General features: G+C 68.5%; 106 protein-coding genes and 1 riboswitch (1 of these 107 cut by a window edge). Of the genes, 50 read left to right on the forward strand and 56 right to left on the reverse strand.

All coding sequences use genetic code 11. From position 1 onward, the window contains the following. Nucleotides 1-207: 207 nt before the first annotated feature. Together WS46_RS21205 and phaR are read left to right on the forward strand one after the other, a co-directional pair. Nucleotides 208-948 (forward strand): 3-ketoacyl-ACP reductase, encoded by a 741-nt coding sequence (locus WS46_RS21205; RefSeq protein ID WP_059537451.1) that lies wholly within the window; start codon nt 208-210, stop codon nt 946-948. A 118-nt stretch (nt 949-1066) separates the two neighbouring features. Further along, nucleotides 1067-1633 (forward strand): polyhydroxyalkanoate synthesis repressor PhaR, encoded by a 567-nt coding sequence (gene phaR / locus WS46_RS21210; protein WP_011549704.1) that lies wholly within the window; start codon nt 1067-1069, stop codon nt 1631-1633. A gap of 368 nt (nt 1634-2001) precedes the next feature. Here the strand turns inward: phaR and WS46_RS21215 are convergent, their stop codons facing one another. Next, a complete protein-coding gene (locus tag WS46_RS21215) occupies nt 2002-2256 on the reverse strand; it encodes a hypothetical protein (RefSeq protein ID WP_059537455.1) in 255 nt (84 codons plus the stop codon). A gap of 272 nt (nt 2257-2528) precedes the next feature. On the opposite strand from WS46_RS21215, the gene rimO reads away from it, so the two are divergent. The 4 genes from rimO (at nt 2529) to WS46_RS21235 (ending at nt 6881) form a co-directional block, all read left to right on the forward strand. Further along, a complete protein-coding gene (rimO, locus tag WS46_RS21220; RefSeq protein ID WP_059691648.1) occupies nt 2529-3890 on the forward strand; it encodes a 30S ribosomal protein S12 methylthiotransferase RimO in 1362 nt (453 codons plus the stop codon). A gap of 3 nt (nt 3891-3893) precedes the next feature. Further along, nucleotides 3894-4820: a sugar kinase gene (locus WS46_RS21225; protein ID WP_059691649.1), complete on the forward strand. Its 927-nt coding sequence runs from the start codon at nt 3894-3896 to the stop codon at nt 4818-4820. A 220-nt stretch (nt 4821-5040) separates the two neighbouring features. Next, the gene (locus WS46_RS21230; RefSeq protein ID WP_059524210.1) at nt 5041-5583 is read left to right on the forward strand and encodes a hypothetical protein; all 543 of its coding nucleotides are present in this window, start codon (nt 5041-5043) and stop codon (nt 5581-5583) included. 113 nt (nt 5584-5696) lie between these two features. Next, the gene (locus tag WS46_RS21235) at nt 5697-6881 is read left to right on the forward strand and encodes a cystathionine beta-lyase (RefSeq protein ID WP_059691650.1); all 1185 of its coding nucleotides are present in this window, start codon (nt 5697-5699) and stop codon (nt 6879-6881) included. A gap of 85 nt (nt 6882-6966) precedes the next feature. On the opposite strand, the gene serB is transcribed toward WS46_RS21235, so the two are convergent. Both serB and WS46_RS21245 read right to left on the reverse strand, forming a co-directional pair. Beyond that, on the reverse strand, nt 6967-7812 hold the full coding sequence (serB, locus tag WS46_RS21240; protein ID WP_059524213.1) for a phosphoserine phosphatase SerB: 846 nt from the start codon (nt 7810-7812) through the stop codon (nt 6967-6969). 189 nt (nt 7813-8001) lie between these two features. Beyond that, nucleotides 8002-8943, reverse strand: a complete 942-nt coding sequence (locus WS46_RS21245; protein WP_059691651.1) for a LysR family transcriptional regulator — start codon at nt 8941-8943, stop codon at nt 8002-8004. A gap of 123 nt (nt 8944-9066) precedes the next feature. Between WS46_RS21245 and WS46_RS21250 the strand changes: the two genes are divergently transcribed. The 3 genes from WS46_RS21250 to WS46_RS21260 all read left to right on the forward strand — a co-directional run bounded on the left by WS46_RS21250 (nt 9067) and on the right by WS46_RS21260 (nt 11570). Then, the gene (locus WS46_RS21250) at nt 9067-10083 is read left to right on the forward strand and encodes a zinc-binding alcohol dehydrogenase family protein (protein ID WP_059691652.1); all 1017 of its coding nucleotides are present in this window, start codon (nt 9067-9069) and stop codon (nt 10081-10083) included. Nucleotides 10084-10292: 209 nt separating this feature from the next. Further along, nucleotides 10293-10844 (forward strand): DUF6013 family protein, encoded by a 552-nt coding sequence (locus WS46_RS21255; RefSeq protein WP_059691830.1) that lies wholly within the window; start codon nt 10293-10295, stop codon nt 10842-10844. A 252-nt stretch (nt 10845-11096) separates the two neighbouring features. Next, a complete protein-coding gene (locus tag WS46_RS21260; protein WP_059691653.1) occupies nt 11097-11570 on the forward strand; it encodes a PliI family lysozyme inhibitor of I-type lysozyme in 474 nt (157 codons plus the stop codon). A gap of 42 nt (nt 11571-11612) precedes the next feature. Here WS46_RS21260 and fetB read toward each other — a convergent pair whose 3' ends face one another. Next, nucleotides 11613-12416, reverse strand: coding sequence for an iron export ABC transporter permease subunit FetB (fetB, locus tag WS46_RS21265; protein ID WP_059691654.1), 804 nt, complete (start codon nt 12414-12416; stop codon nt 11613-11615). Beyond that, nucleotides 12413-13114 (reverse strand): ATP-binding cassette domain-containing protein, encoded by a 702-nt coding sequence (locus WS46_RS21270; RefSeq protein WP_059691655.1) that lies wholly within the window; start codon nt 13112-13114, stop codon nt 12413-12415. The genes fetB and WS46_RS21270 overlap by 4 nt, the downstream gene beginning before the upstream one ends. Nucleotides 13115-13266: 152 nt before the next feature. On the opposite strand from WS46_RS21270, the gene WS46_RS21275 reads away from it, so the two are divergent. Together WS46_RS21275 and WS46_RS21280 are read left to right on the forward strand one after the other, a co-directional pair. After that, nucleotides 13267-15573 carry an AsmA family protein gene (locus WS46_RS21275; protein WP_059691656.1) on the forward strand — a complete coding sequence of 769 codons (2307 nt, stop codon included), beginning with the start codon at nt 13267-13269 and terminating at the stop codon, nt 15571-15573. 132 nt (nt 15574-15705) lie between these two features. Further along, nucleotides 15706-17298, forward strand: coding sequence for an ABC-F family ATPase (locus WS46_RS21280; RefSeq protein WP_059524228.1), 1593 nt, complete (start codon nt 15706-15708; stop codon nt 17296-17298). Nucleotides 17299-17526: 228 nt separating this feature from the next. On the opposite strand, the gene WS46_RS21285 is transcribed toward WS46_RS21280, so the two are convergent. Then, nucleotides 17527-17892, reverse strand: a complete 366-nt coding sequence (locus WS46_RS21285) for a hypothetical protein (RefSeq protein ID WP_059467440.1) — start codon at nt 17890-17892, stop codon at nt 17527-17529. Between the two features lie 268 nt (nt 17893-18160). Here WS46_RS21285 and WS46_RS21290 point away from each other — a divergent pair, with 268 nt between their 5' ends. The 3 genes from WS46_RS21290 (at nt 18161) to WS46_RS21300 (ending at nt 21625) form a co-directional block, all read left to right on the forward strand. Beyond that, nucleotides 18161-19597 (forward strand): aldehyde dehydrogenase family protein, encoded by a 1437-nt coding sequence (locus WS46_RS21290; RefSeq protein WP_059524229.1) that lies wholly within the window; start codon nt 18161-18163, stop codon nt 19595-19597. A gap of 129 nt (nt 19598-19726) precedes the next feature. Further along, nucleotides 19727-20917, forward strand: coding sequence for a nitronate monooxygenase family protein (locus tag WS46_RS21295; protein WP_059691657.1), 1191 nt, complete (start codon nt 19727-19729; stop codon nt 20915-20917). Between the two features lie 66 nt (nt 20918-20983). After that, nucleotides 20984-21625 (forward strand): OmpW family protein, encoded by a 642-nt coding sequence (locus WS46_RS21300; RefSeq protein WP_059691658.1) that lies wholly within the window; start codon nt 20984-20986, stop codon nt 21623-21625. A 76-nt stretch (nt 21626-21701) separates the two neighbouring features. Here the strand turns inward: WS46_RS21300 and WS46_RS21305 are convergent, their stop codons facing one another. Next, nucleotides 21702-21905, reverse strand: coding sequence for a DUF1289 domain-containing protein (locus tag WS46_RS21305; protein WP_027784516.1), 204 nt, complete (start codon nt 21903-21905; stop codon nt 21702-21704). Nucleotides 21906-22265: 360 nt separating this feature from the next. Between WS46_RS21305 and WS46_RS21310 the strand changes: the two genes are divergently transcribed. From WS46_RS21310 to WS46_RS21325, 4 genes are all read left to right on the forward strand, one after another. Beyond that, complete coding sequence (locus tag WS46_RS21310) at nt 22266-23360, forward strand: polyamine ABC transporter substrate-binding protein (protein ID WP_059524232.1); 1095 nt, start codon at nt 22266-22268, stop codon at nt 23358-23360. An 86-nt stretch (nt 23361-23446) separates the two neighbouring features. Next, nucleotides 23447-24607, forward strand: coding sequence for an ABC transporter ATP-binding protein (locus WS46_RS21315; protein WP_059524233.1), 1161 nt, complete (start codon nt 23447-23449; stop codon nt 24605-24607). Then, the gene (locus WS46_RS21320) at nt 24604-25533 is read left to right on the forward strand and encodes an ABC transporter permease subunit (protein ID WP_059691659.1); all 930 of its coding nucleotides are present in this window, start codon (nt 24604-24606) and stop codon (nt 25531-25533) included. The genes WS46_RS21315 and WS46_RS21320 overlap by 4 nt, the downstream gene beginning before the upstream one ends. Then, nucleotides 25530-26351 carry an ABC transporter permease subunit gene (locus tag WS46_RS21325; RefSeq protein WP_059691660.1) on the forward strand — a complete coding sequence of 274 codons (822 nt, stop codon included), beginning with the start codon at nt 25530-25532 and terminating at the stop codon, nt 26349-26351. The genes WS46_RS21320 and WS46_RS21325 overlap by 4 nt, the downstream gene beginning before the upstream one ends. A gap of 86 nt (nt 26352-26437) precedes the next feature. Here the strand turns inward: WS46_RS21325 and WS46_RS21330 are convergent, their stop codons facing one another. The 4 genes from WS46_RS21330 to WS46_RS21345 form a co-directional block, all read right to left on the reverse strand. Next, a complete protein-coding gene (locus tag WS46_RS21330; protein ID WP_082721983.1) occupies nt 26438-28048 on the reverse strand; it encodes a ricin-type beta-trefoil lectin domain protein in 1611 nt (536 codons plus the stop codon). Between the two features lie 137 nt (nt 28049-28185). Next, entirely contained in the window at nt 28186-28992 is an 807-nt protein-coding gene (locus WS46_RS21335) for a sulfite exporter TauE/SafE family protein (RefSeq protein WP_059691662.1), read from the reverse strand. An 18-nt stretch (nt 28993-29010) separates the two neighbouring features. Beyond that, entirely contained in the window at nt 29011-30702 is a 1692-nt protein-coding gene (locus tag WS46_RS21340) for a bifunctional protein tyrosine phosphatase family protein/NAD(P)/FAD-dependent oxidoreductase (RefSeq protein WP_059691663.1), read from the reverse strand. 29 nt (nt 30703-30731) lie between these two features. Continuing rightward, entirely contained in the window at nt 30732-31601 is an 870-nt protein-coding gene (locus WS46_RS21345; RefSeq protein WP_373558368.1) for an MBL fold metallo-hydrolase, read from the reverse strand. A gap of 264 nt (nt 31602-31865) precedes the next feature. On the opposite strand from WS46_RS21345, the gene WS46_RS21350 reads away from it, so the two are divergent. Next, on the forward strand, nt 31866-33248 hold the full coding sequence (locus tag WS46_RS21350; RefSeq protein ID WP_059691665.1) for a sigma-54-dependent Fis family transcriptional regulator: 1383 nt from the start codon (nt 31866-31868) through the stop codon (nt 33246-33248). Nucleotides 33249-33316: 68 nt separating this feature from the next. Here WS46_RS21350 and WS46_RS21355 read toward each other — a convergent pair whose 3' ends face one another. From WS46_RS21355 to WS46_RS21370, 4 genes are all read right to left on the reverse strand, one after another. Then, the gene (locus WS46_RS21355; RefSeq protein WP_059691666.1) at nt 33317-34345 is read right to left on the reverse strand and encodes a MerR family transcriptional regulator; all 1029 of its coding nucleotides are present in this window, start codon (nt 34343-34345) and stop codon (nt 33317-33319) included. 123 nt (nt 34346-34468) lie between these two features. Continuing rightward, on the reverse strand, nt 34469-36040 hold the full coding sequence (locus tag WS46_RS21360; RefSeq protein WP_059691667.1) for an efflux transporter outer membrane subunit: 1572 nt from the start codon (nt 36038-36040) through the stop codon (nt 34469-34471). Between the two features lie 2 nt (nt 36041-36042). Beyond that, nucleotides 36043-39189, reverse strand: a complete 3147-nt coding sequence (locus tag WS46_RS21365; protein WP_059691668.1) for an efflux RND transporter permease subunit — start codon at nt 39187-39189, stop codon at nt 36043-36045. Beyond that, entirely contained in the window at nt 39186-40295 is a 1110-nt protein-coding gene (locus WS46_RS21370) for an efflux RND transporter periplasmic adaptor subunit (protein ID WP_059691669.1), read from the reverse strand. The genes WS46_RS21365 and WS46_RS21370 overlap by 4 nt, the downstream gene beginning before the upstream one ends. A gap of 191 nt (nt 40296-40486) precedes the next feature. On the opposite strand from WS46_RS21370, the gene WS46_RS21375 reads away from it, so the two are divergent. Further along, nucleotides 40487-41107: a TetR/AcrR family transcriptional regulator gene (locus WS46_RS21375; protein ID WP_059524255.1), complete on the forward strand. Its 621-nt coding sequence runs from the start codon at nt 40487-40489 to the stop codon at nt 41105-41107. Between the two features lie 16 nt (nt 41108-41123). Here the strand turns inward: WS46_RS21375 and WS46_RS21380 are convergent, their stop codons facing one another. Together WS46_RS21380 and WS46_RS21385 are read right to left on the reverse strand one after the other, a co-directional pair. Then, complete coding sequence (locus tag WS46_RS21380; RefSeq protein WP_218921275.1) at nt 41124-42857, reverse strand: ClcB-like voltage-gated chloride channel protein; 1734 nt, start codon at nt 42855-42857, stop codon at nt 41124-41126. A 114-nt stretch (nt 42858-42971) separates the two neighbouring features. Beyond that, on the reverse strand, nt 42972-44048 hold the full coding sequence (locus WS46_RS21385) for a YeiH family protein (protein WP_059691670.1): 1077 nt from the start codon (nt 44046-44048) through the stop codon (nt 42972-42974). Between the two features lie 111 nt (nt 44049-44159). Between WS46_RS21385 and WS46_RS21390 the strand changes: the two genes are divergently transcribed. The 8 genes from WS46_RS21390 to WS46_RS21425 all read left to right on the forward strand — a co-directional run bounded on the left by WS46_RS21390 (nt 44160) and on the right by WS46_RS21425 (nt 51993). Beyond that, nucleotides 44160-45053: a LysR family transcriptional regulator gene (locus WS46_RS21390; RefSeq protein ID WP_059691671.1), complete on the forward strand. Its 894-nt coding sequence runs from the start codon at nt 44160-44162 to the stop codon at nt 45051-45053. 154 nt (nt 45054-45207) lie between these two features. After that, nucleotides 45208-45972, forward strand: a complete 765-nt coding sequence (locus WS46_RS21395) for a TIM barrel protein (protein WP_059691672.1) — start codon at nt 45208-45210, stop codon at nt 45970-45972. Nucleotides 45973-46000: 28 nt separating this feature from the next. After that, entirely contained in the window at nt 46001-46993 is a 993-nt protein-coding gene (locus WS46_RS21400; RefSeq protein ID WP_059691673.1) for a sugar kinase, read from the forward strand. A 163-nt stretch (nt 46994-47156) separates the two neighbouring features. After that, entirely contained in the window at nt 47157-48437 is a 1281-nt protein-coding gene (locus tag WS46_RS21405; protein ID WP_059524268.1) for an MFS transporter, read from the forward strand. Between the two features lie 5 nt (nt 48438-48442). Then, nucleotides 48443-49408, forward strand: a complete 966-nt coding sequence (locus tag WS46_RS21410; protein ID WP_059691831.1) for an NAD(P)-dependent oxidoreductase — start codon at nt 48443-48445, stop codon at nt 49406-49408. A 322-nt stretch (nt 49409-49730) separates the two neighbouring features. Continuing rightward, a complete protein-coding gene (locus WS46_RS21415) occupies nt 49731-50774 on the forward strand; it encodes a LacI family DNA-binding transcriptional regulator (protein ID WP_059691674.1) in 1044 nt (347 codons plus the stop codon). Nucleotides 50775-50828: 54 nt separating this feature from the next. After that, nucleotides 50829-51617 carry a YhfC family intramembrane metalloprotease gene (locus WS46_RS21420; protein ID WP_059691675.1) on the forward strand — a complete coding sequence of 263 codons (789 nt, stop codon included), beginning with the start codon at nt 50829-50831 and terminating at the stop codon, nt 51615-51617. Nucleotides 51618-51630: 13 nt separating this feature from the next. Next, nucleotides 51631-51993: a DUF3022 domain-containing protein gene (locus WS46_RS21425; protein WP_059691676.1), complete on the forward strand. Its 363-nt coding sequence runs from the start codon at nt 51631-51633 to the stop codon at nt 51991-51993. Between the two features lie 52 nt (nt 51994-52045). Here WS46_RS21425 and WS46_RS21430 read toward each other — a convergent pair whose 3' ends face one another. Then, nucleotides 52046-52477, reverse strand: a complete 432-nt coding sequence (locus tag WS46_RS21430; RefSeq protein WP_059691677.1) for a PGDYG domain-containing protein — start codon at nt 52475-52477, stop codon at nt 52046-52048. 101 nt (nt 52478-52578) lie between these two features. Beyond that, on the reverse strand, nt 52579-53124 hold the full coding sequence (locus tag WS46_RS21435; RefSeq protein ID WP_059691678.1) for a Spy/CpxP family protein refolding chaperone: 546 nt from the start codon (nt 53122-53124) through the stop codon (nt 52579-52581). A gap of 339 nt (nt 53125-53463) precedes the next feature. Between WS46_RS21435 and WS46_RS21440 the strand changes: the two genes are divergently transcribed. Then, nucleotides 53464-53928 (forward strand): Lrp/AsnC family transcriptional regulator, encoded by a 465-nt coding sequence (locus WS46_RS21440; RefSeq protein WP_006481526.1) that lies wholly within the window; start codon nt 53464-53466, stop codon nt 53926-53928. 374 nt (nt 53929-54302) lie between these two features. Beyond that, complete coding sequence (locus WS46_RS21445) at nt 54303-55403, forward strand: saccharopine dehydrogenase family protein (protein WP_040144221.1); 1101 nt, start codon at nt 54303-54305, stop codon at nt 55401-55403. A 106-nt stretch (nt 55404-55509) separates the two neighbouring features. Here WS46_RS21445 and WS46_RS21450 read toward each other — a convergent pair whose 3' ends face one another. Continuing rightward, the gene (locus tag WS46_RS21450; RefSeq protein WP_059691679.1) at nt 55510-56127 is read right to left on the reverse strand and encodes an ATP-binding protein; all 618 of its coding nucleotides are present in this window, start codon (nt 56125-56127) and stop codon (nt 55510-55512) included. Further along, a complete protein-coding gene (gene cydX, locus WS46_RS33050; protein WP_063888607.1) occupies nt 56124-56270 on the reverse strand; it encodes a cytochrome bd-I oxidase subunit CydX in 147 nt (48 codons plus the stop codon). The genes WS46_RS21450 and cydX overlap by 4 nt, the downstream gene beginning before the upstream one ends. A 179-nt stretch (nt 56271-56449) precedes the next feature. Here cydX and corA point away from each other — a divergent pair, with 179 nt between their 5' ends. Further along, complete coding sequence (gene corA, locus WS46_RS21455) at nt 56450-57427, forward strand: magnesium/cobalt transporter CorA (RefSeq protein ID WP_059524542.1); 978 nt, start codon at nt 56450-56452, stop codon at nt 57425-57427. 12 nt (nt 57428-57439) lie between these two features. Here corA and WS46_RS21460 read toward each other — a convergent pair whose 3' ends face one another. Further along, nucleotides 57440-57727, reverse strand: coding sequence for a YciI-like protein (locus tag WS46_RS21460; protein WP_059691680.1), 288 nt, complete (start codon nt 57725-57727; stop codon nt 57440-57442). A 467-nt stretch (nt 57728-58194) separates the two neighbouring features. On the opposite strand from WS46_RS21460, the gene WS46_RS21465 reads away from it, so the two are divergent. Next, nucleotides 58195-58683 carry an aminoacyl-tRNA deacylase gene (locus WS46_RS21465; protein WP_044848239.1) on the forward strand — a complete coding sequence of 163 codons (489 nt, stop codon included), beginning with the start codon at nt 58195-58197 and terminating at the stop codon, nt 58681-58683. Between the two features lie 339 nt (nt 58684-59022). Here the strand turns inward: WS46_RS21465 and WS46_RS21470 are convergent, their stop codons facing one another. Beyond that, nucleotides 59023-59685, reverse strand: coding sequence for a HEAT repeat domain-containing protein (locus WS46_RS21470; protein WP_059691681.1), 663 nt, complete (start codon nt 59683-59685; stop codon nt 59023-59025). Nucleotides 59686-60458: 773 nt separating this feature from the next. On the opposite strand from WS46_RS21470, the gene WS46_RS21475 reads away from it, so the two are divergent. Then, a complete protein-coding gene (locus tag WS46_RS21475) occupies nt 60459-61172 on the forward strand; it encodes an SDR family NAD(P)-dependent oxidoreductase (RefSeq protein WP_059691682.1) in 714 nt (237 codons plus the stop codon). 111 nt (nt 61173-61283) lie between these two features. Here the strand turns inward: WS46_RS21475 and WS46_RS21480 are convergent, their stop codons facing one another. Next, nucleotides 61284-62216, reverse strand: a complete 933-nt coding sequence (locus WS46_RS21480; RefSeq protein ID WP_059691683.1) for a LysR family transcriptional regulator — start codon at nt 62214-62216, stop codon at nt 61284-61286. A 356-nt stretch (nt 62217-62572) separates the two neighbouring features. Between WS46_RS21480 and WS46_RS21485 the strand changes: the two genes are divergently transcribed. From WS46_RS21485 to WS46_RS21505, 5 genes are all read left to right on the forward strand, one after another. Continuing rightward, on the forward strand, nt 62573-63037 hold the full coding sequence (locus WS46_RS21485; protein ID WP_059691684.1) for a RidA family protein: 465 nt from the start codon (nt 62573-62575) through the stop codon (nt 63035-63037). A 276-nt stretch (nt 63038-63313) separates the two neighbouring features. Beyond that, a complete protein-coding gene (locus tag WS46_RS21490; protein ID WP_059451383.1) occupies nt 63314-63733 on the forward strand; it encodes an organic hydroperoxide resistance protein in 420 nt (139 codons plus the stop codon). 66 nt (nt 63734-63799) lie between these two features. Further along, nucleotides 63800-64126 carry a DUF4148 domain-containing protein gene (locus WS46_RS21495; protein ID WP_059691832.1) on the forward strand — a complete coding sequence of 109 codons (327 nt, stop codon included), beginning with the start codon at nt 63800-63802 and terminating at the stop codon, nt 64124-64126. 72 nt (nt 64127-64198) lie between these two features. Beyond that, nucleotides 64199-64528 carry a DUF4148 domain-containing protein gene (locus WS46_RS21500; protein ID WP_059691685.1) on the forward strand — a complete coding sequence of 110 codons (330 nt, stop codon included), beginning with the start codon at nt 64199-64201 and terminating at the stop codon, nt 64526-64528. A 141-nt stretch (nt 64529-64669) separates the two neighbouring features. Next, a complete protein-coding gene (locus tag WS46_RS21505; protein WP_059691833.1) occupies nt 64670-65413 on the forward strand; it encodes a GNAT family N-acetyltransferase in 744 nt (247 codons plus the stop codon). Nucleotides 65414-65471: 58 nt separating this feature from the next. Here the strand turns inward: WS46_RS21505 and WS46_RS21510 are convergent, their stop codons facing one another. The 7 genes from WS46_RS21510 to WS46_RS21535 all read right to left on the reverse strand — a co-directional run bounded on the left by WS46_RS21510 (nt 65472) and on the right by WS46_RS21535 (nt 71531). Then, entirely contained in the window at nt 65472-65927 is a 456-nt protein-coding gene (locus tag WS46_RS21510; protein ID WP_059691686.1) for a MarR family winged helix-turn-helix transcriptional regulator, read from the reverse strand. Nucleotides 65928-66053: 126 nt separating this feature from the next. After that, the gene (locus tag WS46_RS36125; protein WP_179949178.1) at nt 66054-66197 is read right to left on the reverse strand and encodes a hypothetical protein; all 144 of its coding nucleotides are present in this window, start codon (nt 66195-66197) and stop codon (nt 66054-66056) included. Beyond that, entirely contained in the window at nt 66194-66565 is a 372-nt protein-coding gene (locus WS46_RS21515; RefSeq protein WP_059691687.1) for a GFA family protein, read from the reverse strand. The genes WS46_RS36125 and WS46_RS21515 overlap by 4 nt, the downstream gene beginning before the upstream one ends. A gap of 168 nt (nt 66566-66733) precedes the next feature. After that, the gene (locus WS46_RS21520; RefSeq protein ID WP_059691688.1) at nt 66734-67834 is read right to left on the reverse strand and encodes a nitronate monooxygenase family protein; all 1101 of its coding nucleotides are present in this window, start codon (nt 67832-67834) and stop codon (nt 66734-66736) included. A gap of 193 nt (nt 67835-68027) precedes the next feature. Beyond that, the gene (locus WS46_RS21525) at nt 68028-69287 is read right to left on the reverse strand and encodes an MFS transporter (RefSeq protein WP_059691689.1); all 1260 of its coding nucleotides are present in this window, start codon (nt 69285-69287) and stop codon (nt 68028-68030) included. Next, a complete protein-coding gene (locus WS46_RS21530) occupies nt 69284-70486 on the reverse strand; it encodes a YbfB/YjiJ family MFS transporter (protein WP_059691690.1) in 1203 nt (400 codons plus the stop codon). The genes WS46_RS21525 and WS46_RS21530 overlap by 4 nt, the downstream gene beginning before the upstream one ends. A 118-nt stretch (nt 70487-70604) precedes the next feature. Beyond that, complete coding sequence (locus tag WS46_RS21535; protein ID WP_059691691.1) at nt 70605-71531, reverse strand: LysR family transcriptional regulator; 927 nt, start codon at nt 71529-71531, stop codon at nt 70605-70607. A gap of 143 nt (nt 71532-71674) precedes the next feature. Between WS46_RS21535 and WS46_RS21540 the strand changes: the two genes are divergently transcribed. After that, complete coding sequence (locus WS46_RS21540; RefSeq protein WP_059691692.1) at nt 71675-72859, forward strand: hypothetical protein; 1185 nt, start codon at nt 71675-71677, stop codon at nt 72857-72859. 448 nt (nt 72860-73307) lie between these two features. Further along, nucleotides 73308-74765 carry an MFS transporter gene (locus tag WS46_RS21545; RefSeq protein WP_059691693.1) on the forward strand — a complete coding sequence of 486 codons (1458 nt, stop codon included), beginning with the start codon at nt 73308-73310 and terminating at the stop codon, nt 74763-74765. Nucleotides 74766-74836: 71 nt separating this feature from the next. Here the strand turns inward: WS46_RS21545 and WS46_RS21550 are convergent, their stop codons facing one another. The 5 genes from WS46_RS21550 to WS46_RS21570 form a co-directional block, all read right to left on the reverse strand. Continuing rightward, entirely contained in the window at nt 74837-75730 is an 894-nt protein-coding gene (locus WS46_RS21550; RefSeq protein WP_059691694.1) for a LysR family transcriptional regulator, read from the reverse strand. Between the two features lie 119 nt (nt 75731-75849). After that, on the reverse strand, nt 75850-76677 hold the full coding sequence (locus WS46_RS21555) for an alpha/beta hydrolase (protein ID WP_059691695.1): 828 nt from the start codon (nt 76675-76677) through the stop codon (nt 75850-75852). 233 nt (nt 76678-76910) lie between these two features. Continuing rightward, on the reverse strand, nt 76911-77294 hold the full coding sequence (locus WS46_RS21560; RefSeq protein WP_059691696.1) for a VOC family protein: 384 nt from the start codon (nt 77292-77294) through the stop codon (nt 76911-76913). A 25-nt stretch (nt 77295-77319) separates the two neighbouring features. Next, entirely contained in the window at nt 77320-78282 is a 963-nt protein-coding gene (locus WS46_RS21565; protein WP_059691697.1) for a hydroxymethylglutaryl-CoA lyase, read from the reverse strand. A gap of 29 nt (nt 78283-78311) precedes the next feature. Then, complete coding sequence (locus WS46_RS21570) at nt 78312-79502, reverse strand: CaiB/BaiF CoA-transferase family protein (protein WP_059691698.1); 1191 nt, start codon at nt 79500-79502, stop codon at nt 78312-78314. Here WS46_RS21570 and WS46_RS35565 point away from each other — a divergent pair. Continuing rightward, a complete protein-coding gene (locus tag WS46_RS35565) occupies nt 79501-79638 on the forward strand; it encodes a hypothetical protein (protein WP_156437235.1) in 138 nt (45 codons plus the stop codon). The two genes, WS46_RS21570 and WS46_RS35565, sit on opposite strands and share 2 nt — an antisense overlap. Nucleotides 79639-79843: 205 nt before the next feature. Here WS46_RS35565 and WS46_RS21575 read toward each other — a convergent pair whose 3' ends face one another. From WS46_RS21575 to WS46_RS21630, 12 genes are all read right to left on the reverse strand, one after another. Then, nucleotides 79844-80056: a hypothetical protein gene (locus WS46_RS21575; RefSeq protein ID WP_059467484.1), complete on the reverse strand. Its 213-nt coding sequence runs from the start codon at nt 80054-80056 to the stop codon at nt 79844-79846. A gap of 251 nt (nt 80057-80307) precedes the next feature. Beyond that, nucleotides 80308-80745: a hypothetical protein gene (locus WS46_RS21580; RefSeq protein WP_059449716.1), complete on the reverse strand. Its 438-nt coding sequence runs from the start codon at nt 80743-80745 to the stop codon at nt 80308-80310. A 182-nt stretch (nt 80746-80927) separates the two neighbouring features. Then, nucleotides 80928-81851 (reverse strand): ABC transporter permease, encoded by a 924-nt coding sequence (locus WS46_RS21585; protein WP_059691699.1) that lies wholly within the window; start codon nt 81849-81851, stop codon nt 80928-80930. Beyond that, the gene (locus WS46_RS21590; RefSeq protein ID WP_040144198.1) at nt 81851-82723 is read right to left on the reverse strand and encodes an ABC transporter permease; all 873 of its coding nucleotides are present in this window, start codon (nt 82721-82723) and stop codon (nt 81851-81853) included. The genes WS46_RS21585 and WS46_RS21590 overlap by 1 nt, the downstream gene beginning before the upstream one ends. A 46-nt stretch (nt 82724-82769) precedes the next feature. Next, on the reverse strand, nt 82770-83849 hold the full coding sequence (locus tag WS46_RS21595) for an ABC transporter ATP-binding protein (protein WP_059691700.1): 1080 nt from the start codon (nt 83847-83849) through the stop codon (nt 82770-82772). Between the two features lie 49 nt (nt 83850-83898). Continuing rightward, nucleotides 83899-85065 carry an ABC transporter substrate-binding protein gene (locus WS46_RS21600; RefSeq protein ID WP_059691701.1) on the reverse strand — a complete coding sequence of 389 codons (1167 nt, stop codon included), beginning with the start codon at nt 85063-85065 and terminating at the stop codon, nt 83899-83901. Nucleotides 85066-85328: 263 nt separating this feature from the next. After that, the gene (locus tag WS46_RS21605; RefSeq protein ID WP_059524332.1) at nt 85329-85904 is read right to left on the reverse strand and encodes an alpha/beta hydrolase; all 576 of its coding nucleotides are present in this window, start codon (nt 85902-85904) and stop codon (nt 85329-85331) included. A gap of 22 nt (nt 85905-85926) precedes the next feature. Beyond that, complete coding sequence (locus tag WS46_RS21610) at nt 85927-87255, reverse strand: MFS transporter (protein ID WP_059691702.1); 1329 nt, start codon at nt 87253-87255, stop codon at nt 85927-85929. 156 nt (nt 87256-87411) lie between these two features. After that, complete coding sequence (locus tag WS46_RS21615; RefSeq protein ID WP_059524336.1) at nt 87412-88467, reverse strand: 3-keto-5-aminohexanoate cleavage protein; 1056 nt, start codon at nt 88465-88467, stop codon at nt 87412-87414. A gap of 125 nt (nt 88468-88592) precedes the next feature. Beyond that, nucleotides 88593-89441, reverse strand: coding sequence for a TauD/TfdA family dioxygenase (locus tag WS46_RS21620; RefSeq protein WP_059691703.1), 849 nt, complete (start codon nt 89439-89441; stop codon nt 88593-88595). A 10-nt stretch (nt 89442-89451) separates the two neighbouring features. Then, on the reverse strand, nt 89452-90432 hold the full coding sequence (locus tag WS46_RS21625) for a quinone oxidoreductase (RefSeq protein WP_059524340.1): 981 nt from the start codon (nt 90430-90432) through the stop codon (nt 89452-89454). 33 nt (nt 90433-90465) lie between these two features. Further along, nucleotides 90466-91392 (reverse strand): universal stress protein, encoded by a 927-nt coding sequence (locus WS46_RS21630; protein ID WP_059691704.1) that lies wholly within the window; start codon nt 91390-91392, stop codon nt 90466-90468. Nucleotides 91393-91646: 254 nt separating this feature from the next. Between WS46_RS21630 and WS46_RS21635 the strand changes: the two genes are divergently transcribed. The 3 genes from WS46_RS21635 (at nt 91647) to WS46_RS21645 (ending at nt 96628) form a co-directional block, all read left to right on the forward strand. Further along, nucleotides 91647-94340 (forward strand): LuxR C-terminal-related transcriptional regulator, encoded by a 2694-nt coding sequence (locus tag WS46_RS21635; RefSeq protein ID WP_059691705.1) that lies wholly within the window; start codon nt 91647-91649, stop codon nt 94338-94340. Nucleotides 94341-94589: 249 nt separating this feature from the next. Beyond that, on the forward strand, nt 94590-95714 hold the full coding sequence (locus WS46_RS21640; RefSeq protein ID WP_059691706.1) for a porin: 1125 nt from the start codon (nt 94590-94592) through the stop codon (nt 95712-95714). A gap of 209 nt (nt 95715-95923) precedes the next feature. Then, the gene (locus tag WS46_RS21645; RefSeq protein ID WP_059449704.1) at nt 95924-96628 is read left to right on the forward strand and encodes a glutathione S-transferase N-terminal domain-containing protein; all 705 of its coding nucleotides are present in this window, start codon (nt 95924-95926) and stop codon (nt 96626-96628) included. Nucleotides 96629-96763: 135 nt separating this feature from the next. Here the strand turns inward: WS46_RS21645 and WS46_RS21650 are convergent, their stop codons facing one another. Continuing rightward, nucleotides 96764-97276, reverse strand: a complete 513-nt coding sequence (locus WS46_RS21650; protein WP_059691707.1) for a MarR family winged helix-turn-helix transcriptional regulator — start codon at nt 97274-97276, stop codon at nt 96764-96766. 132 nt (nt 97277-97408) lie between these two features. Between WS46_RS21650 and WS46_RS21655 the strand changes: the two genes are divergently transcribed. Further along, nucleotides 97409-98593: an MFS transporter gene (locus tag WS46_RS21655; RefSeq protein WP_059691834.1), complete on the forward strand. Its 1185-nt coding sequence runs from the start codon at nt 97409-97411 to the stop codon at nt 98591-98593. 197 nt (nt 98594-98790) lie between these two features. On the opposite strand, the gene cobM is transcribed toward WS46_RS21655, so the two are convergent. Genes cobM through WS46_RS21680 form a run of 4 tightly spaced genes read right to left on the reverse strand, consistent with a single transcriptional unit; the run spans nt 98791 to nt 102613 of the window. Next, nucleotides 98791-99519, reverse strand: a complete 729-nt coding sequence (gene cobM, locus WS46_RS21665) for a precorrin-4 C(11)-methyltransferase (protein WP_059691709.1) — start codon at nt 99517-99519, stop codon at nt 98791-98793. Between the two features lie 42 nt (nt 99520-99561). Next, nucleotides 99562-100293: a cobalt-precorrin-6A reductase gene (locus tag WS46_RS21670; RefSeq protein ID WP_059691710.1), complete on the reverse strand. Its 732-nt coding sequence runs from the start codon at nt 100291-100293 to the stop codon at nt 99562-99564. Beyond that, nucleotides 100290-101378 (reverse strand): cobalt-precorrin-5B (C(1))-methyltransferase, encoded by a 1089-nt coding sequence (locus WS46_RS21675; RefSeq protein ID WP_059691711.1) that lies wholly within the window; start codon nt 101376-101378, stop codon nt 100290-100292. Before WS46_RS21675 ends, WS46_RS21670 begins: the two co-directional genes overlap by 4 nt. Continuing rightward, nucleotides 101378-102613, reverse strand: coding sequence for a bifunctional cobalt-precorrin-7 (C(5))-methyltransferase/cobalt-precorrin-6B (C(15))-methyltransferase (locus WS46_RS21680; RefSeq protein ID WP_059691712.1), 1236 nt, complete (start codon nt 102611-102613; stop codon nt 101378-101380). The genes WS46_RS21675 and WS46_RS21680 overlap by 1 nt, the downstream gene beginning before the upstream one ends. A 203-nt stretch (nt 102614-102816) precedes the next feature. Then, nucleotides 102817-103008, forward strand: a riboswitch (cobalamin riboswitch). 106 nt (nt 103009-103114) lie between these two features. Here WS46_RS21680 and cobG point away from each other — a divergent pair. The 5 genes from cobG (at nt 103115) to WS46_RS21705 (ending at nt 109140) form a co-directional block, all read left to right on the forward strand. Next, the gene (gene cobG / locus WS46_RS21685) at nt 103115-104470 is read left to right on the forward strand and encodes a precorrin-3B synthase (protein WP_059691713.1); all 1356 of its coding nucleotides are present in this window, start codon (nt 103115-103117) and stop codon (nt 104468-104470) included. Beyond that, entirely contained in the window at nt 104463-105089 is a 627-nt protein-coding gene (locus WS46_RS21690; protein WP_059537435.1) for a precorrin-8X methylmutase, read from the forward strand. The genes cobG and WS46_RS21690 overlap by 8 nt, the downstream gene beginning before the upstream one ends. Further along, a complete protein-coding gene (locus tag WS46_RS21695; protein ID WP_059502040.1) occupies nt 105086-105820 on the forward strand; it encodes a precorrin-2 C(20)-methyltransferase in 735 nt (244 codons plus the stop codon). Before WS46_RS21690 ends, WS46_RS21695 begins: the two co-directional genes overlap by 4 nt. Next, nucleotides 105817-107532, forward strand: a complete 1716-nt coding sequence (gene cobJ, locus WS46_RS21700) for a precorrin-3B C(17)-methyltransferase (RefSeq protein WP_059691714.1) — start codon at nt 105817-105819, stop codon at nt 107530-107532. Before WS46_RS21695 ends, cobJ begins: the two co-directional genes overlap by 4 nt. A gap of 252 nt (nt 107533-107784) precedes the next feature. After that, nucleotides 107785-109140, forward strand: a complete 1356-nt coding sequence (locus WS46_RS21705; RefSeq protein WP_059524363.1) for a chitinase — start codon at nt 107785-107787, stop codon at nt 109138-109140. Nucleotides 109141-109247: 107 nt separating this feature from the next. Here the strand turns inward: WS46_RS21705 and WS46_RS21710 are convergent, their stop codons facing one another. The 3 genes from WS46_RS21710 to WS46_RS21720 form a co-directional block, all read right to left on the reverse strand. After that, nucleotides 109248-109991 carry an IclR family transcriptional regulator gene (locus tag WS46_RS21710; RefSeq protein ID WP_059524365.1) on the reverse strand — a complete coding sequence of 248 codons (744 nt, stop codon included), beginning with the start codon at nt 109989-109991 and terminating at the stop codon, nt 109248-109250. Between the two features lie 53 nt (nt 109992-110044). Further along, nucleotides 110045-111211 carry an acyl-CoA dehydrogenase family protein gene (locus WS46_RS21715; RefSeq protein WP_059524367.1) on the reverse strand — a complete coding sequence of 389 codons (1167 nt, stop codon included), beginning with the start codon at nt 111209-111211 and terminating at the stop codon, nt 110045-110047. Nucleotides 111212-111338: 127 nt separating this feature from the next. Beyond that, nucleotides 111339-112279, reverse strand: partial view of a CaiB/BaiF CoA-transferase family protein gene (locus WS46_RS21720; RefSeq protein ID WP_059691715.1) — the 3' portion only. Its footprint extends 226 nt past the window's final position; the window shows 941 of its 1167 coding nt (coding positions 227-1167); its start codon lies off the right edge, out of view; the stop codon is at nt 111339-111341.

Raw genomic sequence — 112279 nt, forward strand, 5'->3', positions numbered from 1 at the left:
ATGGTCAAGCGCGATGCGAAGCGCGGGCTGGCGTCGCTGTGCATCGGCGGCGGGATGGGCGTCGCGCTTGCGGTCGAGCGTCCGTAACCGGTCGTCCGTCACGGCCAAACCAATCCGGGCGCCGGCCGATTGCGGCTTCGGCCGGCGTTACGTGAAGTCAGAGGGGGCCTCCGGCGGCTCTCGAAACCAAAAAATGGAGTGAGATTTATGTCTCAGCGAATTGCGTACGTAACGGGCGGGATGGGCGGCATCGGCACCAGCATCTGCCAGCGTCTGTCGAAAGACGGCTTCAAGGTGGTCGCGGGTTGCGGCCCGAACTCGCCGCGCCGGGTGAAATGGCTCGAGGACCAGAAGGCGCTCGGCTACGATTTCATCGCGTCGGAAGGCAACGTGGGCGACTGGGACTCGACCAAGGCAGCGTTCGACAAGGTCAAGGCCGAAGTCGGCGAGATCGACGTGCTGGTCAACAACGCGGGCATCACGCGCGACGTCGTGTTCCGCAAGATGACGCATGAAGACTGGACGGCCGTGATCGACACCAACCTGACGAGCCTGTTCAACGTGACGAAGCAGGTGATCGACGGGATGGTCGAGCGCGGCTGGGGCCGGATCATCAACATTTCGTCGGTGAACGGCCAGAAGGGGCAATTCGGCCAGACGAACTACTCGACCGCGAAGGCCGGCATCCACGGTTTCACGATGTCGCTCGCGCAGGAAGTCGCAACGAAGGGCGTGACGGTCAACACCGTGTCGCCCGGCTACATCGGCACCGACATGGTGAAGGCGATTCGTCCGGACGTGCTCGAGAAGATCGTCGCGACGATCCCGGTGCGTCGTCTCGGCGCGCCGGAGGAAATCGGTTCGATCGTCGCGTGGCTCGCGTCGAACGACTCCGGCTTCGCGACGGGCGCCGACTTCTCGCTGAACGGCGGCCTGCATATGGGCTGAACGTCCGGCTGCGCGGGCCGCTTCGGCCGCGCGGCCCGGCGTTTCCGAAGGCCCCCGCCTCCCGGATCCGGGGGGCGGGGATTTGTCACTTGCGCTACGCTGCACCCAAAGGCGTTACATGACTACTACAAAGAAAACGGCCGAGCGGCTCATCAAGAAGTACCCGAACCGCCGGCTCTACGATACCGAGACGAGCACGTACATCACGCTGACCGACGTCAAGCAGCTCGTGCTGGAACAGGAGGACTTCAAGGTCGTCGACGCGAAATCCAACGAAGACCTGACGCGCAGCATCCTGCTGCAGATCATCCTCGAGGAAGAGAGCGGCGGCGTGCCGATGTTCTCGTCGTCGATGCTGTCGCAGATCATCCGTTTCTACGGTCATGCGATGCAGGGCATGATGGGCACGTACCTGGAAAAGAATATCCAGGCGTTCATCGACATCCAGAACAAGCTCGCGGATCAATCGAAGAACCTTTACGAAGGTAACGCGATGAATCCGGAAGTCTGGTCGCAGTTCATGAACATGCAGGCGCCGATGATGCAAGGGATGATGACGAGCTACATCGAGCAGTCGAAGAACATGTTCGTGCAGATGCAGGAGCAGATGCAGAACCAGGCGAAGTCGATGTTCAGCACGTTCCCGTTCAAGCAACCGGGCGCGCCGGAGCCGGAGAAGAAGTAACGCTTGCGCGGCAGGCCGGTCGCGGCGGCACCCGCCGCCCGCCGCCCGCCGCCTGGCTTGGCGCCGCGATGCGCGGCGGTGCGATGCGGCCGATCGTGTGCTCGGGCACGACGATGGCCGCTGGCCGCCGGCGCAAGATGTCGCCGACGGTCGTTCCTGATCGTCGGCACCGAATGCCCGTGCCCTCGCGTGGGGGCGGTGCGCTCGTGGTCCGGTCGCTTTTGTCTAATTCCAGAGAGTCATCAGCAACTCGACACACGGGCGTGTCGCGCCGCACGGCGTGAGTTTGTGCCAGTGCGGCCGATCGCCGTTGCGTCGGGCCGCGTCACAACGCGCAGCGGCAAAGCCTGCGCGTCCGCCGGCTTGGCTCAAAGTGCCGGATCGAAATCCTGGTGATCGTCCGCGGGAGGAAGGTCGAGCACGAGCTTCACCGCGCAGTAGTTCGCCTTCAGCGAAAACACCCGGCCGATCACAAGAAACGTCTGCCGCGAATTCTCGAGTTCGACGAAGTCGCCCGGCTGCGGCACGTGGGCGCCCTGATCATAGGAAAAGCTGGTGCTGGTCTGCTCGCCGATGGTCTCGGCGGCGTGCTCGGTGAATTCGATCGTGATGTGGGTGGTCATGCGAAGCCCGTTGGGTAAGTGAAGAGAGCGGATGTTGCGATTTTCGCATAGGGGCGGGGTGAGGCCCGGGGGCGATTGTCGTGCATGACGGGCGGTGATCGCATTCATCGTTTCATCGTCGCCGGTCCGAAAGGCTGGATCAGCTGCCGGTTCCGCCGGCGCGTGCTGGGTATTGAGGGCGCCATCCACGGCGTCTTGAGCGCCAGTTTTGCCTCCCTGACCCATAAATAGCTGTAAACTCACGCTTTTGCCGCCACGCCCCCACATTCCAGATGTCCCAGTCCCCCAAAGTAGGCTTCGTGTCGCTCGGGTGCCCGAAGGCGCTCGTCGACTCCGAACAAATCATCACCCAACTGCGCGCCGAAGGTTATGAAATCTCCGGCACCTACGACGGTGCCGACCTCGTCGTCGTCAACACCTGCGGCTTCATCGACGAAGCCGTGCAGGAAAGTCTCGACGCGATCGGCGAAGCGCTGACCGAGAACGGCAAGGTGATCGTCACCGGCTGCCTCGGCGCGAAGTCGAGCGCCAGCGGCTCGAACCTGATCGAGGAAGTCCACCCGAAGGTGCTCGCCGTCACCGGCCCGCACGCGGTGGGCGAAGTGATGCAGGCCGTGCACTCGCACCTGCCGAAGCCGCACGATCCGTTCGTCGACCTCGTGCCGGCCGCCGGCATCAAGCTCACGCCGCGCCACTATGCGTACCTGAAGATCTCCGAAGGCTGCAACCACCGCTGCACGTTCTGCATCATCCCGTCGATGCGCGGCGATCTCGTGTCGCGTCCGGTCGCGGAAGTGATGCTCGAGGCGGAGAACCTGTTCAAGTCGGGCGTGAAGGAACTGCTCGTGATCTCGCAGGACACGAGCGCGTACGGCGTCGACGTGAAGTACCGCACGGGCTTCTGGAACGGCAAGCCGATCAAGACGCGCATGACCGACCTGGTCGCCGCGCTCGGCGAACTCGCCGCGCAGTTCGGCGCATGGGTGCGCCTGCACTACGTGTATCCGTATCCGAGCGTCGACGAAGTCATTCCGCTGATGGCCGAAGGCCCGTTCAAGGGCCACGTGCTGCCGTATCTCGACGTGCCGTTCCAGCACGCGCATCCGGAAGTGCTGAAGCGCATGAAGCGCCCGGCGAACGCCGAGAAGGTGCTCGAGCGCGTGCAGAAGTGGCGCGAGATCTGCCCGGACCTGACGATCCGCAGCACGTTCATCGCCGGCTTCCCCGGCGAGACGGAAGAGCAGTTCGAAACGCTGCTCGACTTCATCCGCGAGGCGGAACTCGATCGGGTCGGCTGCTTTGCCTATTCGCCGGTCGAAGGCGCGACCGCGAACGACCTGGACGGCGCACTGCCGGACGACGTTCGCGAAGAACGCCGCGCGCGCTTCATGGAAGTCGCCGAGGAAGTGTCGGCGCGGCGCATCCAGCGCAAGGTCGGCAAGACCCTCAAGGTGCTGATCGACGAAGTCAGCGAGGAAGGCGGCATTGGCCGCACGGCGGCGGATGCACCGGAGATCGACGGCGTCGTCTACATCGAACCGGCGACGAAGGCGTCGAAGCGCTACAAGGTCGGCGATTTCGTGTCGGTGAAGATCGCCGGCGCGGACGGCCACGACCTGTGGGGCGAGGTCTAAGCGATGACCGCAGCGTTTCCGCAGATCCTCGCGCTCGGCGAGGCGATGATCGAATTCAACCAGTCGCAGCCGGGGCGCACGGAGTTCCTGCAGGGCTTCGGCGGCGACACGTCGAACTTCTGCATCGCCGCGGCGCGTCAGGGCGCGTCGACGGGCTTCGTGTCGGCGATCGGCGACGATCCGTTCGGCTGCTTGCTGGCTGACATGTGGGCGACGGAAGGCGTCGACACGACGTACGTGCGGATCGACCGCTCGGCGCCGACCGGCGTGTATTTCGTCACGCACGGCGCGGACGGCCACCAGTTCGACTATCTGCGCGCGGGCTCCGCGGCGAGCCGCTACGCGGTCGCCGACCTGCCGCTCGATGCGCTGGCCGCGGCGAAGGCCGTGCACCTGTCGGGCATCAGCCTCGCGATCAGCACGGCCGCATGCGACGCCGCGTTCGCGGCGATCGACCACGCGCGCGGCAACGGCGCGCAGGTCAGCTTCGATACGAACCTGCGCCTGAAGCTGTGGCCGCTGCCGCGCGCCCGCGCGGTGATGCGCGAGGCGCTGCGCCAGACGGACATCTGCCTGCCGAGCTGGGACGACGTCACGGCGCTCACGGGCGCGAACGATCGCGACGCGATCGTCGATGCGATGCTCGAACACGGGCCGCGGGTCGTCGCGCTGAAGCTCGGCAAGGAAGGCGCGTACGTGGCGACCCCGAACGAACGGCGAGTGGTGCCGGGCTTCGCGGTCGAGGCCGTCGACGCGACGGGCGCGGGCGACTGCTTCGGCGGCGCGTTCGTGGCGCGGATCGTCGCGGGCGACGATCCGTTTGCGGCGGCGCGTTATGCGAACGCGGCCGCGGCGCTGTCGACGACGGGTTACGGCGCGGTCGCGCCGATTCCGCGCCGCGAGGCGGTGGAACGCCTGATGCAGGGCTGACGCGGATCACGCATGCCGGTGTGACCTCGCGCGCGTGACGCACGCATCCGCAATCCCTGGATGACGGGCGACATGCAACGCGAAGGTGGCCAGCGGCGTGCGTACCGCGATCGGCGTTTTCGCACGCGCGATCGTTACGCGCGCGTGACGACGACCATCGGCGGCAGGCAGCATGCCGCCGTGTTTTTTCGAGCGAATCTGAAGCAAGGAGCAACACAAGGTGGGTCGATATTCGGAATGGCAACGGGCGCTGGTGATCGCCGGTGCGCTGGCGGCGGGCCTCGCGATGCCGGGCGTGGTCGCGGCGCAGGCCGCCGCGCCGGGCGTGCAGCAGGATGAAGCGACACCCGCGCGGCCGCTGCGGCCGAATCCGGAATTCGCCCGCCTGCCGCGCTACGAAGGCACGCTCGGCGACCGGCCGATCGTCGTGCATCTCGGGCCGAAGACGGACGAGGAAGGCGTGCACGGCGAATACCAGTTCGCGGACACGGGTGAGGTCGTGCTGCTCGCCGGCGACCGCGACGGCGACACGCTCGAAATCGAGGAATCGAACGACGGCACGAACATCACGGGTGTGTGGATCGGCCGCTTCGACGCGACGGGCGACCTGAAGGCCGACCGGATGAACTCGGACGAATCGGATCCGCAACCCGTCGTGCTGCGCCTGGCGCCGGGCAAGCGCGCGGCGCTGCAGGTGCGCGACGGCCGGATACGGGAAATCGAGACGGTCGGCGGCATCGTCAACCTGCGCACCGACGACTGAGCGCGCGCTGGCTCGGTGCGCGCGGCGCGCATTGTACCGGGCCAAGCGCGCCGATTTTGGCTAATCTAGCGACACATTCCGCAACCGAACGGCCTTTCCCCCGGCCTCCTGCCATGACTGCATCCACTCCGAAGCGCGCACTCCAGACCCGCATCGTTCAACCCGACGACATCATTCCGGAAGGCTTCCGCTCGTTCGTCCCGCCGGTCGCGCGGGCATCGACGGTCGTGTTCCCCGATCTCGCGACGATGCGCGCGCTGGTCTGGCACAACGACAACCAGTGGCGCTACGGGCTGCACGCGACGCCGACGTCGCTCGCGCTCGCGCAGCGGCTCGCCGAGATCGAGGGCGGCACGCATGCGCTGCTGCAGCCGTCGGGCCTCGCGGCGATCATGAACGTCTATTTCGGGATCGTGAAGGCGGGCGACGACGTGCTGATCCCGCACAACATCTACGGGCCGAACGCCGATTTCGGCAACTGGCTCGCGAAGGATTTCGGCATCACCGCGCGCTTCTACGATCCGCTCGTCGGCGCGGGCATCGCCGACCTGATCCAGCCGAACACGCGGCTGATCTGGATCGAGGCGCCGGGCTCGGTGACGATGGAAGTGCCCGACGTGCGCGCGATCACGACGGTCGCGCAGGCGCGCGGCATCGTCACCGCGATCGACAACACGTATTCGGCCGGTCTCGCGTTCAAGCCGTTCGAGCATGGCGTCGACATCTCGGTGCAGGCGCTGACCAAGTATCAATCGGGCGGCAGCGACGTGCTGATGGGCGCGACGATTACCGCGAACGCGGAGCTGCACGCGCAACTGAAGCTCGCGCGGATGCGCTGCGGGATCGGCGTGTCGGTCGACGATTGCTCGCTCGTGCTGCGCAGCCTGCCGAACATGCAGGTGCGCTTCGACGCGCACAGCAAGAGCGCGCTCGCGCTCGCGAAATGGCTGAAGGCGCGGCCGGAGATCGCCGCCGTGCTGCATCCGCAACTGCCGGACTGTCCGGGGCACGCGTCGTTCGTGCGCGACTTCACCGGCGCGGGCGGGCTGTTCTCGGTGGTGTTCGACGAACGCTACAGCAGCGAGCAGATCGATCGTTTCGTCGAGGCGCTCGAGCTGTTCGCGATCGGCTGGAGCTGGGGCGGTGCATGCAGCCTCGCGATGCCTTACGACGTGGCGTCGATGCGTGCGGAGTGGCCGCATCGCGGCACGCTGGTGCGCTTTTACGTCGGTCTCGAAGACGAAGCCGACCTGCGTGCGGACATCGAGCGCGCGCTGCAGGCTACGCTCGGCCGATAACGGAACCGAAGCGGAAAAACGAAACGCCCGCGCGATGCAATATCGCGCGGGCGTTTTTTCATGGACGGCGTGCGCAGACCGGAAATCAGAACAGCCGCAGCAGCCCGTCGAGGCCCACGTGGTCGAATGCGACGGTGGCCGCATCGCGCACGACGGGCTTGGCGTGGAACGCGACCGACAGCCCGGCTTCGGCCATCATCTTCAGATCGTTCGACCCGTCGCCCATCGCGATCGCGCGGCTCGGCTCGAGGCCGAGCGATGCGCAGGTATCGCGCAGCATGCGCGCCTTCACGTCCGCGTTGACGATTTCGCCGAGCACCTTGCCGGTCAGCTTGCCGTCGACGATCTCGAGCGTGTTCGCGTGCGCGTAGTCGAGGCCGAGGCGCGCCTTCAGGCGCTCGGTGAAGAACGTGAAGCCGCCCGACACGAGCAGCGTCTTCAGTCCCGCGGCCTTCACGCCGGCGAGCATCGTCTCCGCGCCCGGCGACAATTGCAGCCGCTCCTCGTACACGCGCTCGAGCGCCTGCGCGTCGAGCCCCGCGAGCAGCGCGACGCGACGCGTGAGGCTTTCGTTGAAGTCGCGGATCTCGCCGCGCATCGATGCCTCGGTGATCTCCGCGACCTGCGTCTTCAGCCCGCAGAAATCGGCGATCTCGTCGATGCATTCGATCGTGATCAGTGTCGAATCCATGTCCATCACGACGAGCCCGAACTCGCCGAGCGTACGGCCGGCTTCGACGAAGCCGAAGTCGAGCGCGTGCGTGCCGCAGTACGCGTCGATGTCGAGCCGCTGCGCGGGGTTTGCGTTTTCGATACGCAGCGCGTGATCGTCGGTCTGCACGATGCGGGTGCCGCGCGACAGCGCGAGCAGCGGTTTGTGATGCGCGTCCGACAACGGCGCGAGACTCTGGATGACGAGATTGTGGGTCATGACGGAATGATTGGAAGCGAATGAAACGCATGCGCGGCCGGCATGCGGCCGCCTGCGAACGCGGGCCCCGTCCGGCGTCGGGCCGTCGCGTCGCGAACGCGCCATTGTAGCCGGTTGGTGTCAGGGCGCGACCGGATCGCCGCGGATGCCCGGCCGGCGCCGCCGCAAGCTCCGCTCGCGGGACGGCGCCTATCGTTCACCCGCGCCATCCCAGTAAGGCGGATCGCCGAAGTGTTCGGCCAGGAACGCGATGAACGCGAGCGTCTTGAGCGGCACGTGCGCGCGGCTCGGATAGACGGCCCAGATCGCGACGTCGTTCGCGAACGGGTAATCGTCGAGCACCGTGACGAGCGCGCCGCTCGCGAGCAGCGGGCCGACGTCCCAGGTCGACTTGATCGCGATGCCGAAGCCGTCGACGAGCGCTTCGCGGATCGCCTCGCCGTTGCTCGCGACGAGCCGGCCGCCGACGCGCACGGTGAGCGGGCCTTGCGGCGTGACGAACGACCAGTCGCGCTGGTCGCCGAGAATCACGCATTCGTGCTGTGCGAGATCGGCGGGATGGCGCGGCGTCCCGTGTTCGGCGAGATACGCGGGCGAGCAGCACAGCACGCGCCGGTTGGCGGCGAGCTTGCGCGCGACCAGCGTCGAGTCCTTCAGCGCGCCGAGGCGGATCGCGACGTCGTAGCCGTCGTCGACGAGGTCGACGATCTCGTCGGATAGCCGCAGGTCGAGCGACACGGACGGGTAGCGGCGCAGGAACGCGGGAATCACGGGCGCGACGTGCTGGCGGCCGAACGACGACGACATCGACACCTTCAGCCGGCCATACGGCTCGCTGCGGCCGTGGCCGACCGACGCGCGCGCGGCGTCGGCGGCCGACAGCAGCGCCTCGGCGCGGGCCATGAAGATTTCGCCGTCCTGCGTGAGGCTGATGCGGCGCGTGGTGCGATGCAGCAAGCGCGCGCCGAGCTGACGCTCCAGCTGCGCGATGCGCGCGCTTGCGACCGCGGCCGACACGCCGAACTCGCGTCCGGCCGCGCTCACGTTCGCCAGCAGCGCCGCGCGCACGAACAGGCCGACGTCGAGCAGGTCGAGCGGCTTGTCGGGGGCCGGAATCGGATCGGATGGCATTATTCTGAAATTCCTGAAAATGTTTCAGGAAATATAGCGGTTTTCTCGAAGGATCGGGCCGCCTACGATGGCAGGCATGGGGCTGCGCCGCGGCCCGCCCGATTTCCCTGAAGGAGTTTCGTGATGAAAGCCGTTGGACTGACCCGTTATCTGCCGATCGACGACCCGCAGGCGCTCGTCGACGTGGAGCTGCCGCAACCCGTGCCGGGCCCGCGCGACCTGCTCGTGAAGGTCGAGGCGATCTCCGTGAACCCGGTCGACACCAAGGTGCGCGCGCCGAAGCCGCAGGTCGAGGAGACCCCGCGCGTGCTCGGCTGGGATGCGGCCGGCACGGTCGTCGCGGTCGGTGCCGAGGTGACGATGTTCCGGCCGGGCGACGAGGTGTTCTACGCGGGCAGCATCACACGCCCCGGCGCGAACAGCGAATTTCACACGGTCGACGAGCGGATCGCGGCGCTCAAGCCGCGCTCGCTCGATTTCGCGGCGTCGGCTGCGTTGCCGCTCACCGCGCTGACCGCGTGGGAGGCGCTGTTCGACCGGCTGCGCGTGTCGCCGCAGGGCGCGGACGCGGGCAAGTCGGTGCTGATCGTCGGCGGCGCGGGCGGGGTGGGTTCGATCGCGATCCAGCTGGCGAAGACGCTCGGCAAGCTGCACGTGATCGCGACCGCGTCGCGGCCGGCGTCGGCCGAATGGGTGCGCTCGCTCGGCGCGGACGACGTGGTCGACCATTTCGGCGACTTGCCCGCGCAACTGCGCGAGATCGGTCATGCGAACGTCGACTATGTACTGATCTTCAACGACACGGATCGTCATTTCCCTGCCGCGGCGGAAGTCATCCGGCCGCAGGGCGGCATTTGCACGATCGTCGAGAACGAGAAGCCGATTCCGGTCGAGCTGCTGAAGGCGAAAAGCGCCGCGTTTCACTGGGAGTTCATGTTCACGCGCGCGATGTTCGAGACGCCGGACATGGTCGAACAGCACAAGATCCTGAGCGAGGTGGCGAGGCTCGTCGACGGCGGCACGCTGCGCACGACGCTCGGCGAGCAGCTCGGCACGATCAACGCCGCGAACCTGCGACGCGCGCACCAACTGCTCGAGGCCGGGCGCGCGATCGGCAAGCTGGTGCTGAGCGGATTCTGACCTCGAGGCCGGGGCGAAAAAACCGAGGTGGCCCGGCGTTTTCTCGAGAGGCGGCATCGCCCGTACGGGATACGGCGTCGCGAACGCAAGCGGGGTAACACCCGATGCGTTTGCGGCGCATTGCATGCCGCTTGGCGGTAGACTGGCAACGCATCATGCATCGAAAACCGCGCGGCACGCGCGTGCCGCCGCATTACAAGGAGGTCAGCATGAGCCAACGCAGCTTGTCAGTCGCCGCATCGTGGTCTGCCGTGTTCGCGGCGGCGTGCGTCAGCGCGAGCGTATTCGCGGCGCCGCCGGTCAAGGGCAGCCTGAAGGGCGGCGGGACGGGGCAGCTCGAATACACCGTCAAGGTCGACTCGAAGACCTTCGGCAATACGCAGGAGACGCGCAAGATCCGCTCGGGCGAAACGGACGACTTCAACTGGAAGTCGGTGCCGCCGGGCGGCGCGGTCGCGATGCCCGACGGTTGCCCGAACGCCGACAACCTGCCGCGCGACGCGAACGGCGCGATGGTGCGCCAGACCCAGGTGCGGCTCGCGCCGTCGGTCGACGCGAAGGGGATCGCGAACGTGCAGATGAGCTTCCAGGCTGCTGCGCCGAAAGGCACGCGCAACGTGAGCGCGGGCGGCAAGTCGCTGCAGTGCCCTGACGTCGTGTCGGTGAGCCAGGTCAAGTGGGTGTCGATTTCGACCAATGGCGGGTCGAAGTCCGTCACGATGAGCGACGGCACGAAGGTGACGGTGTCGATCAAGCGCTGAGCGGGGCGCGCGGGCCGGCAAGGCGTCCGGTGCGCGCGCAACCATCGCGATGCGCATCCGGGCGTTCCGGGCAGGGTCGCGCGTAACGGTTTCGTGGCGCGCGGCTTCGGGCCTTTCCGTTGAGCCATGTTCGATTTCGTCACGCCCTGCGCGCGCCGGTGGCGCGGTCATTTGCGTAGGCGGCCTGCGTGACGTCCTGCGGATGTCACGCTATCCTTGCGGCATCCTCCATCTTCCCCGAACGACATTCCGATGAAACATTACATGCGCGTGCTGCTGTCGGCTGCTGCGTTCGTTGCTGCCCATGCGCAGGCGGCGGACGATTGCAGCTTCGTGAAGAAGGTCGAGCTGCCGACGCGACAGCAGATCGCCGTCGTGTCGAGCGGCGCGCTCGAGCCGTGCTCGACCGGCAGCTACGCGGTGCGCGTGTATTCGACCGCGCATGCCGCACCCGGCTTCGATACGGACGACTACGTGACCGGCGTGCTGCATGCACGTGACGGCACCGTCGCCGATGCCTTCACGGCCGACCTCGGCGCGCGTGCGCCGCAGGCGCTCGTCGTCACGACGCGCTCGGCCGGCAGCGGCGGTTACGTCGGTGCGCAGGCCTATGTGACGACGCCGCGCGCGGTGCGGCTCGTCGCGTCGGTCGACGGGCTGGCGCCCGACGCCGACGTCTCGGCCGCGTTGCGCCAGGCCATCGGCAAACGCCGCGCCGCCCGCTGACCGCACGCCACGCGGATGCCGCTTGCGATGCGGCGCCGCGGGTCAATGCGCGCGTTCCTCGAGCCGCGTTGCAAGAAAGCGGTGATCGGCCGAGAACAACCGGCGATACGTCATCAGCACCGCGCCCACGGTGCCGAGCGCGGACGCCGCGGCGATCAGGAACATGATCACGATCTGGTAGCGCACGGCCTGCAGCGGCGACTGGCCGGCCAGCACCTGGCCCGTCATCATCCCCGGCAGGCTCACGACGCCGACGACGGCCATCTGGTTGAGCGTCGGCAGCATGCCCGCGCGCACGGCCTGGCGCGCGGCGTCCTGCGCGGCTTCCCAGCGCGTCGCACCGAGCGCCAGTGCCGTCTCGACGCGGTCGCGCCGCGCGGTCAGTTCCTCCATCATCCGTTCGACGCCGAGCGACACGCCCGTGAGCGTATTGCCGAGGATCATCCCGAGGATCGGGATCGCATATTGCGGCGTGTACCACGGATGAATGCGGATCACGACGAACAGGCCGACGGCCGCGACGAACCAGCTGCTGAACCAGATCGACGCAATGCTGTCGACGCGCTGTCCGCGATACGTGCGCTTGCCGCGACCGGCGCCCGCGAAGCCTGCAATCAACGTCATCAACGCGGTGAGCGGCAGCACGACGGTCCAGTGCGGATGACCGAACACCCAGCCGAGCACGTAGCCGATTGCCAGCAACTGCACGACGGTGCGCACGGCGGCGAGCGCGAGCTTGCGCCCGAGGCCGAGCGACAGCGCGGCCGAGATCGCACCGTTGATCGCGACGAGCGCGGCGGCGATGCCGACGTCGACGAGACTCAGATCCTGCAGAGCGGGGCTCATGGCTGCGCCTCCATCGCGTTCGCGGCGTGCAGCACGCCGGCCTGCATCACGAGCCGCATCGTGCCGATGCGGGCGGCTTGCGCCGGATCGTGCGAGATCCACATGTAGGCGCGTGCATCGGGGGCCGCGTCGAACCAGGCGCCGACGAGCGCTTCGATCGCGCGCGTCGAGTCGGGGTCGAGCGCGGACGTCGGTTCGTCGAGCAACAGCACGTCGGGGTCGAGCTGCAGCACGCGCAGGAGCGCGGCGATCTGCGCTTCGCCGCCCGACAGTTCGCTCGCCCGCTTGTCGAGAAAATCGGCGCTGCGACCGGCGCGTGCCGCGAGCGCTTCGGCGCGGGCACGGTCGAACGTCACGTCGCGATAGATCGCGAGTGAATACGGATAGCGCAACTGCGCTTCGACCGTCCCGTCCATCTGCGCGGGCCGCTGGCGCACGTAGGCGACGCTGCGCCGGTAGCGCGGAATCGCGCCGCGCCTGATCCGCTCGCCGCGCCAGAGGATATGCCCGCCGTCGAGCGGGTCGAGCAACGCGAGCGCGCGCAGCAGCACGCTCTTGCCGGAGCCCGACGGTCCCGTGATAGCAATTCGCGATCCCGCGGCGAGGCTGAAATCGGTCGGCGCCAGCAGCGTCTTGCCGCTGCTGGCGTCGCGGCGCGTGATGTGCTGCGCATCGATGAGACCGGAGGGGGCTGTCATGTCACAAATGAAAAAAAGCGTTAATGGCGCCGAAGCGTTACTGCAGCGTGCGCCATAATACCTATTGAAAAGCCGCCGGTGTCGTGCTCCGTTCGCTCACGCAAGTGGCCCGACATGGCGCGCAAACTCTGCAGAACAACAACGGAACCGCCATGACGCTAGCACGAGCCATCGGCAAATCGGCTGCATGGATCGTCGGTATCGTCGCACTGATCCTCGCGGCGGCCGGCATCTTCATTTTCACGTTCGACTGGAACCACGCGAAACCGTGGGTCAACGAACATGTGAGTACCGCACTTGGCCGCCCGTTCGCGATCAACGGCGATCTCAAGGTCGGCTGGCGCCGCCCCGACGGCGAGACCGGCTGGCGCGCATGGGTGCCCTGGCCGAGCTTCTCCGCCACGCAACTCGAGATCGGCAACCCGGACTGGGCGAAGGGGCCCAAGTTCGTCACGCTCGATGCCGCGCATTTCGATCTCGCGATTCTTCCGCTTCTCGCGCACGAAATCGTCATTCCGTCGATCGATGTCGTCAATCCCGCGGTCGACCTCGAGCGGCTCGCCGACGGCCGCAACACGTGGACCTTCCAGTTCAAGCAATCGTCGCAGCCGTCGCCGTGGAAGGTGCGGCTCGACAGCTTCGGTTTCGCGAAGGGTATCGTCACGTATCGCGATGCGATCACGAAGGCCGATCTCACGGTCGCGATCGATACGCTCGGCCAGCCGATTCCGCTCGGCGACGTGCTGAAGGAGCAGGAGCAAACGTCGCGCGCGGCGTCGGCGCAGCGTGTCGGCAAGAGCGGCGCCGCCCGACTGAGCGCGAAGGCGAGTGCCGAGGCCGCGTCGGGTGCGTCGGCGGCGCAAGGCGCGAGCGGGGCGTCCGCCGCAACGGCGTCGGGTGCCTCCGCCGCCGCGCCGGCTACTTCGGTTTCCTCCGCATCCACGGCCGTGCCGGCATCCGGCGCGAGCGGTGCGTCCGCTGCATCCGCTGCGTCGGGTACCGCTGCGCCCGCGAAGCCGGCCGGCCCGACGTATGCGTTCGGGCTCAAGGTCGACGGCCGCTACAAGAACGTGCCGATCAGCGGCACCGGCAAGGTGGGCGGCGTGCTGGCGATCGAGAACGCGACGCAGCCGTTCCCGCTGCAGGCCGACGTAAAGGCCGGCGATACACGGCTGGCGATCGTCGGCACGCTGACCGACCCGATGCATCTCGCGGCACTCGACCTGCGTCTGTGGCTGCAAGGCACGTCGATGTCGCACCTCTACCAGATCACCGGCATCACGCTGCCGGACACGCCGCCGTATGCGACCGAGGGGCGCCTGATCGGCAACATCAAGCAGCACGCGAGCACGTTCCGCTACGAGAACTTCAACGGCCGCGTCGGCGGCAGCGATCTCCGCGGCACGCTCACCTGGGCGCAGCGCGAGCCGCGGCCGAAGCTGTCGGGCGAGCTCGTGTCGAACCTGCTGCAGTTCTCCGACCTCGCGCCGGTGATCGGCGCCGACTCCGCCGCGAGCAAGGCGAAGCGCGGCGACACGACGCGCCAGCCGCCGGACCGCGTGCTGCCGGTCGCGACGTTCCGCACCGAGCGCTGGAGCGCGATCGACGCGGACGTGAAGTTCACCGGGCGCAAGCTGATCAAGAGCCCGCAACTGCCGATCACCGACCTCTACACGCACATCCTGCTGCAGGACGGCGTGCTGTCGCTCGAACCGCTGCAGTTCGGCGTCGCGGGCGGCACGCTCGCGACCAACGCGCATCTCGACGGCAGCCGCACGCCGCTCAAGGGCCGCTTTACGCTGGCCGCGCGTCACTTGAGGCTGAAGCAACTGTTCCCGACGCAGAAGGTGATGCAGACCGCGCTCGGCGAAATCAACGGCGACGCGTCGCTGTCGGCGACCGGCAATTCGCCGGCCGCGCTCGCGGCGACGTCGACCGGCGAAGTGAAGGCGCTCATCACGGATGGCCGCATCAGCCTGCTGCTGATGGAGGCGGCGGGGCTGAACGTCGCGAACGTCGTCTACGAGAAGCTGTTCGGCACCCGCGACGTGAACATCAATTGCGCGGCGATCGACTTCGTCGCGAACGACGGCATGCTCGACCCGAAGGTGTTCGCGCTCGATACGGACGACGCGCTGATCAACGTCGACGGGCCGGTTAACCTGCGCGATGAATCGATCGACCTGAAGATCCATCCGCATACGAAGGGTTTCCGGGTCTTCTCGTTGCGTTCGCCGTTGTACGCGAAGGGCACGTTCAAGAACCCGAAGGTCGGCGTCGACGCCGGCGCGCTCGCGCTGCGCGCGGGCGCAATGGTCGGGCTGGGCCTGATCAACCCGTTCGCGGCGCTGATTCCGCTGATCGCGCCGAGCAATAACCGCGACGTGCCGTGCTCGGAGCTGTTCGGGCAGATGAAGGCGAAGGCGGCGCAGAAGGAGGCGCTGAAGGCCGGCAAGTGAGGATGTCCGGGGCAGGGCCGGCGCCGCGCGCGGCGGCCCGGCTGGGGGGGCCGGAACAGGGCGGTCGGCAGTTTCTCCGACACCTGCTAAAATACACGGTTTTCCGTCGATTTCTCTCTTACGGGACCTGCCGTGCTTTCTACTGCCAACATCACGATGCAATTCGGGCCGAAGCCCTTGTTCGAGAATATCTCGGTCAAATTCGGCGAGGGCAACCGCTATGGTCTGATCGGCGCGAACGGCTGCGGCAAGTCGACCTTCATGAAGATCCTCGGCGGCGACCTCGAGCCGAGCGCCGGCAACGTCGCGCTGGAGCCGAACGTGCGCCTGGGCAAGCTGCGCCAGGACCAGTTCGCGTATGAAGACGTGCGCGTGCTCGACGTCGTGATGATGGGCCACACCGAGATGTGGGCCGCGATGACCGAGCGCGACGCGATCTACGCGAACCCGGATGCCACCGACGACGACTACATGCACGCCGCCGAGCTCGAAGGCAAGTTCGCCGAATACGGCGGCTACGACGCCGAGGCGCGCGCGGGCGCGCTGCTGCTCGGCATCGGCATCGAGGAGAAGTTCCACAACGGCACGATGGCCGACGTCGCGCCGGGCTGGAAGCTGCGCGTGCTGCTCGCGCAGGCGCTGTTCTCGAAGCCAGACGTGCTGCTGCTCGACGAACCGACCAACAACCTGGACATCAACTCGATCCGTTGGCTCGAGCACACGCTCAACGAGTACAACTCGACGATGATCATCATCTCGCACGATCGTCACTTCCTGAACTCGGTGTGTACGCACATGGCCGACATGGACTTCGGCACGCTGAAGGTCTGGCCGGGCAACTACGACGACTACATGCTCGCATCGGCACAGGCGCGCGAGCGCCAGGCCGCGGCGAACGCGCGCGCGAAGGAGCGCGTGGCCGAGCTGCAGGACTTCGTGCGCCGCTTCTCGGCGAACAAGTCGAAGGCCCGCCAGGCAACGAGCCGCGCGAAGCAGATCGACAAGATCAAGATCGAGGAATTCAAGCCGTCGTCGCGTCAGAACCCGTTCATTCGCTTCGAGTTCGAGAAGAAGCTGCACAACGTCGCGGTGGTCGCCGAAGACATCACGAAGAAGTACGAGCGCACGATCTTCCAGAACTTCAACCTGTCGGTGCAGCCGGGCGAGCGCATCGCGATCATCGGCGAGAACGGCGCGGGCAAGACGACGCTGCTGCGTTCGCTGCTGGGCGCGCTGCAACTCGATCACGGCACGGTGAAGTGGTCCGAGAACGCGAATGTCGGCTACATGCCGCAGGACACGTACGAGGAGTTCCCGAACGACATCACGCTGATGGACTGGATCGACCAGTACCGCAAGGACGGCGACGACGAAACCATGGTGCGCGGCACGCTGGGCCGCCTGCTGTTCTCGTCGGACGACATCAAGAAGTCGGTGAAGGTGCTGTCGGGCGGCGAGAAGGGCCGCATGATCTGGGGCAAGCTGATGCTCGGCCGCCACAACGTGCTGCTGATGGACGAGCCGACCAACCACATGGACATGGAGTCGATCGAGTCGCTGCAGATCGCGCTCGAGCAGTTTGAAGGCACGCTGATCTTCGTGTCCCACGACCGCGAATTCGTGAGCGGGCTGGCGAACCGGATCATCGAAGTGCGCACGGACGGCACGCTGTTCGACTTCGGCGGGAATTACGAGGAGTTCCTCACGAGCCAGGGGCAGGAGTAATTGCCCCGGGCAGCCATGCCCGATCTGATGTACCGGAAGCCCGCCAGGTGGAAGCCTGGCGGGCTTTTTCGTATCCAGGGTGACCAGATGAGCGCGTGCCGCGCCAGCCCGGCGTCCCGATGAAGGGAAAATGTCAGGTCGGGCGTGGCGCCCGCGATCGCGATTCGACGCGGCGGCGCCGTTTCCCGCAGGCAGCCGCTTGCACCACCTCGCGCGCCGCCCGGCGCGTCAATCCGCGAGCCGCTTGTCGGCGAGCGCCTTGCAGCAGTCCTCGTACACCCATTGCACGAGTTTCGCCCGGTAGTCGAGATCGTCGGTATCGACGATTTCCTCGACCGCGTCGCGCGCCCACGACGCGTCGACGAAATCGGCGTGCCGCTTTGCGATGTCCTGCGCCAGCGCGGCCAGCTTCGCGATCGCGAGCCAGTCGGACTGCCGGTGGTGGCGGTCGAGCCAGCGGTGTGCGGCCTGCACCTGGAACGACGCGTCCGGCCAGGATTCATTCAGGTAAAACGCGCCGAGATTGCCGCAGGTGAGCCAGCACAGCAGCTCCAGGCGATCTTGCGAGCCGAGGATATGGGGTGCGTCGGTCATGGCAGCGCTCACGAAAGCATCGATTCCGGGTGGCGCGGCCTGCAGCAGCCGGCGCCGATACTAAAAACATAGCACGATGCGGGGCCCGAGGTGCGACCTCGTGACGCGCCGGCGCGGCGCGGATGCCGCGGTGGCGGGAAGCGGGCGTCCGGCGCCCGGTCCCAGGCGTCCGCGCGGGCCGTTCGACGACGCTCGAAGTCACGCTCGGCGTCGTCGCGGAGCCGCGCCGCACTCGTTAGAATGGCCGTTTTCCGGGAGACAGGAAGCGATGAAAATCTACGATCAGTTCTATATCGACGGCGCATGGCGCAAACCGGCCGGAACGGGCACGATCGACGTGATCGACTCGGGCACCGAGGCCGTGATCGGCCGGATTCCCGAGGGCGTGGCGTCGGACGCGCAGGACGCGATCCGCGCGGCGCGCGCGGCATTCGACGCATGGGCCGCGACGCCGGCCGCGACGCGCGCGGCCTATCTGCGCAAGATCGTCGAGCGTCTGCAGGCGCGCAGCGAGGAACTCGCGCAGTCGATCACCGGCGAAGTCGGGATGCCGATCAAGCTGTCGCGCGCGATCCAGGTCGGCGGTCCGATCTACAACTGGAAGGCATACGCGAAGCTCGCCGAATCGTTCGAATTCGAGGCGAAGGTCGGCAACTCGTTGGTGGTGCGCGAGCCGGTCGGCGTCGTCGCGGCGATCACGCCGTGGAACTACCCGCTCAACCAGATCACGCTGAAGGTCGCGCCGGCGCTGGCGGCCGGCTGCACGGTCGTCCTGAAGCCGTCCGAAGTCGCGCCGCTCAACGCGTTCATGCTCGCCGAGGCGATTCACGAAGCGGGCCTGCCGGCGGGGGTGTTCAACCTCGTGTGCGGTTATGGCCCGGTCGTCGGCGAGGTGCTGGCGACCGATCCGGACGTCGACATGGTGTCGTTCACGGGTTCGACGCGCGCCGGCAAGCGCGTGGCCGAACTCGCGGCGGCGGGCGTGAAGCGCGTCGCGCTCGAACTGGGCGGCAAGTCGGCGTCGGTGATTCTCGACGATGCCGATTTCGCGGCGGCGGTGAAGGGCACGGTCAACGCGTGCTACCTGAACGCGGGCCAGACCTGTTCGGCGCACACGCGGATGCTGGTGCCGGAGGCGCGCTACGACGAGGCGCGCGCGATCGCGAAGGCGGCAGCCGAAGCGTATGTCGCGGGCGACCCGCGTCAGGAAACGACGCGCCTCGGCGCACTCGCATCGGCCGTGCAGCAACAGCGCGTGCAGGCCTACATCCAGCGCGGAATCGACGACGGCGCGGAACTCGTGACCGGCGGCACGGGCCTGCCGGAAGGGCTCGCGAAGGGTTTCTTCGTGAAGCCGACGGTGTTCGGCCGCGTCGATCCGAAATCGACGATCGCGCAGGAAGAGATCTTCGGGCCGGTGCTGTCGATCATCACGTATCGCGACGAAGACGAAGCCGTGCGCATCGCGAACGATTCGCCGTACGGGCTCGGCGGCGCGGTATGGGCGGGCAGCGACGAACGCGCGATGCGCGTCGCGCGCCGCATCCGCACGGGGCAGGTCGACATCAACGGCGGCACGTGGAACGGCGCCGCGCCGTTCGGCGGCTACAAGCAGTCGGGACACGGCCGCGAAAACGGCGTGTACGGGCTCGAAGAGTATCTCGAATACAAGTCGATGCAGCTCAAGCCGGTGAATCCGGCCTGAGCGTTTCACGCCGCATGACCCGGAACGGCACGCTCGCGTGCCGTTTTTTTATTGACCGCCGTCAAGGTGCGCGCCGGTGGATCCGTCGATCATCGCGTTTCCGATTTCCGATGTTTCGACGAGGTTCAGATGACCGCACGCACTTCCTTCCCGCCGCTCACGATTCGCGGCCGCACCTTGCTGCCCGTGGTGCAGGGCGGCATGGGCGTCGGCATCTCAGCGCACCGCCTCGCGGGCAGCGTCGCGCGCGAAGGCGCGCTCGGCACGATCGCGAGCATCGATCTGCGTCACCACCATGCGGACTTGCTCGCACGCTGTCGCGCGAATCCCGATCGCGCGACGCTGGAGGCCGCGAACCTCGAGGCGCTCGCGCGCGAGATTCGCCTCGCGAAGACCTACGGCGAAGGACGCGGGATGATCGCGGTCAACGTGATGAAGGCGGTGAGCGCGCATGCGGACTACGTGCGCGTCGCGTGCGACGAAGGCGCGGACGCGATCGTGATGGGCGCAGGCCTGCCGCTCGATCTGCCCGATCTCACGCAGGGTCATGACATCGCGCTGATTCCGATCCTGTCGGACAGCCGCGGGATCGCGCTGGTGCTGAAGAAGTGGATGAAGAAGGGGCGGCTGCCCGACGCGATCGTGATCGAGCATCCCGCGCATGCGGGCGGCCACCTCGGCGTCACGCAGATCGACGACATGCACGATGCGCGCTTCGATTTCGCGCGCGTGCTCGACGAGACCGCGCAGGTGATGGCGTCGCTCGGTCTCGCACGCGACACGATCCCGCTGATCGTCGCGGGCGGGATCAACAGTCACGACACGGTGCGTGCGGCGCTCGCGGCCGGCGCGAACGGCGTCCAGGTGGGAACGCCGTTCGCGGTGACGGAAGAGGGCGATGCGCATCCGAACTTCAAGCGCGTGCTGGCCGATGCGCTGCCCGAGGACATCGTCGAATTCGTCAGCGTGACGGGGCTGCCGGCGCGCGCGGTGAAGACCCCGTGGCTCGATCGCTACCTGCGCAACGAAACGCGCATTCGCGACAAGCTCGGCGCGTTCAAGCAGCGCTGCCCGACCGCGCTCGAGTGCCTGAGCGTCTGCGGACTGCGCGACGGCATCGAAAAGTTCGGCCATTTCTGCATCGACACGCGGCTCTCGGCCGCGTTGCGCGGCGACGTCGCGAACGGCCTGTTCTTCCGCGGCCGCGAAGCGCTGCCGTTCGGCAACGCGATCCGAAGCGTGCGCGATCTGCTCGACCTGCTGCTGACGGGCCGTGCGACGGAGCCTGCGACAAACCGTCCAATGTTTACGCTGGCTTGACGGATATCAAGACGACGCAAAGACCCTACGTGGAGAATGGAATAAATTCTACAAGGGGTCCGTACCATGCACAAAACGATTCGAACATGCATCACCGCTGCCGCCGTGGCGGCGAGCCTCGTCACGATGCCCTCGCTGTCGCACGCGGCGTCGGCGGGAGACGGGATCAACCAGGGTGACGTCCTGGTCCGGCTGCGCGCGATCAGCATCCAGCCGAACGAGCGCGCGAGCGACACGCTCGGCGCGATCAATACCGGCGTGAACAACGCGATCGTGCCGGAACTCGACTTCACGTACATGATCCGCGACTACCTGGGCGTGGAGCTGATTCTGGGCACGTCGCGGCACCAGATGACGTCGAGCCTCGGCAATCTCGGCGGCGTGGGCGTGCTGCCGCCGACGCTGCTGCTGCAGTACCACTTCAACCATGCCGGCAAGGTGCGTCCGTACGTCGGCGCGGGCCTGAACTACACGTACTTCTACAACAACGGGCTCAACGTCGGCGGGGAAGGCGTGTCGATCAACAAGAGCAGCTTCGGTCCCGCGCTGCAGTTCGGCGTCGACGTGCAGTTGACGAAGAAGGTGTTCATGAACGTCGACGTGAAGAAGATCTGGATGAGCACCGATGCGACGCTCGGCGACAAGGGCATCGGCACGCTGCACATCGATCCGTTGATCGTCGGCGTGGGCGTCGGGATGAAGTTCTAGACGCGAGCGAAAAAGAACAGAGTTGGGGTTGGCGGCATGGCAGTCGGCATGCCGCTCTTTTTTTTGTGCGGCGGATTTACAGCTTGTCGTACTGAAAGCGCATCGCGGTGCCTTCGCGCGTGATGCGCTCCCACACCGCGCGTTTCTCGTCGTCGCTCAGGAATACCCAGTTCGACACTTCGCCGGCCGTGCGGCCGCAGCCCTTGCAGACTTCGTCGAAGAGGGTCGAGCACACGCCGATGCAGGGGCTGTCGGGCAGGTCGTGGAGGTTGGAGGCCATCGGAAGGGTTCGCGCGTTGAATCGTCAGGGCGTCATTTTAATGCATCGCGACGACGCACCCCGGCCGTGATCCCGGCGGCGCGACGGCCACCTCTCCGGACGGTGTCGCGGCCGCCTTCTTTTCCTGATGGACAGATGCCGATTACCCGATAGAATTCCCTCGGAACGCCCCGCTGCGCGGGCCGCCCGAGCGGCCGGCCGCGGCAATCTGTTCCGTTTGCGCGACACCGGCATGATTTTTTTGTGACGGAGCGCGAATGGTGGTAGCGTTCGGGGTTTTCGAGGGGCGGCGTGCCGGGATGCGCCGCCATGACGAGTCAGACGGCAGCCGGACACGGGTTCGGCCGGAGGGAGAACGGGATGAAAGCAAAGGTAGTGGGCCGGTTCGCAGCGCTTGCGCTGTGCGTGGGTGCATCGGCGGCGGCGGCGAAGGATACGCAGCTCAATGTCTATAACTGGTCCGATTACATTGCGAAGGACACGATCCCGAACTTCGAGAAGCAGGCGGGCGTCAAGGTTCGCTACGACAACTACGACAGCGACGACACGCTGCAGGCGAAGCTGCTGACCGGCAGCTCGGGCTACGACATCGTCGTGCCGACCAGCAACTATGCGGGCAAGCAGATCGCGGCCGGCATCTTCACGCCGCTCGACAAGTCGAAGCTGCCGAACCTCAAGTACCTCGATCCGCAGCTGATGGCGCTCGTCGCCGGCGCGGACCCGGGCAACAAGTATTCGGTGCCCTGGGCGTACGGCACGACCGGTCTCGCGTACAACCTGACGAAGGCGCAGCAGGCGCTCGGCAAGGTTCCGCTCGACAACTGGGACATCCTGTTCAAGCCGGAAAACATCTCGAAGCTGAAGACCTGCGGCGTGTCGGTGCTCGACGCGCCTGACCAGATGTTCGCGGCGGCGCTGCACTACATCGGCAAGGATCCGATGAGCACGAACCCGGCCGACTACAAGGCCGCGATGGAAGTGCTGAAGAAGATCCGCCCGTACATCACGCAGTTCAACTCGTCGGGCTACATCAACGACCTGGTCGGCGGCGATATCTGCTTCGCGTTCGGCTGGTCGGGCGACGTCGTGATCGCGAAGCATCGCGCGATCGAGGCGAAGAAGCCGTACAAGGTCGAGTACTACATTCCGAAGGGCGGCGCGCCGGTCTGGTTCGACGTGATGGCGATCCCGAAGGACGCGAAGAACAAGGACGCCGCGCTGCAGTGGATCAACTACATCGAGGATCCGAAGGTGCACGCGGCGATCACGAACGCCGTGTACTACCCGAGCGCGAACGCCGAGGCACGCAAGTACGTGCGGCCGGACGTCGCGAACGACCCGGCCGTCTACCCGCCGGCCGACGTCGTGAAGACGCTGTTCCTGCTCAAGCCGCTGCCGCCTGAAATCCAGCGTCTGCAGACGCGTCTGTGGACCGAGCTGAAATCGGGCCGCTGAAGCGAGCCGGAGCAGGCCAGCAGTCATGAAGCCCCTGGTGTCCCCGGGGGCTTTGTTCGTCAAACGCAGGAGAGAAGCAGCACATCATGAATAGCCAGTCGGGTGCGCCGGTCGCGGGCGCGCCGTCCTTCGTTCCTTCGTCCGGCGCCGATGCGCGCGCCGAGAACTTTGTCCAGATTGTCGACGTCGTCAAGAAATTCGGCGAGACCGAAGTGGTACGCAACGTGAACCTGACGGTGCGCCAGGGCGAGCTGTTCGCGCTGCTCGGCAGCTCGGGTTCCGGCAAGTCGACGCTGCTGCGCATGCTCGCGGGTCTCGAAACCGTCACGTCGGGCAAGATCCTGATCGACGGCGAGGACCTCGCGCAGATGCCGCCGTACAAGCGGCCCGTGAACATGATGTTCCAGTCGTATGCGCTGTTCCCGCACATGTCGGTCGAATCGAACGTCGCATACGGCCTCAAACAGGAAGGCACGCCGAAGGCGGAGCTGAAGGAGCGCGTCGCGGCGGCGCTCGAGCTCGTGCAGATGAGCAAGTACGCGAAGCGCAAGCCGCACCAGCTGTCGGGCGGCCAGCAGCAGCGCGTCGCGCTCGCGCGTTCGCTCGTCAAGCGCCCGAAGGTGCTGCTGCTCGACGAGCCGATGTCGGCGCTCGACAAGCAGATCCGCCAGCGCACGCAGATCGAGCTCGTCAACATCCTGAACAAGGTCGGCGTCACCTGCATCATGGTCACGCACGACCAGGAAGAGGCGATGACGATGGCGAACCGGCTCGCCGTGATGAGCGAAGGGCAGATCGTGCAGATCGGCTCGCCGAACGAAGTCTACGAATATCCGAACAGCCGCTTCTCGGCCGAGTTCATCGGCTCGACCAACCTGTTCGAAGGCGTCACCGTCGAGGACGAACCCGACCACGTGTACATCGAATCGCCGGAGCTGCCGAGCCGCCTGTACGTGAGCCACGGGATCACGGGCCCGCTCGGAATGCCGGTCACGGTGTCGGTGCGCCCCGAGCGGATCGCGCTCACGCGCAAGCCGCCCGAAGGCGCGTTCAACTGGGCGCGCGGCAAGATCACCAACGTCGCGTACATGGGCGGCTATTCGCTGTATCACGTGAAGCTCGATGCGGGCAAGACGGTGATCGCGAACGTGTCGAGCCTCGCGATCTCCGAGCTCGACACACCGTCGCTCGGCGACGAGATCTACGTGCGCTGGAGCGCGACCGCGGGCGTGGTGCTGACGTCATGAGCACGCTCAAGTCCCTGCTCGCATGGCCCGTGCGGCGCTTCAATCTGACCGGCGGCTCGGCGGTCGTCGCGGGGCCGTATACGTGGCTCGTGCTGTTCTTCCTCGTGCCGTTCGTGCTGGTCGTGAAGATCAGCTTCGCGGAGCTGCAGCTCGGCATTCCGCCGTATACGGAACTCGCGTCATACGCGGACGGCGTGGTGCACATCGCGCTGAACCTGTCGCACTATGCGTTCCTGCTCACCGACAGCCTGTATTTCGCGACCTACGTGAATTCGGTGGTGGTCGCGGCGATCACGACGCTGCTGTGCCTGCTGATCGGCTATCCGATGGCGTATTACATCGCGCGTTCGAACCCGGCGACCCGCAACCTGCTGATGATGGGCGTGATGCTGCCGTTCTGGACGTCGTTCCTGATCCGCGTGTATGCGTGGATCGGAATCCTGAAGAACAACGGCCTCCTGAACAACTTCCTGATGTGGATCGGCCTGACCCACACGCCGATCGAGCTGTACCGCACGAACTACGCGGTGTACATCGGGATGGTGTATTCGTACCTGCCGTTCCTCGTGATGCCGCTGTACGCGCACCTCGTGAAGATGGACCTGCGCCTGCTCGAAGCCGCGTACGACCTGGGAGCCAGGCCGTGGAGGGCGTTCGTGCAGATCACGCTGCCGCTGTCGAAGAACGGGATCATCGCGGGCTGCCTGCTGGTGTTCATTCCGGCGGTCGGCGAGTACGTGATTCCGGAGCTGCTCGGCGGCGCGAACACGCTGATGATCGGCCGCGTGATGTGGAATGAGTTCTTCAACAACGCAGACTGGCCGATGGCGTCGGCCGTGACCTGCGCGATGGTGCTGCTGCTGCTCGTGCCGATGGCGATGTTCCAGCACTTCCAGGCGAAGGAGCAGGAGGGCCGCCGTCGATGAAGCCGAATCGTTACCTGCAGTTCGCGGCGCTGTTCGCCGGTTTCGCGTTCCTGTACATCCCGATCATCAGCCTGATCGTCTATTCGTTCAACGAGTCGAAGCTCGTCACCGTGTGGTCGGGCTTCTCGTTCCGCTGGTACTCGGCGCTCGTGGAGGACGACGAACTGCTGACGGCCGCATGGCTGTCGCTGAAGATCGGCGTGCTGACCGCGTTCGCGTCGGTGTTCATCGGCACGTGGGCCGGCTTCGTGCTCGCGCGGATGGGCCGCTTTCGCGGCTTCGCGCTGTTCAGCGGGATGATCAACGCGCCGCTGGTGATTCCCGAAGTGATCCAGGGGATCTCGCTGCTGCTGCTGTTCATCGAACTGGCGAAGTGGATCGGCTGGCCGGCCGAGCGCGGCGTGTTCACGATCTGGCTGGGCCACGTGATGCTGTGCATCTCGTACGTCGCGATCATCGTGCAGTCGCGCGTGCGCGAACTGAACCCGTCGCTCGAGGAAGCCGCGCTCGATCTGGGCGCGACGCCGCTGAAGGTGTTCTTCACGATCACGCTGCCGCTGATCTCGCAGGCGCTGATCGCGGGCTGGCTGCTGTCGTTCACGCTGTCGATCGACGACCTCGTGCTGTCGGCGTTCCTGTCGGGCCCCGGCTCGACGACGCTGCCGCTCGTCGTGTTCTCGCGCGTGCGCCTCGGCCTGAACCCGGAGATGAACGCGCTCGCGACGCTGTTCATCGTCGCGGTGACGGCGGGCGTGGTGATCGCGAACTTCGTGATGCTGCGTCAGGAGCGCAAGCGGGTGGCCGCGTTCGTGACCTGACGCGCGCACGGCCGTCGTCATGAAAAACGCCCGGTGCCGACGTCGAGTCGGACCGGGCGTTTTCCTTATGTGCCGCGCCGAGGCGCTCAGTATGCGAAGCTCTTGCCGGGCGTCTTCCACACTGCCGTGGCCATAGTGCAGGCCTGCAGCGTCACGGCGCTGCCGGCCGGCGCGAGGCAGCGGCCGGTGGCCTGCGACACGAGTTGCGCTGTGCCCGGCAGCGTGCCGGCCTTCACCTGCCACTGCTGGCTCGCCGTGCCGGGCACGCAGGTGCGCAGCAGCGCGCCGTTGGCCGAGCCGGGCGCCTGCGCCGTGAGGCAGTAGCTGTACTTGGTCTGCAGCGTGCCGTCGCCGGCCACGACCCACAGTTGCGGATTGAAGTGCGTGCCGCCGGATGCGCGCACCGACGCGAGCGTCGGGCATGCGCCGAGCGTTGCGACGCTGCCGTCGGTCAGGCCGCCCGACGCCGTCAGGCACGCGCCGCCGCTTTTCACGAGGCCGGCGGCCGATTGCTGCGGCCCGCCGATCAGCGTGGCGACGCCATTCGCTTGCGACGCGTTCGCATAGCTCGCCGGACACGACTTGTTGACCGTGACCGAGGGTGCCGGGACCGACACCGCGTTGCCGATCGCGTCATACGCGCGAATGCTGAACTGCGCGTCCGTATGCGCGATCGACGCGCAGCTCGTGCGGCTCGAGTTCCAGTCGAAATATTCGACCCACTGGCTGATCCAGCCGACGGGCACCTGCGTCTGCGTGGTGCCGACGTAGATGCTGCCGATATCGAAGCTGTCGCCGGTTGTACCGTTCGTCACGTCGGTCACGTTGCTCTTGAACCAGCCGGGGCCCTGGCTCGTGTCCGGCGTGATGCGGAACCGGTACGTGTGGCCCGCGTGCCATTCGTAGCGATAGCGGCATTGCGCGCCCGCGCTGCCGTCCGTCGCCGAGCCGCTGACCGTGCAATAGCTTCCCGCGCCGATGCCCGCGCTCGCGGGCGTGCCGGGTTTGGCGGCGGTCGCGCCCCACAGGCTGAACAGGAACTGCTTGCCGACGCCTTCGCTGGCCGACACCAGCTCGGTCGACTGCAGGCCGGTGTAGCCGTTGAGCGAACCGATCTGGTTCGACCAGAAGACGTTCGAGTTCGGGCCCGGGTCCGTTGCCGGCGTGATGAACAGGTCGAGCGTGCCGACGCTGCGTACCGTCGACGGGAACCACGTGTCGCTGTAAAGCCCCGGCGTCGAGCCGAGGAAACCGGACAGCGTCGGCGCGGTGGCGGCCGTCAGCGTCGCGAGCCCTGCGGCCGTATCGGCCGTGATCGTGAAGCTGCGCGCGCCTGCCGGCGGCAACGCCGCGACCGGCGGCACACCGAGCGTGAAGCCGAGCGTGCAGGTGCCGCCCGCCGGCACCGTCATGCCCGACAACGCGATGCGCGACGTGCCGTCGTCGGTGAGCGTGCCGCCACACGTGCTGGTGAGGCCGCTCGCGCTGAAACCGGATGGCATGCCGATGAAGAGCCCGGCGGCAGCGGGCGCGGTGCCGGTGTTGGCGAGCTTGAGCGTTGCCTTGTCGGTTCCGCCGACCGACGGGGAGAGACTGGCGAGCGTCAGCGTCGCCGTATAGGCGGATGCGGCTAGCGCGGTGAGTGGCGTCAACAGCAGTGCGGCAAGTGCCGCGCTTCCTCGTTTACCGATGTGCATGACCGGACTCCAGGGTTCTTGTTGGTGTCGACGCGCCGGGCAACGGCGCGCGGGGAGTCTAGCATGCGGCTTGCGGCGGTTTTGCGACGGCGGGGGCGGCTCCGGCGCAGGACGCGGGGCGATCCCCGCGTCCCGGTTCACGCGCCGAACGCCGCCTTCGCCAGCAACCCGAGCGCGACGCAGACGAGCACCGCAGCGAAGCCGGCCTGCACGTGCCGCGCGGACAGGTGCCGGGACGCATTGCGTCCGATCGCCATGCCGATTGCGGTCGCGACCGTGAACCACAGCATCATGTCGAGCGGCGCGCGCGTGCCCGACACGAGCGTCGCGAGCACGCCGCCGGTGCCGACCAGCGCGATCACCATCAGCGACGTCGCGACCACGCCGTGCATCGACACGTTCGTGAACTTGCGCAGCATCGGCACGATCACGAAGCCGCCGCCGACGCCGAGCAAGCCCGTCATCAGCCCCGTCACCGCGCCGGTCGACGCGAGCGCGAGCCCGACCGGCCAGGACCACACGAGGCGGCCCGTATCGGGATTCACGCGGCCGACGCACAACCGCGATTCGTCCGCGTCGCCGGAGGCGTGGCGCAGTGCCTGCCGCAGCAGGCGGCCCGCGACGACCAGCATCGTCAGCGCGAACAGCGCCAGCAGCACGCGTTGCGGCAGCACGTGCGCGAGCTTCACGCCGAGCGTCGTGAGCGGCACGCCCGCCATGGCCATCAACAGTGCCGCGCGATAGCGCACGAGCCCGCGACGAAACCCTTCGAGCGCGCCGAGCGCGGCGCTGCCGGCGACCGCGACGAGCGCGACGGGCGTGGCCTGCTGCATCGGCCAGCCCATCCCGACGACGAGTGCGGGTACCGCGAGAATGCCGCCGCCCGCGCCGGTGAGGCCGAGCACGGCGCCGACGAGGCTGCCGAGTACGAGGGAAATCAGCATGGTGTCATCGGGTTCCGGTCAACGTGCGATCGCGGGCTTCGCGAGCCATTCGCGGCCCTTGAGCATTGCCTTCCAGTAGAGCGGCGGCAGCAGGCGCTCCTTGAGCAGCCACGCGAGCCGGGACGGACGCCGGCCGTCGATCAGCCACGCGGGGAAGGTCGGCGCGACCTTGCCGCCGTAGAGGAATTCGGCGAGCACGATCTTGCCGCGCTCGACGGTGAGCGGGCACGACCCGTAGCCGTCGTACGCGGCGTCGCCGTGCGCGCGGCCCAGCGACGCGAGCACGTTGTGCGCGACGACGGGCGCCTGCTTGCGCGCGGCCGCGGCGGTTTTCGCGTTGGTCGTGTTGGTGACGTCGCCGAGCGCGAAGATGTCCGCGAACTGCTTGTGCCGCAGCGTCGCCGGATCGACGTCGATCCAGCCGGCCGCATCGGCGAGCGGGCTCGCGCGCACGAAATCGGGCGCCTTCTGCGGCGGCACGACGTGGATCATGTCGAACGCGCGCTCGACGGTTTCCGTGCCGCCGTCGGGCAACGCGCGCCGGAACGTCGCGCGTCGCGCGGGCCCGTCGATCGCGACGAGGTTGTGGCCGAACGACAGCGCGATGTCGTAGCGTTTCACGTACTCCATCAGCGCGGGCACGTAGTCGGCGACCCCGAACAGCGCGGCGCCCGCATTCAGGAACTCGACGTTCGCGGCGCCGAGGCGGCCCGTGCGCCGCCAGTGATCGCACGACAGGTACATCGCCTTCTGCGGCGCGCCCGCGCACTTGATCGGCATCGGCGGTTGCGTGAACAGCGCGTTGCCGCCGCGGAACGCCTGCACCAGTTCCCACGTGTACGGTGCGAGGTCGTAGCGATAGTTCGACGTGACGCCGTTGCGGCCGAGCGTTTCCGCGAGGCCGTCGATCGCGTGCCAGTCGAGCTTGAGCCCCGGACACACGATCAGCTTGCGGTAGCCGATGCGCCGGCAGCCGTCGAGCACCACGGTGTGCGCGTCGGGCTCGAAGCCGGCGACGGCGGCCTGGATCCATTTCACGCCGCGCAGCAGCAGGTCGACGATCCGGCGCGCGGTCGTGTCGGGCCGGAACACGCCCGCGCCGACCATCGTCCAGCCGGGCTGGTAGTAGTGCGTCTCGGCCGGGTCGATCACCGCGATATCGAGCGATGCGTCGCGCGCAAGCAGGCTCGACGCGACCGCGACGCCGGCCGCGCCCGCGCCGACGATCACGATGTCGTGCCGCGCGTCGACGGCCGGCGCGGCCAGGCGGCCGTCCTGCGCGAGTCCTTGCGCGGAGCCTCGTGTGAGACGCGGCGCGAGCGCGGCGAGGTCATAGCCGGCCGCGGCGGCGATCGCGACGATGTCGCCGGCCGGACGCCTGTCGGCCTGAGACAGCGCCCACAGCGTCGCCGAGCGCGTGCCGCTGCGGCAGTATGCGAGTACCGGGCCCGCGAGCGACGCGACGAGCGCGTCGAACTGCCGGGCCTGATCGTCGGTGACCTTGCCGGTGTCGACGGGCAGGTAATGGACGGCGATGCCGCGCGGTGCGGCGGCGGCGCGAATCTCGGCGACGGTCGGCTGGTCGGCGCCTTCGCCGTCCGGGCGGTTGCAGACGATCGTGCGGATGCCGGCCGCGTGGAGCGCGGGCAGGTCGGTCGCGGCGATCTGGGGCGAGACCGACAGCAGGTCGGTCAGCGGGCGGATGGTCATGTCGGGGGTTCTCCGGTCGGGGCGGCGGCTCAGATCGCGTCGAGCGGGATCTTCAGGTAACGCACGCCATTGTTTTCGGGCTCGGGCAGGTGGCCGGCACGCATGTTGACCTGCACGGACGGCAGCATCAGCACGGGCATGTCGAGCGTCGCGTCGCGTGCGGTGCGCATGGCGACGAAATCGTCCTCGGTCACACCGTCCTTCACATGCACGTTCGCGCGGCGCTGCTCCGCCACGGTCGTCACGAACTGCACGTCGCGGCCGCCCGGCTGGTAGTCGTGGCACAGGTACAGGCGCGTGTCGGGCGGCAGGGCGAGCACGCGCGCGATCGAGCGGTACAGCGTGCGTGCGTCGCCGCCCGGGAAGTCGCAGCGGGCGGTGCCGTAGTCGGGCATGAACAGCGTGTCGCCGACGAACGCGGCACGCTGCGTCGCGTCGTCGACGCAGTAGGTCAGGCACGCGGGCGTGTGGCCCGGCGTGTGCAGCGCGCGAATCGTGAGCGCGCCGAGCGCAAGCGTGTCGCCGTCGTCGAGCAGCCGATCGAACTGGCTGCCGTCCTGCGCAAAGCCCGGGCCGGCGTTGAACAGTGTGCCGAACACGTGCTGCACGCGGCGCACGTGCGAGCCGATCGCGATCTGCCCGCCGACACGCGCCTTCAGGTACGGCGCGGCCGACAGATGGTCGGCGTGCACGTGCGTTTCCAGCAGCCAGTGCACGGTCGCACCGAGTTCGGCGACGCGCGCGATCAGCCGGTCGGCGCTGGCGGTGCGCGTGCGGCCCGATTTCGGGTCGTAGTCGAGCACGCTGTCGATCAGCGCGCACGCGCGGCTCGCGGTGTCGAGCAACAGGTAGCTGACGGTATGGGTCGCCGGGTCGAAAAAGCCTTCGACCGACAGCATGGGGGCATGGCTCACGGGTTGTCCTCGATCGGGTTCTGCATCTGCAATCGGCGATTCCATGTTCAAGAAGCATGCCAATCCGCGTCGCGACGCCAGGCGATGTGGCAGGTACTTGATTCGGCTCGGATTTCTGGCCCGATCGCGGTGCGCCGCGGGCGCGGCCGACGGGGCATCGTCGAAGTCGACTGCCATGTATGGCAGTGCTGTGGCAGAATTGGCAGTCGGTCTGGCAGTCCGACTGTCCATCCATTCCCGAGCCGCCTCATGAATCCGCACGACACCATTCCGATCGTTCCCGCACCGTCGCGCGACGTCATGCCCGACGTACGCGCGCTCGTCGCGTATCTGGAGCAGGATCCGCAGCCGATGATCGTCGTCGATCCCGACTACCGCATCCTCGCGGCGAACGATGCGTACCGGCGCCAGTTCGGCGTGGCGGGTGTCGAGCACGTCGGCCGGCGCTGCTTCCAGGTCTCGCATCACTACGACGTGCCGTGCGATCAGGCCGGCGAGCATTGCCCGATGAAGCAGGCGCTCGAGTCGCGCAGCCTGAACCGCGTGCTGCACATTCACCATACGCCGCGCGGCCCCGAGCACGTCGATGTGGAGTTGCGGCCCATCTTCGATGCGCGCGGCGACGTGATCGCGTACGTCGAGCGGCTGACGACCGTGCGCAGCGCGTCCGCGCAGCCGAGCGCGGAAGGGCTCGTCGGCGGCGCCGACGCGTTCAATGCGGCGCTCGGCGCGCTGCAGCGCGTCGCGCCGTCGATGCTGCCGGTGCTGCTGCTCGGCGAATCGGGCACCGGCAAGGAACTGTTTGCGCGGGCGCTGCACGAGGCGAGCGCGCGCGCGATGGGGCCGTTCGTGGTCGTCGACTGTTCGGGCATCGCCGAGACGCTGTTCGAGAGCGAACTGTTCGGCTACGAGAAGGGGGCGTTTACCGGCGCGAACCAGCGCAAGCCGGGCCTCGTCGAGACCGCGCAGGGCGGCACGCTGTTTCTCGACGAGATCGGCGACGTGCCGCTGCCGATGCAGGTGAAGCTGCTGCGGCTGATCGAGTCGGGGACGTTCCGGCGCGTCGGCGGCGTCGAGGCGCTGCGCGCGGATTTCCGGCTCGTCGCGGCGACGCACAAGCCGCTGCGCGAGATGATCGACGACGGCCGGTTCCGGCAGGATCTCTACTACCGGATCAACGCGTTTCCGATTCCGCTGCCGCCGCTGCGCGAGCGGCGCGGCGACGTCGCGTTGCTGGCCGAATCGATCCTGCGGCGCATCGCGAACGCGCGTGCCGGCGCGGGCGATGCGAGCGCGCGACCGTTCGTGCTGACCGAGCATGCGCGTGCGTGCCTCGACGCATATGCATGGCCGGGCAACATCCGCGAGCTGCGCAACGTGCTCGAACGTGCGTGCCTGTTCGCGGACGACGGGACGATCCGCGTCGAGCATCTGCCGGCCGAGCTGGTCGCGGCGTCGGCCGCGTCGCACGCGCATGCGGCGGACACGCGTGGCGTGTCGGACGCGGAACTCGTGCGGATTGCCGGCACTTTCGACGGTACGCGCAAGCAGCTGGCCGAGCACGTCGGGTTGAGCGAGCGCACGCTGTACCGGCGGATGAAGGCGCTCGGGCTCGGCGTGCGCGAGCGGTGAGCGGAAGCCGGCGCGCTCGCGCGGGCGGCGCGTGAAACCACCACGCACAGCCCGCGGGGGCTACGCCGTCAACGCGCCGGCGCAAGCTGCGCCATCGCCTCGCGGATGAAACCGAGCAGCGTGTCGTCGACCCACGAATCCTTCGTCAGCGCCGGCTCGGTCATCATCGCATGCCGGAATTTCGCGTGCGTGGCCGGGTCGTTGCCCGCATAGCTGCGGAACAGGTCGAGCCAGCGTTGCGCGAGCGCGCGGCCTTCCGGCGAATCGGGCCGTGCGCCCGTATCGATCGCATCGCGCACGTCGCCCATCAGTTGCGGCCATTCCATCGCGTGTTCGCCGAAGTGCGCGCGCATGAAGCGGATCTCGTCCGGGTCGAGATACTTCTCGAAGATCCGCATCTTCGTTTCCGAGGACGCGCGCAGCACATAGTCGCGCAGCACGGTCGAGATGCCGAGTTTCGACTGCATCGCCGGTTCGCGCTCGTGCATCAGGTTCAGCGTCGCGAGCAGCCGCGGATCGTTGTTCGTGTCGCGCACGAGCAGCGCCATCCAGCGGCCGGCGAGCGCACGCACGCGCTCGTCCTCGGGCGGCACGCCCGCATCGTGCAGCGCACGCATGTCGGCGACGAGCGCGATCCATTCGGCGTCGCCCGCCTGGCTCTTGCGGTACATCGGCAGACGCGCGAGTTCTTCCTCGGAAAAATATTTGTCGTACACGGTCATCAACTCCAGTGTGGTGAGCCAATCGGCCAGTTCCGGCTCGGTGCCCGCGACGAGTTGCGCGTGCAGGTGCACGAGCCGCTCGCGCAGCTGCGCGGCCTGCGCGAGCTGGTGATCGAGCGACGCGATCTGCTTCGCGACGAGCTCGACGAGCGGGGTGCCGGGCTGGTTCAGGTATTCGCCGATTTCGGCAAGCGACAGTCCGAAGCGACGCAGGGCCTGGATCTGGTGGAGCCGGGCGATGTCGTCGCGGTCGTACAGCCGGTAGCCGTTGTCGGCGCGCGCCGAAGGCGTCAGGAGGCCGATCGCGTGATAGTGATGAAGCGTGCGGACGGTCAGGCCGCTGCGTTTCGCCAGTTCTCCCACTTTCAGCCGCATGGTGTCCTCCGTTCGGTGCGCACACTGGAGTCTCGAACGTTACGCTACGTGAGGGTCAAGCGGAAGATCGCGGATCGGCGCGCGGGGTGGTTCCGCGCGCCATGCGTCCGGGGCAAGGGCGCGTTATTGCGGTGACGGCGGCGCGTCGGGCGTGGCCGCGCGTGCCTGGGCGGCGGGAGCGTCTTGATCCGCGTTGCCGGCGTGGCCTGCCGTCGCTGCGTTGCCGGTCGGCTCGACTGGCGGCGTGCCCATCGCCTGATAGAGCCGCGCGGTATCCGCGAAGCGTGCGCCCGTCGCGCGAATCTCGTCGAGCCGCGCGTTGCGGTACTGCAGCTCGCTCGCGCGCGCCGCCGACGGCGGCAACGCGCCGAGCCGCACGCGGGCGGCCGCGTCGTCGTACGCGCCGCGCGCGGACAGCGCGGCCCGCGACGACGCATCGAGCGCCTCCGCGTCGTGCTCGAGCGCGGCGAGCGAATCGGCGACGTTCTGGAACGCGCTCAGCACGGTCTGCCTGTACTGGTCGACCGCGGCTTCGTAAGTGGCCTTCGCCGCACGCCGCTGCGCGAGCAGCGCGCCGCCGTGGAACAGCGGCTGGCTCAGCGACGCCCCGACGTTCCAGATCGCGCCGGCGCCCGACAGCATCGTCGGCCAGCTGAAGCCGCCTTTGCCCATGGCTGCCGACAGCGACAGCTGCGGGAACAGTTGCGCGGTCGCGACGCCGACTTCGGCGGCGGCCGCCTTCAGCCCCGCGTCGGCGGCCTGGATGTCGGGGCGGCTTTGCAGCAGGTCGGACGGCACGACCACGGGCACCTGCGTGGGGAGGTGCAGGTCGGCGAGCGTGAGGTCGGCGGGCGGCCGGTCGGGCGTGCGGCCGACCAGCACCGCCAGCGCATGGCGCGCCGAGTCGCGCTGCTGGCGCAGCGCGGGCAGGCTCGCGGCGAAGGTGTCCGCGCTTTGCCGTGCGTTCAGCGCGTCGCTGTGCGACGCCGAGCCGAGCGCGTAGCGGCGTTGCGCGTCGTGCGCCTGGTCGTTCGCGAGCGCGACGAGCCGTTCGGTCGTCTCGATCTGCGCGTTGAGCACGGACACCGTGATCGACGCGGTGACGATGTTCGCGGCGAGTGCCCGACGCGCCGATTCGAGCTGGAACGCGCTGACGTCGACGCGCTTCGCGAGCGCGCGGTTCGCGAAGCGCGACACGCCGAACAGGTCGATCGTGTAGCTCGCCTGCAGTTGCCCGACGAACGTGTCGTACAGCAGCGTCGGCGCGCCGAGCGCGGGGATCGGCACGCCGAGTGCGCGCTGGCGCGTGGCCTGGGCGCCCGCGTCGATCGACGGCAGCATCGAGCTGCCGATCTGCCCGCGCAACTGCTCGCGCGCGGCATCCAGCGAATGCGAAGCGGCGCTGAGCGTCGGGCTGTTGCGCAGCCCTTCGTCGACGAGCGCGTTCAGCGCATCGGAGCGGTACTGCGTCCACCAGTCGGGCACGGGCTGCGCGCCGACCTCGAACTGCTGCGCGACGCCTTGCGCGGCGACGGTCTGCTGCATTTGCGGCGCGGCGCCGTAATGCGCGGGCGACGGCATCGCGGGCGGCTCGCCGCTCGGCGCGAACCATGCGCAGCCGGCGAGCGGGCCGGCGAGGCTCGCGGCCGCGAGCGCCCACGCGGCCTTCGTTTTCAGGTTCATCGACAGTTCCATGATCAGGCTCCCGACGGGGCGGCAGGCGGGCCGTCGTGTGGCGGGCCGTCGCGCGGGTCGCGTTCGTCGCGCTTCACGCGGAACCACGCGGCGTACAGCGCGGGCAGGTAGAACAGCGTCAGCACGGTCGCACTCGTGATCCCGCCCATCAGCGCGGTCGCCATCGGCCCGAAGAAGTTCGAGCGCAACAGCGGGATCAGCGCGAGCACGGCGGCCGCGGCCGTCAGCGTGATCGGGCGGAAGCGCCGCACGGTCGCGCCGACGATCGCGTCGAAGCGGCCGTGGCCGGCCGCGATGTCCTGCTCGATCTGGTCGACGAGGATCACCGAGTTGCGCATGATGATCCCGAACATCGCGATCACGCCGAGCATCGCGACGAAGCCGAACGGCTGCCCGAACAGCAGCAGCGTGCCGACCACGCCGATCAGCCCGAGCGGTGCGGTCAGCACGACCATCAGCACGCGCGAGAAGCTCTGCAGCTGGATCATCAGCAGCGTGAACACGGCGATCGCCATCAGCGGCATCTGCGCGTTGATCGACGTCTGCGCCTTCGCGCTTTCCTCGACCGACCCGCCGATGTTGATCTGGTAGCCGACCGGCAGTTGCGTGCGCAACGCATTCAGCTTGCCGTCGATCGCATGCGTGACATCGATGCCCTGCGCGCCGGCGCGCACGTCGGACTGCACGGTGATGGTCGGCTGGCGATCGCGCTCCCACACCACGCCGTATTCGAGCGCCGGCGTGAAGCGGCCGAGCGAGCCGAGCGGCACGGGGCCGTTCGGCGTCGGCATCGCCAGGCCCGCGAGCTTCGCGGGATCGACGCGATCGGGGCGCGGCGCACGCAGGTCGACCGCGATCAGCTTGTCGCGTTCGCGATACTGCGTGACGGTCGTGCCGGACAGCGTCATCGCGAGGAAGCTCGACACGTCCTGCGACGTGACGTTCAGCGCGCGCGCCTTCTTCTGATCGAGCTCGAAGCGCACCGAGCGCTCGGCCGGCTCATCCCAGTCGAATTGCACGTTCATCGTGCGTGCGTCGCCGCGCATCGTCGCCGCGACCTTCTCGGCGATCGAGCGCACCGTCGCGATGTCGTCGCCGCTCACGCGGAACTGCACGGGGTAGCCGACGGGCGGCCCGTTCTCGAGCCGCGACAGGCGCCAGCGCACGGCCGGGAAGCGGTCGCGCAGCGTGGTCTCGAGCCACGTCGCGAGCTTCTCGCGATCCTCGACGGATTTCGCGGTAACGACGAACTGCGCGAAGTTCGGCAATTGCAGTTGCTGGTCGAGCGGCAGGTAGAAGCGCGGCGCGCCGCTGCCGACGAAATTCACCGAATGGTCGATCTCGGGCCGCTTGTCGAGCACCTTCTCGAGGCGTTCGGTCTCGCGCAGCGTCGCCGCGAACGACGCACCTTCGGGCAGCCGCAGGTCGACCAGCAGCTCGGGGCGATCGGAGCTCGGGAAGAACTGCTGCGGCACGAGCGAGAAACCCATCAGCGCGACGACGAAGAGGGCGCCGGTGATCAGCAGCACGACGAAGCGGCGCTCGATGCACCAGTCGATCCAGCCGCGCAGGCGCGTGTAGAAGCGTGTGTCGTAGATGTCGTGCTCGTGATCGTCCGGCAGGTGCGCTTCGTGCGCGTGCTTCTTGCGCTCGGGCAGCAGGTGGTAGCCGAGCAGCGGAATCAGCACGACGGCCGCGAACCACGACGCGATCAGCGCGATCGCCGACACCTCGAAGATCGAGCGCGTGTACTCGCCGGTGCTCGATTTCGCGAGCGCGATCGGCAGGAAGCCCGACACCGTGACGAGCGTGCCCGTCAGCATCGGGAACGCGGTGCTCGTGTACGCGAACGCGGCGGCGCGCGCGCGGCTGTAGCCCTGTTCGAGCTTCACGGCCATCATCTCGACCGCGATGATCGCGTCGTCGACGAGCAGCCCGAGCGCGAGCACCAGCGTGCCGAGCGACACCTTGTGCAGCCCGATGTCGAACAGGTACATGAACAGGGCCGTGACGGCGAGCACGACCGGAATCGAGATCACGACGACCATCCCGGTGCGCAGGCCGAGCGACACGAGGCTCACGACCAGCACGATCGCGACCGCTTCGGCGACGGCTTCGAGGAAGTCGTCGACCGAATGCGACACCGCATGCGGCATGCTCGACACCAGCGTCAGCGTGAGGCCGGCCGGCAACTGCGCCTGCAGGTCCTTCGATTCGGCGTCGAGCGCCTTGCCGAGCCGGATCACGTCACCGCCCGGCTGCATCGTCACGCCGATGCCGAGCACGGCATGGCCTTGAGTGCGCATTTGCGCGACGGGCGGATCGTCGTAACCGCGCTTCACGGTGGCGAGATCGCCGAGCCGGAACGTGCGGCCGTTGATGCGGATCAGCGTGTCGGCGATCGCGGCGACGTTGTCGAACTGGCCGCTCGGCCGCACGAACACGCGATCGTCGGCGGTCGTGAGCACGCCGGCCGACGAGATGTCGTTCTGCGCGTTGATCGCCTGCCCGAGCTGCTGCGGCGAGATGCCGAGACGCGTGAGCTGCGTGTTGTCGGCCTCGATGAAGATCCGCTGGTCGGGGTCGCCGAAGTAGTCGACCTTGCCGACGCCGGGCACGCGCAGCAGCACCGTGCGCAGCTGGTCCGCGTAGTCGTGGAGTTGCGCGGGCGTGAAGCCGTCGCCTTCGAGCGTCCAGATGTTGGTGTAGACGTCGCCGAACTCGTCGTTGAAGAACGGGCCCTGTACGCCGGGCGGCAGCGTGTAGCCGATGTCGCCGACCTTCTTGCGGATCTGGTACCAGGTCTCGGGCACGTCCTTCACGGGCGCCGAATCCTTCATCGTGAAGAAGATCAGCGATTCGCCGGGCCGCGAATAGCTGCGCAGGAAGTCGATGGCCGGCGTTTCCTGCAGCTTGCGGCCGATCCGGTCGGTCACCTGCTCCTGCACCTGCCGCGCGCTCGCGCCGGGCCAGAACGTGCGGATCACCATCACGCGGAACGTGAACGGCGGGTCTTCGGATTGCGCGAGCCGCGTGTACGCGAGGATGCCCGCGAGCGTCGCGAGCGCGATCAGGTAGACGACCAGCGCCTGATGGCGCAGCGCCCATGCGGACAGATTGAACCGGCCTTCTTCGCGGGGGCCGCTCATGACGCGAATTCCTCCGCATGCAGCGGTGCGATCGGCCGCACCTTCTCGCCCGCGCTGACCGTGTGCACGCCTTGCAGCACGACGCGCTCGCCAGGCTGCAGCCCGCTCGACACGGTGACGGTGCGTTCGTTGAAGCGCGCGACGTCGACGCGGCGCAGTTCGAGCGTGTCGTCCTTCGTGCGCACGACCCACACGGCCGGATGCGGGCCGTCGTGGAACAGCGCGGTCGCGGGCAGCGTGATGCTCGGCGCGTTGCCGGCAATCGGCGCGCCGTCGAACGCGACGGTCGCGGTCATCCCGAGGCGCACGGCCGGATCGGGCGCGGCGAGCGTGAGCTTCACGCGGTAGGTGCGGCTTTGCGGATCGGCGGCCGGCGCGATTTCGCGCACCTTCGCGTCGAACCGGCGGCCCGGCAGCGACGGCAACGTGACGCTCGCCGCGTGCCCGGGCGCGAGCGACGCGAGCGCGGCCTCGGGCACGTCGCTGACGACATCGACGTCGCCCGACCACGCAAGCTGGTAGACGGCCTGGCCGGCCGATACGTTCTGGCCGGTGTCGGCCTGTTCGGCGGTGATGGTGCCCGCGTGATCGGCGACGAGCGTCGCATAGCGGAGCTGGTTCTTCGCGAGCGCGAGCTGCTGCTGCGCCTGGTCGCGCTGCGCGAGCGCGGACGTGTAGCTGTTCTCGGTCTGTTCGAGCTGCGCGGTCGCGATCAGGTTCTCGCGCGCCTGCGCGCGATCGCGGTCGAGCTGCTGCTTCGCGAACGCGAGGCCGTGCGATGCGGCATCGAGCTGCGCATGCGCGCTCGCGGCGTTCTTCTCGACGTCGGACGGATCGAGCAGCGCGACGACCTGGCCGGCCTTGACGGTGTCGCCGAGCCGCACCTTGCGTTCGACGATCTTGCCGGCGATGCGGAACGACAGCGGCGTCGCGTAACGCGGCTGGATCTCGCCGGGCAGCGTGGCGGCCGCCGCGGCGCCGTCGGCGTGCGCGGGCAGCGCGACGACCGGGCGCGGCGCGGGCGGCGCGGCTTCCTTCGGGTGGCAGGCGGCGAGGACGAGCGCGGTGCCGATCAGCAGCACGGCGCGGGAACCGGAGCGATTCACGAAACCCCCAGATGAGGTGAGAACGGAGCGAAGCCGGCAAGCGCGGCGGGCGCTTGCCCCGAGTGGCGCCGGCCCGGCGCGCACGAACACAGTCGAACGAGGTCGTTCGAAAACTGTGGCGGATTCTAATACACACCTGTATCTGAATGCAAAGATGAATCCGAAAGGGAGTTGGTGCTAGACTGCGCGCCATGAAACCACAGCGCTTAACTCGCGAGCAGAGCAGGGACCAGACGCGCGAACGTCTGCTGAATGCCGCGCACCGGATTTTTCTGAAGAAAGGCTATGTCGCCGCGAGCGTCGAGGACATCGCGGCGGCGGCCGGCTATACGCGCGGCGCGTTTTATTCGAATTTCCGCAGCAAGTCGGAACTGCTGCTCGAACTGCTCGAGCGCGACCATGATTCGGTGCGGGCCGATTTCGAGGCGATCTTCGAGGTGGGTGGGCCGCGCGAGCAGATGGAGTCGATGGCGCTCGCGTACTACCGGACGCTGTTTCGCGACGACGAATATTCGCTGCTGTGGGGCGAGGCGAAGCTGCAGGCGGCGCGCGACGCGAAGTTTCGCGTGCGCTTCAACCAGTTCCTGCACGGCAAGCGGCTGCAGATGGCCGAATTCATCCAGCGCTTCGCCGAGCGCGCGGGCACGCCGCTGTTGCTGCCGGCCGAGACGCTCGCGTTCGGGCTGATGTGCCTGTGCGACGGCGTGCAGTCGTACTACACGGCCGATCCGCAACATGTTTCGGCCGACGTGGCCGAATCGGTGCTGGCGGGGTTCTTCGCGCGGGTCGTGCTGGGGCGCGCGCCGGACTGAACGGGCCCCGTACAGCTCAGCGCTCGCCGGTCATCCGCCGGTACGCGTCGAGCAGCGACGTCTTGTAGACGACGCCCGCGAGCGTCGGCTCGGCCTCGCTTTCGATCACCGGCAGCCGTTCGCCCTGGAACGCCATGAAGCGCTCGAGCGCGGTCGCGAGCGGCATGTCGGGCGTGAGCAGCGGAAACGGCGTATGCGCGTAGTGCGCTGCCGTCTTGTCGGTGGTGTCGCGCTTGTCGAGCAGGTCGGACGTGATGTCCTTCAACGCGACCGCGCCGCGGAAGCGCCCGGCGTCGTCGGTCACGTACAGATACTTCACCGGATATTCGAGAAACACGCGCGTCATGTCGGCGACGCTCGCGGTGAGCGGCACGACCGTCTGCGCGGGCTGGATCAGCTCGCGCATCTGGGTGGTGCGCAGCCGCAGCCGTTCCTGCGCGTCCTGGTGGTGGCGCAGCGTGATCTCGTACATCGACGTCGTGCCCGTCGCGCGCGCGACGAAATACGCGAACACGCACGACACCAGCAGCGGCAGCACGACCTGGTAACTGAGCGTCATCTCGAAGATCATCAGGATGGCCATCAGCGGCGCCTGCGTGGCGCCGGCCATGAACGCACCCATTCCGACCATCGCATACGCGAAATACGCGGACGTGTGGCCGGGCCACAGCGCGTTCATCGCGAGCCCGAACAGCGACCCGAACACGGCCCCGACGAACAGCGTCGGCGTGAACACGCCGCCGACCGCGCCCGAGCCGGCGGTCGCGGCGGTCGCGATCACCTTGAACACCAGCACCGCGACGAGCGCCTGCCAGGTCCACGGCGAATGCAGGATCTGGTTCACGACGCTGTAGCCGTTGCCCCACACGTCCGGAATCCACACCGAGATCACGCCGACCACGAGGCCGCCGAGCGCGAGCCGCACCGGCAGCGGCACGGGCAGCCGCTTGAACTGGTTCTTCGACGCATCGAGCAGGTGCAGGAACTGCGGCGCGAGCACGCCGCACAGCGCGCCGAGCACGACGAACAGCAGCACCTCGGGGCCCGTCACGGCCGGGAACACCGGCATCTCGTATGGCGGCCGGTAGCCGGCGAATTCCCGCATCACGATGTTCGCGACGACGGATGCGACGACCATCGGCCCGAAGCTTTCCATCGCGATCGTGCCGAGCACGATTTCGGACACGAAGAACGCGCCGGCGATCGGCGCGTTGTAGGCGGACGTGATGCCGGCCGCCGCGCCGCACGCGACGAGCAGGCGCAGGCGCGGCGGGTCGAAGTGCACGAAGCGGCCGACCAGCGATGCGGCGAGCGCGGCGAGCTGCACCATCGGGCCTTCGCGGCCGATCGAGCCGCCGCTGCCGATCGTCAGCAGCGACGACACGCTGCGCCACAGGCTCTGCCGTACCGGCACGACGCCGTCGCCGAGCGCGACGGCTTCCATGTAGTCGGTGTTGCCGGATTTCCGGACGCCGCGCGTCGCGAGCAGCAGCACGCAGCCGGCGAGGAAGCCGCCCGCGGCCGGCATCCAGAACCGCACGTACCACGGCAGGCTTCGCGCCATCTGCACGAAGCTCCCGCTGTGCCCGGAGATCAGGCGCTGCATCAGGTCGATGCCTTCGCGAAACGCCATCGTGGCGAAGGCGCCGCCGACGCCGACGATGGCCGACCAGATCAGCATCGTATGGGCGTCCGACAGGCGGAACAGCGTCTGGGCGCGAGTGCGCAGCTTCAGCAGGAACGAGAGCACGGCTGAAAGAGGATGGTGAAGTGGGCGAAGGAAAACGACGCGAAGCATAGCACTGCGCCGCGCCCGCGGGACCTTCCCGTCGGGCGCGGCGCGTGTCGCGGCGTGGTGCGCGGCTCAGCCAAGCCAGCGCTGCACGGCCCAGGTGATCCCGTAGCCGCCGGCGATCAGCCAGACGTACAGGATCAGGCCGGTGGTCAGGGCCCGCGGGCCGGCCTCGCGGATCTGCGACACGCGGGTCTCGATGCCGAGCGCGGTCATTGCCATCGTCAGCGCGAAGGTGTCGAGCACGTTCAGCGTGTGCGTGACGTCGGCGGGCAGCACGTTCAGCGAATTGACGATCACGAAGCCGAGGAAGCCGAGCGCGAACCACGGCACCGCCACCTTGCGCTTGCCGTGCGCGCCGTCGGCGCTCGCACCGGCCGGGCGCGCGGAGCGGGCGAGCCACCAGCCGAGCGTGAGCAGCACCGGCACCAGCAGCATCACGCGGGTCATCTTCACGATCGTCGCGACGTGCGCGACCTGCGGGCTGATGTCGCTCGCGGCGCCGACCACCTGCGCGACCTCATGGATCGTGCCGCCGAAGAACAGGCCGAGGCCGGCCGGGTCGAGATTGAGCAGGCCGGCGTGATACGCGAGCGGGTAGAGGAACATCGACAGCGTGCCGAACAGCACCACGCTGCCCACGGCCATCGCGCTCTGATGCGGCTTCGACTGCAGCGTCGATTCGAACGCGAGCACGGCGGCCGCGCCGCAGATCGCGCTGCCGGCGGCGGTCAAGAGCGCCGCGTCGCGATCGAGCTTCATCACCTTCATGCCGACCCAGGTGCCGATCGCGAGCGTGCTGACGACGACCAGCACCGACACCGTCAGGCCCGGCAGGCCGACCTGCGCGATTTCCTGCAGGCTCACGCGCAGGCCGAAGAACGCGACCGCGATGCGCAGCAGCTTGCGCGCGGAAAAATTGACGCCGGCCGCCCAGCTCGTGGGCATGCCGTCGCGCAGCGCGTTGCCGTACAGCGCGCCTGCGACGATGCCGACGATCAGCGGCGACAGGCCGAGCCCGGCGATCGCCGGAAGTTGCGACAGACTGGTGACCGCGGCGGCGAACAGCGCGACGAACAGCACGCCGTTCAACTGGCCGCGCATCGACGGGGCGGCGTGATTGAGATGGGGAGTCGGAGCAGTGGACATGGGGCACCGTGATGAAACGGGTTGCGATGGCTTAATCCTAATTTGGTTATATCGATATGAAAAATTGTGATTTGTGACGTAAACTATCCGGAAATCCGATAATTCACGCTCATGACCCCGGATCAACTGATAACGTTCGCGGCCGTCGCCGAACATCTGAACATCAGCCGCGCTGCCGTCGCGCTGCATCTGTCGCAGCCGGCCGTGTCGGGCCAGCTGCGCCTGCTGCAGGACGAGTTCGGCGAGCCGTTGTACCAGCGCGAGGGCCGCGGCATCCGCCTGACGCCGGTCGGCGAACAGCTCGCGCAGTACGCGAAGGCGCAGCGCGACACGTTCGCGCAGGCGCGCGCGTTCCGCGACGCCGTGCGCGGGCTCGACGCCGGCACGCTGCGGATCGGCGCGAGCACGACGCCCGCCAGCTACCTGCTGCCGTACCTGATCGCGGCGTTTCAGCCGCGCGTGCCGCGGGTGGCGATCCACACGATGAGCGGCAATACGGCCGACGTGGTTGCCACGCTGGCGTCGCTCGACATCGCGATGATCGAAGGGCCGCCCGGCGAGGCGCTGCCGCCCGGCACCGCCGTGCATGCGTGGCACGAGGACGAGATCGTCGCGGTCGTGCCGGCCGGACATCCGCTCGCCGCGCCGGAATACGAAACCGGCGTCACGCTCGACGCACTCGCCGCGCATCCGCTCGTGCTGCGCGAGGAGGGTTCCGGCGTGCGCCAGCTCGTCGAACGCGCGTTCGCGCATGGCGGCGCGCCGATGCGCGTCGCGTTCGAGATCGCGGGCGTCGAGGCCGTGAAGGAGGCCGTGCGCGCGGGGATGGGCGTCGGTTTCGTGTCCGCGATGTCGCTGCGGCACGAGGATGCGGCGCTCGTGCCGCGCTCGCTGGCCCCGGCGCCGCTCACGCGCCATTTCTCGATCCTCGTGCCGCACGGCGCCGCGCCGTCGCGCGTGGCGGCCCAGTTCCTCGACATGTGCATCACGCACGACGACGAATAGGCGCCGACCCGGGTGGTGGAATGCCGGACGCACGTGCGCGGGCGCGCGGCGGCCCGGCCTAGGGATTTCCTCTATGGCGTGCACCGGATGCGAAGCGCAACATCCGTCTCAAGCAAATGGAACCGGTTCCATTCCGGTAAAAAAAAGGGCAGAAATGGCAGACATCGTGATCGTGGCGAGCGCATTCGGGATGGACCGCGTGCGTCAGGAGGGCCACCGTGCATTCATCGCGACCGCGGCCGCATCCGGCGCGACCGGTTTCGAGGTGCGGCGCGAGCTGTTCGCATCGGACGACGACGCGACGCCCGGCGCGCTGGCCGAGCTTGGCGCGGCACTCGCCGCGCACGGGCTGTGGTCGGTCTATTCGACGCCGGCCACGTTGTACACGGAAACCGGCGCGCTCGATGCCGACGCGTTGCGCGACACGCTCGTGGAAGCCGACGCGCTCGGCGCGCGCTTCGTCAAGTTCCAGCTCGGCGGCTTCGCCGGCGACGCGCATGCGTCCGGGATCGTCGCGCTGTCGCGCGGCGCGCGTGCCCGCGTGGTGGTCGAGAACGGCCAGCTGCCGGTGGGTGGCGCGCTCGCTCAATTCAGCGGGCTGTTCGCCGCGTTGACCGACGCGGGCGTGCCCGATGCGCTCGGCATGACGTTCGACATCGGCAACTGGCAGTGGCCGGGCGAAGCGCCGCTCGCGTGCGCGCACGCGCTCGCGCCGCATGTGGAATACATTCATTGCAAGGCAGTCGAGGGCGAGGGCGCGCGCCGTTTCGCGGTGGCGCCGGCGCCGGGCGACACGCTCGTCACGGACGTGCTCGCGGTCCTGCCGCAAGCGGCGCCGCGCGGCATCGAATTCCCGTTCGATGCCGCGGACCTGGCGGGCGATGCTGGCCGGCGCGTGGCGTGGCTCGCCGCCGCGTGACGCAGGAAGGATACGGAGGAATTTACTGATGAAGGCAGCACTCGATGTCGTGACCTACGGCGAAGCGATGGCGATGTTCGTCGCCGCCGAGCCCGGCCACCTCGCGCACGCGTCGCAATTCACGAAACGGATCGCGGGCGCGGACCTGAACGTCGCGATCGGCCTGTCGCGGCTCGGCTTCCGGGTCGGCTGGATGAGCCGGGTGGGCCGCGATTCGTTCGGCGGTTACGTGCTCGACACGCTCGCGCGCGAAGGCATCGACGCGTCGTGCGTGATCGTCGACCCGCGCTATCCGACCGGGTTTCAGCTGAAATCGCGCAACGACGACGGCAGCGACCCGACCGTCGAATATTTCCGCAAGGGCTCGGCCGCGAGCCACCTGTCGTGCGACGACTACGTGGCCGACTACGTGCTCGGCGCGCGTCACCTGCACTTGACGGGCGTCGCGCCGGCGATCTCCGCGACGTCGTGCGAACTCGCGTTCCAGCTGGCGCGCGAGATGCGCGCGGCGGGCAAGACGATCTCGTTCGACCCGAACCTGCGCCCGACGCTGTGGCCGTCCGCCGACGTGATGGCGAAGACGCTGAACGCGCTCGCGACGCTCGCCGACTGGGTGCTGCCGGGCCTGGCCGAAGGGCAGCAGCTCACCGGGCACGACACGCCCGCCGACATCGCGGGCTTCTATCTGGCACAGGGCGCGCGCGGCGTGGTGATCAAGCTCGGCGCCGAGGGCGCGTACTTTCGCACGGCCGACGGCCGCGAGGGCACGGTCGCGGGCGAGCGCGTCGCGAACGTGGTCGACACGGTCGGCGCCGGCGACGGCTTCGCGGTCGGCGTGGTCAGCGCGCTGCTGGAAGGCCGGTCCGTCGAGCAGGCGGTCGCGCGCGGCAACCGCATCGGGGCGCTCGCGATCCAGGTGATCGGCGATTCGGAAGGCCTGCCGACCCGCGAGGCACTCGATCGGCTCGAAAACGTCAGCAATCGAGCCGATCGCTTAGAGGAAAGCGTCACCGCGCAATGAGAGGCCGGACACGGCACAATCCGCGGACCCATTTCGTGCTTCGCGCACGGTTTTGCATGAGGCCGGAGCAGGCGCCGATGCGCCGACGCCGGTCGATTCCCGAAAGGACGGGACGGGAGCAAGCGCTCGAGCGCCCGCTCCGGTCCACCCAGGAGACACTCTGATGGCAGCCAATCTCGCAGCACGACGCTGGTGGACGATCATGCCGATCGTCTTCATCACGTACAGCCTCGCTTACCTCGACCGCGCGAACTATGGGTTCGCGGCAGCGGCCGGCATCAACCAGGACCTCGGGATCAGCAAGGGCCTGTCGTCGCTGATCGGCGCGCTGTTCTTCCTCGGCTACTTCTTCTTCCAGATTCCGGGCGCGATCTATGCGGAGCGCCGCAGCGTCAAGAAGCTCGTGTTCGCCAGCCTCGTGCTGTGGGGCGCTTGCGCGGCGCTCACGGGCGTCGTCACCAACATCCCGTCGCTGATGGCGATCCGCTTCATGCTCGGCGTGGTCGAAGCGGCCGTGATGCCGGCGATGCTCATCTACATCAGCAACTGGTTCACGAAGAACGAGCGCTCGCGCGCGAACACGTTCCTGATCCTCGGCAACCCGGTCACCGTGCTGTGGATGTCGATCGTGTCGGGCTATCTCGTGCACGAATTCGGCTGGCGCCACATGTTCATCGCCGAAGGCGTGCCGGCCATCATCTGGGCCGTGTGCTGGTGGTTCCTCGTGCAGGACAAGCCGGCCGATTCGCCGTGGCTCACCGCGCAGGAAAAGAGCGACCTCGATGCCGCGCTCGCGGCCGAACAGGCGGCGATCAAGCCCGTGCGCAACTACGGCGAGGCGTTCCGGTCGCCGGCGGTGATCAAGCTGTGCGCGCAATACTTCTGCTGGAGCATCGGCGTGTACGGCTTCGTGCTGTGGCTGCCGTCGATCGTCAAGAACGGCTCCGAGCTCGGCATGGTCGCGACCGGCTGGCTGTCGGCGATGCCGTACCTCGCGGCGACGATCGCGATGCTGGTCGCGTCGTGGGCGTCCGACAAGGTCGGGTCGCGCCGCGGCTTCGTGTGGCCGTTCCTGCTTGTCGGCGCGGCTGCGTTCGCCGCGTCGTATGCGCTCGGCTCGTCGCATTTCTGGATCTCGTACGCGCTGCTGGTCGTCGCGGGCGCCGCGATGTACGCGCCGTACGGCCCGTTCTTCGCGATCGTCCCGGAGCTGCTGCCGAAGAACGTCGCCGGCGGCGCGATGGCGCTGATCAACAGCATGGGCGCGCTCGGCTCGTTCGTCGGCTCGTACTTCGTCGGCTATCTGAACGGGGCGACCGGGTCGCCAGTCGCATCGTACGCGTTCATGAGCGCCGCGCTCGTGGCCGCGGTGATCCTCACGCTGTCCGTCAAACCCCAGGCGCGCGATGCGCACCCGCTCGCGACGCCGCTGCAAGGAAAATGAAAACGATGAAGCCTCGTATCGTCGCGTACAAGCCGCTGCCCGATGACGTGCTCGCGTATCTGCGCGAGCATGCGGAAGTCGTGCAGGCCGACGGCGCCGACGCGCTCGCCGCTGCCCTCGGCGACGCGGACGGCGCGATCGGCGCGAGCCTGAAGGTCACGCCGCAGATGCTCGATCGCGCCCCGCGGCTGAAGGCCTGGTCGACGATCTCGGTCGGCTACGACAACTTCGACGTCGCGGATCTCACGCGGCGCGGCATCGTGCTCGCGCATACGCCCGACGTGCTGACGGAATCGACCGCCGATACCGTGTTTTCGCTGATCCTCGCGTCCGCGCGGCGTGTGGTCGAACTGGCGGAGTGGGTGAAGGCCGGCCACTGGCATCGCAGCATCGGCCCCGATCTGTACGGCACCGACGTGCAGGGCAAGACGCTCGGCATCGTCGGGCTCGGGCGGATCGGCGGCGCGGTCGCGCGCCGCGCGGCGCTCGGCTTCCGGATGCAGGTGCTGTACACGAATCGTTCCGCGCATGCCGAAGCCGAGACCCAGTATGGAGCCCGTCGCGTGACGCTCGACGAATTGCTCGCGCAGTCGGACTTCGTGTGCCTGCAGGTGCCGCTGTCGCCGGAAACGCGTCACCTGATCGGAGAGGCCGAATTCGCGAAGATGAAGCGCGGCGCGATCCTGATCAACGCATCGCGCGGGCCGGTGGTCGACGAGGCCGCGCTGGTCGGCGCGCTGCGCGCGGGCACGATCCGCGGCGCGGGGCTCGACGTGTTCGAGAAGGAGCCGTTGCCGGCGGATTCGCCGCTGCTGCGGATGAACAATGTCGTCGCGCTGCCGCATATCGGCTCGGCGACGCACGAGACGCGCCATGCGATGGCGCGCTGCGCCGCGGAAAACCTGGTCGGCGCGCTGGCCGGCACGCTGCGCACGAACCTCGTCAATCCCGACGCGCTCGCGCGCGTCTGAGCGTGGGCGGTCGGCCGGCGGGGCCGCCGGCCGGGTTAGAGGCGATGGTCTTGGTACGGGAGGGCAGGCTGCGTTATGATCGCCCGCTCGTCGCATCGACGACCCGGCCACGCGGCCGGCGGCGTTCGGCGGCGGGCATCCGTGCCAGGTCCGGTGCGGCCGATCGCCGTGCGTTTCAGGCGACCGGAGCGGGCGCGAACGCGCCGGCTTCGATCGACCGCGAAGCAGGGGGGCGGCGGCGTCCGCCGGGTGGCTTTCGTATCCAACAACAAAGGTCCGTTCGCACACGAAGCGGCGCGGATCGTACGTCGCGAGGCACGACTTGAGCGATTCGCAACCTTCCACGCAGCGTCCGGCGACGATCAGCGACGTCGCACGCGAAGCCGGCACGGGCAAGACCAGCGTTTCGCGCTATCTGAACGGCGAGACGCACGTGCTGTCCGCCGATCTGCGCCAGCGGATCGAGGCGGCGATCGCGCGCCTCAACTACCGGCCGAACCAGATGGCGCGCGGGCTGAAGCGCGGCCGCAACCGGCTGCTCGGCATGCTCGCGGCCGACCTGACCAATCCGTATACCGTCGAAGTGCTGCAGGGCGTCGAGGCCGCGTGCCACGCGCTCGGCTACATGCCGCTCATCTGTCACGCGGCCAACGAGGTCGAGATGGAGCGGCGCTTCCTGCAGCTGCTCACGACCTACCGGGTCGAAGGGCTGATCGTCAACGCGCTCGGCGCCGAGGAAGACGTGCTGCGCCCGCTGCGCGGCGCCGGCATTCCGGCCGTGCTCGTCGACCGGACGGTCGAGGGCTTCGAGGCCGACCTGATCGGGCTCGACAATACCGAGGCGATCGAGACGGCGATCGCGCACCTGGTCGCGCGCGGCTTCGATGCGATCCATTTCGTCGTGCAGCCGTTCGAGCGCGTCAGCTCGCGGCGCCTGCGCGAGGCCGCGTTTCGCGCGGCGCTCGACGCGCGCGGACTGCCGGTGCCGCCGACGATCGTGCTCGACCTGAACGAGCCCGCCGCGGCCGCGGCGGCGCTTGCCGACGTCGACGCGCGCATCGACGACGCGGCGCGGCGCGGCGTGCGTGCGGCGCTGTTCGCCGCCAACGCGCCGGTCGCGCTCGCGATCGCGCGCCATCTGCGCGCGCGTTTCGGCGCGGCGTGGCAGGAAAAGGCCGCGTTGCTGTCGATCGACGATCCGGAGTGGGCCGAGCTGATCGGCATCACGACCATTCGTCAGCCGACCTACGAGATCGGCTACAAGGCCGTCGAATTCGTGCACGAGCGCATCGACGGCGCGGCCGGCGACGTGCGCGTCGCATTGCTGCCGGGCGAGCTGATTGCGCGCGCGTCGACCGCAAGCTGAGTATCATTCGGGGCACGCGGCGCGTCAGGTGCGCTGCCCCGAACAAGGAAATTCATGACTGTCGCTCCCGTCACGCTGGCGGTGCTGATCGCCGCCACGCTGATCATCGCGCTACTGCCGTTCGTTCTCTTCCGTCTCCTGCGCAAGCCACTTTCGCTCGACCGCCGCGACACGATCGTCGGTGTCGCCGTCTTCACGCTGTTCGCGATGATCGTCGAACGCGCATTCCATGGCCTCGTGCTGAGCCAGACGCCCGCCGGCGGCTGGCTCACGCAGCCGCTCGCATTCGTCGCATACAGCGCGCTCGCGACCGCCGTGTTCGAAGAGGTCGGCCGCTATCTCGGGGTCCGGTTCCTCAGCCGGCGCTACGGCGCGTCGGCCGGCGACGGGCGCGGCATCGGCTACGGGATCGGCCATGCCGGCGCCGAAGCCTGGTTCGTCGGCGTGCTCGTATGGGGCCAGTGGTCGTATCTCGCGTGGCTCGCGAGCCGCGGCCAGCTCGAGACGCAGCTCGCGGACCTGCCGGGCGATACCGTCGTGCGGCTGCACGTGATGCTGGCGACCTTGTCGGCACAGTCGATGCTGCTGTTGCTGCTCGAGCGCTGCTCGGCGTTCGTGGTGCAACTCGCGCTGTCGGTGCTGGTCTGGCGCGGTGTGCGCGCCGGCCGCGCGGGCGTGCTGCCGCTCGCGATCGTGCTGCATGCGCTGGCGGTCGCTCCGGCGCTGCTGTATCAGGTGCGCGTGCTGCCGGCCGGATCGCTCGAGGCCGTGTATTTCGTACTGGCCGCGATCCTGGTCGCCGTGCTGGTGAAGACGTGCCGGTCGCCGCGTGCGGCGGCCTGACGGGAGAGGCGGAATGGACGACTATCTGATCGAATGCCAGAGCGCCGAATTCGACGCGCTCGCGCGCGTGATCTGCGATCTCTTTCCGGAGCAGACGCGCTTTGCCGAAAGCAGCGACGCACGCGGGCGTTTCCTGTCCGTGCAGTGGCTCGCGATGCGTTTCGGTTCGACGCCGAAACGGATGACGCTCGACATCCGCATCGTGCCGGCCGCGCTGGCGCGTTATCTGGCGCTCCGGCCGATGCAGCGCGCCCGCAGCCATGCGGTGCTGCATGCGTACACGGAAGCGATGCTGGGCTCGCTCGAGGAGCGGCACGCGGCCGGCGAGGCTGTCGAGCGCGATGCGGAACTCGAACTCGACGAAGACTTTGCCTGAACGTTGACGTGAACGCGCGCGCCGGCGCGATGCCGGCGTCGCGCGCGACGCGTTACGCGTCGCGGTAGACCTGCGCGAAACGCTGCGCCTGGACGACGCCGTAGTCGCCGGGCGCATACTGCATCACCCAGTCGCCGGCGACGCCGCACAGCGTGTCGCCGTTTTCCGAGCGGGCGATCGTGAACGGCTCGTCCATCCGGCGGGCGAGCACGACGGCCGGCCGGTTCCGGTAGGCGCCCGGCGCACCGTGCGCGAGTGCCGGATCGGCGGGCAGGTATTTCGCGTCGAAGCGTGCGCGCGACACGACCCAGCGGTCGCCGGTCGAGCCGGTGATCAGCGCGTCGCCCGCGACATAGCGGTTCGGGCCTTCGAGGCTCATCAGTTCGCCGTCGGCCTCCGCGAATGCGACCGTGACGGTTTCGTCCTTCACGACGCGACGGGCCTGCGGGTCGGTACGCAGATCGATGTGCTTGAGTTCGAGCATGGCGGGGGGAAGTGCGGGAAAAGCCGGCAGCTTATCCCGAATCCGGCGCGCCGTGTGACGCACCGAATTCCTGCGGGATGCGCGACGCCGGCGCGCGGACGTCAGGGTTGTGCGGGCGCGCTTGCAGCCGGCGCGGCGGCCGCCTTGCCTTCCTTGCTCCTGGCCTTGCCCTTGCCGCGGTGTTCGCCGCCGTGATGCAGCCAGCTGCGGAACGTCGTGTCGGCGAGGGCCTTCTGGTCGGCCGGGAAGCTCTCGTAGAGCGGCGCGAATGCGTCGGCGAGCTTCTTCGCGCCGTCCGCGTTCGCCTGCGCGAGTTCCGCGTACTGCTTCATGTCGTCGACCGCGGATACGTTCCGGCTTTCCATCCGCGTGCGATAGAGGCGGCCCATCGTGTCGCCGTTTTCACGCATCGTGTCGGCGAACGTCTTCCATTGCGGCTCCTGCGCCGACGTGATCTTCAGCTGATCGTGCAGGTACTTGATGCGTTGCTCGATGCGCGCTTCGTGGCGCGCCGCGCGCTGTTCGGCGCTCGGGGCCGATGCGGCCGTCGCCGTCGCCGGAGCGGGCGTTTGCGGTTGCGGCGGCGTTTGCGCGAATGCGCTGGCCGCAACGGCGAGCGTGGCGAGGGTGAGCGAGATTTTCTTCATGGTTGGCTCTCCGGGGTGGTGTCGTGCGAGCGGGCGCGGCGGCCGATGCCGCGAGCGCCGAACTCTTGTCACCCGATATTAGTAGCACGTCGCCTGAAACGCGACAGCGAAAGCGACACTTGCTTACATCCGATACGAATCGAAATTGAAAGGGACACAGCGGGCGGGCGACGATCAACGGCGTTCGATCGACACGTCGGACGCGGCACGCGAACGAGGCGGGCGATGCGAACGCGTGAGCCCGTGACCGCGTGCGATGCCGTTTGGGCGCACCGGCGTTCGGCGCTATCATCGCGTCACGTTCCATTTCGCCGGCGCGTTGCACGCCGGCCCAGCCTCATGCGTCCACCTCGCCTCGACCAACTCGACGACCTCGACCGGCAACTCGTCGCGCTGCTGCAAGCGGATGCGCGCGCAAGCGTCGCCGATCTCGCGCGACAGCTCGACGTCGCACGCACGACGGTCGTCGCGCGCATCGCGCGGCTCGAGCGCACCAACGTGATCGCCGGATACAGCGTGCGGCTCGGACAGGACGTGCTCGATGCAAGCATTTATGCGTACGTCGGCATCATCCTCACGCCGAAGTTCGGCAAGGACGTGCTGCGCAAGCTCGACCGGATGCCCGAGGTGCAGCTGTTGTGCGCGGTGAGCGGCGAATACGACTATGTCGCATGGCTGCGTGCGGATTCGCCGGAGCGGCTCAACGATCTGCTCGACCAGATCGGCACGCTCGAAGGCGTCGAGCGCACGACGACGTCGATCATCCTGTCGCGCAAGATCGATCGCGGCACGATCGGCGGATGACGTATCGCGTGCTGTGTCGCGATGTGACATCGCGGCGCGTTTCGATTCGTCGCGCCGGTTTTTCTTCCTTTCCCTTTTCCTGATACCCGCCGACGGCGCGCGCCGCGGGGCGGGGCGTTGCCTCGCGCATCTTCCTCCTTGCATGTTCCTTCGTGCCCGTCCAAACGCGCCCATCGCGGCCCGTTTGCGGCGCGTCATATACGCGATTTTTAGACGATTTGGTCGTTGTGACGAAATCCGTCGTCATATCGTCGAATTAAACGGTCGTTTCGCATCATTCTTCGTCTTGGAACTGATTTTGCGCGTCCCTAAACTGTGTTCATGGCTCGACGCCGTACACACCAACACCAAACTCATCATCAGGAGATAAGCGCATGAAAATCGCCATCGTCGGCGCAGGTCTGATCGGCCACACCATTGCTCACATGCTGCGTGAAACGGGCGACTACGAAGTGGTCGCGTTCGACCGCGACGCGGATGCGCTCGCTAAGCTGTCGCGTGAAGGCATCGCGACGCAACGTGTCGATTCGGCCGACGCCAATGCGATCCGTGAAGCCGTGAAGGGCTTCGATGCGCTCGTCAACGCGCTGCCGTATTACCTCGCGGTCAACGTCGCCGCGGCGGCCAAGGCTGCCGGCGTCCATTACTTCGATTTGACCGAAGACGTGCGTGCGACCCACGCGATCCGCGAACTGGCGGACGGTTCGGACCGCGCGTTCATGCCGCAATGCGGCCTCGCGCCGGGCTTCATCGGCATCGCCGCACACGAGCTCGTGAACGGCTTCAGCGAAGTGCGCGACGTGAAGATGCGCGTCGGCGCGCTGCCCGAGTATCCGACCAACGCGCTGAAGTACAACCTGACGTGGAGCGTCGACGGCCTGATCAACGAATACTGCCAGCCGTGCGAAGCGATCCGCGACGGCCGCAAGCAGTGGGTGCAGCCGCTCGAAGGCCTCGAGCACTTCTCGCTCGACGGCACCGAATACGAAGCGTTCAACACGTCGGGCGGCCTGGGCACGCTGTGCGAAACGCTGTCGGGCAAGGTCGAGACGCTCGACTACAAGTCGGTGCGCTATCCGGGCCACCGCGAACTCGTGCAGTTCCTGCTCGAGGACCTGCGCCTGTCGAGCGACCGCGACACGCTGAAGTCGATCATGCGCCGCGCGGTGCCGTCGACGAAGCAGGACGTCGTGCTCGTGTTCGTCACGGTGACGGGCGTGAAGGACGGCCAGCTCGTGCAGGACGTATTCACGCGCAAGATTTTCGCGAAGGACGTGTGCGGGATGCACATGAGCGCGATCCAGATCACGACGGCCGGCGCGATGTGCGCGGTGCTGGATCTGTTCCGCGAAAAGAAGCTGCCGCAGAGCGGTTTCATCCCGCAGGAAAAGGTGTCGCTGAAGGCGTTCCTCGCGAACCGCTTCGGCAAACTGTACGAAGGCGGCACGATGGAGCGCGTGCACGAAGTCGCCTGACGATCGGTCTCCGGCACGAGGACCGTGCGACGCCGGGAGCGCAACAGCGCTTCCGGCGTTTTTTTTAGCGCGTCGCGGCGGGGAAGAGCAGGGCGGTGCGCGCCGCTCAGGCGGGCAGCGGCGGGACGATCGTTGCCTGCGGCGCCGGCGGTGCGATGCGGTACAGCAGCGCATCGATGTCCGCGTCGGACGGCGCGGTGTTGTCGAACATCACGATGCCGTCGCATTCGTGACCGGTCGGCACGAAGCGGCGTTGCCGGTATTCGTCCCAATGCGCGAGCTTGTATGCGTCGTTCGGATTGCCGCGCGCGACGATCCGCTGGTGCGCGACGTCTTCCGCGGTATGGACCCACACGACTGTCAGCACGACGTCCGGCCCGATGCCGAGCCACGTGCGGTCGAGGATGCGCCGATCACGCACTTCGCGCGACAGCGGGCCGACCACGAGCACGCCGATGCCGAGCGCGAGGTTCTCGCGGGCCGTGTCGAGCAGGCCCTGGTATTCGGGATCGCGCAGGTGCTTCAGGTAGAGCGGGCTGTCGCGATCGTTCGGATCGGAGGTGAGGGCGCCCATCGCGGCCGAACTGTAGCGGCCGTAGAGCGTGTCCTTGTCGAGCAGGCAGAAGGCTTCGCCGGTCGCGCGCATCAGCGGCCTGATCAGCCGCTTCGCGAGCGTGGTCTTGCCGGTGCCGGCATGACCGCAGAAGAAAACCAGGTGCGTCACGAATACCGGCCCCCCGGATCACCGCGCGACGCGTCGCTGCGCTTGTCGCCGCGCGGGAAGACTTCCGCCTCCAGCCACATCGCGTTGATGATGCCGAAGCCGAGCGCCACGCCGATGCCGAGTATCCACGAGAAATACCACATGGGTTTGTCTCCTTGACGGTTGGGCCGCACGGCCGTGCCGTGCGTCTGTCGAAGCGATGTCGTGCGCGTGCCGCGTCGCACGCAGTCCGATCATGACCAATATCGGCGTGTCGCGCAAGCCGGGCCGCCCGCGCGTCAAACCGGTAAACTGATGCGAAAACTGCAACATGACGGACAACATGCTGATCAACTGTGCTGCATACCAGGACGGCCGCAAGCTGGCGGAAATCGATATCGACGCCATCAGCGACTACGTGTCGAAGCCCGAGTGTTTCGTGTGGGTCGCGCTGAAGGATCCGACGCCGGACGAGATCGACCTGATGGGCGAGGAATTCGGGCTGCACGAGCTCGCGCTCGAGGATGCCCGCAAGGGGCATCAGCGGCCGAAGATCGAGGAGTACGGCGATTCGCTGTTCGCGGTGCTGCATATGGTCGAGCTCGACGACGACGGCGAATTCAAGGTCGGCGAGCTGAACGTGTTCGTCGGCCCGAACTACGTGCTGTCGATCCGCAACCATACCGAGCAGGACTTCCGAGACGTGCGCAAGCGCTGCGAGCGCGAGCCGCATCTGCTGCAGGAAGGGTCGGCGTTCGTGTTCTATGCGCTGATGGATCAGGTCGTCGACCGCTATTTCCCGATCCTCGAGACGCTCGGCAACGAGCTCGAGGAACTCGAGGACCGCATCTTCACCAAGGCCTCGCCCGCGTCGTCGCGCGCGATCATCGAGGATCTCTATTCGCTGAAACGCCGGCTCGTGACGCTGCACCAGCACACGGCGCCGCTGATCGAGCCGCTCGCGAAGCTCACCGGCGGGCGCATTCCGCAGGTCTGCAGCGGGATGCAGCATTACTTCCGCGACGTGTACGACCACCTGCAGCGGATCGTGAAGACGATCGAAGGGCGGCGCGAGATGGTCGTGACCGCGATCCAGGTCAACCTAGGGATGATTTCGCTCTCGGAGAACGAGGTGACCAAGCGGCTCGGTTCGTTCGCCGCGCTGTTCGCGATACCGACGATGATCGCCGGCATTTACGGGATGAACTTCGCGAACATGCCCGAACTGCACCTCAAGTACGGCTTCTACGGCTGCATCGCGGTGATGGTCGCCGCCGATCTCGCGTTGTGGTGGCGCTTCAAGCGGGCGGGGTGGCTGTAGCCGGGGGCGCCGCTAGCGCGGGGCGTGCTTGCCGACCACGACGCGCCACGGACGCACGCACCAGGATTTGACGAGGCCGTGCTGCACGTACGGATCGGCGCGGGCGAACGATTCGGCGGCTTCCGGCGAGTCGCCCTCGAAGACGAGCACGGCCCGGTCGGCTGGATCCTGCAATGCGCCGGCGAGCATGAGCTCGCCGCGCTCGGTTGCCGCCTGCGCGAGTGCGAGGTGCTCGGCACGGTACTGTTCGCGCCGGGACAGGTAATCTTCGACGAGTTCGTAGATCAACTGGTAATGCATGGTCGCTCCCGGAATCGGCCGCCGCAGGATGGCGGGCGGTTGGCTCAGTATAGGGCGCGTTTCGGTCTTTGTCGGGCGTGGATTGCGACGGCTTTGCCGCTGCGTGGCCGACTGATCCCGGGCGGCTGACGAATGATTTTCAGGCCCCGACGCCCGTTCTTTAAATGCAACTAACGGTCTAGCTTGAGTCCGGCGTCGCATGGATTCGGGTCATCGTACCGGACCAGTTATCGCCCGTTTTGTCTTCAAGAGCGGCGGGTATGGCCGGCATGTTCCATGCGCGTTCCGGGCACGAATTTCGCATGCCGGCGAGGGCGTCCGTGTCGACCGCAAAAAGGGCCGAAGCCAGATATCGGACCGCCCATGCGGACGTCGAGCGAGGGCGTTTCCATTGGCCGCAATGCGACCTATGCTGAACGAATCCGGAGCGAACTTCGTTCGCCCGATTCGTCAAGACGAGGTGTGCCATGCCTGTATCAGCCACCCTGCAGGATTGCCTGCGCCAGAAGTCATCGCGGTACGAAGTCGTGTACCACCCGTATAGCCACACCAGCATGGAGACGGCCGCTGCCGCGCATATCCCCGGCGATCGCCTCGCGAAAACCGTGCTGCTCGAGGACGACGAAGGCTACGTCGCGGCCGTGCTGCCGACGTCGCACGCGGTGCGCCTGTCGGACCTCTGGGTCAAGACCGGCCGTCATCTCGTGCTCGCCAGGGAAATCGAACTGCGCGAACTGTTCAAGGATTGCGACCTCGGCGCGTTGCCGCCGGTGTGCATGGCGTACGGGATGAAGACGTTCCTCGAGGAACATCTCGCGCAGCAGCCGGAAGTGTATTTCGAGGCCGGCGACCACGAAGCGCTGATCCACATGATGCAGGACGAATTCCTGTCGCTGATGGAGACAGCCGAGCGCGCGCATTTCTCGCACAAGATGCAGGGGATGTGGTTGTCCTGATCGTCCTGTTGCGGGCGGTTTGCGGTAGTTGGAGACGGCGTCTGGCGGGCGGCCGTCGGGGGCGTTGCGTGTCGCCGGTTTTGCCGCAATTGCGTTCGCGCTGGGAATCGGTGCTGCCGAGCGACCGGTGAGGCGGGATTCTGGTGGCGTCGGGTCGGGATTTCAGTGGTGTTGTCGAGTGAATTTAGTATTTGACATAATCATAGTTATCGGCAATTCGGGTGTAGTAGCTTTTTAGAAATGTCCGCTTTTCGACCCATCATAGGCCGATCTGCCGACCAACCACCGCCGGGTTCCAGCCGCAGGCTGCGCACGATGCCGCGGCCGTTCAACCCATATTCATGACACGTCTCGCGCGTTCCGTACGACGTACTCGCGACCGTCTTCCTCGGCCAGCTTCACGTATTGCGCCAGCTTTCCGGATTGGATGTTCTTGAGCACCCACAACACAGCAATCCGCTGATATTCGTGTCCGGTGTGCCACGCACGCTCCGCGAGCGCCTCGGCATGAGCGGACTTCAGTGCGCCCAACGCAAGCAAGGCACGTCGGCGCACGTATTCGTCCTCGTCGTCCACCAGGCGCAACAGCAGTGCCTCGGCCTCGGCGGCATGCGAACCCAGCCCGCCGAGTCGCGCGGCCAGCTGCCATTTGGCGTTCGGCTCCGACGCGTCGATCGAGGCGCGCGCGAGTGCCAGCAACGCGTCGGGTTGCGTCCAGAGCATGCTCGAAATGTGTTCCAGCGTGTGGTCGCGGGCAATCGCGTAAAGCAGATCGGCGCACGCGGTTGCGGTCCAGGCGGCTGGCGCAAGCGAGTCGACGACGGCAAGCGACGCGTCCCACAGCGCTTCCCAATCGCCGTACTCACATTCCCATTCGACACTTCGCTGGCGGACTGGGTATAGCGCCGCCCATTCCCTGAATTTTTCGACCTGTTCGTGCAGTGTGTTCAACGCGTGCATGGAAAGTGTATTGATTGCGGCCTGCGTCACGATGCGATGCATGCGGCGTGAAACTGCGCCATCAGGCGCGGAACGTTGCCCCTGCAGCCCCAAACCGGATGTATCGAGCCGCCCCGCTCGCGACTTTCGTCGCGTCGCGCGGCACCCGGCATGCCGCGAGACTCGCATACCGCACCGGCTGTTCCGGGGGCGCTCGCGCGATCCTGCGCTCGTGCAGGTGCTGCGCCGGCCGAAGCAAGCGTCCGGGACGAGCGAATCGGCGTCGTCCGCCATCGGGCAATCCCTGGGCGATTCCCGGCCGTATCTACGGATGTGGGCAGGATTGTGCCAGTTTTGGTCGTGATCGGAGTGTCGGATTGCCCACCGAACATCCACGTGCGACCGCATGCCCTGCCCTGATTCTCTTGGGGAGGCGTTCGGTCAGGCGCGTTTTCGTATCCGGGAGTTTTCATGAAAAATAAAGCTATTGTGATAAGAAAAGTTATCTGGATATTTTCGATAAAAACAGAAGTGCCCGACGCGTGACGAACGATCCGGTACACGACATTCCCAGCATTCCGCTGCACAAACCGTCGAATTCACAACGATCGACGCGAGTTGCCGTGTGTGAAAGACGGCGCACCGGCGATCGCGTCGACGCACCTCCTCCAGCACCCTCGCCGCTGCCGCCGCCCTGCATTTGTTCCCGCGACGCAAGACTGTTGGTCCATGGTGGGTATTCGAATTCCGGCCCGCCGCGCCTAGAGTTGCGTCCATCGGATTCATCGATCCGGTCGGCGCTGAAGCCGAAAACCAATCACCTGTCGAGGCATCTCATGAGCACTTCCAAAGTCATCATCGTCACCGGCGCATCGCAAGGCATCGGCGCCGAAACGGTCAACGCATTCCGCGCCCAAGGCCATCGCGTGGTCGCGACGTCCCGTTCGATCGGGACGTCGGACGCCCCCGATCTCGTCACCGTCGCGGGCGACATCGGCGACCCGGCTGTCGCGCGGCGCGTGGTTGACGCCGCCATCGAGCGCTTCGGCCGGGTCGACACGCTCGTCAACAACGCGGGCATCTTCATTGCGAAGCCGTTCACGCAATACACGGCGGACGACTATGCGGCCATCACCCGCGTGAACCTGGACGGTTTCTTCCACATCACGCAGCGCGCGATTGCGGCGATGCAGCGAAACGGAAACGACGGCGGTCACGTGGTCAGCATCACGACGAGCCTCGTCGATCACGCGAACAGCAACGTGCCGTCGGTGCTCGCATCGCTGACGAAAGGCGGGCTCAATGCGGCGACGAAGTCGCTCGCAATCGAATATGCGAAGGCCGGCATCCGCGTGAACGCGGTGTCGCCCGGCATCATCAAGTCGCCGATGCACGCGCCCGACACGCACGCGACGCTCGCATCGCTGCATCCGGTCGGCCGGATGGGCGAGATGAGCGACATCGTCGGCGCGATCCTGTATCTCGATTCGGCGCCGTTCGTCACCGGCGAGATTCTGCACGTGGACGGCGGCCAGAGCGCTGGGCACTGAGCGGCAACGTCGTGAACATGTGCCGGCGCGGATGGTGCGGGCGCCCCGATGCCGGCGCAGGCGTGGCGTCGGCGCCCCGCTCTGCCCGGTTGACGGCATGGCTGGCCGCGGCTATCGAGCCCGCCTTGCGGGTGCCTGTTCGAGATGTTCGACGAGAAAGTCGACGAAGACGCGCACGCGCGACGAAAGATAGCGTGCATGCGGATACAGCAGCATGAACGGCCGCGATCGCCCGCCCTGCGCGGACAGCACCTCGGTGAGCGTGCCTTCCCGCAGATCCCGCTCGACGATGAAGCGATAGGTCTGGAACAGGCCCGCACCGCTGCGCGCGAGCGTGACGCCGGCGAGGACGTCGCCCGACGTGCCGTAGCCGCCCGTGGTCGCGACGTCGATTTCCGCCGATCCGTCGCTGAACAGCCATGGAATCGGCCGGCCGCTGCTCGGAAGCTCGAACTGGATGCATTCGTGCGCGTGCAGATCGTCGACCGTGCGCGGCACGCCGGCGCGCTTCAGATAGCCCGGCGTCGCGACGACGACGAGTTCGGCGTCCTCCAGCTTGCGTGCGACCAGACTCGAATCCGCTGGCGCGCGGCCGCGGATCGCAAGGTCGAAACCCTCCTCGGCGAAGTCGATGTTGCGGTTGCTGAGATGGGTTTCGACGCGTACGTCCGGGTATCGCTCGCGAAACGCGGGCAGCAGCGGCAGCACGCGATAGTGTCCGTATGGCGTCGGCATGCTGATGCGCAGCACACCGGCCGGCGTTGCCTGCTGCCCCGTCGCTTCGCGCTCCGCGTCGACGAGCTGCGACAACGCATCACGGCATTGCTCGAAATAGCGCCGCCCGGAATCGGTGAGCCGGATCTGGCGCGTCGTCCGGACGAACAGGCGTACGCCGAGACGCTCCTCGAGCCGCGCGACCGACCGGCTCACCGCGGCCGGCGTGACGCTCGCGGCCGTTGCGGCAAGTGTGAAGCTGCCGAGTTCGGCTGCCAGACAGAACAGCTCGATGCTGCCGAGCAGGAGGTCATCGAATTTTCTCTGCATGGGGGCGGCTCCTGCTTCCTCGTGCCGCCTGGCGCGGCTGCAAGACGGCGAATCCGGCGTGCGCCCGCAACGAGGCACCGCGCTTCCGGCCCGCCAGCGCGCGTTGTTTCGCGGCGGGACGCTGAAGCACCGAGTGTGCATGAATCCCCGCTGGGAAACCAGCGTATCGGCGACACCGGCGGTAAGCGTTCGCGCCGCGTTGCACCGCGGGCGATTCGTTACACCGCGTGTCGAGTCAATTGCGCGAACGATATTTACCGGCCCCGACCGCCTCACTAGAGTGACTGACAGAGGCCGTGGCGAGTCGCGCGTCCACACCGCGGCCAACTCATCAACGATCCCCGAAGGAGCATGCCATGACGATCGAACAGAAGCTGGCCGAACTCGGCTTCACGCTACCCGAACCGCCGCAACCGCTCGGCAGCTATACGGCCGTCAGTGAGGCCGGCAACCTGTTGTTCATTTCCGGGCAATTGCCGCTCGTCGACGGCAAGGTGGCCTATACGGGGCGCGTCGGCGAACAACTGGGCGTCGACGACGGTCGGCGCGCGGCGCAGCTCGCGGCGCTGAACGTGCTTGCCCAGATCAGAAAGCACCTCGGCGGGTTCGACCGCCTGCATCACATCGTGCGTGTCGAGGGACACGTCGCGTCGGCCGACGGCTTCCACGGTCAACCGGCCGTGATCGACGGCGCTTCCGACCTGTTCGCCAAGGTGCTGGGCAACAAGGCCGGACATGCGCGCTCGGCCTTTTCCCACCGCCAGTTGCCGGCCGACGCGGCGGTGGTCCTGGTCGTGATCGCCGAAGTCCGCCCGGCATGACCGGGTTGCCGAAGGCTCGGGCGACCGCGATTCCGGCGCGGCCATCTGCCCTGCCATCGCTGAATCTTCCGGTCCGGGTCGTCTTTTCAATATAAGGGTTTGATCGCCCGCGAGCCTTGTCCGGCAAGGCTCGCCACGATCTCGATACATTGAAATACAAAATATCGCATGCGATTTAATCGAATCCGCTTGACGAGGTCGGCCGTCTCGACCACACTGCGTCGCATGCGATCGAATCGCATCAGAGAAAAACCTTCCTACCTGACGGAGTGAACGATGAGCAAGATCGAAAAAGTGCTGTACACGGGCAAGACGCATACGACTTCCGGCGGCCGCGACGGCGCGGCTCGCAGTTCCGACGGCCGCCTCGACATCCAGCTGTCGTCGCCGGGCAGCGCCGGGAACGGCACGAATCCGGAACAACTGTTCGCGGCCGGCTGGTCGGCCTGCTTCATCGGCGCGATGCAGCTCGCGGCGCGCGCGGCGAAGGTCACGCTGCCGGCCGATCTCGCGGTCGATGCCGAAGTGGATCTGGGCACGGGCGGCAACGCGTATTTCCTGCAGGCCCGCCTGAACGTGAGCGTGCCGGGACTCGATCGCGACGTCGCGCAGCACATCGTCGACACCGCACACCAGACCTGCCCGTATTCGAAGGCGACGCGCGGCAACATCGACGTCGAGATCCGCATCGTCTGAGCCATGCACCGGGCGGCCACGTGCTGCCCTCCTGAATGTCCTGCCATTTTCTTGTCGAGGTGAATGATGAAAACCCAACTGATCGCTGTCCTTCTCGTTGCCGTGTCCGCTGCCGTTGCCGCGCCGGCCTTTGCCAGTGACGCCGTCGCGACGCGTGCACAAGTGCGTGCCGAACTCGTCCAGCTGCAGCAGGCCGGCTATGTGCCGGGCCGCGCGAACGATCCGCACTACCCGGACGACCTGCAGGTCGCGCTGACGCGTATCCACGCGAACGACACCGTCGCAGCCGATACGGCGACGTCCGGTTATGGCGCCGACGCCGCAGCCGTCACGCAATCGGGCAGCCGTCCCGTCACGCGCATCGCCGAGCGCTCGATCTACTTCGGCCATTGAACGAAGTCGCGATCGACGCCGATTGCCGGCGCGCGGCGCTCACATTCCGATTACTCTTTTCTGTCGAGGTAAATGATGAAGACCCAACTGATTGCAGCCCTGCTCGTCGCCGTGTCGGCTTCCGTTGCCGCACCGGCCTTCGCGACCGAAAGCACCGTGACGCGCGCGCAAGTGCGGGCGGAACTGGCCGCCCTCCAGCAGGCCGGCTATCTGCCGAATCGCCCGAACGATCCCAACTATCCGGACAACCTGCAGGCCGCGCTGAAGCGGGTGCGCGACAACGATGCAACGGCGGCCGACACCCGGACAGCCGGTTACGGCAACAACGCCGACGGTGCGACGCAATCCGGCAGTCGCATCGCGATTCGCACGGCCGAGCGCTCGATCTATTTCGGTCGTTGAGCGTCGCGACGAAATCGACGACACCGCCCGTCAAATAAAGCGCATACGATGTAATCGCATGCGCTTTTTGTTTGCCCGCAACCGGCGCGGGCGATCGCGTCTATGCTGTGCGACGGGCTGCCTTCAATCAAGGAGCAGACGATGCTGGAACCGACGACGGAGCAGGAAGAAGGCGGATCGCATCCGCTCGACAATGCCGTATGGCGCGCGCTCACCGGGGAGCAGCATCGTTTCGCCCTCGGCGACGCGCTTGCGCGTCGATTTCCTCCTGCGCTCGCACCATTTGCGGGCATGGCCGACCGCAGCCCGACCGCGTTCGACGCGTTGCACGGACTGATCGACGCGCATGGACCGGCGGCACTCGTCACGCCGGACGAGATCCCGACGCCAGCCGGTTTTTCCGTGGTCTGGCGGGCGATGCTTCATCAGATGGTCTGGCAGGGAACGCTCGACGGCGCGCCTGCTCTGGAGCATGTCCGGCTCACCGAAGCCGATGTGCCGGAGATGCTCGAACTGATCGCGGCGACGGAACCGGGCCCGTTCGGCCCGCGCACGGTCGAATTCGGCGGCTATATCGGTGTACGCCGGCAAGGCCGGCTGGTGGCGATGGCCGGTCAGCGGCTGAGGGCCGGCGGTCATGCGGAGATCAGCGCGGTGTGCGTGGATGCGGCTTTCCGGGGCCAAGGCCTCGCGGCCGGACTGATCCGGTCGTTGGTCGCGACCATCCGCGCGCGGGCGGAAACGCCGTTCCTGCACGTGCTCACGTCGAATCATGGCGCGATCGAGCGCTATCGCGCACTCGGCTTCGTGACGCGTCGCGACATGCATTTGCTTGTGCTGGGGCCCGAGGAAACCGGGACGGGCCAGCCGGAGCGCCAGCCATAAGGACGGGTCGCGCCGGCAATCGCACCGCAGGCTCGACATCGAGCCTGCGTTTAATCGTCTATTCGTCGATCGAATTGATCAGGTTGCCGCGCAGCGTGACGATGGCCTTCTGCATCTTTGCGAATTCGTCGGGTTTCAGCCCGGTGGCTTCGACCAGATTCATATCGAGCCCCTTCTCGCGCACGCGACGGCCGCTTTTCGTCAGGCTCACGAGCACCTGGCGCTCGTCCGACGGATCGCGGTGCCGCTCCAGATAGCCCATCGCCTCGAGCTTCTTCAGGATCGGCGTCAGCGTGTTCGATTCGAGGAACAGTTTTTCGCCGAGTTGCCCGACCGTCTGGTTGCCCTCCTCCCACAGCGCGATGATCGTGATGTATTGCGTGTACGTGAGGCCGAGCTCTTCGAGGATTGGTTTGTATGCCTTGCCGAACGCGAGATTCGTCGAGTAGATCGCAAAACACAGGAACTCGGACAGCTTCGGTGCGGCGGGCGATTGTGTTTCGCTCGGTTTCATGGGCGTTCTCCAGCGACGGCGGTTCGTGTCGCAGATGGACGCATTATATATCGCGTGCGATCTTATCGGTAGCATGATTATCGTTTCCGATCAACATGACTCGACGCCCACGGCACCTGTTCCGGTTCAGTCTTGTCCGCCGTCGTTCCGACCCCGTCGGTCGCCGGTCCGCTGGCGGCTGACCGACAGCAGCGAACACTGCACCGGATGGGCGATTTCGGTCGCGAGGCCGCCGGCGGCGAACAGCAGGATCACTAGCCAGCGCTTCATGCGTCCTCCACGACGGAAAGGCTTGCGCCGTCGGCGACGGTCGCATCGAGCGCATAGGGATCGACACCGTCGAGGCAACCGAGATTGACGCGCCAGCACGCGGGATCCTTGCGCGTCTGATGAAACGGATAGACGCCGCAGCGGCTGCAGAAATAGTGACGGGCCGTGTGCGTGTTGAAGCGGTAGAGCGTCAGCGCGCCCTCGCCCTCGACGATCTTCAGGTCGGCCGCGGCGAACATCGGGCTCATCAGCGCACCGCGACGGCGGCAGAGGCTGCAGTTGCAGCGGGTCGCCGGCGCGAGCGCGGTCCGGACTTCGAATTTCACGGCGCCGCAATGGCAGGATCCGTTGAACCATGTAGCAGACATGTCGTGCTCCTCAAGAGGTCATGTCCGCTTTATAACGGGCCTTCGCCGATGCGTTGTATCACGCTGTATCCACGCCGCGCGCGGATACAGGACGTTGCAATTTTGTCCCCGGCCATGCGCATGGCGGCTCATTCGCCGAGCAACGGCGCGCCGCATGTAACCGGGAAATCAGTCCAGCGCATGCTGTAACCGTGCGATGGCCGCCCGTGTCTCGCGCTCGAGCGTCGCGAACAGTTCGGCCGCCGGCAGCGACCGGGCGAGCGGCGCCGCCTGCCCGGCCCATTGCGCGCCGTAGCCGAACTCGCCGTTCGCCTTCGCGGCCGCATGCAGTGCTTTGCCGGCGTCGTATGCGATCGGATAGGCCGGCGTGGCCGGCGCGTACGGATCGTCGCCGAGCGCGGTCAGCCGGTTCGCGATGCCGCGCGCGATCCGTCCGGAGACCGCGGTCGTCAATGTCGTGCGGCGCGCTGCGTCGCCGAGGATCGCGCGGCGATAACCGTCGTCGATCGACGTCTCCGAGCACGCGACGAAGGCGGTGCCGAGCTGCGCGGCCTGCGCGCCGAGCGCCAGCGCGGCGGCGATGCCGTCGCCGTCCATGATGCCGCCGGCCGCGATCACCGGCAGCGCGCATTCGCGCACCAGCAGGCGCGTCAGCGCGAACGTGCCGAGCCGGTCGTCGTGCGCCGTCGAGTCGAATACGCCACGGTGCCCGCCGGCCTCGATGCCCTGCGCAACGATCGCGTCGATGCCGGCGGCGACGATCTGCCGGGCTTCGTCGGGATTCGTCGCGGACGCGAACAGCGTGATGCCCGCGCGCTTCAGCACGGCAATGGCCTCATCGGACGGCAACCCGAAATGAAAGCTGACGACCGCCGGTTTTTCTTCGATCAGCATCGCGAGCATCGCATCGTCCGCGACGAAGCTCGTGTAGATCTCCGACAACGACGCCGGCGGCGTCGCGCCCTGTTCGCGGAACGCGGGCGCGAGCCAGTCGAGCCACGCGCGTTCGACGACAGCGTCGGCGCGGGCCGGCTGGTGGCAGAACAGATTGATGTTGAACGGCCGGTCGGTGAGCGCGCGCGTGTCGCGGATCATCTTGCGCGCACCGTCGGCGTTTGTCGCGCCGACGCCGAGCGAGCCGAGCCCGCCCGCATTCGACACGGCGGCCGCCAGCGCGGGCGTGCTGACGCCGGCCATCGGCGCCTGGATGATCGGGGTGCGGATGCCGAGCGTGCGCAACAGCGTCCGGTTGTCGGTCGGTCGATTCATGTCGTTGCCTCCTGCAACGTCCGGGATCGGAATGCTTCGGCCGGGTGCCGGCCGAAGCTGCCGGGTCGGGTCCGGCACGCGGTATGCGGCATGTTCACGGCGCGACGCGCATCCGAACGGTGCGCGAACAGCCACCCGCAACTGCGCCCATGCTACGCCAGCCTGCCGCCCGCGGGCCAGCCCAACCTTGCTGCTATCGATTGCGTACCCGATAGGCGAGCCCCGCGCAGGCCGTCAGCAGCGCGGCCGTCACGAAGAACACCGAATGCAGGCCGAGCGCGACGCCGATCTGTCCGCCGATCACGGGGCCGATCACCTGCCCGCCGAACTGCGCGGATTGCAGGTAGCCGAGCATCTGGCCCGTCGCGCGCTCGTCGACGGACTGCCGGACCAGCTTGCCGATCGACGGCAGCAGCCCGGCGAGCGTCATCCCCATCAGCACGCGCAGTGCCGCGAGTTGCCACCAGTGCGAGACGAACGCCTGCGGCACCATTGCGAGCGCGGTCAGCAGCAGGCAGCCGACGATTACGTTCCAGCTGCCGATACGGTCGGCGAGCGCGCCGAGCCGCGCGGCGGTCAGCATGCTGCCTAATGCGGAACAGGCCATCACGACGCCGGCGACGCGCGCCAGATGACTGCCGTCGACGCCAAGCCCGCCGATATAGACCGTGATGATCGGCTCGATCGACATGTTCGCGAGCAGCACCATCATTGCCGTCACCAGGAGCGCGGCGACCGCCGCGCGATCGGTGCGCCGTGTCGTAGCCTCGGTCGTCGCGCGGGCGTGTCGCGCCAGTGCGTCGGTGTCCGCGTGAAAGTCCTCCTTCACGACCAGGATCGTCAGCAGCGCGGCGACGGCGATCATCGCCCCACCCGCGAAAAACGTCCCGCGGATGCCGAGCCAGCCCGGCAGCAGGCCGCCGACGAGCGGCCCGACGAGGTTGCCCGCGAGCGCGCCGGTCGACAGGATGCCGAGCGCCCAGCCCGCACGCTCGCGCGGTGCCTGAGTGCCCACCATGACGGTCGATGCCGATGCATAGCCGCCGACGAGCCCGGCGACGAGCCTCAGTGCGACGAGCTCCTGGACGTTGTGCGCAATACCGATCAGCGACATCACGACGGCCATTCCGAGCGCAGCGCGCACGAGCATGGGTTTGCGGCCGAAGCGATCCGCGAGACGGCCCCACAGTGGTGCTGTGACTGCGGTGCCGAGAAACGTTGCGCCGAACGCGACGCCGGACCATTCGATCACGGCCGATTGCGCATCGACGCCGAGCTGCCGCACGTAGAGCGGCAGGAACGGCAGCAGCATGCTCAGGCTGACGAGCGTCGTGAACGAGCCGAACACGCACACGGCGAGATTGCGCCGCCAGTAGCGTGCGTTGCGTTCGGCATAACTGGCGGCGGACCGGCCGGCGCGCACCGTATCGGGTGCCGGGAAGGTCGTGCTCATCGTGCCCTCGCCGTGGCGGCGACGTCGACCGCGAGCGCCAGCAGCAGCGCGGCGGCCCCGACGGCGAACAACGTTTCGTATCGACCGCCGCTCGATGCGAACAGGTACGACAGGCCGTAGGCGGCCATCGCCTGCATGATCGCGAAGCTGGTCGTCGCACTGCGCCATGCGCGTTTCGCAACCGACGGATGATGCGCGAGCAGTTCATTCACGCGGCCGAGCGCGAGCGGGACGATGCCGGGTGTGAACGCGCCGACCAGCACGCTCGATACGATCAGCGAGGCGGGTCCCATCCCCAGCAGCGGCAGCACGACGGCGACGGCCTCGATCGCGAATGCAATGCGCAGTGCGCGACCGAATCCCGCCCGATCGGCGAGATGCCCGCACGCGAGCGGCCCGACGATCGCGCCGAGACCGTACAGCACCCAATACTGCGCGCCCGCGTCCACGCCCTTGTCGAGTCCGCGCGCAACGTAGTCGACGAGGAAGATCATGTGCGGGACCAGCCCGACCGCGTTGAGCCCGTATTCGACGTACAGCGCGCGCAGGCTGCCGGTCGGGAGGTTACGGGCGTGCGTGGCCGGCGACGCGACCGCCGCGGGCGACGCATCGTCCGTTGGCCAGCCGCGCCACGCCACGGCGGTCAGCAGCAGCGACACGATCGCGAGCCCGAGCCACGTCGCGGTGAGACCCTGCCGCAGCAGGATCGGCACGATCGTGCCCGACGCCGCGATGCCGAGACCGATTCCCGTAAAGATGCCGCCGCTCGCGAAACCGCGGCGCGCCGGCGGCACGTGCGTGAGGATCGCCGGCGCGGCGAGCACCATCAGGGCGCCCCCCGACAGGCCGGACGCGAAGCGCCACACGAAGAACCACAGGAACGACAGGGGCGCCGCGCACGCGACGAACGCAAGGGTCGCGAGCAGCATCATCGCGCGCAGCACGGCGGTCGAGCCGGCGCGGCGCGCGAGCGCGCCGGCGACCAGCGCACCGGCCAGATAGCCACCGAGGTTGGCCGCACCCAGATAGGCGGCCGTCGACGCGGGAAACCAGTGCGCGCCGATGATCGCGGGCAGCAGCGGCGTATACGCGAATCGCGCCAGACCGATGCCGATCAGGCTCGCACTGGCGCCGGACACCGTGCCGCGCCACACGTTGAACGCGGGGGCATGCTGCCGGTCGAGAAGCGCTTGTTGCATTGAAGGACCTCCATTCGCTGCGCGGACGCATGCGCGTCCGACGGTTGAAGGAAGTCTAGATTGAACCGGGCACCGGGAGAATCCATGCGCTGCGGAAGCCATTCTTCCGCAACCCGGTTCAATCTTCGTCGGTGATGGTGGCCAGCCGGGCGAAGTGCTCGCGCAATCTCGGCGCGGCGAAATCGACGAACGTCCGCACCTTCGGCACCGACAGCCGTCCGTAAGGCGTGACGAGGTGGATCGGCAGCGGCGCATGCTCGCTGTCGCGCAGCACGATTCGCAGCGCGCCGTCCCGAACCTGCTCGGCGACGTGATATGAGAAGAGGCGCGTGACGCCATGGCCGGCGAGCGCCGACGCGAGCGCGCCGCGGATCGTGTTGACGATGAACCGCGGCGCGAACTGGACCACCTGTGGCAGCGCCGACTGGCCGGACGGCGGGAAGCTCCATGAATCGAGCCCGAAGTGCGTCATCGAGATGATCCGGTGCCGTGCGAGATCGGCCGGCGCGGTGATCGGCGGATGCTCCGCCAGATAGTCGGGTGACGCGACGACGACGCGTCGCACCGCGCCCACTGGAATCGCGACAAGCGTCGAATCCGTCAGATGCGCGATGCGCAGCGCGACGTCGATTCCCTCGTCGATCAGGCTGACGGGGCGGTCGAGCAGTTGCAGCCGAATCGACACGGCCGGATGGCGGTCGATGAACTCGTCGATGAGCGCGCGCAGCACGTCCTCGCCCGCGGCGACCGGTGCCGTGATCGTCAGCAGGCCGCGCGGCGCCGAGCGTTCGTCGGCGATCAGCATGTCCGCTTCCTCGAGATCCGCGAGGATACGGCGGCACGCTGCGGCGTAGCGTTCACCGGCTTCGCTCAGGCGAATCGTCCGGGTGGTCCGGTACAGCAGCGCGGTGCCCGTGTGTTCCTCGAGAAACGCGATCGCGCGGCTGACTGCCGCCGGCGAGCGGCCGAGACGGCGGCTCGCGCCTGCGAGACTGCCCTCGTCCAGCGTGGCGACGAACACCTTCATCGCATCGATTCGGTCCATGGGTGTGAGTGGGCGCGAGTGGTCCTGTCATTGGCGGCGGGAACGCCAGCGAGCAGTCTACCGTACGCTTTCGGCGATGCCCGGTCGGCCTCGTCGTGCCGCTTCGTGAAATACTGCGGCCACGCGTCCTCCGGAACTCCGCGATGAGTGAAATGCCCGCCATGCCTTCGTTCTGTTGCCCGATCGTGCGTTTCGCACTGACGTGCGTCGTGGCGTTGCTGGTCGTCGCGCCGGCGACGGCCGCCTCGGCCACGGATGCCACGGATGCCACGCACTTGCCAGGCGGGTCGCCCGTACCGGCAGCGCGCACGCCGCAACACATCCTGTTCGTGGGCGACAGCCTCACGCACGGCCGTTACACGCCCGTGCGTTCGTACGGCGCGATGCGGTCCGGCCGCGAGGATATGGGCGGCACCGCGCGGGTCGTCGATGAAAACTTCGGGCAGACCGGGGCCCGCGCCGAACGCGAGCCGGGCCCGTGGGGCGGAATTCCGGGAATTTTCGCGCGCTTCGCCGCCGAAGCCGGACTCGACTACGAGGTTCATCTGGAAGCGATGTCGGCGACGAGTCTCGCGAAACATGACCGCGTCGCATCGGACGTGATCGAGCGGCCCACGTGGGATGTGGTGGTCCTGCAGGAACTGAGCGCGAAGCCGCTGCCGTTCGCGCTCACGCACAGCCGTGCCAGCGATCCGGCCGGTTTCCGTGCGAGCGTCGCGAAGCTGGCACGCGGCATTCGTGCGGCGGCGCCGCACGCGCGGGTCTATCTGTATGAAACCTGGCCACGCGCCGATCTCGCGAAAGCGCTGGCGGGCGAGCCGGACAGCGCCGGTTTTCACGCGCGGTACGTCGATCGTCTCGCCGACCTCGTCGCAGCGTATCGCGATGCATACGAAGGCGCGCGCCGCACCGATCCGTCGATCGCCGCCGTCGTGCCGGTCGGCCGCGCGTGGCAGCGTGCGTGGACGACCGGCATCGCCGATCCCGACCCGTATGCGCCGTCCGGCGCGCCACTGCTGTGGTACGGCATGCGCGCGCAGAACGACCCGCCGATCTCGCGGCCCGATTATCTGCATCCGGGCGTGCTGGGCGCTTATCTGAGCGCGCTCGTGCTGTTTCAGCAGATCGCCGGGGTCGACGTCCGTACGTTCGGCCCGCAGGAGCACGCTGCCGCGCAGCTCGGCATCGCGCCGGACATGGCGTCAAGGTTGCAGGCAGTTGCGTCGGATACGGTCCGCCAGGAACGCGCCGACGCCGGCTCTGCCCCCGCTGTCGATGCCGGTCGGACGGCGACAGCCGGATGCCCTGAGCCATGCGCGTCGCAATGAACGGCAATGCGGCGCGCACGGCGCATCACGTCGAGCGGTGGACGCATGACGAATGCGGAGGGCTGAGCCTGCCGCTCCACTCCGTTGCGTAGCGCCGCCGGTCCCGCCAATGCCGAACCGCTCCGCGCGGCATCGCGGCCCGCCGAACGCACGCAGCGTCACCCATGGTTTTCCCTGCCCTCGTACTTCCGCAGCGGCCTGACCTTCATCCGAAGCCCGCCCGGCGGGCGCTCCGCAGCCTTTCTGCGCAGGAAAGGATGCTTGAAGCATGCGCAATTATCGTGTCGCGCAAATTCGCCGACGATGTTTCGGACGATCGGTGCCACCCGTGCAGCCGGTCTTTCGCGGGCCTGGCGCGCACGCGCGCCGCGTCGCGCGGCCGGATCCGCAAGGCCGGCCGCGAACGGCCGGGCGTCGCGCCACGGCAAATCGATAATCAGGAGACACGATGAACAGCCAATCCCTCGACCTCGGCGGCACCGCGGGCGACCCCGCGTCCGCCGTACCGTCCGCGGCCCGGGCCGGCGCCGGTGCGACGGCCCTGCCCGCCCGTGGCGTCACGCTCGGCGAATTCATGGACGACCTGCCCGTCGGTGCGCTTCACCGCTTCGTCGTCTGGGTGATCGGCGTCGGGCTGTTCTTCGACATGTACGAGATCTTCCTCGTCAGCACGATCGGCTCCGCGTTGCAGAACGAATATGGGCTGAGCCGGCAAAGCGCCGATTTCAAGCTGCTGCTGGCCTCGGCATTCATCGGGATGTTCGTCGGCGCGATGTGTCTGGGCAGCCTTGCCGACCGCATCGGCCGGCGCAAGGCGTTCTTGCTGACGCTCGTCTGGTACAGCGCGTTTTCGCTGATCGGCGCGTTCTCCGTGAACGCCGACATGCTGGTGGCATGCCGGTTCCTGACGGGCATCGGCGTCGGCGCGATCTACCCGGTCGCCGACAGCTTCCTGTCGGAAATCCTGCCGAAGGACAAGCGTGGGCGGTTCGCCGCTTGGGGCTATACGACTTCGTACGTCGCGGTGCCGCTGGTCGGCTTCCTCGCGCTGTGGCTGAATCCGCTGCATGTCTCGGGTGTGGCCGGCTGGCGCATCATCCTCGCGATCGGCAGCCTCGGCGCGGTCTACGTGCTGCTGGTCCAGCATCGGCTGCCGGAAAGCCCGCGCTGGCTGCTCGCGCAGGGCCGCGTCGCGGATGCGCATGCCGCGGTGCGGCGCTTCGCGGACAGCGCGGGCGTGCGCGTGCCCGCGCAGTTCGCGGCATCGGCCGAACCGCAGCGGCCGCTGGGCCTCGGCGAGCGCATCGCGCTGCTGCGCCGCCGGCCTTACGGTGCGCGCTACCTGATGCTCGCGGTGTTCCACCTGTTCCAGGGCTTCGGCTATTACGGTTTCGGCACGCTCGCGGGCACGGTCGTCAAGAGCCGCGGGTTCGACGTGACGGACAGCACGCTGTTCATTGCGCTGTCGTTCATCGGTTATCCGATCGGCTCGCTGCTGTCCATTCCGCTGCTGAACTGGATCGAGCGCCGCACGCTCGTGATCGGGTCGATCCTGTCGATCGCCGTGTTCGGGCTGTGCTTCGCGTATTCGGGCAACACGGTGCTGATCGTCTGCTTCGGTTTCCTGACGACATGCGCGTCGAACGTGTTCAGCAACGCGTATCACGTGTACCAGGCGGAGATTTTTCCGGCACGTGCGCGCTCGACCGCGATCGGCAGTACGTACGCGCTGTCGCGCATCGTCAGCGGCGCGCTGCCGTTCGTGCTGCTGCCGGTGCTGGCCGCGCATGGCGCCGGCGCGATGTTCGGCGTGATCTCGGTCGCGCTCGGCATCGTTGCCGTCACGCTGCGCGTGCTGGGGCCGCTGACCTCCCGGCGCAGCCACGACGACATCAACCCGGTATGACACGGCAACCGGCACGGGGCATGCGCATGCGTGCCCTTTGCATCGCGCGTGCGGCGCGCTGTTGAGCGGATTCAGCGTGCCGACATGAAATCGAACAGCTTCGCGATGTCGGTGGTCAGCACGGCGCCTGCCTTCACGCCGACCCACAACGTGCGCGTCGCCCACGCGTCGTCGAGTTTCACGACCCCGAGCCGCGCCGCGCGCTCGCCGGTCACCGCATCGCGCGGCAGCACGCCGATCCCGAGCCCGGCCTCGATCATCCGGCTCACACCATCGAAATTCGACACCTGGATGCGCAGCTTCAGCGAGCGCTCGGCCGCGAACGCGGCGTCGGTCATGCGCGCGAGCAGCGAACTGCCGTCGCTCAGGCCGACGTAGTCTTCATCGAGCGTATCCGCGAAGCGAATGCTGTCGTGCGCGGCGAAGCGATGCCCGCGCGGCACGAGCAGCACCAGTTCGTCGCGCCGGTACAGGCGGCGTTCGATGCCGGGCGCCGGCACGTTGTCCGCGAACACGCCGAGATCGGCCTTGCCGGCCGCGAGCGCGTCGACGATTTCGTGACTCAGCCGCTCTTCCAGACTGACCTTGATGCCCGGGTTGTCGGTGAGAAACGCGGCGAGATCGGCCGGCAGGAACTGGACGATGGCCGACGTATTGGTCCACACGTGAATGTGGCCGCGCACGCCCGCAACGTAGTCGCTCATCTCGTGCGCCATCCGGTTGACCTGCTCGATCACCTTCGCCGCATGGTCGAGCAGCGCGCGGCCCGCCGGCGTCAGCTCGACGCCGCGCGCATGCCGGACGAACAGCGCGCTGCCGGTCACGCTTTCGAGTTCGGCGATCCGCTTGCTGACCGCGGACAACGTCAGCTGGCCGTGTTCGGCCGCCTTGGTCAGGCTGCCGTGCTCGGCGACGAGCGCAAACACGCGCAGCGACTGCAGATCGAAATGAAGCGGGTTCACCATGATGAAGGTCCCGGGAAGCGCCGTGCGGGGCGCGCGTGCCGCGCCAGGCAGGCCTGAAGCGATCATACGCCCGGCCGCGCGCGGCGCGAAATCACGCAAGGCGACGCAACACGGCGCGGTCAGTGCGGCGCGATCGCCTGCAACGCAGCGAGCATCGCGCTCTCCGGTTTCGCGAGATCGTCGAGCACCGTGAAGTGCTGCATGCCGGGCAGCCATGCGCGCGCGATCCGTTCGCCGGCCGCTTCGCAGGCGTCCGCGTATTCGCTCGCTTGGCGCACGAGCTCCGGCAGCTCGGCCGCGCCGACCGCGACGACGGTCGGTGCGCCCGGCCCGATGTGATGCAGCGGGCTGTATGCGGCGATTTCCTGCGCGGTGAGCTTCAGCTTGTCGTCGAGCACGCACAGCGAGATCGGTTCGAGATCGACGAGCGGGCTGATCGCGAGCGCCGACACGACGGCCGGATGCGCGCGATGAACGGCCGTCAGGTGGCCGCCGGCCGAGTGACCGCTCAGATGGATCGGTCGTCCCGCGGTGCCGATGCCGTCGGGGTCGGCCGCGAGATGGTCGAGCAATGCGCCGATCTCGCCGACGATGTCGGTCATCGATGCGGCCGGTGCGAGCGTGTATTCGGCGAGCACGACGTCGAAGCCGCGTGCGAGCGGCCCGGCGGCCGCGTACGCGAAATCCTCTTTCGCGCAGTGCTGCCAGTAGCCGCCGTGAATGAACACGAACAGCGGCGCGTCGGCCACGCCGCACCGCAGCCAGTCGAAGCGCTGCGCCGGACGCACACCGTAACGCAGGTCGCGCTGCCCGGGCGTCGCATCGTAAAGCGCCGCGCTGCGTGCCTGGCAGGACGCGAGCACCGCGGGAAAATCGGGAATGGCTCTCGTGTTCAGGTAGGCGGCGTCGAGCGCCGCGCGGTCCATGCCGCGATAGAGGATCGTCATTCGGGAAGCGCCTGGTCGGATTGCGGATGCGCGGGACGTTCGCGGTGCCCCGCCACGAAGGCGCCGGACGGGCCGACGCCGTTGCGCCATTATGCGTAGCGCAACCGGCGCCGGCTATCCGGAATCGGCGGGGGCGGCGTGCGCCTGTCCGCTTTCGGCGGAGGACTGTCGAGCAGCGCACGCGTCGTGCCCGCGCATGCGCGAACGGGCGGACCGGCGCAACGAAGCGGCACTCAGATCGGTTCGGATATCTCGATGAGGTTCAGGTCCGGGTCGCGCACGTACACCGACCGGATCTTCTGCGTCGCGCCGGTGCGCTCGACGGGCCCTTCGACGATCGGCCAGTCGACGCGCTGCAGATGCGCGATCACGTCGTCGAGCGGCACCGACGCGATGAAGCACAGGTCGAGCGCGCCGGGCACCGGCACGTGCGCTTTCGGCTCGAACTCCGCGCCGCGCACGTGCAGGTTGATCTTCTGGTTGCCGAAGCGGAATGCGAGCCGGCCCGCACCGAAGGTTTCGAGCTGCATCTGCAGCACTTCCGTGTAGAAATGCCTGGTCCGCTCCGGATCGACGCAGGTCAGCACGAGGTGGTCGAGGTGGTCGATCAGCGCCATGTGGTTCGCTCCTGTTTCCACGCGTTCACGAGAAAGCCCGCTGCGCCGGCATGTCGCCGGTTTCGGCGCGCGGCGGCGGATGAAGGTCCGAGCGGTGGCCGGCCTTCAGGATCTGGCTCGGCACGTCATGCCCGATCAGCGCGGGCAGCCGCGCAGCCGCGGCGAGCACGGCCGCGAGGTCGATGCCCGTATCGTAGCCGTCGAGCGCGAGCATGTGGACCAATTCCTCGGTGCACGCATTGCCGGTCGCGCCCGGCGCGTACGGGCATCCGCCGAGCCCGCCGAGCGACGCGTCGAAGCGGTCGATACCGGCGTCGAGCGCGGCGAGCGTGTTGGCGAGCGCCATTCCGCGCGTGTTGTGAAAGTGCAGCGTGAGCTGCAGCGCGCCGAAGCGCTCGCGTGCGCGTTCGGCCAGCTCGCGCACCTGCGACGGGTATGCCATGCCGGTCGTGTCGCACAGCGTGACGCCGTGCACGCCGAGATCCGCGAAGCGCTGCATCCACGCGAGCACGGTTTCCGCGCGCACGTCGCCCTCCATCGGGCAGCCCATCGCGGTCGACAGCGACACGTTGATCGCGACGCCCGTGCCGCGCACCGCGTCGATCACGTCGCGCAACTGCTCGAACGACTGCTCGCGGGTCATCCGCAGGTTCGCGCGGTTGTGGCTCTCGCTCATCGACATCACGAGGTTCACCTCGTCGACGCCGCACGACAGCGCGCGCTCCGCGCCGCGCACGTTCGGCACGAGCACCGTGTAGACGACGCCCGGCGCGCGCACGATGCCGTGCATCACGGCCTCCGCGTCGCGCAGCGCGGGGATCGCCTTCGGCGACGTGAACGACGTGACCTCGATCTTCGCGTAGCCGCATGCGCTCAATGCGTCGACGAGCGCGATCTTGTCGTCGGTGTCGACGAACGCCGCTTCATTCTGGAAACCGTCGCGTGTCGCGACTTCGTGGATGTAGAGTCGTTGGGGAGGCTTGCTCATGTCGTCGTCCCGGAGGCTGGCCGGCCGGTTCAGATCACGCCGCGCGCGCGCCAGTCGTCGCGCGTCGCGGTATCGATGCCGATCGATTCGAGTACCGCGTCCGTATCGGCGCCGAGCGCGGGCGCCGGACGCTCGATGCGTCCCGGCGTCGCGCCGAGCTTCGGCACGATGCCCGGCACGAGCACGGGCGTGCCGTCGGGCAACGCGGCGTCGACGATCATGTCGCGCGCGCGGTAATGCGGATCGGCCGCGATGTCCGCGACGTCGTAGATGCGCCCGGACGGGATACGCGCGTCGTTCAGCGCGGCGAGCACGTCGTCGAGATCGTGTCGCGCGCTCCATTCGCCGATCGCCGCGTCGATGCGCACGACCTGCGCGACGCGTCCGTCGTTGTGCGCGAGCGCCGGATCGTGGCCGAGATCGGGGCGCCCGATCAGTTCCATCAACCGTCGGAAGATGCTGTCGCCGTTGCCGGCGATCAGCGCGTACTTGCCGTCGCGGCAACGGTACGCGTTGGTCGGTGCGATGCCGGGCAGGCTGCTGCCGGCCGCCTCGCGCACCGCGCCGAACGCCGCGTATTCGGGCAACAGGCTTTCCATCATGTTGAACACCGATTCGTACAGCGCGACGTCGACGACCTGCCCTCGGCCGCCCTGCTGCTCGCGATGGCGCAGCGCGAGCAGGACGCCGATCACGCCGTGCAGTGCCGACAGCGAATCGCCGAGCGACACGCCGACACGCACCGGCGTGCGGCCGGGCTCGCCGGTCAGGTGCCGCAGGCCGCCCATCGCCTCGGCGATTACGCCGAAGCCGGGGCGGTCGCGATACGGGCCGGTCTGACCGAAGCCCGATACGCGCAGCATCACGAGCCCCGGGTTGATCGCGGACAGCGTCTCCCAGCCGAGCCCCCAGCCTTCGAGCGTGCCGGGCCGGAAATTCTCGATCAGCACGTCGGTCTCGGCGACGAGGCGGCGCACGACGTCCTGCCCTTCCGGCGTGCGCAGGTCGAGCGCGAGCGAGGTCTTGTTGCGCGACTGCGCGGCCCACCAGACCGACGTGCCGTCGTGCAGCAGCCGCCATTTGCGCAGCGGGTCGCCGACGCCGGGCGGCTCCACCTTGATCACGTCCGCGCCGAATTCGGCGAGCATCCGGCCCGCGAACGGCCCGGCGATCAGTTGGCCGAGTTCCAGCACGCGGATACCGTCCAGGGGGCGCGTCATGGCTGTCTCCGAAGAAATCGCGTTGTCGATGACGGCGATCATGACGACGTTCGCATTCGGCGAAAATCGATCGATGCTCAACCAGCCTTTCCCGAACGGAAAGGCACGCATGACGGCGAGCCGCGGCACGTCGTGACGATGGATCGAGCGGGGAGACAGACGTGACGACGCGTTGCGGACAGGACGCCGCGGCGGAATCGGAGAATCGGGGAAGCGGGGTTTCAGGCGGTGCGCGGCGGGCACCGGTATGCGCGGGTGCGCGAGGCGCGCCGCCGGCGCGTGTCGGCCATCGGCCGCGCGTCGGCGGGAATCAGCGGCGCTGCGTCAACGCGAGACGAGGCTCAGTAAGCGGACATCTCGACGCAAGGATCGACCTTGGACGGTGAGCAGATGACCGAATACTTGGCGCTTTCGCGCATCAGCGCTTCGCCTTCGTGCAGCGCGATCTTGATCTCGGGGTGACGCTCGTACGCGAGGAATGCGGAGCAGAAGACCGCGGACATCACGACCAGGGAAAACACGAATTTTTCAAGGGATTGGAAACGTTCGGGCATGGTTCGACCTTTCTTCTAGCCCGGGATTATATCTCGAATTAAGGGTTTTCCCTATATGTCGACCCGCATACCGAGGATGGCTTCGACCGATGGCAGGCGGCGTTTGCGCCCTTTTTCACCGTGACACAGGGTTCGAGCAGCGGACGAGACGAAGGGACTGGTCGCCTTCAACGGAAGGCAGGCGACGGTTCGGCACGCATCGTCCGCACGGCATTTCGGCGGGAGCGGCGACGAAGCCCGTCGCCGGCGCGTCATTGCGGTGCCGATGCACCGCTGGCCGCGTTACCCGGCCATGCCTTGCCGATCTTGTCGATCAGCGACTTGGCGGCGCCGGTCGCGATGGCGGCGTCGACGCCCGAGGTCTGCCACGAACCGTCGGCGGCCTGCACGAAGGTCAGGTTCGCACGCGACGGCGTGTAATCGCTGTTGCGCCACGTGATCACGACGTCGCACGCGTAGGTGCGTTCGCCGGTCTTCCTGCAGTCGCCGTCGGGCTTCGCCGAGATCACGTCGGCCGACACGGGCAGCGGCTGGCCGAACAGCGCGTTCAGGCCGCCGTGGTTTTCCGCTTCGAGCGCGCGGCGCACCGCGGCATCGACGTCGCTCGATCCGGGGCCGTCGTGGAGCAGGTGGCAGGCGGCGAGCAGCGTGGCGGCACAGCCGAGCGTCAGCAGCGTGGGAAACTTCATGGAACTCCGCGAATCGGGTGAACGTCGGGCAGCATGCGGCGATGGCCGTTTACGCATCGCCGAGCCGGTATGCCGCGTAGTCTGCAACGTCCGCGCGTGGTTCGCGGTATCCATTTGTAACCAATTGCACGGACGGCAGGAACGGCACGAACGCCCCGCTGCCCCGCCGCCTTCGTGCGCGGCTACTGCCGCTCCTGCTTCACGCGACTCACGAGCTGCGTCGGGCTCACGAACTGCAGCGCGATCACGACCCACACGAGCGTGATGGCCATGTAGATCATCGCCATCGCGTCGATCGACTGCGGTGCGCGCACGCCGGTCGAGAACACCGCGTAATACAGCGCGACGACGAGCGTCTGCGTGCTCGGGCCCGCGGTGAAGAAGCTCAGCTCGAACATCCCGATCGTGCGCACCAGCACGAGCAGCCCGGCCGCGAGCATGCCGGGCACCAGCAGCGGCAGCAGCACGTAGCGGAAATAGCGCCACGTGTTCGCGCCGAAGATGCGCGCGGCGGCTTCGAGATTCGGATCGATCTGCTCGATGAACGGCGTCATCACGAGGATCACGAACGGCAGCGCCGGCACGAGGTTCGCGAGGATCACGCCGGGCAGCGTGCCGGCGAGCCCGACCTTGTACATCACGGTCGCCATCGGGATCCCGTACGTGACGGGCGGCACCATCAGCGGCAGCAGGAACACCAGCAGCGCGAAGCGCTTGCCGCGGAACTGCACGCGCGCGAGCGCATAGGCGGCCGGCACGCCGAGCGCCACCGACAGCAGCACGACCGCGCCGACGACTTCGACGGTCACCCACAGCACGCTGGCGAGCTGGAAGTCCTCCCACGCCTTCGCATACCAGTGCAGCGTGAAGCCCTGCGGCAGCGGCGTGCCGAACCAGCGCGTCGCGACCGAGTTCACCGCGACGGTCGCGATCAGCAGCATCACGTTCAGCAGGAAGAACGCCATCAGCCCCCACACGAGCGCCTTCCACGCGCGGCCGGCGAGGCTGTCGCGCAGTTTCCGCGGCTTCATCGCGTTGACGGGCTGCGCGCCGGGCGGGCTGTGCTTTGGCGGCCATGCCGGCGCCGCATGATTGTCGGTCGCCATCAGCCCTTGCCTCCCGTGACCGGACCGGTATAGAAGAAGCGGCGCGCGCCGAGCATCGACGCGACCACCAGCAACTGCACGAAGCCCATCACGATCGCGATCGCCGATGCGAGCGAATAGTCGTAGCTCTCGAACGCGGCTTCGGCGGCCGCGATCGAGATCACGCGCGTCGGCCCGGCCGGCGCGCCGAGCAGCACGGCCGACGGGAACACCGAGAACGCCTGCACGAACGACAGACATGCGGCCATCGTGAGCCCCGGCACGAGCAGCGGCAGGTAGATCCGCCGGAACTGCTGCCACGGGTTCGCGCCGAGCGTGGCCGCGGCGCGCGCGAGCGTCGGGTCGATGCCGCTGATGTACGACAGCATCAGCAGGAACGCGAACGGAAAGCCCGACACGATCAGCGACAGCAGCACGCCCCAATAATTGTGCGTGAGGCGCACTTCGTCCGTGTACAGGTGCAGCCCCTGCAGCGCCTGCGGAAACCAGCCGTTCGGTCCGAAATACGTGAGCATCCCGTCGGCGACGAGCACCGTGCCGAGCGTGACGGGAATCACGAGCAGCGTCGTGACGAACTTCTGATACGGCGAGTTGCGGCGCAGCGCGAACGCGACGGGCACCGAGATGCCGACGTTGATCAGCGTCGCCGGCACCGCGAGCTTCAGCGTGACGAGCACGGTCGGCCACATCGCGGTGTCGGTGAAGAACTGCACGTAGTTCGCGAGCGCGCCGCCGCCGTTCATCGGCTGGAACGACAGGACCAGGCCGTACGCGAACGGATAGATGAACAGCGCGACGATGAACGCGAGCGCCGGCGTGACGAGCCACGCCTTCGCGTCGCGCGGCGCGCCGCCGGTCGCGAGCGTGCTCATGCGGCCTCCGGGCGGCGCGCGGCCGCGCACGCGGCGCGGCGGCCGTTCATTGCGCGTCTCCCGCATAGACGAGCGTGCGCGCCGGCGCGACGCGCAGCCGCAACCGCTCGCCCTCCGCGAATTCGCCGGCGACCCGCGCCCAGATCGGGCCGAACGGCGTGATCGCGCGGATGAGTGAGTCGCGGCCGCCGTATTCGACCGTTTCGACGGTCGCATCGAATGCGTTGTCGGCCCCTTCTTCCGCCCGCTCGATGTCGTCGGGGCGCAGCGCGACCACGACGTCCTTGCCGTCGAAACCGGCCATCGGCACGCCCGCGATCCGCACGCCCGCCGCGGCGACGTTCACGTAGTCGCCGGCCATCCCTTCGAGCGTGAACGGCAGCACGTTGCGATAGCCCATGAAGCGTGCGACGTGCAGGTTGTGCGGGCGCGTGTACACGTCTTTCGGCGACGCGACCTGCTGCACGACGCCCTCCTTCATCACGACGATCCGGTCGGCCATCGACAGCGCCTCGTCCTGGTCGTGCGTCACGTAGATCGTCGCGCGTTCGAGCTGCGTGTGGATGCGGCGGATCTCGGCACGCATCTCGATGCGCAGTTTCGTGTCGAGGTTCGACAGCGGCTCGTCCATCAGCACGAGCGGCGGCTCGATGACGATCGCGCGCGCGATCGCGACGCGCTGCTGCTGCCCGCCCGACAGCTGCCCGGGCAGCTTGCCCTCGTGGCCGACGAGCTGCACGAGTTCGAGCGCCTGCTGCGCGCGCCGCCGCGTTTCCTGCTTCGGCACGCCGCGCATCTTCAGCCCGAAGCCGACGTTTTCGAGCACCGACATGTGCGGAAACAGCGCGTAGTTCTGGAACACCATGCCGAAGCCGCGGCGCTCGGGCGGCAATACGTCGATGCGCGTGTCGTCGAGCCAGATGCCGCCGCTCGTGAGCGGCTGCAGCCCGGCGATGCAGTTCAGTGCGGTCGACTTGCCGCAGCCCGACGGGCCGAGCAGCGCGATGAACTCACCGCGCCGGATGTCGAGATCGAGCCCGTTCAGTGCGGCGACCTGCGCGCCCTCCGCATTGGTGAAGCTGCGGCACACGCCGTCGAGCCGCAACCGTTCGAAACTGTGCTTCATTACGCGAACTCCGTCGGCGCGGGCGCCGCGGCGCCCGCGGGTTCATGCGTCATTTCGACTTCTGCGAACCGATCTCGCGGTCCCACTTCTGGAACGCGGCGACCATCGCCTGCGCGTTGAGCGGCTGCACGTGCGGACGATCCGCGAGCAGCTTCGCGTACTCGGGGCGGCCGAACTTCCGGATCACCTCCTGGCTGTGCGCGGGCGCCATCTCGAGCGTCACGCCCTTCACCGCCGGGCCAGGATAGAAGTAGCCGTCGTCGTAGGTCATCGCCTGCTGCGCCGGTTCGAGCAGGAAGTTCATCAGCTTGAACAGCACGTCGAGCTTGTCCTTCGCGACGCCCTTCGGAATCACCATGAAGTGCGCGTCGTTGACCCACGTCATGTTGTCGAATGCCTGGACCCGGAAGTCGGCCGGCACGATGCCGAGCGCGCGCGGATTGAGGTCCCAGCCGGTCACGGTCACCGTCATGTCGCGCGTGCCTTCGCCGAGCTCCTTCATCACGGCCGACGTGCCGCCCGGGTAGTACGGCACGCAGTCGTTGAGCTGCTTCAGGAACGCCCAGGTCTTGTCCCAGCCGTTGATCGGGTCTTGCGGGTTCTTGTCGCCGAGCACGTACGGCAGCCCCATCAGGAAGGTGCGGCCGGGGCCCGAGTTCGCCGGGCGCGCGTAGATCAGCTTGTTCGGATGCGCCTTGCACCACGCGAGCAGTTGCTCGGGCGTCTTCGGCGGATCGCTGACCTTGGCCGGGTTGTATTCGAGCAGCGGGCCGGCCGGCATGTAGGTCACTTCGAGACCGAAGCCTTGTGCGAGATCCTGCATCTTGCGCGGGCCGGGCGCGTATTTGTCGAGCACGCCGGGGAACGCGCCCGCGCTGTCGGGCAGCAGCTTCAGCCACAGGTTCTGCTCGATGCCCGCGGCCAGCGCGTCGGTGCCCGTCAGCACGAGGTCGATGTCGGCCCGTCCCGCGGCCTGCATCGCCTTGATCTTGCCCGGCAACTGCGGCGCGGGCGCGTTCGTGAACGTGACGTTCGAGACGAGATTCGGGTTCTTTTCCTTGAACGCCTCGATGGCCTTCTGCGTGAGCTGCAGGTTGCCCGCGACGTCGACGACATTCAGCGACACGGGAGCCGCGACGGCGGCCGCGGCCGACAGCGTCAGGCCCAGCGCCAGGGCGATCCGGCGGACACGGCGCGCGATCGTGGTGGTGTTCATGTCTCCTCGCTTCGGTCGGTGGATGGGACCGTTCTTTCGGGAAATCATGACGGCGTTATACGATGTCGGTCAACAAAAAACCGACCCGTGCGGGGCGGGAATTTCCCTAACAAAAACCTTCCGTTTGTCGAGGATGTGCTTGTTGGCCATTGCGACGGATACGTCGCATGTTAGGACGTCGTATATCAACGGACGCCGAACCGGAATCGGTTCGGGCGGACGCGCCGGCATGAAAAGCGTGCGCGGCGCGTTGCGGACGGCGCTCAGGCCGCACGGAGCGCGATCACCTCCCCGATCAATCGCTCCGCATCCTGCCATTCGCCGAAACCCGAAGCCGGGTTCAGGTGTCCGACTTCGCCGAGATCGACGAGCCGGCTGCCCCACCCGGCCGCCAGCGCCTGCGTGCGTTCGAATCGCGCGAGCGGATCGTTGCGGCTCGCGGCCACGATGCTCGGAAATGGCAGCGGCCGGGTCGGCACCGGCGTCCAGCCGTGCGCGTCGAGCGCATCCGGTGTCGGATAGCCTGCGGGCATCGGCGTATCGAGATCGGCCGGTGCGGCGAGCAGCGCGCCGTCGATGGCACGCGTGGCCTGCAGGGCCCAATGCACGGTGATCATCACACCCGCGCTGTGCGCGACGAGGATCACGGGGCCGTCGATCGCGGCCAGCGCCGCATCGAGCGCCGCGACGCGCGCGGCGCGGCTCAGCTTGTCGGCTTCGAGCGGCGCGACGGCGCGGGCGTTCGGCAGGCGCCGTTGCAGATGCGTCTGCCAGTGATCTTCGACGTGATCGCGCAAGCCGGGCACGATCAGGATGGTGGGCGCGGTCGCCAGGGTCATGCTGCCTCCGGGAGGGTTCGGTTCAGGAAAGATGTGACGCGCGTCGTTCGCGTTCGACGCGCGCGAGATCGGCCGCGTAGCTCGCGCGTCCGATCGCGAACAGCGCGGCGGCCGCGAGCGGCACGGCGGGAATCCATTGCAGTGCGCCGACGAGGCCGGCGCGATCGGCGACCCACCCCGTCAGCAGCGGGCCCGGCGCCATGCCGAGCAGGTTGTTGGCGAGCGTGAGCGTGGCGAACGCCGATGCGTGGATCGCGGCCGGCGTGAGGTTCGCGACCATCGCGCCCGATGCGCCCGACGCACCCGCGCCGACCAGCATGCCCGCGCAGATCAACGCGAGTTGCAGCGGCCCGGGCGGCAGCCGGAACGCGATCGCGAGGCACACGCCCGTCAGCACGCAATACGCGATCGCGGTCAGCCATTTGCGCGAGCCGTCGGCGCGTCCGACGCGGTCGGTGACGATCCCGCAGCCGACCATCCCGACGCCCGACAGCAGCACGAAGCCGGCCGCAAGCACGGCGGCACGGTCCGGCGCCATCGCGTAATAGCGGTTCAGGTAGCTCGGCAGCCAGGCGAACAGCGCGCCGGGCACGAACAGGTGCAGCCCGCTGCCGACATACGCGCAGATCACCGAGCGGGATGCGAACAGCCCCGACATCAGCGCGCGCACGCTGCCGCGCAGGTCGCGCGGCGCATCGGCATGGGGCCGGCACGGTTCGACGCGGCATGCCGCGAGCCGCCGTTCGGTGACGATGCCGCGGTACGCGACGAGCAGCACGATGCCGAGCGCGGCCATCACGCCGAACGACCAGCGCCAGCCGAGATGCGCGCCGACGAGACCGCCGAGCGCCATCCCGAACACGGAGCCGAACGCGCCGCCGGCCATGAACGCGCCGGTCAGCGTCGCGCGCAGGCGCGCCGGAAAGATGCTGAGGATCAGCGCGACGCCGACGCTGCCGTACGCGGCTTCGCCGAGGCCGACGAGCCCGCGCGCCACGAGCATTTCGGCGTAGTTGGTCGACAGCGCGCAGCCGAGCGTCGCGACGCTCCACAGCGCGGCCATCAGCACGATGCTGCGCACGCGGCCGAAGCGGTCGGCGAGCACCGACAGCGGAAACGTCAGCAGCCCGACGAGCAGCGCGACGACGCCGGACAGCGAGCCGAGCTGCGTGTCCGACAGCCCCCACGCGTGCTTGAGCAGCGGAAACACGGCATTGAGCACCTGCCGCGACATGTAGTCCGACAGCAGCAGGCCGACGGTCAGCCCGAACACGAGCCAGGCATAGGCCGGCGCGCGCCGCCCGGTGGCCGCCACGTCCTGCAGCGACGGCTCGACGTGATGAATCAGCATGCGTGTCTCCTCCGGCGCCGGTGCGGCAATGCGCCGGCGCGGCTTGCGCGGCCCCGCTCCGTTCGTCGGAGCTTGCCTCGCGCATCGCGCGAGGGTGGGTGCCGCGCCACATCGATCGGCGGGCGGCGCGGGCGCGCCGCCCGGATGCGCGGTGCGTCAGGCCGCGCGCAGCGGCACGCTCAGCTGGCCGGGCCGGCGGTTCGGCGCCATCCCGAGCTGCGCGAGCGTCTCGTCGACGCCGTCGTACTGCACGCCGATCCGGTAGATCGCCTTCGCCTCCTTGCCGGTCGCGATATCGCGGCCGAGTTCGCGCGCGATCCGCACGCACTGCTCGACCTGCTGCACCGACGTCATCCGGTTGCCCTTCTGGTCGATGATCGTGTCCTCGATCCCGCAGCGCGGATGCAGCCCGAGCGCCATCGCGACGGTGTTGATCGGCAGCACGTTCTTCATCAGCGATTCGAGCGTGATGCACGCGCCGTCCGGGCAGCGCCGCACGAATTCCATGAAGTTGTACGGATTCGGGCCGTCGAAGCCGCCGCCGATGCCGACCCACGTGACGTTCAGCGGGCCGCGATAGACGCCGCGACGGATGATCCGCTCGAGCGTCTCGAGCGCGTGCATGCCGGTGAGCTGGAAATGCGGCTGGATGCCGGCCGCCTGCAGCCGGCGCAGATGCTCGTCGACCCAGCCGGGGCCGGCCGGCACGGTCATCTCGCGGTATGCGTCCCACAGCGCCGCCTCGTTCAGCGATGTGCCGGCGATGTCCTTGCGGTTCATCAGCTCGGTGATGTTCATCTGCACGGTGTTGATCGCGACCGTCACCTGGTCGGGCTTCGGCGTCAGCTCGGCGAGCATGTGGCGCGTGTCGTCGGACAGCCATTTCGCTTCCGCGCCGTCGCCTTCCGGCGCGAACGAGATCGAGCCGCCGACCTGCAGGATCATGTCGGGCACCGCCTCGCGCAGCCGGCCGAGCAGCTCGTTGAATTTCGACAGCCGCTTGCTGCCCTTGCCGTCGAGTTCGCGCACGTGCAGGTGCAGCACCGTCGCGCCTGCGTTGTAGCAGTCGACGGCCTTCTGTACGTGCTCGTCCATCGTCACCGGAATGTCTTCCGGGAAATCCGCGGGCATCCATTCGGGGCCGTACGGCGCGACCGTGATGACTACCTTGTCCTGGTTTTCCGGGTGCAGCGAATCGTCGAGAAATTGCATGTCGTCCTCCAGATGGAATCGTTGTGTTCGGGGCGTACGGGCGTGCGTGTCCCGTCGCGCCGGGCGGCAGGCCCGGCGTGTTGCATGGGGTTTCAGGAACCGGTCAAGGCGCGGGCGCGTTCAGATCAGAACGGCACGTCGCCGACGATGCCCGCGCGCTCCATCTTGCGCACGCACGGCGGGTAGTCCATCACCGCGTAATGCTGCGTGGCGCGGTTGTCCCAGATCGCGACGCTGTTCTTCCTCCAGCGCCAGCGCACCTGGTATTCGGGGATATACGCCTGGCTGATCAGGTATTGCAGCAACTGGCCGGCGCCGGGATTCGCGTCCTGCCCGTAGCGCACGCGCCCGGGCGTGTGGAAGTTCGTGAAGTGCGTCGTGAACGCGTTCACGTACAGCACCTTCTCGCCCGTTTCGGGATGCGTGCGCACGACCGGATGCTCGGCGTCCGGATACTGCGCCTTCAGCGCGAGACGCTTGTCGATCGGCATCGCCGCGCCGAAGCTCGCCTCGATGCTGTGACGCGCGCGCAAGTCCGCGATCTGCTGCTTCACGTGTTCCGGCAGATGCTCGTACGCGAGCACCATGTTCGCCCACATCGTGTCGCCGCCAACCGGCGGACCGTCGATGCAGCGCAGCACGCAGCCGAACGGCGGCGCCACGCGCCAGCTCGCATCGCTGTGCCACGCATTCTCGTAGCGGTCGTTCGGCTGGTCGGGCGACTTGTAGATCCGCACGAGGCCCGGGTGCTCGGGGTCGCTGCCGGCGACCGGATGATCCTCGAGCTCGCCGAAGCGGCGCGCGAACGCGACGTGCTCGGCGCGCGTGATGTCCTGGTCGCGCAGGAACAGCACGCGATGACGCAGCAGCTGCGCGCGGATCTCGGCGAACAGGCCGTCGTCGTGCACGGCGTCGGCGAGGCTCACGTCCAGCAACTCCGCGCCGATCGCACAGGTCAGGGGTTCGACTCGCATGCGCGTCTCCTCAGACGATGAATACCGACGAGCCGGTCGTCTTGCGCGATTCCAGGTCGCGGTGCGCCTGCGCCGCGTCCTGCAGCGCATAACGCTGGTTGATCTCGATCCGGATGCGGCCGGCCGCGACGTGCGCGAACAGTTCGCCGGCCAGGTCGTTCTTCTCGGCCGGATCGGCGATGTAGTCGGCCAGCGCCGGGCGCGTCAGGTACAGCGAGCCCTTCATCGCGAGGCGCTGCGGGTCGAACGGCGGGATCGGGCCTGACGCCGTGCCGACGCAGACCATCAGCCCGCGCCGCTTCAGCGAATCGAGCGAGCCTTCGAAGGTGTCCTTGCCGACGCTGTCGAACACGACGTCGACGCCGACGCCGTCCGTCAGTTCGCGCACGCGTTTCGCGACGTCCTCGCGGCTGTAGTCGATCGTGTGGTCGCAGCCGTGTGCGCGGGCGACCGCGGCCTTGTGTTCGCTCGACACGGTGCCGATCACGGTGAGCCCGAGCAGCTTCGCCCATTGCGACACGATCAGCCCGACGCCGCCTGCGGCCGCATGCAGCAGGATCGTGTCGCCCGGCGCGAACGCGTGGATGCGGCGCAGCAGGTAGGCCGAGGTCAGCCCGCGCATCGTCATCGCCGCGGCCGTTTCGCATGCGATGCCGGCGGGCAGTTTCACGAGCGGCGCGGCCGGAATCAGCCGTTCGGTGCTGTACGCGCCGAGCGTGTTGAGGAAGCCGGTGTAGGTCACGCGATCGCCGACGGCGACGTTCGTCACGCCGGGGCCGACGGCCTCGACCACGCCGGCCGCCTCGACGCCGATGCCCGCCGGCAGCGGAACCGGATACAGGCCGCTGCGGAAGTACGTGTCGGCGAAGTTCAGGCCGACGGCCTCGTGCCGCAGGCGAACCTGCCCGGCGCCCGGCTCGCCGACTTCGACCGCTTCCCAGCGCAGCACGTCGGGGCCGCCGGTTTCGTGGAATCGCACTGCATGTGCCATCGTGTTCTCCGTAAGTATTCAGTCGGATGCGCGTCACGCATCGTCGGGTTCGTCCGCGCCCGGCGTCGTCGCGGCTGTGCCGCTCGCCGGGGGCGCGTCCAGTTCGTTCCAGTCTGCGTCGCCCAGATAGCGCCGCGCGGCCGGGAAAATCACGCCTTCGATGCGCCCCATCTGCTCGAACGCACCGCGCGCATAGTCGGCGAGCGCGGCATCGAACGCGGCCGACGGCAATCCGTCGGCGGCGAGCCGCGCCAGCGCGTCGAGCGCGTGCGCATCGCGGCGCCGCTGGCGGTCGAGCTCGTCGAGTTCGGCCGCGGTGCTCTCCGCCCGCATGCGCAATGCCGCGAACAGGCGTGCTTCGGCGGATGCGCCGAAGCGTGCGTTCTGCAGCGTCGCGAGCGATGCCAGCGCGGCCAGCGGGTCGCCCGCGTCGCCGGCCGGTCGCGTTGCCGCGTCCGGGTCGTCGCTCGCGATTGTCAGCGCCTGCAGCCGCTCGCCGAGCGCACGATGCGCCGCGAGACAGCGGGCCATCACGCGCGCCTCGGCCGGCGCACGCCGTGCCGGGCACACGAGCACCGGCACGCCGCTCGTCGCCAGCAGCACCCGCCGTTGCGCGGTCGCGGCAGCATCGGCATCGTGCGGCAGCGCCGCGACGGCGATCAGGTCGCAGCCGAGCTCGCCGGCGACCGTGGCCGGCGAGGCGTCGCCGGCCCCCGGACGGACGGCCCCCGGATGGCCGGCCCCTGCGATCGCATGGGACAGGCCCTGCGCCCGTGCGGCGGCTTCCACTTTCGCACCGTGTTCCGGCATCCGCGCTCCGGATAAACGCGAGTCCGGCGCGGCGGCGGACAGCACGAACGTGACCCGCGCGCCGACCGCACGCGCCAGTTCGAGCGCATGGCCGATCGCATCGATGCCGCCGGGCACGCCGTCGACCGTCACGAGCAGATGGCGATACATCGTGCCGCTCCGCTTATCCGGCGCTCGGTGCGCTGCGTCGCGCGCCGGTCGATACGATGTTCATGGTCCCTCCTCGTTGCATTCGTCGGTTGCGTTCGTCACGCATCGGAACCCATGCTATCGACCGGGCGGCGGTGCGGCCCCACTCGTCGCGGGGGGGATTGACGCGCGAACGCGCTTCGGTCGATCCTTCCCCCCACGCCCACCCCGGACGCTGGCCCGCACGGCATCGCCGGATTCCGACTCCTGCCCCGATGGCCCACCCACCCGATCGCGCCGACGCGCCCCCCACCGAACTCGTGCTGAAGACGACCGCGCCGCGCGTGCCGGCGCAGTTGCTCGCGCGTGCGCGGCTGAGCCTTGCCGCGCCGGCGTTCGACGCGCGGCCCGTCACGCTCGTGCAGGCGCCGGCCGGCTACGGCAAGACCTCGCTGCTCGCGCAATGGCGGCGCGAATCCCTCGCGCTCGGCCGCGCGGTCGTGTGGCTGTCCGCCGACGAGCGCGACGACGCGCCGCGCCTGCTGCAGGGGCTCGTGCAGGCGGTGCGCACCGGTTGCGCGCGGCCCGGCTTCGGGCGCCTGATTCCGGACGGCGCGGCCCGCGCGCTGGAAGGACTGACCGCCTGGCTCGCCGAAGTCGCGCAACTGTCGATCGACGCGCTGCTGATCGTCGACGACGCGGAGCGGCTGCCGCCCGCCGGCCTCGACGCGCTGACCTACGTGCTGCACAACGCGCCGCAGAACCTGCGGGTGGTCGTCGCGGCCCGGCGCGGGCTCGATCACGCGGCCGGCGACCTGCTCGCCGGCGGGCAATGCACGCTCGCGGGCCCCGACTGGCTGCGCTTCACGCTCGACGAGACGATCGCGCTGGTCGGCGCGCGCTTTGCGCAGCGGGTCGACGCCGACGCGTGCGCGCGCCTGTTCGAACGCGTCGACGGCTGGCCGCTCGGGCTGCAGCTCGCGATGGCCGCGATGGCGCGCTCGGCCGATCCGCGCCAGGCCGTCGACGCGCTTGCCGCGCGGATGGACGGCACCCGCGACCGGCTCGTCGAGCTGCTGCTCGCGAATTTGTCGGCCGACGACACCGCGTTCCTCACGCGCACGAGCGTCGCCGATCGCCTGCATCCGTCGCTGTGCGCCGCGCTGCTCGACGACGCAAACGCCCCCGACCGGCTCGCGCGGCTCGCGCGCGACACGCCGCTGTTCATCGCGTCCGACGATTCCGACTGGTGCCGGCTGCATCCGCTCGTGCGCGATACGTTGCGCGACCGCCTCGCGGCGAGCCCCGACGCCGAGCGCAGCGCGCTGCACGCGCGCGCGGCCGCGTGGCTCGACGCGCATGGGATGACGGAGGAAGCCGCGCGCCACGCGTACGCGGCCGGCCAGTTCGACACGGCATACGCGCTTGCGCAGCGCTGCCTCGAGGACGCGATCAAGCAGGGCCGCATCAACGACGTGCTCGACTGGCTCGCGCTGCTGCCCGATGCGGAACTCGACAAGCGCCCCACGCTGCGGATCGCGGTCGCCTGGGCGCTGGCACTCGGCGAGCGCCATGTCGAGGCGCAGCGCCAGATCGCCGGTATCCTGGCCGATGCCGGCACGCCGGCCGCGATGCGCTACGAATGCGCGCTGATCCTCAGCGCGGCGGCCTATTACGCGGATGAAATCGACCGGTTCGTCGAGCTGTTCGAACCGTGGGCCGACTTCGTGCCGCCCGCGGCGACGTGGCTCGCGCAGATGCATGCGAACCGCCTGTCGGCGCGCGCGATCATCGTCGGCGAACCGGCGCAGGCACGCCGCTTCCAGCAGGTGGCGCCGCGCGGCGAGACGGCGGCCGGATTCGGCTACGTCGCGCGCTGGGGCGAACTGATCACCGGCCTGAGCTACCTGCGCGAAGGCCAGATCCGGCTCGCGGACGACGCGTTGTCGCCGGCACTCGCGCGCGCGGAAGCCGACCTTGGGCGCCGCCATCCGCTGACCTGCATGCTCGCGGCGATGTGCGCGGCGATCGCGTACGAGGCCGATCGCGTCGACCAGGCCGCCGCGCTGCTCGCGAACCGGCTCGACGTGCTCGAGCACGCGGGCACGCCCGACACCGTGCTGCTCGGCTACCGGACGGCCGCGCGCATCGCGCTGCTGCACGGCGTCGAGCACCGCGCGATCGACCTGCTCGAGGCGCTCGACGCGATGGGTGTCGCGCGCCGGCTGCCGCGCCTGTCGGTCGCGAGTCTCGCCGAGCAGGTGCGCATTCACGCGGCCCGCTATCGCGAGGCGACCTGCCATGCGCTCGTGGAACGGATCGATGCGATCGCCGCGGCCGAGTTTCCGTCGCACGGGCCGCTGTGGCGACGCCCCGTCGTGCTGCTGCAGGCGACGGCGCATGCGGGCGCCGCGCTTGCCGCGCGCCGCTGGGACGATGCGTGCGCGGCGCTCGACGAAGCGGCGGTGCTGGCGCGCGAGATGAGCATGGGACGCGAGCGCATCGAGATCATGGCGCTCAGCGCGTTCGCGCTCGAACAGTCCGGACACGGCGGCCGCGCGCTGCTCGACGAGGCGATGAACCTCGCGGACATGTTCGGCCTCACGCGCACGCTCGCCGACGCGCATCCGGCCGTCGCCGACTGGGCGCGCCGCATCGGCGACGAAGCGGCCGCGGGCGACGGCCCCGTGCGGCCCGCGCAGCCGCAGCCGCGCATCGTGCCGCCCGCACCGCGCAGCCCGGCGAGCCCGCGCGCGGTGCCGAGCGTCGTGCTGACGCCCAAGGAACGCGCGATTCTCGAACTGCTCGCGCGCAACCTGTCGAACAAGGAAATCGCGGTGGCGCTCGCCGTCGGCGAGGAAACCGTGAAGTGGCACCTGAAGAACCTGTTCGGCAAGCTCGACGCCAGCTCGCGCAAGCACGCGGTGCGCCGCGCGCTGGTGCTCGGATTGCTCGAAAGCGCGCCTTGAACGCCGCCTGCGCACGTCCGTAGCGGCCTTGCCCGGCCGTTGACGGCAACCCCGTCGCCGGCTGCCCTTCGATTCTCCGCAACCCTGCCCCCCGCGCATGGGGGGGAGCGGCCGCGCGTCGTTGCGTAACCTTTCCGCACGGCTCGCACCGGCGTCGCCTCACGCGCCTTCCCGCCTGCCTCGATGCTTCCCCCGCTCTACCCGCCCGGGCTCGATCCCGTGCGGTCCATTACGATCCTGGAGACTTCGATGAAGACGAAACTGGCCGCGCTCGCGGCGCTTGCCGGCTGTTCGGCGCTCGCGCATGCGCAATCCTCCGTCACGCTGTACGGCGTGGTCGACACGGGCCTGCTGTACCAGAGCACGTCGGCCGCGTCGTTCGGCCCGAAAGCGCCGAACACCGGCAAGGTGTTCCGCATGAAGGACGGCGGCATCTATTCGAGCTTCTGGGGTATCAAGGGCAGCGAGGACCTGGGTGGCGGCTACAAGGTCAACTTCAAGCTGCAGGGTTCGTTCGACAGCGGCACCGGCAAGATGCAGCTGAGCGACACGCCGGGCGCCGTCGCGATCTTCAACCAGGTGGCGTCGCTCGGCGTGTCGGGGCCGTTCGGCACGTTCACGGCCGGCCGCCAGATCGTGCCGATGATCTACGCGATGGCCGACACCGACGTGCGCAACGCGCAGTTCTTCGGCAGCGTGCTGACCGCGTGGCTCGGCCTGAACACCGCGGCCGGCTGGCCGGGAACGAGCACCAACGGCGCGATCGGCGCGCTGTACGACAGCAATGCGCTGGTCTATCAGTCGCCGACGTTCGCGGGCGCGTCGATCGCGCTCGAATACGCACCCGGCGGCGTCGCCGGGCAGTTCCAGGGCGGCACGCGCGAGTCGGTCGTGCTGCGTTACTCGAACTACGGGCTCAATGCATCGGCCGTCTACTACAACGGTCACGACACGAATCCGGCGCCGGGTGTCGCGCCGACCGGCGTCGACAACAACCGCTTCGTCTATGTCGGCGCGAGATACACGATCCGCGATTTATCGGTGTCGGCGTCGTACGGCAACGGCCGGAATCCGTCGCATGCGGACAAGGTGAACCTCGACATGCTGTCGGCCGGCATCGGCTATCGCTTCACGCCCGCGCTGCAGGTCGCCTCCGCCGTGTACTACCTGAAGGACCGCAACCGCGCCGAGAACCGGTCGACGGCCGTCGTGCTCACGGCCGACTACAGCCTGTCGAAGCGGACGATGGTGTATGCGCAGGTCGGCCACGTGAACAACCGCGGCACGATGAACCAGATGCTCGTGTACGGGCAGCCGGTCGCGCCCGGGGTCGGCACGACCGCCGCGATGCTCGGGCTGCGGCACAACTTCTGACGAAGCGGCAACGCGACGCGGCGGTGCTCGGGCACGGCGCGCGGCCGCCGTCTGCAACGATCGCGGGGATCGGCTACAGTGGGCGTTTTCGGCGCGCCCCGCCCGCCTGTCGAAGCGTTCGTCCCGTTCCTGTCGCGATGTCAGGGGCGCTCAGCGATGCGTGGCAGGACGGCGGAGCGCGGATCCTCCACGTTGACGAGCGAACCTCCATGCCCGATCTGTCCGCCTTCCCGATCACGAAGAAATGGCCTGCCCAGCATCCCGACCGTCTGCAGCTGTACTCGCTGCCGACGCCGAACGGCGTCAAGGTGTCGATCATGCTCGAGGAAACCGGCCTGCCGTACGAGCCGCACCTCGTGCGCTTCGACACCGACGACCAGCTGTCGCCCGAATTCCTGTCGCTGAACCCGAACAACAAGATCCCGGCGATCATCGATCCGAACGGCCCGGACGGCCGGCCGCTGCCGCTGTTCGAATCCGGCGCGATCCTGATCTATCTCGCGGACAAGACGGGCCAGCTGATCCCGAAGGATCCCGCGGGCCGCTACGAGACGATCCAGTGGGTGATGTTCCAGATGGGCGGCATCGGCCCGATGTTCGGGCAGGTCGGCTTCTTCCACAAGTTCGCGGGCCGCGATTACGAAGACAAGCGTCCGCGCGACCGCTACGTCGCCGAATCGAAGCGCCTGCTCGCCGTGCTCGACGCGCATCTGGCGAACCGCAAGTGGGTGATGGGCGACACGTACACGATCGCCGACATCGCGATCTTCCCGTGGGTGCGTAACCTCGTCGGTTTCTACGAAGCGGGCGACCTGGTCGGCTTCGGCGAATTCAAGCATGTCGCGCGGGCGCTCGATGCGTTCGTCGCGCGTCCGGCCGTCGCGCGCGGGCTCAACATCCCCGCACGCGGCTGAGCCGCGCAGCGGGCGCACTTCGCGGCCCGCGCTCTGCCTGGCCCGCCGCATCGCGCGGCGGGCGATTCTCCCGCTTCCGTCCGGCGTTTCCGTTTCCCGCTCGCTGCGTTCATTCGGCGCGCCGATTCGGCGGCGCTATTTTTCGGCGGACGTCGACGCCGCTTCTCCCAGTCCCGCCAGCAGCTTTGCCAGCAGCGCTGAAAGCTGCGCCTGCTCCGCCTTCGACAGCGCGGCCAGCATCGCGCGCTGATTGTCGACGTGCGCGACCACCGCATCGTCGATCAGCGCGCGGCCGGCGTCGGTCAGCGCGACGAGCGTGCCGCGGCCGTCGGCCGGGTTCGGCCGGCGCTCGACCCATCCGGCCTTCTGCAGCCGGTCGATGCGCGCGGTCATCCCGCCCGACGACATCATCAGCGCGTCGTACAGCGCGGTCGGCGTCAGCGCGAACGGCGCGCCGCTGCGCCGCAGCGTCGCCAGCACGTCGAATTCGCCTGGCTGCATCCCGTAGCGCGCGAACAACGGATTGAGACCGTCGCGCGCGATCACCAGCGCGGCCTCCTGCAGCCGTCCCATCACGAGCATCGACGACGCGTCCAGATCCGGGCGCTCGACGCGCCATTGCGCGAGCGCATGCGCGGCTCGATCCATTAACCCTCCTCGGCTCACCAGTTATCTTGACGTCGAGATAAATCGGCATTTATCTTGATGTCGAGACACTTTACATGAAAACGCGCGGCGCCCCTGACGGACGTGTCGCGCACCGACACCGAGGGCCGTTCCATGAATCGCTTCACTTCTCCCGGATGGCGGCTTGCCGCCATCGTGCTGGTCGGACTGAACCTGCGGCCGGCGCTGGCCGCGATCGGTCCGCTGCTCGACATGATCCAGCGCGCGACCGGCATCGGCGACGGCGCGGCGAGCCTGCTGACCACCATCCCGATCCTGCTGATGGGCCTGGGCGCGTTGAGCGCGCGGCGGCTGCAGCGCGTGACGGGAATCGTGGGCGGCGTATGGCTGGGCGTCGCGCTGATCGGCTTCGCCTGCGCGTCGCGCATCGGCGCGCAGCACGCATGGCTGCTGCTCGCGAGCGCATGCTGCGCGGGCCTCGGGATCGCGATGGTGCAGGCGTTGCTGCCGGGATTCGTGAAGGCGCATTTCGCGACGCGGATCGGCGGCGCGATGGGCGTCTATTCGACGTCGATCATGGGCGGTGCGGTGCTCGCGAGCGTCGTCGCGCCGTTCGCCGCGGCCCGCTGGGGCTGGCTGGTCGCGCTCGCGGGCTGGGCGCTGCCGGCCGCGCTCGCGGCGCTCGCGTGGCCGCTGGCCAGCCGGGGCGGCGACGCGTGGGTGTCCGTGCCGACGTCGGCGTCGATGGTGCAGGCGCGGCCGTCGCGCTCGCCGCGCGCGTGGCGGCTCGCGCTGTTCTTCGGGATCGCGACGGGCGCCTATACCCTCGTGCTGGCATGGCTGCCGCCGTACTACATGCGGCTCGGCTGGTCGCCGACCGCGGCCGGCAGCCTGCTCGGCGGCGTGACGCTCGCCGAAGTCGTCGCGGGGCTCGCGGTCTCGGCGACGATCGACCGCCTGCCCGATCGCCGGCCCGCGCTGCACGCGGCGATCGCGTCGCTGCTCGCGGGGCTGCTGGTGATGCTGGCCGCGCCGCAGGCACTTGCGTTGCCGGCTGCGCTGCTGATGGGTGCCGGTATCGGCGCGCTGTTTCCGTTGTCGCTGATCGTCACGGTCGATCATGCGGCGACACCGGCCGACGCGGCGTCGTTGACGGGGTTCGTGCAGGGCGTCGGCTATCTGATCGCCGGGTTGTTTCCGTTCGCGGCGGGCATCGTGCGCCAGCATCTCGCGGATCTGTCGCCCGCGTGGGTCGCGATGGCTTGCCTGTGCGTCGTGCTGTTCGCGCTGGCGACGGGGTTCGCGCCGCGGTTTGCGCGGCGCGTTGCGCGGGCGTAGCGCGAGTCAGGCGCTGCGTGTGACGGCGTTGAGCCGGTTCGTGGCGGGTGCGCGGTCGTTCGTCGTTGTTCGGTCACGCCGGATGGCACGGTTGCCGCCGTTCGGCCAGGGGCATTGATCGGCGGGCCGGCTCGCGAGAAAACCCGTCGCCGCGATGCCTCGAAACGCGAAGTGCGTTGCGTTCCGTGCACGCGCAATCAACTGCCGCTCGCATACAGCGTCGAATCCGCGAACCCCTCCGCATCGAGCACGCGCCCGATCAGGATCAGCGCGGTGCGCTCGATCCGCGTGTCCTGCACCTTGCCGACGATGTCGGCCAGCGTGCCGGTCACGCGTTCCTCGTCGGGCCAGCTCGCCCGGTAGATCACCGCGACCGGGCAGGCGGGCCCGTAATGCGGCAGCACTTCGTCGACGATCCGCGCGAGATGCCGCACGCCGAGATGGATCACGAGCGTCGCGCGATGCGCGGCGAGCGCGCCGAGCGCTTCGCCTTCCGGCATCGTCGTCTTGCCCGCGAAGCGCGTGAGGATCACCGTCTGCGCGACACCGGGCAGCGTCAGCTCGACACCGAGCGTCGCCGCGCACGCGGCCGTGGCCGTCACGCCGGGTACGATTTCGTACGGAATCCCGAGGGCTTTCAGCCGGCGGATCTGTTCGCCGATCGCGCCGTACAGCGACGGATCGCCCGAATGCACGCGCGCGACGTCCTGGCCTTTCGCATGCGCGGCGGCGAGCAGCGCGACGATCGCATCGAGGTCGAGCTCGGCCGTATTGACGACCTGCTCCGCGCGATGGCCGTCGAGCACGGCCGGCGGCACGAGCGAGCCTGCGTACAGAATCACCGGGCACGTGCGCACGAGACGCTGGCCCTTCACCGTGATCAGCTCCGGGTCGCCGGGGCCCGCGCCGATGAAATACACCGTCATCGAAAAATCTCCGTCAATTCATGGGGCAGCCGGCGCGCGGCGTCACACGCGCGCGCTCGGGTCGAGCGCATCGAGCAGCGCGGCGGCCGAGTCGAACGCGCGATCGGCGTCGGGCAGCGCCGGCCGGCGCAGCATCACGACCGGCAGCCTGCGTTCGCGCGCGACGTCGAGTTTGGCCTCGGTCGCGGCGCCGCCGCTGTTCTTGCTGACGACGACGTCGATGCCCGCGAGCGCGAACAGCGCGCGCTCGCCGTCGAGCGTAAACGGCCCGCGCGCGGCGAGGATCTGCGCGCGCGCGTTGCCGGGATGCGCATCGAGGCAGCGCACCAGCCAGAACTGGTGCGGCGGAATCTCGTCGAGATGCGCGAGCGGTTCGCGACCGAGCGTGAACAGCGGCCGCCGGAACGGCGCGAGCGCGGCCTCGATGCCGGCCCAGTCGTCGACCATCCGCCAGTCGTCGCCGGGTTGCGGCGCCCACGGCGCGCGGCGCAGCGCCCACAGCGGCACGCCCGCGTCGCGCGCGGCGGCCGCCGCGTTCGCGCTGATTCGCGCGGCATACGGATGCGTCGCGTCGATCACGAGGCCGATGCCGGCGCCACGCAGGTACGCGGCGAGCCCCGCCGCGCCGCCGAAGCCGCCGACGCGCACTTCGCAGCGCAAGTCGTCGGGCACCTTGCCGAGGCCCGCGAGGCTGTAGACGTGTTGCGGGCCGAGTGTGCGCGCGATCTTCAGCGCGTCGCCGGTGCCGCCGAGCAGCAGGATGCGCGCGCTCATCGTGCGCTCCCGACGAAGCGACCCTGCCGGTCGATCGCGAACATTTCGACCGCGACCGATGGCGGCACGATGTCGCGCGCGACCCGCAGCGCATGCGCGCAGACGATGTCGCCGAGCGGCACGCCGTCGGCCTGCGCGAGCTTGAGCGCTTCCTGGCTCGTGTTCGCCGCGCGCATCGCGGCCTGCAGCGCGGCGTTCGCGCCCGCCTCGGCCGCCCACTGCGCAAGCAGCGGCAGGTCGATGCTCGAATGGCGGCTGTGCAGATCCAGATGGCCCGCCGCGAGCTTGCTGAGCTTGCCGAAGCCGCCGCACATCGACAGGCGCGCGACCGGCGCGCGGCGCAGGTGCTTGAGCACCGCGCCGGCGAAATCGCCCATTTCGATCAGCGCCATGTCGGGCAGGCCGTAGTGCGCGCGCATCGCATCCTCGCTCGCGTTGCCGGTGCACGCGGCGATGTGCGCGATCCCGTTCGCGCGGGCGACGTCGATGCCCTGATGGATCGACGCGATGTACGCCGAGCACGAGAACGGCCGCACGATGCCGGTCGTGCCGAGGATCGACAATCCGCCGACGATGCCGAGGCGCGGGTTCATCGTCTTCAGCGCGAGCGCCTCGCCGCCCTCGACGCCGATCGTCACGTCGAAGCCGCCTGCATAGCCGAATTCGGCCGCGAGCGCGTCGAGGTGCGTGGTCATCATCTGGCGCGGCACCGGATTGATCGCCGGTTCGCCGACCGGCAGCGTGAGTCCGGCGCGCGTGACGGTGCCGACACCCGGCCCCGCGTGAAAACGCACGCCGGGCGCGGCCGCGAGCGCGACGCGCGCGAAGACGAGCGCGCCGTGCGTGACGTCCGGATCGTCGCCGGCATCCTTGATCGTGCCGGCTTCCGCGCCGTCGGCCGTCGTCCGGCAGAACGCCAGCCGCATCATCACGTGCTGCCCCTTCGGCAGTACGATCTCGACGGCGTCGACCGCGTGCCCCGCCAGCAGCAGGCGCGCGGCGGCGAGCGACGTCGCGGTCGCGCAGCTGCCGGTCGTGTAGCCGAAGCGCAGCGGCGCCGGTTGTTCGGGGGTTTCGTCGCGCATCACGCGGGGTCCGTGAGGTCCGTTGCCGTGGCATCGGGTTTGCGCACGTCGTACAGGGTGACGGGCAACGGCTGCCGCCACGTGTCGAAGCGGCCGAGCGGCTCGGCGTGCGCGAGCGATACGCGCGTGAGCGTGCCGCCGTGCATCCCGCGCCACGCGGCGAGCGCGAGCTCGCCCTGCAGCGTGACCGCATTCGCGACGAGCCGGCCGCCGGGCTTCAGTGCCGTCCAGCACGCGTCGAGCACGCCGGGCACGGTCGCGCCGCCGCCGATGAAGATCGCGTCGGGCGCAGCGAGCCCCGCGAGCGCGGCGGGCGCGCGTCCCGCGACGAGTTGCAGCCCCGGCACGCCGAGCGCGTCGCGGTTGTGCTCGATGAAGCGCTGGCGCTCCGCATGCGACTCGATCGCAATCGTCTGGCACGACGGATGCGCGCGCATCCATTCGATGCCGATCGAGCCGCTGCCCGCGCCGACGTCCCACAGCAGTTCGCCGGGCGCGGGCGCGAGGCGTCCGAGCGTCAGCGCGCGCATGTCGCGCTTGGTGAGCTGGCCGTCGTGGCGGTACGCGTCGTCGGGCAGGCCGGGCGTGAGTGCGCGGCGCGGCGCATCGGGGCCGGCCTGGCAGTCGAGCGCGACGAGATTGAGCGCGGCGGTCTCGTCGATGTTCCAGTCTTGCGCGAGACCGTCGATGCGCCGCTCGAGCGGCCCGCCGATGTGTTCGAACACGCTGATGCGCGTCGGGCCGAAGCCGCGCGCGGCGAGTTCGGCGGCGACCGTGGCCGGCGTGCGGCCGTCGGCGCTCAGCACGAACAGGCGCCGGCCCGGCAGCAGATGGCGCGCGAGCGTCGCGAGCGGCCGGCCGACGAGCGACACCGCGCCGACGTCCTGCAATGCCCAGCCGAGCCGCGCGGCCGCCAGCGACAGCGACGACGGTGCGGGCAGCACGCGCCATTCGTCGGGGGATAGTTCGCGCGCGAGTGTCGCGCCGACGCCGAACAGCATCGGGTCGCCGCTCGCCAGCACGCAGACGGGCGAACCGCGTCGCGCGAGCAGGCCCGACAGGTCGAATGGCGACGGCCACGCGGCGCGTTCGGCCCGCAGCCGCGCGGGCAGCATGTCGAGGTGCCGCTTCGCGCCGACGACCCGCGACGCCTCGAGCAGCGCGCGCCGTGCGCTGCGCCCGAGCCCCGCGTAGCCGTCGTCGCCGATGCCCACTACCGTCAGCCACGCCGTCATGCACCCTTCCCCATCGTCCGGTTCCATCGAGTCGCCGCACGGCGCCGGTATGGCGCCGGTGCGGCCGTCCGCATTGCGAAAGTCGGCATGGTACCGTGTTCCAGCGCGCGTTTCATCTGCCGGCCCGCCGACGCCGGGCCGCATTTCGCTTCGGCCACGATGCCCGCTCGGCGGTCGCGAAGCGCGGGGGAAATCGGGTATGCTACGGCCGTTCGTTCGCCGGTGCCCTTCGGGGCCGAAGAGGGAACACAGGGCGCGCACCGCGCCGCTGTGGCTGCCCCCGCAACTGTAGACAGCGAGCCGATCTCCCCCTCGTGCCACTGGTTTCACCGGGAAGGCCGGGAGCCGGCGCCGACCTGTCAGCCAGGAGACCTGCCGGCATGAAAGTGCGTGCGTGCCAGTCGGCGTCGGGCGGGGTGTACCGATGCGTTGGCCGCGGCGCGACACTGTCCCGGTATCCCGTTGAGTTCCGCCCCCGATTCCATTCCTGCATCGCCCGTCGTGCGCCCGTCGGCTTGCCCGGGGCTCGTGCGCGTCGTCGAGGCCGCCGACGGCGGGCTGTGCCGGATCAAGCTGCCGGGCGGCCGGCTCGACGCGCGGCAGGCGCGTGCGATCGCCGCGGCCGCGCGCGCCTGCGGCTCCGGCGCGATCGACGCGACCAATCGCGCGAATCTCCAGCTGCGCGGCATCCGCGACGGCGCGGCCGATGCGCTGGCCGACGCGTTGCTCGATGCCGGCCTGGGCCCGCGCGCCGGCGATGCCGCCGACGACCGAGCCGCGCTCGCCGCGAGCGACGACGTCCGCAACCTGATGCTCAGCCCGCTCGCGGGGCGCGATCCCGACGCACTGCTCGACAGCCGCGCGCTCGCGCTGCCGTTGCTCGACATGCTGACGCACGAGCCGCGCCGCGGCGAGGTGTCGCCGAAATTCTCGATCCAGCTCGACGGCGGCGAATCGGTCGCGGCGCTCGATCATCCGCACGACATCTGGCTCGCCGCGTGGCGTCGCGGCGACGGCGCGGTCCGCATCGCCGCGGGCGTGGCCGGCTGCCCGCCGGTCGCGCCCGGTGATTCGCCCGCCTGGTTCGACGTCGCGCCGGACCAGACCGTCGCGCTCGTTCGCGCACTGCTGCTCGCGTTCCTCGATCTCGCGCCGGCCGACATCACGCGGATGCGCGCGTTGCTCGCAACCGGCGGCGCATGCGCGTTGCGCGAGCGCGCGCAGCATTACGCACCCTTCCCGCTCGAAGCCGATCCGGCACTGGCCGGCTGGCGGCGCAAGCATGCGGACGCCGCGCTGCGTTTCGGTGCACGGCCGTCGCGCGATGCGGATCGCTGCAGCGTCGGCGCGCAGTTCGCGCTCGGCCGGCTCGACGCAACGCAACTGGAACGGCTCGCGGCACTCGCCGACGCGGAAGGCGACGGCACGCTGTCGATGACGCCGTGGCAAGGCGTGTTCGTGCACGGCGTGCGGCACGAACGCACGCCGGCCGTGCTCGACGCGCTCGCGTCGCTCGGCCTCGTGTGCACGATGTCCGACCCGCTGGCGGCGCTGGTCGCGTGCACCGGCAGCGCGGGCTGCGCGAAGTCGCGCGCCGATACGAAACACGATGCGCTCGCGCTGGCCGCGCGCGTCGGCCATCCGGTCGACGTGCACCTGACCGGCTGCGAGCGCCACTGCGCGCTGCCGCACCCCGCGACGTCCACCCTCGTCGCGGTCGCGCCCGGACGCTACGACCTTTACCGGCGCGACGCCGCCGCGGGCCTCGGCGCCCCGCTCGCGCGCCATCTGACGATTGACCAGGCCGCGGACCGACTGACGGACGCGCGGCACAGCCAGGACACCACCGATGCTTGACTACATTCGCGACGGGCAGGAAATCTACCGCCAGTCGTTCGCGACGATCCGCGCCGAGGCCGACCTGTCACAGGTTCCGCCCGATCTCGAGAAGCTCGCGGTGCGCGTGATCCACGCGTGCGGGATGGTCGATGTCGCCTACGACCTGCGCTTCTCGGCCGGCGCCGGCACGGCGGGCCGCGCGGCGCTCGCGGCCGGCGCGCCGATCCTGTGCGACGCGCGGATGGTCGCCGAAGGCATCACGCGCGCGCGGCTGCCGGCCGGCAATCGCGTGATCTGCACGCTCGGCGAACCGGAAGTACCTGACCTCGCGCGGCATCTCGGCAACACGCGCTCGGCCGCGGCGCTCGAACTGTGGCGCCCGCATCTGGCCGGCAGCGTCGTCGTGATCGGCAATGCGCCGACCGCGCTGTTCCACCTGCTCGACATGATCGACGCCGGCGCGCCGCGCCCCGCGCTGATCCTCGGCTTTCCGGTCGGCTTCATCGGCGCGGCCGAATCCAAGGCGGCGCTCGACGCCGACAGCCGCGGCGTGCCGTACGTCGCGCTGCTCGGCCGGCGCGGCGGCAGCGCGATGGCCGCGGCCGCCGTCAACGCACTCGCGACGGAGGCAGAATGACGGCCCCGCGCGGACGACTGTTCGGGGTCGGCGTCGGCCCCGGCGACCCTGAACTAATGACGATCAAGGCGCTGCGCGTGCTGCAGGCCGCGCCGGTGGTCGCGTATTTCGTCGCGAAGGGCAAGAAGGGCAATGCCTACGGGATCGTCGAGGCGCATCTGCTCGATGCGCAGACGCAATTGCCGCTCGTCTATCCGGTGACGACCGAGGCGCTGCCGCCACCGCTCTGCTACGAGACCGTGATCGCCGACTTCTACGACACGGCCGCCGAGATCGTCGCGTCGCATCTCGACGCCGGGCGCGATGTCGCGGTGATCTGCGAAGGCGATCCGTTCTTCTACGGGTCGTACATGTACCTGCACGATCGCCTCGCGCCGCGCTACGACACCGAGGTGATCCCGGGCGTGTGCGCGATGCTCGGCGGCACGGCCGTGCTCGGCCAGCCGCTCGTCTATCGCAACCAGAGCCTGTCGGTGCTGTCCGGCGTGCTGCCGGAGGACGAATTGCGCACGCGGCTCGCGCAGGCCGACGCGGCCGTCGTGATGAAGCTCGGCCGCAACTTCGACAAGGTGCGGCGCGTACTCGACGAACTGGGACTCGCGAAGCGCGCGCTGTACGTCGAGCGCGCGACGATGGCGGCGCAGCGCATCGTGCCGCTCGACGAAGTCGATCCGATGGCGTCGCCGTACTTCTCGCTGCTCGTCGTGCCGGGGGAAAAATGGCAAGGATGACGACTCCGCCCGCGATCGTGATTCTCGGCGCGGGTGCACTCGATACCGCGCGGCGTATCCAGACGCGTTATCCGGGCGCCGTCGTGCACGGGCTCGCGTCGCGCGTCGAGGCCGACGTGCCGTTCGACGAGCTCGGCGCGCACCTGCGCGAGCTTTACGCGCGCGGCCTGCCGATCGTCGCGCTGTGCGCGGCCGGCATCGTGATCCGTTGCGTCGCGCCGGCGCTCGCCGACAAGGGTGTCGAGCCGCCGGTGCTCGCGGTCGCGGAAGACGGTTCGGCCGTCGTGCCGCTGCTTGGCGGACTGACGGGCGTCAACCTGATCGCGCGCGAAATCGCCGAATGCCTCGGCGTCGCGCCGGCGATCACGACGAGCGGCGAGCTGCGCTTCGGCGCGTGCGTGCTCAACCCGCCCGACGGCTATGCGCTCGCCGATCTCCAGCAAGGCAAGCGTTTCGTGTCCGACCTGCTCGCGGGTGCGGCCACGCGCGTCGACGGCGCGGCGCCGTGGCTCGACGACGTCGCGCTGCCGCGCGACGCTGCGGCCGCGCATGCGATCCGCGTGACGCCCGATGCGTGGCGCGGCGCGCGCGACGAACTCGTGATCCATCCGCGCAGCGTGGTGGTCGCCATCGAGGCCCGCGGCGTGCGGGCCGATGCGTCGCCGTCGCTCGCCGAGCGCATCGATGCGCTGCTCGATACGCACGGTCTCGCGCGGCTGGCGCTCGCCGCACTCGTCGCGCCGGCGTCGTTGCTCGGCGATGCGCGGGTCGAGGCGGCGGCACGGACGCTGGGCGTGCCGCTGCGCTTCGCCGATGTCGAACGCGACGAAGACGCCGATGCGGCTGCCTTGCTGGGTTCGACGTTGCGTGTGGCGCACACACTGCGCGCCACGTCCGACGGCCTCGCGTGCGCGGTCGCGACGCAACCCGTCGATCCCGCGACGCTCGGCCGTGCGCGCGGCCGCCTGACGGTGCTCGGCCTCGGCCCGGGCGATGCGGCATGGCTCACGCCCGCCGCGCGCACCGCGCTCGCGCAAGCCACCGACATCCTCGGCTATACGACCTACGTGACGATGGCCGGCCCGTTCCGCGCGGATCAGCGCGTCCACGGCACGGACAATCGCGAGGAAATGCAGCGCGCGCGCCATGCGTTCGAACTGGCGGCCGAAGGCCGGCGCGTCGCGGTCGTCTCGTCGGGTGACCCGGGTGTGTTCGCGATGGCCGCGGCCGTGCTCGAAGCGCTCGACGAAGCGCGCGATCCGCGATGGGCCGCGGTCGAACTGCGCGTCGAACCCGGCGTATCGGCATCGCTCGCGACCGCCGCGCAGGCCGGCGCGCCGCTCGGCCACGATTTCTGCGCGATTTCGCTGTCGGACAACCTGAAGCCGTGGGACGTGATCGAGACGCGCCTGCGGCACGCGGCGCAAGCCGATCTCGTGATGGCGTTCTACAACCCGATCTCGCGTGCCCGGCCGTGGCAGCTCGACCGCGCGCTCGATGCGGTGCGCGCGCATCGAGCGGCCGATACGGTCGTCGTGCTCGGCCGCGACATCGGCCGGCCCGGCGCGACGCTCACGACGACGACGCTCGGCGCGCTGCGCAGCGATCAGGTGGACATGCGCACGATGGTGATCGTCGGTTCGTCGACGACGCGGCGTTTCGCGATCGGCGACGGGCGCGAGTGGGTCTACACGCCGCGCTGGTATCGTTGAACGTCGCTGCGCCACGCGCGGCCGACCATCCGAACGATATCGGTCGGAAAAATCGCCCGCTTCGCGTTTCGATATGCGATCGAATCGGCAAGATCGTTACGTATCGGGAATCGAATAACGAAAAGAACACCTAAGTATTCACGATTCGGCGCGAATCCTCCAAGATGAGCACGCCGCCGGGCGGGCATACCCGATCGCCCGCCCGGCGGCGATACGCGGGCCAGCGTATCCCTCTTCCACTTGGAGAACACAATGAACAACAACGTGTTGCCGCGATTCAACCCGCGCGCGCTCGCCGCGGGCTGTCTGCTCGCCGTGGCGAGCGTGTCCCACGGCGCCGGCGTCTATGCGCCCTTCGTCGACGTGACGCTCTACCCGACGCCGCTCGTCGACCGGATCGGCGTCCAGCAAGGCATCCAGCAGTTCACGCTCGCGTTCGTGGTCGCGGGCAGCGGCTGCGTGCCGTCCTGGGGCGGCGTGCAGCCGATCGGCAACGGCGCGAGCGGCGACCTGCTCGCGTCGCTGTCGACGTCGATCGCGAGCTATCGCGCGAAAGGCGGCGAGATTGCCGTCTCGTTCGGCGGCGCGAACGGCACGCCGCTGATGCAGGCATGCTCGAGCGTGCCCGCGCTGAAGACGGCCTATCAGACCGTGATCGACACCTACGGCCTCACGCACGTCGACTTCGACATCGAGGGCGCATCGCAGCAGGACAGCGCCGCCGTCGCCCGCAACTTCCAGGCCGTCGCGCAACTGCAGTCCGACTACGCGGCGAAAGGCAAGCCGCTGCACGTCACGCTGACGCTGCCGACGATGCCGACCGGGCTCACGCAGGATGGCGTGAACGTCGTCACCGCGGCCATCGCGAACAAGGTCGCGTTCGACGCGGTGAACCTGATGACGATGGACTACGGCCCCGCGAACATCGACATGGGCGCGGCCGCGATCAGCGCCGCGCAGGCGCTCTATACGCAGCTCGATACGGCGTTCAAGTCGGCGGGCCAGCCGAAAACGGGCGCGCAGCTGTGGCAGATGGTGGGCGTCACGCCGATGATCGGGATGAACGACGTGCAGGGCGAAACCTTCACGCTCGCGAATGCGCAGAGCGTGTTGAATGCGGCGATCGGCAACGGCTACGGTTTCTTCGGCAACTGGTCGGTCGGCCGCGATCAGCCTTGCCCGAACAACGGCGCATATGTGGCGCCGACCTGCTCGGGTATCGCGCAGCAGCCGTATGCGTTCGCATCGATCTTCCGCAAACTCGACGGCAAGTGGGGCACGGGCGTCACGCAGGATCCGAACTACGGTGGCGGCTCGAACGGCGGAACGCCGCAGCCCGGCGCGCCCTGGTCGGCCGGCCAGGTCTATACGGCCGGCGCGACGGTGACCTACCAGGGCACGACGTACCAGGCGCAATGGTGGACACAGGGCGACGTGCCCGGCCAGGCGGCGGTATGGAAGCCGGTCGGCGGCGGCACGCCCGTATGGTCGGCAACGACCGCGTACCAAGGCGGCACGTGCGTCACGTATCAGGGCGCGAAATACTGCGCGAAATGGTGGACGCAGGGCGACAACCCGAGCGCGGGCGGCGTGTGGGTGAAGTCGTGACGGCGCGGCGCACCGGCGCGTGACGCGCCACGGCCGTTCCCGGATGCCGCCCGGCATCGCGGCGAACGGCCGCCGAAGCAGCCCTCCGCCGTGCTTCGCGCTTCTTGCTAGCCGCGCCCCTGCTCGGCCAGCAGCCGCGCCTTGGCGTCGACCAGCAGCGCCGCATGCGTGTCGCGATGCTGGCGGATCCGCTCGGTCGGCCCGACGATCGACAGCCCGTACCAGTCGCCGTCGAGCGTCAGCGCGACCGCGATCGCCGACAGCTCGGGCGCGCTCTCGCCGAGGTTCTCGGCCCAGCCGAGTTCGCGAAACCGCGCGGTTTGCGCGACGAGTGCCGGCAGGTCGGCCACCGTCGCATCGGTGAAGCGTTCGAACGACAACTGCGCGCCGAGCACCTGCTGCGCGTCGCTCGCGAGCGACGCGAAGATCGCCTTGCCGATCGAGTTCGCATGCAGCGGCCGCAGCTCGCCCGGCTGGCGCGTGTAGCGGATCGCCTGCTCGGATTCGACGACGTCGAGATACGTGACCGACGCGCCCTGGATCTTGCCGAGCACGGCCGTCTCGTGGCTCGCGTCGCGCAGCGCGACGAGATGCGGATGCACGATGTCGACGACGGGATCGGTCGCGTCGATCGCGGCGGCGATCGTCTGCAGGCGCCGCGTGGGATAGTAGCCGCCGCGCTTGCGCACCTCGTACAGATAGCCGCGGCTCACGAGCGTGCGCGCCATCGCCAGGCAGCTCGACGCGGGCACGTTGAGCAGGCGCGCGAGTTCGGTGAGCGGCAGCGGCCGCCGTTCGGCGGCGAACAGCTCGAACAGGTCGAGCGTGCGGGCAACGAGTTTGACGTCCATGACGAGCGCTTGATTCGGAACGGGAAACCGCGCGCCGGGCGGGCCGCCGCGCGTCAGTACGACTTCGGCAGCCCGAGCACCTTCTCCGCGATGTAGCACAGGATCAGTTGCGGGCTCACGGGCGCGAGCCTCGGAATCATACACTCGCGCAGATAGCGCTCGACGTGGTATTCCTTCGCATAGCCCATCCCGCCGTGCGTCGCGATCGCCGTCTGGCACGCCTGGAACGCGGCTTCCGCGCCGAGGTACTTCGCGGCGTTCGCCTCCGCGCCGCACGGCTGCCCCGCGTCGTAGCGCGTCGCGGCCTTCATCACCATCAGCCACGCGGCTTCGAGCTGCATCCAGGCCTGCGCGAGCGGATGCTGGATCGACTGGTTCTGCCCGATCGGCCGGCCGAATACGACGCGCTCGCACGCATACTGCGTCGCGCGCCGCAGCGCGGCCTGCCCGAGGCCGATCGCCTCGGCGGCGATCAGGATCCGTTCGGGGTTCAGCCCGTGCAGCAGGTAGCGGAAGCCGTCGCCCTCGTTGCCGATCAGGTCGTCGCGCGGCACGCGCAGGTCGTCGATGAACAGCATGTTCGAGTCGACGGCCTTGCGGCCCATTTTCTCGATCTCGCGCACCTCGACGCGCGAACGGTCGAGGTCGGTGTAGAACAGGCTCAAGCCATCGGTCGGCTTCGCGACCTGGTCGAGCGGCGTCGTGCGCGCGATGATCAGCATCTTGTTCGCGACCTGCGCGGTCGAGATCCAGATCTTGCGGCCGCTCAGCACGTAGTGGTCGCCGTCGCGACGCGCCTGCGTGGCGAGGTGCGTCGTGTCGAGGCCGGCATCGGGCTCGGTCACCGCGAAGCAGGCCTTGTCGCGGCCGGCGATCAGCGGCGGCAGGAAGCGCGCCTTCTGCGCGTCGTTGCCGAACACCTGCACCGGGTTCAGCCCGAAGATGTTCATGTGGACGGCCGATGCGCCCGACAGGCCGGCGCCCGACGCGCTGATCGTGCGCATCATCAGCGCGGCCTCGGTCATCCCGAGCCCGGCGCCGCCGTGGGCCGGGTCCATCGCGATGCCGAGCCAGCCGGCCTCGGCGAGCGCCGCGTGAAAGTCGGACGGAAACCCGCCCGCGCGATCGCGTTCGAGCCAGTAGTCGTCGCCGAAGCGTTCGCAGATTTTCTCGATCGCGCTTTCGATCGCGCGCTGGTCGTCGGTCAGGTCGAACTGCATGGATTGCCCTCCAGGAAAACGTGAACGGCCGCGCCGATCCATGCGGGCATGAGGTGTCTCCTCTTGCAGCGGTGCGGCGCGGCGTGATGTGCGAAGGGGGCGCGGGCGGCGCCGGCCGCGATGCGGGTCAGTTTCGACGCGGGCCGTCGTCGTCGCGTGCGTCGCCGGCGAACACCTGCGCCGCGTGTTCGTTCAGTGCGGGCGGCGGCCGCCGGTACGTGGCCGGCGTGCGGCCGAGCTTGATCGGCGACGCGATGCCGCGATGCCGGCCCAGCTCGACCTTCATCCGCCGATGCGCGACGTGCGGATGGTCGAGCGCCGCATCGAGCCCGAGCACGGGCGCGCACGGCACGCCCCGGCGCATCAACTGCTCGGCGAGTGCCGCGCCGTCGTGTGCGGCCAGCGCCGTTTCGAGCAGCGCGCGCAGTGCGGCGCGGTTCGCGCTGCGCGCGCGGTTGTCGACGAAGCGCGGATCGTCGGGCCAGTCGCGCGTGCCGAGCACGTCGCACAGCGCGGCGAACTGCCCGTTGTTGCCGACCGCGAGAAAGATGTCGACGCTCGCGGTCGGAAAGCTGTCGTAAGGCGTGATGTTCGGATGCGCGTTGCCGGTGCGTGCCGGCGCCCTGCCCGAATGGAAGAAGTTCGGCGTATGCGGATGCAGGATCGACAGCGCGCAGTCGAACAGCGTCGATTCGACGAATTGGCCACGCCCGCTCGCATCGCGTTCGCGCAGTGCCATCAGCACGCCGAGCGCCGCGTTCAGCCCGGTGACGAGATCGACGATCGGCACGCCGACGCGCAGCGGCGCGCCGCCCGCCTCGCCGTTCACGCTCATCAGCCCGGCCAGCGCCTGGACGGCCGCGTCGTAGCCGGGCAGCCCGCCGAGCGGGCCGTCCGCACCGAAGCCCGACACGCGGCAATGGACGAGACGCGGAAAACGCGCGTGCAGCGTCTCGAAGCCGAGGCCCCAGCGCTCCATCGTGCCGATCTTGAAGTTTTCGACCAGCGCGTCGGCGTGCTCGAGCAGGCCAAGCAGGCGCTCGCGATCCTCCGGCTTCGTCAGGTCGA

It is taken from the genome of Burkholderia sp. RF4-BP95 (assembly GCF_001521985.1).
Lineage (GTDB): Bacteria > Pseudomonadota > Gammaproteobacteria > Burkholderiales > Burkholderiaceae > Burkholderia > Burkholderia diffusa.

Excerpts from the sequence above, each read along its gene's own strand:
- WS46_RS21205 (WP_059537451.1), top strand. The coding sequence starts at position 208 with ATGTCTCAGCGAATTGCGTACGTAACGGGCGGGATGGGCGGCATCGGC.
- phaR (WP_011549704.1), top strand. The coding sequence starts at position 1,067 with ATGACTACTACAAAGAAAACGGCCGAGCGGCTCATCAAGAAGTACCCG.
- WS46_RS21215 (WP_059537455.1), bottom strand. The coding sequence starts at position 2,256 with ATGACCACCCACATCACGATCGAATTCACCGAGCACGCCGCCGAGACC.
- rimO (WP_059691648.1), top strand. The coding sequence starts at position 2,529 with ATGTCCCAGTCCCCCAAAGTAGGCTTCGTGTCGCTCGGGTGCCCGAAG.
- WS46_RS21225 (WP_059691649.1), top strand. The coding sequence starts at position 3,894 with ATGACCGCAGCGTTTCCGCAGATCCTCGCGCTCGGCGAGGCGATGATC.
- WS46_RS21235 (WP_059691650.1), top strand. The coding sequence starts at position 5,697 with ATGACTGCATCCACTCCGAAGCGCGCACTCCAGACCCGCATCGTTCAA.
- serB (WP_059524213.1), bottom strand. The coding sequence starts at position 7,812 with ATGACCCACAATCTCGTCATCCAGAGTCTCGCGCCGTTGTCGGACGCG.
- WS46_RS21245 (WP_059691651.1), bottom strand. The coding sequence starts at position 8,943 with ATGCCATCCGATCCGATTCCGGCCCCCGACAAGCCGCTCGACCTGCTC.
- WS46_RS21250 (WP_059691652.1), top strand. The coding sequence starts at position 9,067 with ATGAAAGCCGTTGGACTGACCCGTTATCTGCCGATCGACGACCCGCAG.
- WS46_RS21255 (WP_059691830.1), top strand. The coding sequence starts at position 10,293 with ATGAGCCAACGCAGCTTGTCAGTCGCCGCATCGTGGTCTGCCGTGTTC.
- WS46_RS21260 (WP_059691653.1), top strand. The coding sequence starts at position 11,097 with ATGAAACATTACATGCGCGTGCTGCTGTCGGCTGCTGCGTTCGTTGCT.
- fetB (WP_059691654.1), bottom strand. The coding sequence starts at position 12,416 with ATGAGCCCCGCTCTGCAGGATCTGAGTCTCGTCGACGTCGGCATCGCC.
- WS46_RS21270 (WP_059691655.1), bottom strand. The coding sequence starts at position 13,114 with ATGACAGCCCCCTCCGGTCTCATCGATGCGCAGCACATCACGCGCCGC.
- WS46_RS21275 (WP_059691656.1), top strand. The coding sequence starts at position 13,267 with ATGACGCTAGCACGAGCCATCGGCAAATCGGCTGCATGGATCGTCGGT.
- WS46_RS21285 (WP_059467440.1), bottom strand. The coding sequence starts at position 17,892 with ATGACCGACGCACCCCATATCCTCGGCTCGCAAGATCGCCTGGAGCTG.
- WS46_RS21290 (WP_059524229.1), top strand. The coding sequence starts at position 18,161 with ATGAAAATCTACGATCAGTTCTATATCGACGGCGCATGGCGCAAACCG.
- WS46_RS21295 (WP_059691657.1), top strand. The coding sequence starts at position 19,727 with ATGACCGCACGCACTTCCTTCCCGCCGCTCACGATTCGCGGCCGCACC.
- WS46_RS21300 (WP_059691658.1), top strand. The coding sequence starts at position 20,984 with ATGCACAAAACGATTCGAACATGCATCACCGCTGCCGCCGTGGCGGCG.
- WS46_RS21305 (WP_027784516.1), bottom strand. The coding sequence starts at position 21,905 with ATGGCCTCCAACCTCCACGACCTGCCCGACAGCCCCTGCATCGGCGTG.
- WS46_RS21310 (WP_059524232.1), top strand. The coding sequence starts at position 22,266 with ATGAAAGCAAAGGTAGTGGGCCGGTTCGCAGCGCTTGCGCTGTGCGTG.
- WS46_RS21315 (WP_059524233.1), top strand. The coding sequence starts at position 23,447 with ATGAATAGCCAGTCGGGTGCGCCGGTCGCGGGCGCGCCGTCCTTCGTT.
- WS46_RS21320 (WP_059691659.1), top strand. The coding sequence starts at position 24,604 with ATGAGCACGCTCAAGTCCCTGCTCGCATGGCCCGTGCGGCGCTTCAAT.
- WS46_RS21325 (WP_059691660.1), top strand. The coding sequence starts at position 25,530 with ATGAAGCCGAATCGTTACCTGCAGTTCGCGGCGCTGTTCGCCGGTTTC.
- WS46_RS21330 (WP_082721983.1), bottom strand. The coding sequence starts at position 28,048 with ATGCACATCGGTAAACGAGGAAGCGCGGCACTTGCCGCACTGCTGTTG.
- WS46_RS21335 (WP_059691662.1), bottom strand. The coding sequence starts at position 28,992 with ATGCTGATTTCCCTCGTACTCGGCAGCCTCGTCGGCGCCGTGCTCGGC.
- WS46_RS21340 (WP_059691663.1), bottom strand. The coding sequence starts at position 30,702 with ATGACCATCCGCCCGCTGACCGACCTGCTGTCGGTCTCGCCCCAGATC.
- WS46_RS21345 (WP_373558368.1), bottom strand. The coding sequence starts at position 31,601 with ATGCTGTCGGTCGAAGGCTTTTTCGACCCGGCGACCCATACCGTCAGC.
- WS46_RS21350 (WP_059691665.1), top strand. The coding sequence starts at position 31,866 with ATGAATCCGCACGACACCATTCCGATCGTTCCCGCACCGTCGCGCGAC.
- WS46_RS21355 (WP_059691666.1), bottom strand. The coding sequence starts at position 34,345 with ATGCGGCTGAAAGTGGGAGAACTGGCGAAACGCAGCGGCCTGACCGTC.
- WS46_RS21360 (WP_059691667.1), bottom strand. The coding sequence starts at position 36,040 with ATGGAACTGTCGATGAACCTGAAAACGAAGGCCGCGTGGGCGCTCGCG.
- WS46_RS21365 (WP_059691668.1), bottom strand. The coding sequence starts at position 39,189 with ATGAGCGGCCCCCGCGAAGAAGGCCGGTTCAATCTGTCCGCATGGGCG.
- WS46_RS21375 (WP_059524255.1), top strand. The coding sequence starts at position 40,487 with ATGAAACCACAGCGCTTAACTCGCGAGCAGAGCAGGGACCAGACGCGC.
- WS46_RS21385 (WP_059691670.1), bottom strand. The coding sequence starts at position 44,048 with ATGTCCACTGCTCCGACTCCCCATCTCAATCACGCCGCCCCGTCGATG.
- WS46_RS21390 (WP_059691671.1), top strand. The coding sequence starts at position 44,160 with ATGACCCCGGATCAACTGATAACGTTCGCGGCCGTCGCCGAACATCTG.
- WS46_RS21395 (WP_059691672.1), top strand. The coding sequence starts at position 45,208 with ATGGCAGACATCGTGATCGTGGCGAGCGCATTCGGGATGGACCGCGTG.
- WS46_RS21400 (WP_059691673.1), top strand. The coding sequence starts at position 46,001 with ATGAAGGCAGCACTCGATGTCGTGACCTACGGCGAAGCGATGGCGATG.
- WS46_RS21405 (WP_059524268.1), top strand. The coding sequence starts at position 47,157 with ATGGCAGCCAATCTCGCAGCACGACGCTGGTGGACGATCATGCCGATC.
- WS46_RS21410 (WP_059691831.1), top strand. The coding sequence starts at position 48,443 with ATGAAGCCTCGTATCGTCGCGTACAAGCCGCTGCCCGATGACGTGCTC.
- WS46_RS21420 (WP_059691675.1), top strand. The coding sequence starts at position 50,829 with ATGACTGTCGCTCCCGTCACGCTGGCGGTGCTGATCGCCGCCACGCTG.
- WS46_RS21425 (WP_059691676.1), top strand. The coding sequence starts at position 51,631 with ATGGACGACTATCTGATCGAATGCCAGAGCGCCGAATTCGACGCGCTC.
- WS46_RS21430 (WP_059691677.1), bottom strand. The coding sequence starts at position 52,477 with ATGCTCGAACTCAAGCACATCGATCTGCGTACCGACCCGCAGGCCCGT.
- WS46_RS21435 (WP_059691678.1), bottom strand. The coding sequence starts at position 53,124 with ATGAAGAAAATCTCGCTCACCCTCGCCACGCTCGCCGTTGCGGCCAGC.
- WS46_RS21440 (WP_006481526.1), top strand. The coding sequence starts at position 53,464 with ATGCGTCCACCTCGCCTCGACCAACTCGACGACCTCGACCGGCAACTC.
- WS46_RS21445 (WP_040144221.1), top strand. The coding sequence starts at position 54,303 with ATGAAAATCGCCATCGTCGGCGCAGGTCTGATCGGCCACACCATTGCT.
- cydX (WP_063888607.1), bottom strand. The coding sequence starts at position 56,270 with ATGTGGTATTTCTCGTGGATACTCGGCATCGGCGTGGCGCTCGGCTTC.
- corA (WP_059524542.1), top strand. The coding sequence starts at position 56,450 with ATGCTGATCAACTGTGCTGCATACCAGGACGGCCGCAAGCTGGCGGAA.
- WS46_RS21460 (WP_059691680.1), bottom strand. The coding sequence starts at position 57,727 with ATGCATTACCAGTTGATCTACGAACTCGTCGAAGATTACCTGTCCCGG.
- WS46_RS21465 (WP_044848239.1), top strand. The coding sequence starts at position 58,195 with ATGCCTGTATCAGCCACCCTGCAGGATTGCCTGCGCCAGAAGTCATCG.
- WS46_RS21470 (WP_059691681.1), bottom strand. The coding sequence starts at position 59,685 with ATGCATCGCATCGTGACGCAGGCCGCAATCAATACACTTTCCATGCAC.
- WS46_RS21475 (WP_059691682.1), top strand. The coding sequence starts at position 60,459 with ATGAGCACTTCCAAAGTCATCATCGTCACCGGCGCATCGCAAGGCATC.
- WS46_RS21480 (WP_059691683.1), bottom strand. The coding sequence starts at position 62,216 with ATGCAGAGAAAATTCGATGACCTCCTGCTCGGCAGCATCGAGCTGTTC.
- WS46_RS21485 (WP_059691684.1), top strand. The coding sequence starts at position 62,573 with ATGACGATCGAACAGAAGCTGGCCGAACTCGGCTTCACGCTACCCGAA.
- WS46_RS21490 (WP_059451383.1), top strand. The coding sequence starts at position 63,314 with ATGAGCAAGATCGAAAAAGTGCTGTACACGGGCAAGACGCATACGACT.
- WS46_RS21495 (WP_059691832.1), top strand. The coding sequence starts at position 63,800 with ATGAAAACCCAACTGATCGCTGTCCTTCTCGTTGCCGTGTCCGCTGCC.
- WS46_RS21500 (WP_059691685.1), top strand. The coding sequence starts at position 64,199 with ATGATGAAGACCCAACTGATTGCAGCCCTGCTCGTCGCCGTGTCGGCT.
- WS46_RS21505 (WP_059691833.1), top strand. The coding sequence starts at position 64,670 with ATGCTGGAACCGACGACGGAGCAGGAAGAAGGCGGATCGCATCCGCTC.
- WS46_RS21510 (WP_059691686.1), bottom strand. The coding sequence starts at position 65,927 with ATGAAACCGAGCGAAACACAATCGCCCGCCGCACCGAAGCTGTCCGAG.
- WS46_RS36125 (WP_179949178.1), bottom strand. The coding sequence starts at position 66,197 with ATGAAGCGCTGGCTAGTGATCCTGCTGTTCGCCGCCGGCGGCCTCGCG.
- WS46_RS21515 (WP_059691687.1), bottom strand. The coding sequence starts at position 66,565 with ATGTCTGCTACATGGTTCAACGGATCCTGCCATTGCGGCGCCGTGAAA.
- WS46_RS21520 (WP_059691688.1), bottom strand. The coding sequence starts at position 67,834 with ATGAATCGACCGACCGACAACCGGACGCTGTTGCGCACGCTCGGCATC.
- WS46_RS21525 (WP_059691689.1), bottom strand. The coding sequence starts at position 69,287 with ATGAGCACGACCTTCCCGGCACCCGATACGGTGCGCGCCGGCCGGTCC.
- WS46_RS21530 (WP_059691690.1), bottom strand. The coding sequence starts at position 70,486 with ATGCAACAAGCGCTTCTCGACCGGCAGCATGCCCCCGCGTTCAACGTG.
- WS46_RS21535 (WP_059691691.1), bottom strand. The coding sequence starts at position 71,531 with ATGGACCGAATCGATGCGATGAAGGTGTTCGTCGCCACGCTGGACGAG.
- WS46_RS21540 (WP_059691692.1), top strand. The coding sequence starts at position 71,675 with ATGAGTGAAATGCCCGCCATGCCTTCGTTCTGTTGCCCGATCGTGCGT.
- WS46_RS21545 (WP_059691693.1), top strand. The coding sequence starts at position 73,308 with ATGAACAGCCAATCCCTCGACCTCGGCGGCACCGCGGGCGACCCCGCG.
- WS46_RS21550 (WP_059691694.1), bottom strand. The coding sequence starts at position 75,730 with ATGGTGAACCCGCTTCATTTCGATCTGCAGTCGCTGCGCGTGTTTGCG.
- WS46_RS21555 (WP_059691695.1), bottom strand. The coding sequence starts at position 76,677 with ATGACGATCCTCTATCGCGGCATGGACCGCGCGGCGCTCGACGCCGCC.
- WS46_RS21560 (WP_059691696.1), bottom strand. The coding sequence starts at position 77,294 with ATGGCGCTGATCGACCACCTCGACCACCTCGTGCTGACCTGCGTCGAT.
- WS46_RS21565 (WP_059691697.1), bottom strand. The coding sequence starts at position 78,282 with ATGAGCAAGCCTCCCCAACGACTCTACATCCACGAAGTCGCGACACGC.
- WS46_RS35565 (WP_156437235.1), top strand. The coding sequence starts at position 79,501 with ATGGCTGTCTCCGAAGAAATCGCGTTGTCGATGACGGCGATCATGACG.
- WS46_RS21570 (WP_059691698.1), bottom strand. The coding sequence starts at position 79,502 with ATGACGCGCCCCCTGGACGGTATCCGCGTGCTGGAACTCGGCCAACTG.
- WS46_RS21575 (WP_059467484.1), bottom strand. The coding sequence starts at position 80,056 with ATGCCCGAACGTTTCCAATCCCTTGAAAAATTCGTGTTTTCCCTGGTC.
- WS46_RS21580 (WP_059449716.1), bottom strand. The coding sequence starts at position 80,745 with ATGAAGTTTCCCACGCTGCTGACGCTCGGCTGTGCCGCCACGCTGCTC.
- WS46_RS21585 (WP_059691699.1), bottom strand. The coding sequence starts at position 81,851 with ATGGCGACCGACAATCATGCGGCGCCGGCATGGCCGCCAAAGCACAGC.
- WS46_RS21590 (WP_040144198.1), bottom strand. The coding sequence starts at position 82,723 with ATGAGCACGCTCGCGACCGGCGGCGCGCCGCGCGACGCGAAGGCGTGG.
- WS46_RS21595 (WP_059691700.1), bottom strand. The coding sequence starts at position 83,849 with ATGAAGCACAGTTTCGAACGGTTGCGGCTCGACGGCGTGTGCCGCAGC.
- WS46_RS21600 (WP_059691701.1), bottom strand. The coding sequence starts at position 85,065 with ATGAACACCACCACGATCGCGCGCCGTGTCCGCCGGATCGCCCTGGCG.
- WS46_RS21605 (WP_059524332.1), bottom strand. The coding sequence starts at position 85,904 with ATGACCCTGGCGACCGCGCCCACCATCCTGATCGTGCCCGGCTTGCGC.
- WS46_RS21610 (WP_059691702.1), bottom strand. The coding sequence starts at position 87,255 with ATGCTGATTCATCACGTCGAGCCGTCGCTGCAGGACGTGGCGGCCACC.
- WS46_RS21615 (WP_059524336.1), bottom strand. The coding sequence starts at position 88,467 with ATGCAATTTCTCGACGATTCGCTGCACCCGGAAAACCAGGACAAGGTA.
- WS46_RS21620 (WP_059691703.1), bottom strand. The coding sequence starts at position 89,441 with ATGCGAGTCGAACCCCTGACCTGTGCGATCGGCGCGGAGTTGCTGGAC.
- WS46_RS21625 (WP_059524340.1), bottom strand. The coding sequence starts at position 90,432 with ATGGCACATGCAGTGCGATTCCACGAAACCGGCGGCCCCGACGTGCTG.
- WS46_RS21630 (WP_059691704.1), bottom strand. The coding sequence starts at position 91,392 with ATGTATCGCCATCTGCTCGTGACGGTCGACGGCGTGCCCGGCGGCATC.
- WS46_RS21635 (WP_059691705.1), top strand. The coding sequence starts at position 91,647 with ATGGCCCACCCACCCGATCGCGCCGACGCGCCCCCCACCGAACTCGTG.
- WS46_RS21640 (WP_059691706.1), top strand. The coding sequence starts at position 94,590 with ATGAAGACGAAACTGGCCGCGCTCGCGGCGCTTGCCGGCTGTTCGGCG.
- WS46_RS21645 (WP_059449704.1), top strand. The coding sequence starts at position 95,924 with ATGCCCGATCTGTCCGCCTTCCCGATCACGAAGAAATGGCCTGCCCAG.
- WS46_RS21650 (WP_059691707.1), bottom strand. The coding sequence starts at position 97,276 with ATGGATCGAGCCGCGCATGCGCTCGCGCAATGGCGCGTCGAGCGCCCG.
- WS46_RS21655 (WP_059691834.1), top strand. The coding sequence starts at position 97,409 with ATGAATCGCTTCACTTCTCCCGGATGGCGGCTTGCCGCCATCGTGCTG.
- cobM (WP_059691709.1), bottom strand. The coding sequence starts at position 99,519 with ATGACGGTGTATTTCATCGGCGCGGGCCCCGGCGACCCGGAGCTGATC.
- WS46_RS21670 (WP_059691710.1), bottom strand. The coding sequence starts at position 100,293 with ATGAGCGCGCGCATCCTGCTGCTCGGCGGCACCGGCGACGCGCTGAAG.
- WS46_RS21675 (WP_059691711.1), bottom strand. The coding sequence starts at position 101,378 with ATGCGCGACGAAACCCCCGAACAACCGGCGCCGCTGCGCTTCGGCTAC.
- WS46_RS21680 (WP_059691712.1), bottom strand. The coding sequence starts at position 102,613 with ATGACGGCGTGGCTGACGGTAGTGGGCATCGGCGACGACGGCTACGCG.
- WS46_RS21690 (WP_059537435.1), top strand. The coding sequence starts at position 104,463 with ATGCTTGACTACATTCGCGACGGGCAGGAAATCTACCGCCAGTCGTTC.
- WS46_RS21695 (WP_059502040.1), top strand. The coding sequence starts at position 105,086 with ATGACGGCCCCGCGCGGACGACTGTTCGGGGTCGGCGTCGGCCCCGGC.
- cobJ (WP_059691714.1), top strand. The coding sequence starts at position 105,817 with ATGACGACTCCGCCCGCGATCGTGATTCTCGGCGCGGGTGCACTCGAT.
- WS46_RS21705 (WP_059524363.1), top strand. The coding sequence starts at position 107,785 with ATGAACAACAACGTGTTGCCGCGATTCAACCCGCGCGCGCTCGCCGCG.
- WS46_RS21710 (WP_059524365.1), bottom strand. The coding sequence starts at position 109,991 with ATGGACGTCAAACTCGTTGCCCGCACGCTCGACCTGTTCGAGCTGTTC.
- WS46_RS21715 (WP_059524367.1), bottom strand. The coding sequence starts at position 111,211 with ATGCAGTTCGACCTGACCGACGACCAGCGCGCGATCGAAAGCGCGATC.